This is a genomic window from Saccharopolyspora sp. MMCC62 (assembly GCF_057736575.1).
Window position 1 is genome coordinate 173,015 of record NZ_JBYKCM010000007.1, and the last position, 113,823, is coordinate 286,837.

Here is a 113,823-nt window from a genome sequence, read left to right on the forward strand (position 1 = left end):
GCACCGCGAATACCGGACCGACCTCGACGCCACCTGGGACTCGGGACAGGAGCACGATGAGTGATGACGTGCAGGACGCCCGCCGGGCGTTCATCCGGGACGTGTACCGGCTCGGCGACGACCTCGCGAACGACGTCGCGGGGGCACGGGCGACGCTCGCAGAGCTGCGCCGGGCCTTGGCCGGGGACCTGCGTCCGGCGGCGCTGGAACTGGTGCACCGGCACGAGCCGCCGGAGCGGGAAGAGCAGTTCTGGCTGCTGACGGCGGGGCTCTACGCGATCAACCCGGTGAACCCGGCCAGGCGCTACCCCATCGGAGAGGCGTTGGGGCGGCTGGAGAGCAAGGACTCCGCGGAGGCTCGGCTGCGCCAGCTGCTGTCGACCTCCGCGGAAGGGCTGGTGCACTACGCCCGCCAGGCCGTGCAGCTCGTCGGCGCGCACGACCTCGCGGTGGACCTCCACCCTCTCCTCACTGATTTGATCATGGTCCAGCACGCCCGCCTGCACAGCCAGGGCGCTTTCCAGGTCCGCATGCGGTGGGCGCGCGATTTCCACCGCGGTAGGTACGTCACCACGACCTCCCTCGAAGGGACAGATCAGTGATCATCGAGTTGCACCTGCTCCAGTCGTTCCCGGTCAGCAACCTGAACCGCGACGACGTCGGCCAGCCGAAGTCGGTCACCTTCGGCGGTGTCCAACGTGGACGGATCTCCAGCCAGTGCTTGAAGCGGTCGGCGCGCGGCGAGTTCCCCAAGTACGGCCTGGACGTGTCGGAGACCGGGTTGCGCACGAAGCGCCTGCTGGCGGATGCGGCGCGGAAGCTGGACGGGCTGGACGGCGATGCCGACCCCGATCCGGGGACCGCGGACGTGGTACGGGAGGCGCTGTACGAGCTCGGGTTCGGCGTCGCGAAGCGGGACCTGACCGAGTACCTGCTGTTCGTGGGTCAGGAGGCGGGCGCGGAGCTCGCTGAGTTCTGTGCGGAACACAGGGAGGCGTTCGCAGACCGCGCAGCTCAGCGCGAGAAGGCACAGGAGAAGCTGCCGAAGATCAAGCCCAGCAAAGAGAGTACGGAGCGGGCGCGGGACATCCTGAACGCGCGCCGGGTCGCCGACGTGGCGCTGTTCGGCCGGTTGATCGCCGACAACAAGGACTTCAACGTGGACGCCGCTTCCCAAGTGGCGCACGCGTTGTCCACCCATCCGGTGGTCACCGAGTTCGACTACTACACCGCGGTCGACGATCTTCAGCCGGACGACGAGTCGGGCGCCGACATGATCGGCACGGTCGACTTCAACGCGGCCTGCTACTACCGCTACGCGAACCTGGACGTGGCGAAGCTGACCGAGAACCTCGGCGGGGACGCGGAACTCGCCGAGCGCGCGGCGAACGCCTGGCTGCGGGCGTTCATCTCGGCCACGCCGAGCGGCAAGCAGAACTCGACCGCGGCCCGCACCACCCCGGAGACCTTGCTGACGGTGGTGCGCGACCACGGCGCGTGGAACCTGGCGAACGCGTTCCTGAACCCGGTGCGCGGCGAGGACGTGCTGGTGAAGTCGACGGATCGGATGATCGAGCACTTCAACCGGCTGCGCGGTTTCTACGACGAGGAGCCGATCCGCACCGTCACCGGTGCGGCGGTCACCGGTTCGCTGGACCTGGCCGAGTCGGAGCAGGCGGCGTCGGTCGGCGAGCTGGTCCGCCGCACGCTCGCCGGGGCGCTGGGGTGATCCGGTGACCGAGGCGACTTTGGCGCTGCGCATCGACGCGCCGATGCAGTCCTGGGGTGTGCGGTCCCGGTTCACCAGCCGGGACACGGCCGCGGAGCCCACCAAGTCCGGCATCGTGGGCCTGCTGGCGTCGGCCCGCGGGGTGGCGCGCGAGGACACCGCGCGGATCGCGGAGCTGGCGGCGCTGCGGATGGGTGTCCGGGTGGACCGGGAAGGCTTGGTGGAGCGGGACTTCCACACCGCGTCGAACGTCCCGGTGTCGGACGGCACGTCGCCGCGGACGGTGCTGAGCGAGCGCTACTACTTGGCGGACGCGCTGTTCCTGGTGGCGCTGCACGGGAAGACGGACCTGATCGCGGACCTGGCCGAGGCGGTGCGGCGTCCGCGGTGGCCGTTGTTCTTCGGCCGCAAGGCTTTCGTGCCCGCCAGCCCGCTCATCGGCACCGACGGGCACAGCACGCGCCGCGGCACCGGCATCGTCGAGCAGCCGCTGCTGGAGGTGCTGGAAACCCACCCGTGGCTGGAGAACCGGTTCGAGCAGCGCCACCAGGTGTCCCCTGCCGACGGCGCGGAGCTGCTGCGCACCGTCGTCGACGTGCCCGCATCCGACCCGGAGGCCGAGCTGCGCCACGATCACCCGCTGTCGTTCGCGAACGACGACCGGCGGTTCGAGTCGCGCACGGTCCGCGTCGGGCACGTGGTGCTCACCGAAGCGATGAAAGGGGCCGAGGCGTGTTCCTGAGCAGGCTCGAGGTCGACGTCACCTCGCGGGCGTTCCGCCGCGACTACGCCGACGTGCACGACATGCACCGCACGGTGCTGTCCGCTTTTCCCGCGCTGCCGGCGGAATTGCAGGCGCGGGAGGAACACGGGGTGCTGTGGCGGCTGGACAACGCCGGGCGCGGGTACGTGCTGTACGTGCAGAGCCGCACTCACCCCGACTGGGCGGTGCTGCCGGACGGCTACCTGCGCGCCCGCGCCCAGGTGCGCTGCCTGCAACCCGTGTCGGACGCGATCCGCGCAGGCCGCAGGTTCGCGTTCCGGCTGGTAGCGAGCCCGACCCGCAGCATCCACCCCGACGGCGGAGTCCCCGGACACCGCGGCCGCGGCAAGCGGGTGCCGGTGCGCACTCCCGAGCGGCAGCTGGATTGGCTCGCCGCGCAAGGAGAACGGCACGGCTTCCGCATCCCCGGCACCTCGCACGGCCCGGATGTGGCGCCCACGCCGAGCCCGCAACTGGTCGGCCGCAAGAAGGCCGCCGACGGGGGTGACGGGCGCCGGAAGATCACGATCTCCCCGGTCCGCTTCGACGGCCACCTCGACGTGGTCGACCCGGAAGCCTTCACCGCGGCCCTGCACGACGGCATCGGCCGAGCCAAGGCCTACGGCTGCGGCCTCCTCACCCTCGCCCCGACCCGACCCACGGCATGACACCGACCCAGTGTCCGATTTTTGGCCAACACCCCTAACAAAAACCCAGCTCGCAAAGGGTAAGCCCCGCGCACGCGGGGATGGGCCGTCCAGCGACACCAACGAGAACTGACCAACCCAGTAAGCCCCGCGCACGCGGGGATGGGCCGGTTGGGGGTTCGAATCCCTCGGCGGGCATAAGGTAAGCCCCGCGCATGCGGGGATGGGCCGGCGACCCGGAAGCGGTGGATGGCGACGTTGACGTAAGCCCCGCGCATGCGGGGCGTGTTGATGGCCGATCAGAGTTTTCGGAGGCCTTCCAGTACTCGGGCGTAGAGGGTCGTCGCCGGGGTTGTGTCGTGCTGGAGGTGGCCGGTCAGGTGGCGGGTGTAGCCGGTGCGGCCTGGTTTCGCGAGGTCTCCCGGGCGCGGCCGGTTCGGTGCGGCTCGTGGTGGTTCTTTCATCCGGGTTCCCGGGATCGTGGGTGGGTTCTGGCCCAGTGGCGGGCTTTTCGGGCTACGTCGTTGTCGTCGATCCAGGGCTGGGTGACGGCGACGGTGTCGATGAGCGCGTGGTCGCCGCGTTCGCCACGTCGGTCGCCCCGGTGCACGGTGAACACCGGATCGGGCCGACCCCACCGCACGGTGATGTCCCGTTCCGGGAGGTAGTGCCAGGCGCAGGGCAGCCCGTAGGACCTGAGCATCATGGGATTTCCTCAGCAGGCGAAGGGAAAGCGAGGGAACCGGCCGCACGATCTCGGGGGAAGGGGTGGATCGTGCGGCCGGGCGTGTCCGGGCGGCGCTCGGGGAAGCACGCCGTCCGGCCCGCGACCGGCACCCGCCGAGGGGCACTAGCGAGCACCGGTCCACCCGGCCGGGGTCGGGGCACACCCGGCCGGGACTCTCAACGACTCAGCAGCAGCCGATCAAGCGGAAATGTCGACCAGGTGAGTGGCCCATTCGCCCAACGAGACTGGGCGGGTGGGCCATTCACCTTGAGCCTGCGATGCGTGTTCATCGCGGTTATCTCCTCGCACCAATGGGGTTCGGACGGGTGATCGGTACCCGGACGGCTGAAGGAATCGCCTGTGCCCGGATCGGGGTCTTGCCTCGGAGTTCGATCACCTCGAAGCTTGGAACCATAGTGAAGTGAAACTCTCATTCACGCAACGACCCGATAGTGGGACGTCCGTTTCATCCAAGGAGGGTGCAGTCGTGGAAGAACCGCCCCGTACGCTGCTGGTCGACGTGGCAACCGAGGTCGAGGAGTTCGTGGTGGAGCGTGTGAGCCCGACAGTGCGGCTGCGCAAGGTGGTTCGCCGCCTGCTGGCGTGGCGCGAGGCCGCCGGGATGCGCCAGGACGACGTCGCCGCCGCGTTGCACTGGTCCAAGGCGAAGGTCAGCCGCTTCGAGAACGCCGACCAGATCCCCGGCCCGGCCGAAGTGCTCGCGCTCGCCGCGATCTACGGCGTCAACGACGCCGAACGGGATCAGTACGTCGCCTTGGCGCTGCAAGCCCGTCAGCGCGGCTGGTGGCAGAGCTACGGCGACAGCCTGGCGAACAACTTCAGCGAATACGTCGGACTCGAAGCGGAAGCCGACCACGTACACGAGTTCGCCATCGATCTGATCCCGGGGTTGCTCCAGACCGACGGGTACGCCAGCGCGCTCGTCCAGGCTTGGGTTCCTCGCGCGGACGACTCGGTAACCCGCGATCGCGCAAATCTCCGCGCAGAACGCCAGAAGGGGCTCCTCGGCGACGAACCCGTCTCGGTGCGGACAGTGATCAATGAAGCCGCATTGCGCCAGCAGGTGGGGAGCGCCGAGGTCATGCAGGAACAGCTCGGGCATCTCGTCGAGATGTCGAAGCTGCCTAACATCGAGATTCAGGCGCTGCCCTTCGCAGCAGGAGCAACCCCGGCGATGGGATCGCCTTTCATCATCTTGGGCTTCGCCGCGGCGGAAGACCCGGATGTCGCCTTCTCCGAGCACCTGACCGGATGCGTCTATGTGGAGGACCCGGACGCGGTGGAGTCGTATAGCCTGAACTTCGGCGCTCTACAGGACAAAGCGCTGTCCCCGGCGGCTTCGAGGGAGTTCATCGAGTCGATCGCCGGGGAGCTGCGAGCACGATAGGGAGCGGAGCATGAACGCCCCGGACTTCAGCCAGGCGACGTGGCGCAAGAGCACGAGGAGCAACGGTGGGGGCGGAGCCTGCGTCGAGATCGCCTCGATCCCGGGTCTGACCGGTGTCCGAGACAGCAAACTCGGCGAGACCGGTCCGGTACTGCCCTTCGGCGACGGCACCTGGTCGACGTTCCTCGATTCGGTCAAGAGCGGCGCCTTCGACCGCTGATCGCTTCGGGCAGGCCCATCCGGAATGTCCCGGGTGGGCCTCGCCAACCCAGAACTCGGCACGCCTGGGGACGCCGCAGAACACCCGAGAGTCCTGCGACCAGAGGAGTTCACGTGACCCAGCTGAACACGCGTGCTTCGGACGACCACGGCTCAGCGGACGCGGTGTGGCGCAAGAGCTCCTACAGCACCCCGAACGGCCAGTGCGTCGAAGTAGCGAACCTTCCCGGCCGCACCGCCATCCGGGACAGCAAACTCGGCGCCCGCAGCCCGGTACTCCCCTTCCCCACGCACGCCTGGACCACGTTCCTAGCCGATCTCAAAACCGGCACCTACGACCGCTGACCACACCCCAGCCGGCACCCACCCATGCACCACCCACCGAACGAAAACACGCACACCTCCACATAAAACCCCAGTTCAAAAAGGGTAAGCCCCGCGCATGCGGGGATGGACCGTTCGGGGTGGAGCCAGTGGAGTTCTTCGGTCCGTAAGCCCCGCGCACGCGGGGATGGACCCCGAACGCTTGAAGGGGAGCGGTCCCCATGACGAGTAAGCCCCGCGCACGCGGGGATGGACCGTGGCACGTGGACCGCCGTGCGACTGCTGACGAGTAAGCCCCGCGCACGCGGGGATGTACCGACGGTGACTTGCCCGGTGTGCGGGCGCACGGAGTAAGCCCCGCGCACGCAGGGACGGATCTCCATTCGCCTTACATGGAGCCGGTTTCGCGGGACTCTGTCAGGTGAGTGGCCCGTTGGACCAACGGGATTGGGCAAGTGGGCCACTCACTTGAAGCGACTGGCTCGGAAACGACCGCGGGAACCGGTCGGGTGAGTGGCCCGTTGGGCCAAGGTGGCCGGGCGGGTGGGCCGTTCACCTGGGGTGGGGCGCTCGGAAGCGGTGGCGGGAAATTCGGTTTCGCGGGTGGGTGGGCGCTGTTACGGTGCTGGTCGGTGGCCGGATCGCGGCCCGTGGTGAGGAGTGGTCGACGTGCTGGGCGAGGACGACATCTCCGGGTGAGGCCCGGTTCGAGACCCGGTTGAACCGTGGTTCGAGGCCCTGGGCGGAAGCCCGGTCGAGAACTGGTCGGAGCCGGAGTGCTCTGCACCTCCCCTGCCCTGGTCGGGCGGTTCGGAGGGCTTGTCGTCGTACCCCACCACTGTTCGTTCCTCGGGCGCTGCCCCGTGCTCCCCCGACTCACCAGTCCGCCCTGGCTCACCGGTTTGCACCGACTCACCGGTTTCCCATGGCTCGCCGGTGTTCGCGAGGCCGGAAGCACGGTTGCGGTGCGCCCGCCTGACGCGGGAGAGCTCGCCATGGCCGATGCGTTGATCACCTGTTCCCACCTCACCTTCTCCTGGCCGGACGACACGCCGGTGTTCGACGACCTGTCGTGCACGGCGGGTCCGGGCCGCACCGGGTTGGTCGCGCCGAACGGTGCGGGCAAGAGCACGTTGCTGCGGCTGATCGCCGGGGAGCTGACCCCTCGCTCCGGGACCGCCACCGCGCACGGCGTGGTCGGCTACCTGCCGCAAACCCTGCCGTTGCGCGGTGATCGCACGGTCGCGGAGGTGCTGGAGATCGCGCCGGTGCTGCGCGCGCTGCGGGCCATCGAAGCAGGCGACGTGGACGAGGCGCACTTCGCGGCCGTCGGCTCGGACTGGGACGTCGAGGAACGCGCCCGCGCCGAGCTGGGGCGCCTCGGGCTCGATGACATCGCGCTGGACCGGACGCTGCGCACGTGCAGCGGCGGGCAGGCGGTGGCGATCGGGCTCGCCGCGCAGCTGCTCAAGCGACCGGACGTGCTGCTGCTGGACGAGCCGACGAACAACCTGGACCGGGACGCGCGCGACCGGCTGCACCGGGTGCTCGCCGAGTTCGGCGGCTGCCTGCTGCTGGTCAGCCACGACCGGGAGCTGCTGGACCGGATGGATCGCATCGCCGAGCTCGACCGCGGCGAGATCCGGTGGTACGGCGGGAACTTCACCGCCTACGAGCAGGCACGGCTCGCCGAACGCGATGTGGCCGAGCGCAACGTGCGCAACGCCGAACAGGAGCTGAAGCGCGAGAAGCGGGAACGGCAGCAGGCCCGCGAACGCGCCGACCGGCGGGCGAGCAACGCGGCCCGCAACGCCGACTCCGCCGGGCTGCCGAAGATCCTCGCCGGGGCGCGCAAGCGCCGCGCGCAGGAATCCGCGGGCCGCGCCGACGACACCCACGGGCAGCGCGTCGACGACGCCCGCCGCAGGCTCGACGAGGCGAACCGGGCGGTGCGCGAGGACGACGTGCTCGCGCTGTCGCTGCCCGACACGCGCGTGCCCGCCGGGCGAACCCTGTTCCACGGCACCGGAATCCGGCTGGACCTCGGCGGCCGCGCGCTGTTCGGCGACGGGATCGACCTCGCCATCCGCGGTCCCGAGCGCATCGCGCTCACCGGTGGCAACGGCTCCGGGAAGTCGACGCTGCTGCGGCTGATCAGCGGCGACCTCGTGCCGGACGGCGGGGAGATCACCCGGTTCGACGGGCGGATCGCGTCCCTGTCGCAGCGGCTCGACCTGCTCGACCTGGACCGCTCCACCGCCGAGAACCTGCGGGACGCCGCCCCGGAACTGCCGCGGACCCGGTTCATGCACGTGCTCGCGCGATTCCTGTTCGCCGGCGACCGGATGCACCTGCCCGTCGGCGCGCTCTCCGGCGGGGAACGGCTGCGCGCCACCCTGGCGTGCGTGCTGTGCGCGGAACCGGCGCCGCAACTGCTGCTGCTCGACGAACCCACCAACAACCTCGACCTGGTCAGCACCGGGCAGCTCGTCGAAGCCCTCACCGCCTACGAAGGGGCGCTGGTGGTGGTCAGCCACGACGAGCGCTTCCTCGCCGACATCCACGTGCCGCGGCGGCTGCACCTGTCCGGTGGCGAACTGCGCGACACCGGCGGGAGCTGACCCGCAGCGCCCGGAGGCGCGGTGGAAATGTCCCGCTGGAATGTGGAAAGCGAAGCGGAGCGGGAAAACACCGCGCCACCCGCGCGGAGGTCACTCCGGAGCAGGAATTTCATTACCCGTTGGGGCGTACCCGGGTATCGCCGGTTCGCGTAACGTGGACATAACTGGGAAACCGGCGAATTCCGGACGCATCGATGGGGAGATGCGCGCTGCCCGGAATCGCGGAGCACGACGCACTTGACCGGCCACACCCCGGCCGCTCCGAATCGCGACGAGAACACCCCCGCGAAAGCGGATCCCGTCCGGCGGGGAATACCACGGAGTGCTCGTTGCACTGTTCGGCCGCATCGTGCGAATTCGATGCGCCATGCCGATTCGGAGGAGGAAAGGTGCGGACCAGCGTTTCCGGCGACGAAACCACGCGGAATCCGATCGTGCTCATCGCGCACGGCGTCCCCGCCTACCGGTGCGGCCTCGCCCTCGGATTGCGGAACTCCGCGCCCGACGCGTTCGAGGTGCGCGAATCGACCCCGGCGGACGCGGCCGAGCGCACCGGCTGGGACGCCTGCCTCGTCGAAGTGCCGTGCCGCGACCTCTCCGCCCTCGCCGCGCTCCGCCGCGCCCGGCCGGACGGCGTGCTGATCGCGCTGCTCGACGCGGCCGGACCGGACGACTACCGGGCCGTGCTGCGCCTCGGCGCGGACGGCGCCGCCGCCCAGGACGCCGACCTCGACGAGATCATCTCGGTGCTGCGGCTGGCGCTGCGCGGCGACGTGCTGCTGCCCCGCGGCGTCGCCCGCGCCCTCTGCACCGGGCCGAGCCGGCCACCCGGCGCGGTGCAGCTCACCGGCGTCGACCGCGACCTGCTCACCCGGCTCGCGATGGGCAACCCCGTCGCCGACATCGCCAAGTCCACCGGCTACTCCGAACGGCAGATGTACCGGCTGGTGCGGGAGATCTACCACCGGCTCGGGTCCCGGAACCGCAGCGAAGCCATCGCCACCGCCACCCGGTGGGGCCTGATCACCGGCGAGGACGCCGATCCGGAACCCACCCCCCGGCCGCCACCGTGCGGCAGCCGGCGCTGACCACCGCCGAGCGAGCCGGCCCCACGCGGTCTCGACACCCCGAGCCCGATCCGCCCGACGTCCCGAGCGCCGCCGTCTCGTCCCGTCCGCGGCGCAGCCGCTGAGCACCGATCACCGGACCACCCGGCACCGGCGCGAGTGCTCAGCGGGATTCCCGCGCGGACAGTGTTTCCCGCGCAGCGGAGCGACCTGCGAAGAGTCCTCTCCCGTGGCGGAACCACCGGTGACAACGATCCCCGCAGCGAGAACGCCGCTGAGGTCGCCCACCCCCTGCGCAGAACGACCCGAGAAGAACCCGACCCGCGAGGAACGAATCCCGTGCGGAACGACCCGCACGGCACGAACCCCGCGAGCGACGAAGGAGCCCCGTGCTACAAGCATTCCGATCCACCCGGCGCAGCGACGACGCGGACGACGACGAGATCCCCGAACCGGATCAGGCGGCCGCACCGGGACGTCGCGTCGGCGTCCGCGACCTCGTCCAGGTCGCGCGCGGGCACCAGCGCGCGATCGCGCTCGCCCTGGTGCTCTCCCTGCTGGGCGCCGCGCTCGGCCTGGTGCAGCCGCTGCTGGCCGGGCACGCCATCGACTCGTTCTCCCGGCAGCAGCCGTACCTGCCGCTGATCGGGCTGCTGGCCGTGGTGTTCCTCAGCGAAGCGGTGATCACCGCGCTCGCCGCCTACGCGCTGGAGCGCTCCGGCGAGGGCATCGTGCTGGGGCTGCGGCAGCGCGTGGTGCGCACCCTGCTGCGGCTGCCGATGCGCGGCTACGAGCAGCGCCGCCTCGGCGACCTGCTCTCCCGCACCACCAGCGACACCACCCTGCTGCGCGACACCCTCGCCTACGACCTGTCCGAGGTCGTCGTCGGCGTGTTCGTGGTGCTCGGCGGCACCGCCATGATGATCTGGCTGGACGCCGCCATGTTCCTCATCGTGCTGGCCATCATCGGCACCATCGGGGCGCTGACCACGTTGCTGCTCACCGGGATCCGCCGGTCCGTGGAGGACGCGCAGGACAGCCTCGGCGGCATGACCGCGGAACTGGAGCGGGCGCTCTCCGCGATCCGCACCGTGCGGGTGCTGCGCGCCGAAGACCGCGAGCAGGACCGCATCGGCGGCCTGGCGCGGCAGGTGTACCGGCAGAACCTCGGCGCGGCCAAGCGGGACGCGGTGGTGAACCCGGCGATGACGCTGGCCATGCACGCCTCGCTGATCGCGGTGCTCGTCGTCGGCGGCATCCGCGTGGTCAGCGGCGCGTCCTCGCTCGCCGACCTCGTCGGATTCCTGCTGTACGTCACCTACATCGCCGCGCCGATGGCGAACATCTTCGACGTGCTCGCCACCCTGCAACGCGGGATGGCCGCACTGCAACGGGTCGACGACGTCACCCGGATGCCAGTCGAGGAGGACCACGCGCCGATCACCGCGGTGCCGCGCGAACCGGTCGCCGCCGAGGTGCCCGCGGTGGAACTGCGCGACGTGTGGTTCGGCTACGAACCGGACTGGCCGGTGCTGCGCGGCGTCTCGTTCGCGGTGCCACGCCACACGCACACCGCGCTGGTCGGGCCGTCCGGCGCCGGCAAGTCCACGATCTTCGCGCTGCTGGCCCGGTTCTACGACCAGGACCGCGGGGAGATCCTGCTCGACGGCCACGACACCCGGGAGCTGAGCCGCACCGCATGCCGCGCGCAGCTCAGCCTCGTCGAGCAGCACTGCCCGATCATGCACGGCACGCTCGGCGAGAACATCGCCTACGGCCGCCCGGACGCGAGCCCGGCGGAGGTGGAGCGGGTCGTGGCGCTGGCCGCGCTGGAACCGCTGGTGCGACGGCTGCCGCACGGGCTCGACACCCCCGTCGGCGACCACGGCGACCTGCTCTCCGGCGGGGAACGGCAGCGCGTCGCGCTCGCCAGGGCGCTGCTGCCCCGGCCCCGGTTGCTGCTGCTGGACGAACCGACCTCGCAGCTCGACAGCGCGAACGAGGCGGCGCTGACCGAGACCATCGCGAAGGTCTCCGCCGAGTGCACGCTGCTCGTCATCGCGCACCGGCCGTCCACCATCCGGTCCGCGGATTCGGTGGTGGCGCTGGAATCGGGCGAGATCGCGGCGAACGGCGCCGTGCGACCCGGGCGACCCGGGTGATCCGCCGATCTCCGCGAACCGAATCTGCTCGATCCACCCGATCTCCGCGATCGACCCGATCCGCTCGATCCCCGACCCGCTCGATCCACCAGCCTCGCCGGACCAGTCCGGCGAGGCTTTTCGCGCGCCGGGCGAGAATCGGATGCGGCGAATGGCGAAAATCCACCCGAACGAGAGCAACACGACCACGCCGCGACACCGACCAGCCGGAACACCCATTCCCGACGGCAGCGCACGACGGTTCCTCGGCAGCCTTTTCCCGGTCCGCGACATGGTTTTCCACCCCACCCCGCGGATAACATCGGAATGCGTTGATCAGCGTGCACCACACCGAATCCGGGCAACACCGATTCCCAGGAGTGGCCATGTATTCCAAGCCCACCATCCTCAAGGTCGGCGAGTTCCAGAAGCTGACCCAGCACAGCCGTCCGGTGCGCAAGGACAAGGGACACCGCCGCCGCCCGCGGCACATCCTGCTCTGAGCAGCGGGCGCGAGCCGTGCGCACTGCGGCTCGCGCCACCCCTCGTCGACCCGGCTGGAGGCGCGCATCCCATGAACGGCGGCAACCCATGAACGGCGAATGGCTCGTGGTCCTGCCCGACCACCCCGAATCCGCCTCGATAGCCGACTCCCTGCACCCGGCGCGCCGGGTGCACCACCACTCGGGGCTGCCCTGGCTGGTCGGCGACTGGAATCCCGCGGACCTGCGGGTCGGCTCGGCCGGCGGCAGCAAGGTCGCGGCGCTCGGCGTGTGCGCGGCCGACACCGCGGAGCTGGACCGGATCGCGCGGCGCGCCGGCTCGGTCACCGACCTGGACCGGACCACGTTCGACGTCCCCGGCTGCTACCACCTGTTCGCCTCCGTCCGCGGCAAGGTCCGCGCGCAGGGCACCCTGTCCGGGCTGCGCAAGCTGATGCACACCCGGATCGGCGGGGTCACCGCCGCCGCCACCAGGGCCGACGTGCTCGGCCCGCTCGCCGGGGCCGCAGTGGACCCGCGGCGGCTGCTGCTGCGGCTGCTGCTGTCGGAGGTCGCGCTGCACACCGTCCACGCGCCGCTGTGGTCCGGGGTGCAGGCGGTCGACGAGGACGACTGCCTGGTGCTCGACGAACGCGGCCGCCCCCGGGTGCACCGCCGCTGGACGCCGCCACCGGCCGAACTCCCGCTGGCCGAGGCCGCCGTCGGGCTGCGCGACGCGCTGGACCGGGCAGTGCGGGCGCGCACCGGATCGGGGCTGGTGCTCAGCAGCGACCTCTCCGGCGGGCTGGACTCCACGACGCTGTGCTTCCTCGCCGCCCGCGAAGACCGGCCGCTGACCACGCTGACGACGCTGGCCGCCGACCTCGGCGACGACGACCCGGAATGGGCCGACCTGGCCGCCGAATCACTGCCCCGCATCAACCGGCTGCAGTACGAGTTCGGCGAACTGCCCACGCACTACGAAGACCTGCTGGAACCCGGGCTGCCGTGGGACGAACCGTTCCCCGGCATCGAGGACCGCCGGACCTACCGGGCGCTGGCGGCGGAGCTCGGTGCGGCCGGATCGGAACTGCACCTCAGCGGCGACGGCGGGGACGAAGTGCTGCCCGGCGGATCGGCCGGGGTGTTCGACTTCCTGCTCCGCCACCCGTGGACCGCGTTCGCCCAGCTGCGCGGCTACCGCGCGCTGGAGCACTGGACGTGGGCCGACATCGCGCGGATGGCGTGGGAGCAACGGCGCACCTACCCGGCGTGGCTGGCGGACCGGGCGCGCACCGTGATCGCGTCCCCGCTGGACGACGAAGGGGCCTCGGCGCTGCTGCAGCTGCCGCCGTGGGCGACGCCGGACGCGGTGGACGCGGTGCGGGACCTGCTGATCGCCGAAGCAGAGTCGGCGCGGGACGTGCCGTGGACCGAACACCACACGACCTGGGGCATCCGGCAGTGCGCCGGGCTGGTGCGCGGCACCGTGCCCGTCTACGCCGCCGAAGGCGTCCGGTTGTCCTCGCCGTACCTGGACGACGCCGTGATCGCCGCCTGCGCCGCGGCCCGGCCGCACGAACGCCGCTCGCCGTGGCGGTACAAGCCGCTGCTGGTGGAGGCGATGCGCGGGCTCGTCCCGGAACGATCGCTGCGGCGGTCCACGAAGGCGGAGGGCTCCAACCTGGAACACAGCGGCATCCGGCGGAACGTCGCCGCGCTCGCCGCCCTGTGCGAGGACTCCCGGCTGGCCGCCCTCGGCCTGATCGATGCCGACCGGCTGCGGTCGGTGTGCACCGGCCTGCAGCTGCGGCTGTTCACCCCGTACGCGATGTCCACGACGTTCGGCTGCGAGCGCTGGCTGCGCGATCTCGAAGCGGAGACCGCACCGGAGCTCGCCGAGCAGGAGGTGTCCTGATGGGAGTGCGGTTGCACCACGAGGTGTCGCTGGCGGGCACCGACGGAGGTTCGGTGCTGCTGGACCAGCGGTCCGGGGAGTACTGGCAGCTCAACGGATCCGCGGCGACCGCGCTGCGGATGCTGCTCGACGGCGCCGGGGAGCACGAGGTCGCGGCGGCGCTGATCGCCGACGGCCCGCCCGGTGACGTCGGCCTGGACGAAGCGTTGCGCGACGTGCGGGAGCTGACCGAACAGCTGACCGCGGCCCGGTTGGCGGTGCGCTCGTGAGCACCCCCGAAGCGCTGTTCCGCAGCGCCACCCGCCCGCCGCTGCGGGCCCGACTGACGGCACGGCTCGCCGTAGCCGTCGCGCTGGGCCTGTCCCGGTTGCCGCCGCGCCGGATTCGCGCGGTGCTCGCGGCGATCCGCGGCCGGGCCCGGCCCGCCGAGCACGACCGGGCGCTCGCGATCCGGCAGGCCGTGGTGGCGGTGAGCCTGACCTGCGCCGGCAAGGGCTGCCTGCCGCGGTCGATCGCCATCGCCCTGCTGTGCCGCTGCCGCGGGCAGTGGCCGACCTGGCGGGTGGGGGCGCGCACCGACCCGTTCGGCGCGCACGCCTGGGTGGAGGCCGAGGGCATCGCCGTCGGCGAGAACGCGAGCATCGACTCGTTCCACCCCCTGCTGACCGTCCCGCCGCTGGTCCCCCAGGCGTGCGCCGGTTCCCCGACCGCTGCGTCGCCCTCGGGCTGATCGGCACCGGGACGTTCGCGGATTCGCCGCTGCCGCAGTGCGAACCGCACGTGCAGCGGAGGAGGAAACGCGCCCGTCCACGCGATCATCGCGCTGAACGACGGCACGCGACCGGGCGATCCCGGAAGATCCCCCCACCCCGATCCGGAGACCCCGCGGGCGGCGCTCCGAGGACGTCGAGCGCCGCACCGGGGAACGTTCCACCGCACGATCACCGGGTGACCCGGCGCCGTTGATCGCGCCACGTCCGGTGCCCGTCCAGCCGCCGCCGAACGGGACCGGCTCCGCGGTCAGCACCGCTCCGGATCGAGCCGGGTGAGGTAGCCGGTGAGGAGTGCGGTGATCTCCTCCACCGCGTCCTCCCGGTCGACCGCGGGCGGGTCCAGCACGTAGCTGATCGCGAGGTTCTCCACGGTCCGCACCAGCACCCACGCCACCGCGTCCGCCCGGGCACCGCCGGGGAGGTACCCCAGCAGGGCGGTGGTGGCGAGCTCGTCGATGCGGTGCTTGAAGTCGGCGCGGCGGGTGTCGGCGTTCGGCGGCAGCTGCTCGTAGAGCACCCGCAGCAGCCCCGCGTTCTCCTCGAACGCGGTGATCAGCGCGAGCACGTTGCCGCGCACCGCGTCCGGCAGCGAACCACCGGCGAGGTTCGCGACGAACGCGCGCGAAATGCGAGCGCGCAACCGATCGGCGCAGCGGTCCACGACCTCGCCGAGCAGCACGTGCTTGTCCGGGAAGTACTGGTACAGCGACCCGGGGCTGATCCCGGCCGCCGCGGCGATGCGCCCGGTGCTCGCCCGGTCGTAGCCGTGCGCCAGCAGCACGTCGTACCCGGCATCGAGGATGCGCCGCACCATCGCGCGGGACCGCTCCTGGCTGGGTTCGCGCCGCATCGGACGCCGGGCGCGAGCGGACACGGGCACCTCCGAAACGCGAATTGAACGCGAATGAATCTTCGTGTCAGCATCATCGGCATGACCTCACCTGTGACGCAACGCACTCCCGGTGCGGTGTATCCGGACCGGTTCTTCGGCGCGCCCGAGCGTTCCCGGCGGATCGGGCGGGTGCTGCGGCTGGCCGCCCGGGTCGACGAGCTCGACGAGGAACTGGTGGACCGCATCGGGCGGCGGATGTTCACCCGCGACGAGCCCGGGGCGCGGCTGGTGCGCGCCATGGGCCGGGACGTGCCCGCCGAGCAGCGGGTGACGATGGGGCAGTTCGCCCGCGCCCTGGACGACGGGGTGCCGCCGGACGCGCCGGAGGCGTTGCGCGAGTTCTTCGCCGTGGTGGAGCGGACTCCCGACTGGGTCGATCCCGACCTGGTGGAGCGCGGGGCGCGCGCCATCCGCCGGATGGGCCGCAACGTGGACGACGTGCTGCTGCAGCTGTCGCTGATCGGCGGCTACCGGTTCGGCGGGCCGCCGGACCTGCTGGTGGCGACCGGCGGGCTCACCGGGGCGACCGCGATGCGCAGGCTCGGCGAGACGAAGAAGTGGGCGCTGGCCATCAGCCGCCCCGGCGGGATGCGCCGCGACGGCGAGGGATTCCGGCTGACGGTGCACGTGCGCGCCATGCACGCGCTGATCAACCACCGGTTCGAGAGCAACGGCCGGTGGGACGTGCAGCGCTGGGGCCTGCCGATCAACCAGGCCGACCAGGCGGCGACGCTCGGGCTGTTCAACGGCACGCTGCTGCTGGGGGTGCGGGCGCTCGGCTGGCTGGTCACCCCGGAGGAGTCGCGGGCGATCATGCACGCCTGGAAGTACGTGGGCTGGCTGCTGGGCGTGGACGAGGACTTCCTGTTCGACACCGAACGCGAGCAGAACCGGTTCAACTACCACGTGCTGCGCGTGCAGGACGACGTGACACCGGCGGGCGCGGCGCTGTCCGGCGCGCTGGTGGCGGGCCAGCCGACGCTGGGCCGCGGCCGGCTCGCGGGACGGTACGCGCGGCTGCGGTTGCTGAGCATGCTGCGGTTCTTCCTCGGCAAGCAGGACATGCGCGACCTGGAGCTGCCGGTGACGCCGAGCTGGGCGATCCCGCCGATCTGGGCGGCGAACCTGGTGAAATCGGGGCTGCTCGCCCGCAGCCGCCGCGGTCGCCGCTACCTGGAACGCGCCGGGGACCGGTTCGCCGACCGAGATCTGCGGCGCACCTTCGCCGGGGAAAGCCCGGAGATCGGAGCGCTGCCCGGCTGACCCGTCCGCCGCCCGGAACCACTACCCGGCCACGCCAAGCGGCTCCGGAACCGGTGCGCCGCACGACAGGAGGGTGCGCAACGGGTGTCCACGTCCCCGCCCGCGACGACCGATACTCGGATCGCCGTTGGCCGCCCGGGGAATCACCGCGCGCGACCGTCCACTGCGGACCGCGCTAGTGGCGGCGGAGGTGGTCGCGGAGCCTGCGGGCCGTGCGGGCCATCAGGTACTCGGCCTCCGGTTGGGTCGCGGCGGGCACCCGGGACTCGGTGAGCGCGGCGATCGCGAACCGGCGCCCGTCGTCGTGCTCGACGACGCCCACCTCGTGCCGCAGGTTCAGCAGCGTGCCCGTCTTCGACGACCAGGTCGTCGCGTCCGAGCTGAAGTCCGGGGCCATCCGGTGCCGCAGCAGGTTCGCGCCGAGCAGTTCCCGCACCCGCTCGGCGACCGGTTCGGCGATCCGGGCGGGCCGCCACAACTCCTGCAGCAGGTCCACGAAGTCCCGCGCCGAACCGGAATTCGCGCGCGACACGTCGAGCTGCGCGAGCGGGTGCCCGCGGTCCGCGGTGCGGGCGCCGATGGCGAGCGCGTGCGCCAGGTGCACGTCGGCGGCGGCGAAGCGCTCCGCGGGCGTCTCGGACAGGGCGCCGACCAGGTGCCGGGCGGTGATGCCGCGCAGCCCCCAGCCCCGCAGCACCCGGGTGACCTCGGCAGGAGAGGTGAGCGCGAACAGCACGTCGGCCGCCACGTTGTCGCTGAGCGCCACCGCCAGGTACATCAGGTCGTCCACCGCCACCCGCGCCGGATGGCGGAACCGGCTCAGGCCGTTCGGCCCGGTGGTGCTGATGGCGCCGGGCCGCACCAGCACTTCGGCGGCACCGTCCAGTTCGCCGCGGTGGATGCGGTCGGCGGTGGCGGCGGCCAGCGGGATCTTGATCAGCGAGGCGACGGGGTGCGCGAGGTCGGCTTCGATGCCGATCTCCTGCCCGGAATCGAGGTCGCGCACCAGGAACGAGCCGCGCAGCCCGCCCTCGTCGAGCTCGGCGAGCAGCTCGCTGATCAGTGCTTCGGCGTTCACCCGTGCTCCCGTCCCCCGTCGTCCACCGCGCCGAGGCAGCGGGCGACCTCCTCGTGCAGCGCGGTGCGCAGCGGGTCCGCGTCGTAGCCGGTCTCCGCGATGATCGCGTAGCCGCGCGCCAGCGGCAGCTCCGCGACCGGGTGCCACCGGAATCCGAATTCGGCGGCCTGCTCGGCCGAGCAGAGCAGCAGGTCCGCCGACCCGAGCACCTCGGCGGCGCCCGCGCTCAGCGACTCTGCCACAGCGACCTGCGCGGGTCGGAGCCCCACCGCGTCCCGCATCCGCAGCACCCGGTCCCGCACGTGCGGGACGTCGTCCTCCGGCTGGATCCACACCCGGCGCCGCGGGGAGCGTTCGGCGCGGCCGGCGCGCAGCGAATCCAGGTGGATCGGGCCGCGGTGGCGTTCGGTGGTGTTCCCGACGCCGAGCGGCACCGACCACTCCGCCTCGTCCGCGGGCACGGCGACCAGCGCGGCCCGCACGTCGTGGGTGCGCACCAGGTCCACGCGCTCGGCGGGGTCGGCGCGCCGGAACTCCAGGAACAGCTCGTGGTCGCGGGCCGCCGCGTCCAGTTCCGCCAGGGCTCGGGTGGTGCTGGTGGCGGGAACCGCGAGCCGCACCGGCCGCAGCCGGGCCCGCTTCGCGTCGTGCTCCAGGGCGTCGGCGAGGCGCACCAGCTGCCGGGCGCGCGGCAGCACGTCCCGGCCGAACGGGGTCAGCAGCGCGCGCCGCGCGGAACGGTCGAACAGCCGCTCCCCGAGGTGCCGTTCGAGCGCGGCGATGCGGCGGCTCGCCACCGGCTGCGGGATGCCCGCGGCGGCCGATCCGCCGGTGAAGCTGCCCGCTTCGCTGACGCTGACGAACGCCCGGCACCCGCCCACCAAGTCCACGACCGCAGTGTATGCCGATTCCGCATGGAAACCACGGTTCCCGTCTTGGACAGCATGGGCGGGGTGCGGTGAGACTGGGCGCGCCGCGGGCCGCTCCGGCCCGTCGAGCAGCGATGGAAGGGAAGTTCCGTGCTCAAGCAGCGTTTCCACCAGGTCGCGATCGCCGCGCTGGCCGCGCTCACCCTCGCGGGGTGCTCGGGCGGCGCGCCCTCCTCCGCACCCCCGGCCGCGGCGAACGCGGCTACCGCCGCTTCCGCGGTGATCGAGCGGCAGGCCGAGTTCGGCGAGCTGGAGCGGCGGTTCGACGCGCGCCTCGGGGTGTACGCGCTGGACACCGGGACCGGACGGGAGGTCGTGCACCGCGCCGACGAGCGGTTCGCGTTCGCCTCGACGCACAAGGCGCTGTCCTCCGGCGAGGTGCTGCGGCGCACCTCGCCCGCCGACCTGGACCGCCGCATCACCTACTCGCAGGCGGACCTGGTGGAGAACTCGCCGGTCACCGAGCAGCACGTGGCCGACGGCCTCACCTTGCGCGAGGTGATCGACGCCGCGATCCGGTACAGCGACAACACCGCGGCGAACCTGCTGTTCCGCGAGCTCGGCGGACCGGCCGAGCTCACCGCCGCGCTGCGCGGGCTGGGCGACACCACGACCCGCTCGGACCGGACCGAGACCGACCTGAACCGGACCTCCCCCGGCGACCCGCGGGACACCAGCACGCCGCGCGCGCTCGCCGCGAGCCTGCGCGCTTACACCACCGGGGACGTGCTGGCGCCGGAGCAGCGGGCGCTGCTCAACGGGATGATGGGCGCCAACACGCTCACCGCCGACCTCATCCCGGCCGGGGTGCCCGAAGGCTGGCGCGTCGGCGACAAGTCCGGCGCGGCCGACCACGGCACCCGCAACGACATCGCGGTGGTCCACCCTCCGAACCGGGCGCCGATCATGCTGTCGGTGCTGTCGGACCGCGCGGCGGTGGACGCCGACTACGACGACGCCCTGATCGCGGAAGCCACCAAGATCGCCGTGAACGCCCTGGGCTGACAAAGTCCGAAGTGGACGAATGCAGCAGAACGCTCCCCCCCGCCACCAGGCGGAGGGAGCGTTCGCCAATCCCAAAGAAACCAGCCGCTACCAGGATCCCGTCGTCCTTCCTGTCAGCGGCGAAGCCGCTGAGCAGACGACCACCCGAGCAACTCGCACCGCCGCGGGTTCTCAGCGCTTTCCTCGCGAGGACAGCGATTTCTCATGTGGCGGAGCCACCTGTGAAATCGATCCCGCAGCGAGGAAAGCGCTGAGGTTCCGCCACCCGCCCCTCTCGATGAAGGAGCCTGGAAAACCTCAGCCGGCGAGTTCGCGCAGGCGCGGTGCCACGTCCGCTCCGAAGGTCTCCAAGAACCGCGTCTGGTCCGATCCCGGCGCGTGGAACACCAGGTGGTCGAAACCGGCGTCCAGGTAGGCCTTCACCTCGGCGAGCACTTCTTCCGGATCGGAGGCCACGATCCAGCGGGTCGCGACCTGCTCGATCGGCAGTTCCTCGCCCGCCTTCTCCATCTGCGCCGGGTCGGCCAGGCTGTGCTTGACCTCGGCGGGCAGCGACAGCGGCGCCCAGAACCGGGTGTTCTGCAGGGCGCGTTCGCGGTCCGGGTCGTAGGAGAGCTTGATCTCGATCATCTTCTCCATGTCGGCGGCGTTCTTGCCGCCGGCCTCCGCACCGGCTTCGACCGCGGGCAGCAGCTTGTCGGTGTAGAGCTCCATGCCCTTGCCGCTGGTGCAGATGAAGCCGTCGCCGACGCGGCCCGCGTACTTGGCGACCATCGGCCCGCCCGCGGCCACGTAGATCGGCACGCCGCCTTCGGGGCGGTCGTAGATGGTGGCGTTGGAGGTGCGGTAGTACTCGCCTTCGTAGCTCACCCGCTCTTCCCGCCACAGGGTGCGGATGAGGTCGATGGCCTCGCGGAAGCGGCGGAACCGCTCCTTGAACTCGGGCCATTCGCGGGCGGTCACCGCGGTCTCGTTCAGCGCCTCACCGGTGCCGACGCCGAGCATGACGCGGCCCGGGTACAGCGATCCGAGGGTGCCGAACGCCTGCGCCACCACCGCGGGTTCGTAGCGGAACGTCGGGGTGAGCACGCTGGTGCCCAGCTGGACGCGGGAGGTGCGTTCGCCGACCGCGCTCATCCAGGACAGCGCGAACGGTGCGTGGCCCTGGTTGTGCCGCCACGGCTGGAAGTGGTCGGAGACCATCACGCTGTCCAGGCCGTTCTCCTCGGCCTGCACCGCGAACTCCACCAGATCGCGCGGGGCGAACTGCTCGGCGGAGGCCTTGTACCCGATCTTGATGCTCATGCTGGTTCGCTTACCTCACCCATCGCCACGGTCACGGGAACGTCGTGGCACTCGTCGTTGAACGCCGCGGGCCGGAGCGCCGCCGCGCGGGTCCTCGCTGCGCCGTGCGGGCGCGACGACCTCGAACGCGGTGGAACCGGCGCCGGCCGGTCCGCTGCGGCGGACCTCCGGCGCGGACCGGCCGGTGCGGCACGGCACCGACCTCATCACTCCGCAACCACTTCGCCGCGCACCCTATTCCGCGCGGGTCCGGGCATCGCGGCCACCGGGACGCGGGCCTGCCGGGCGGCGCGCGGGCGTGCCGCGGTGCGATCGGCGGGCGGGAACCGGGTCATGGTGGCCTTTCAGCGGCGCCGGGTGCGCGTGCCCGGACAGTGTCACAGGGTGTCACGCGCGGCCGCGCGCGCACGGGCGCGCGCTGTGGAACCGATCACAGCGGACGGGTGGAGATCACCGTCCGCGATCGTGCGGCGACGTCGGGTGGGCAGGCGATACCCGTTGCAGCGGACCGGATCCGCTCCGCGAGCGGGTGCTCGGCGGCTCCCCCGCGAGGGCCGCGGCGCCCGGTGCGCGCCCGGGCGCCGCGGTCGTACCGGCGCGAGGCACCGGAGGAGCCGCCGAGATCCCCGGTCCGCCCCCTGGCGCGGGGACGAACCGAGCCGACGGGCTCAGCGGTACCGGGGAACCCGCCGGGCCAGCACGATCCCCAGCACGGTGAGCAGCCCGCACAGCACCAGGGTCGCCGACAGCGGGACGGAGGATCCGCCGAGCGAACCGACGAGGGCCAGCGCGCCGATGGGCAGCAGCCCGCCCGCCACGGCGGTGCCGAACGAGATGCACAGCCCGGTGCCGGTGTAGCGGGCGTCCACCGGGAACAGCTCGGACAGCAGCGACGGCACCGCCCCGTTGAAGGCCGCGTAGCAGAGGGTGCCGACGAGCATCGCCAGCAGCATCGCGCCGAACCCGCCGCCGTCGATCAGCCAGAACGCGGGGAACGCCCACAGCACCAGCACGATCCCGGACCAGACGGTCAGCCGTTCCCGGCCCCACCGGTCCGCGTACACCGCGAACAGGATGGTCAGCACCACCAGCAGCAGCGAGGCGAGCACCAGTCCGATCTGCACGTCGACGGCGCTGAGCGCGGGCACGTACTGCTTCGTGTAGGCCACCAGCCCGGTCATCAGCACGTACAGGAAGGAGCAGGACGCCGACCACATCAGCGAACCGGCGAGCAGCGCGAGCCCGTGGTCGCGGAACACCGCGCGCACGGTGGGCCGGGCGCTGCGCTGCCCGCTCTCGCGTTCGGCGAGTTCGGCGAGGAAAGCGGGCGTCTCCTCCAGGCGCCTGCGCAGCACCAGCCCGAGGGCGATGAGCAGGGCGCTGGCCAGGAACGGCAGCCGCCACGCCCAGGACAGGAACGCCTCTTCGCTGACCCACAGGTTCACCACGAGGATGACCGAGCTGGCCAGCCCGATGCCGAGCACGGTGCCGAGCTGCACGAACGCGCCGTAGAGCGATTTCCGCTTCGCCGGGGCGTGTTCGACGGCGACGAGCACCGCCCCGCCCCACTCGCCGCCGACGGCGAGGCCCTGCAGCAGGCGGCAGACCACCAGCAGCACCGGCGCCCAGAACCCGGCGACGCCGAACGGCGGCAGCAGCCCGATGGCGACGGTCGAGCCGCCCATCACGAGCATCGAGGTCAGCAGCGCGGTGCGCCTGCCGCGGCTGTCACCGAGCTTGCCGAACAGCAGCGCGCCCAGCGGCCGCATCCCGAACGCGACGGCGTGCGTGGCGAGCGCGGCGAGCGTGCCCATCCACGGCGAGGCGCCGGGGAAGAACAGCGGGCCGAACACGAGCGCGGCCATGAACGAGTAGATGATGAAGTCGAAGATCTCGATGAGCGTGCCGAGCAGCGAGGACCCGGCGATGCGGGCCGCCGACAACGGCCGTCCTGCGGTGGCGGGTCTGTTCGCGCGCGCCGGTTCCGCGGTCGTTCCGGACATGGGGTACCGCCTAGGGGTGAGGGGTGGGGAGGGTCAGGCCGCGCGCAGGGCTTCGGCGAAGTCGGCGGCGCTGCCCGTCCCGAGCGCCAGCACGTGGTCCATCGTGGACGGTGCGCGGTCGCCCGCGTTGGCGGTGAACTTCGCGCGGATGTCCTCATCGGACAGCGGACGTTCGGTGTGACCGCGGTTGACGTCCTCGCGGCGGTGCAGGGTCCGGCCGTCGGTGAGCACGATCTCCACTTCGGCCGAATACGCCTGCGGGAAGCGGCTGTTCGGGTCGTCGGCGATTTCGACGCGTTGCGCGAGGCGCAGGATCTCCGGGTCCCCCAACGCGTCGTCGGTGAACTCGGCGAGCGTGAGGCGGTCGCGGGCCAGGCAGGCGCCCGCGATGAACGGCAGGCTGAACTTCGCGTCGTAGTCGTCCTGCGGGGCGCGCTTGCGCTCGATCGGTTCGCACACCACGGCACCGGGCGTGCCGTGGATGAAGCAGCGCACCACGTCGACGTCGGCGGCGGCGAACCCCTCGGCCTGCTTCAGGTGCAGGATCGCGTCGGCGAACGCGTGCGTGAAGTGGCAGCTCGGGTACGGCTTCACCGCGGTGGCCAGCAGTTCCCAGCGTTCACCGAGCCCGTCGAGCGCTTCGGTGGCGTCCCAGCCGTCCTTGCCGAGGTGCGTGGCGTAGAGCCCGTAGCGGCCTTCGTAGACCTGCTCCGGCCCGGGCCAGCCGACCGAGGCGAAGGTGGCGGCGGTGAGCGCGCTGGTCGCCGCCCAGCCGGGGTGCAGCCGCTTGGTCCACGCGCCGTCGGCGAGGAATTCCAGGATGCCCGAGGCCATCGAGCCGACGATGCGCTGCGATTCGGCGATGCCGTCGGCGGGCAGTCCGGCGAGTTTCGCCGCGGCCACCGCGGAGCCGAACGCCCCGGCGAGTCCGGTGGGGTGGAAGCCGCCCGCGTGGAAGCCGCCGTGCGCGACGGTGCCCACCCGGGCGGAGATCTCGATGCCCAGCACGTAGGCCAGCAGCAGGTCTTCGGCGGAGCGCTGGTGCTTGATGGCGGCGGCGATGCTCACCGGCAGCGCGCTGGCCGAGACGTGGGTGACCGCGGGCAGGTGCGTGTCGTCGAAGTCGAGGCCGTGCACCAGGACCGCGTTGAGCAGGGCGGCTTCGCGCGGGGCGAGCCGGTCCGGCAGCCCGATGACCGGCTGGTCGCCGGGGCCGAGTTCGGCGGCGGCGCGCCGGGCGCGCCGGGTGAATTCCTCGTCCACGGCGGCGAAGGCGACGCCGACGGAGTCCAGTGCGAGGTGCCGTGCGCGGCGCAGCACTTCGTCGGGTACGTCCCGCAGCGTGGTGCGCGCGGCGAATTCCCCGAGCACGTCCGCGATGGCAGGCATGAGCGCCTCCTCGGCCTCGTCATTGATGACCCGGCGGATGCGCGACCGCATCCGGCCCGCACAGTGTGCAACCACACCACGCGCCACCACAAGACAAAAGTCTGACGTTTTCGCCGAGACGGTCCGCGGAGTCCTCGGAGGACTAGTCCTCCATGCGCTCGTAGAGCGGCTTGAGGCCCAGGAGGTGTTCGCGCACCAGGGTTTCGGCGATGTCGGCCTCGCCGCCCGCGACGGCCTCGTAGATCTTCACGTGGTCCTCGTCGATGCCGTCCCAGGCGGGACGGGAGATCCGGTCCCGGTGCATCCGGCCGCGCAGCACCGCGTTGATCGGGCTGCACATCACGTGCAGCAGCGGGTTCCCGCTGATCGACACCAGCGTGGTGTGGAAGTCCCAGTGCACGGTGAAGCCCTCGTCCGGATCGAGGTGCCCGGTGCCTTCGACGGTCCGGCGCAGCTCCGCGAGGCCGTCCTCGTCCGCGCGCTCGGCGGCCAGGCGCGCGGCGTGCGGCTCCAGCAGCAGCCGCGCCTCGATGAGGTTGTCCACCGTCATGCCGCGCGAGTTGACCAGCAATCCCAGGCTGCCGCCGAGGTTGTCGGCGATGAGCCCGGCGTCGGGGGCGGCCACGAAGCTGCCGCCGGTGACGCCGCGGGTGGTGTCGATCAGATGCTGGCTGGCGAGCTGGCGCAGCGCTTCGCGCACGGTGCTGCGGCTGACGCCGAACATGCTCCCGAGCTCGGTCTCGCTGGGCAGGCGCGAACCGGAGGGCAGCGCGCCGCTGACGATCTGGTCGCGCAGCTGCTCGGCGACCTGCCGGTACGCCGCCTGCACCGGGCGCACCCGCAGCTTCGCGGATTCGCCGCCTCCTGACCGGGTGGCCGCCATGATGCCTCGCTCCTCGTCGCGCCGGACCGAGTTCCCCGGACCGCTCACGGTCAGCGTACGGGACGGCACCGGACCGGCGAGAACACTCGGAACTCAATTGTCTGACGTATTGCGCGGGACTGCTCGGCGACCGCATACTCCGAGGCGTTCCCGGCGCGGCGGCCGACCGCCGGACCGCGTCCGCGACAGGCACGAACAGGAGGTGCGGCGGTGGCCGTGCACGGAGGTCAGCAAGGGCGCTACTTCGAGGACTTCGTCGTCGGAGACATCTACCGGCACCCGCTGGGGCGCACCATCAGCGAGGCGGACAACACCTGGTTCACCCTGCTCACGATGAACACGCACCCGGCGCACTTCGACGCGCACTACGCCTCGAAGACGCCGTTCGAGAAGGTGCTGGTCAACTCGGGGCTCACCATCGCGATGCTGCTGGGCCAGAGCGTCAGCGACATCAGCCAGCGAGCGGTGGCGAACCTGGCGATGAACAACATCCAGCTCACCCACCCCGTCTACGTCGGCGACACCCTCTACGGGGAGTCGATCTGCACCGGCAAGCGGGAATCGAAGTCGCGCCCGTACGCGGGCCTGGTCAACGTGCACACCCGCGCGCTCAACGCCGACGGCGACGAATGCCTGTCGTTCGACCGCACCGTGCTGATCTACAAGCGGGACCAGGCCGAGGCCATCGACTCCTTCCCCACCGCCAAGAACGGCCCGCTGTCGCTGGACGACGACGGAGGTGCGCGATGAACCGGCTGCCGCTGGCCGACGTGCGCATCCTCGCCGTCGAGCAGTACGGCGCGGGGCCGTTCGGCTCGGTGCACCTGGCGGACCTGGGCGCGGAGGTCATCAAGATCGAGGACCCGCGGTTCGGCGGCGACGTCGGCAGGCTCACCCCGCCGTACGCGGAGGACGGCGACTCGCTGTTCTTCGAGGCGTTCAACCGGAACAAGCGCTCCGTGGTGCTCGACCTCACCAGCCCCGCGGGCCGCGAGGTCTTCGAGAAGCTGGTGGGCGTCAGCGACGCGGTGTACTCGAACCTGCGCGGCGACGTCCCCGCGAAGATGGGCATCCGCTACGAGGACCTCAAGCACCTCAACCCGCAGATCGTGTGCTGCTCGCTGTCCGGCTACGGCATGACCGGCCCGCGCGCGAAGCAGCCCGGCTACGACTACATGCTGCAGGGCCTGGCCGGCTGGATGTCGGTGACCGGCGAACCGGACGGCCCGCCCACCAAGTCCGGACTGTCCATGGTGGACTACTCGGGCGGCCTGGTGGCGGCGATCTCGCTGCTGTCGGCGATCCACGGCGCGCGCCGCGACGGCGTCGGCTCGGACTGCGACGTGAGCCTGTACGACACGGCGATCGGCATGCTCACCTACCTCGCGACCTGGCACCTCAACGCCGAGTTCGAACCGAAGCGCACGCACCACTCGGCGCACCCGAGCCTGGTGCCGTTCCAGAACTTCCCCACCGCCGACTCGTGGATCGTGATCGGCTGCGCGAAGCAGAAGTTCTGGGAGAAGTTCGTCGACGTGCTCGGTTCCCCCGCGTGGGCGGCCGAGGCGCGGTTCGCCACCACCTCGGACCGCTACGAGAACTCCGCGGACTGCGTGCGGCTCATCGAGCAGGAGCTGGCGCGCCGCGGCACGGCCGAGTGGCTGGAACTGCTGGAGGCCGCCGGAGTCCCGTGCGCCCCGATCAACTCGATCCCGCAGGCGCTGCGCGAGGAGCACACCGCGGCCCGCGGCATGGTGGTCACCACCGAGCACCCGCGGTTCGGCGAGGTCAAGCAGGTCGCCTCCCCGGTGCGCGCGGGCGAACCCAGAACGGACCACCAGCGCGCCCCGTTCCTCGGCGAGCACACGTCGTCCACATTGGACGAACTGCTCGGCCTGGACGCGGACGAATTCCGGCGGCTGGCCGGAGAAGGCGCTTTCGGAGCGGGAGGAGACGCGCCGTGGATTTCGAGCTGAACGAGGATCAGGCCCAGTTCCAGCAGGTCCTGCGGGACTTCGTGGACTCGGAGATCGTGCCGGTCGCGCAGGAGTGGGAGCACGCGGGCCGCTACCCCACCGAGATCGTGGCGAAGATGGCCGAACTCGGCCTGTTCGGCCTGCTCATCCCCGAGGAGTACGGCGGGGTGGACGCGGACTTCGTCACCTTCACCCTCGTGTTCGAGGAGATCGCGCGCGGGTGGATGGGCGTCGCCGGCATCCTCGGCAGCCACTCGGTGTCCACCTGGATGATCAACCGGCACGGCACCGAGGAGCAGAAGCGGCAGTACCTGCCGGACCTGGCCACCGGCGCCCGCCGCACCGGCATCGCGCTCACCGAACCGGACGCGGGCACCGACCTGCAGGGCATCCGCACCACCGCCGAGCGCGACGGCGACCACTACGTCATCAACGGCAGCAAGATGTGGATCACCAACGCGCGGTACGCCGATCCGCTGCCGGTGCTGGTGAAGACCGACCGCACCGCCTCGCCCGCGCACAAGGGCATGAGCGTGCTGCTCGTCGACGCGGACACGCCCGGGTTCACCGTCACCAAGGACATCCCGAAGCTCGGCTACAAGGGCACCGAATCCTGCGAGGTCGTGTTCGAGGACGTGCGGGTACCGGCGGCGAACCTGCTCGGCGGCGTCGAAGGGCGCGGGATGCAGCAGGTGCTCTCGGCGCTGGAGACCGGGCGGCTCAACATCGCCGGGCGCAGCCTCGGCATCGCGCAGCGCTCCTACGACGAGGCGCTGTCCTACGCGGGTGAGCGCAAGGCCTTCGGGAAACCCATCGCCGAGTTCCAGGCCATCCAGATCCGCATCGCCGAGATGGCCACCCAGTTGCAGGCCGCGCGGCTGCTGTCCTACTGGTCGGCCAGCAAGCTCGACCGCGGCGAACGCGCCGACCTGGAGACCGGGATGGCGAAGCTGTTCGCCTCCGAAGTCGCGCTGCAGGCCGCGCAGGACTCGATGCGGGTGCACGGCGGCTACGGCTACTCGGCGGAGTTCGAGATCGAACGGCTCTACCGCGACTCGATCCTGATGACCATCGGTGAGGGCACCAGCGACATCATGCGCACCGTCATCGCGAAATCCCTCTCCGCCGGGAAGGGGAAGGTCGGATGGTGAGCACGCGCAGCTGGCTGTTCTGCCCCGCCGACCGCCCCGACCGGCTGCGCAAGGCCGTCGACGCCGCCGACGCGGCCGTCGCCGACCTGGAGGACGCGGTGCACGTCGACGGCAAGGCCGCCGCCCGCGAACAGCTCGTCGCGGTGCTGCGCGAGGACCCGGCGCGGGCCGGCCGGATCTGGGTGCGGATCAACAACGACGAGCACCTGGACGCCGACCTCGCCGCGCTGGCCGACGCGCCCGTCGCGGGGATCGTGGTGCCCAAGGCCGAACCGGAGGTGCTGCGGGCCGTCTCCGCGCGCGCCACCGTCCCACTGCTCGCGCTGGTCGAGACCGCGCAAGGGCTGTGGCGGGCGTGGGAATCGGCGGCGGTGCCGCGAGTGCAGGCGCTCACCCTCGGCGAGTACGACCTGGCCGACGAGCTCGGCACCTGCTCACCGGAGGTGGACGCGGAACCGCTGCAGTGGGCGCGGTCCCGCGTCGTGGCCGCCGCGGCCGCCGCCGGTCTCGACCCGCCGCCCGCACCCGTGTCCGCGGAACTCGCCGACCCCGACGCGTACCTCGCGGGCACCGCGCGGCTGCAGCGGTTCGGCTTCTTCGGCCGGATGTGCATCCACCCGAAGCAGGTGGCGCAGGTGCACGCCGCGCTGCGCCCCGCCGCCGACGAGGTGGACCGGGCGCGGCGGGTGGTGCAGGCCGCCGACGCCGCCGAGCAGGACGGGCAGGCCGTGCTCGTGGTGGACGGCCGCATGATCGACGCACCGGTGGTGCGCCGCGCGCGGCGCGTCCTCGAACTGGCCGCCGCCCCGGATCACGGGTAGGCGCGACGTTCCAGCAGCGGGGTGAGCCGGTGGTCCACGAGGTCGCGCATCACCAGCGCGGTATCGGTGCGCTCCACGCCGGGGATCGCCAGCACCTGCCCGGCGATCCGGTACAGATCGTCGGTGTCACGGGCGACGACCTGCACGAACAGGTCGGCGGGGCCGCTGATCCCGGCCACCTCCAGCACTTCGGGGATGGCCCGCAGCTCCGCGGCCACCGGGCCCAGCACGCTCTGGGTGACCTGCACCGTCATCAGCGCGCGCAGCGGGTAGCCGAGGGCGCGGGGATCGACGCGACGCTCGAACGAGCCGAGCACGCCCCGCTCCTCCAGCCGGTTCACCCTGCTCTGCACGGTGTTGCGGGACAGGCCGGTGTCCGCGGCGAGCGCGCTGATCGTGGCGCGCGGCGTGCGGGCCAGCGCCAGCAGCAGCCGGGCGTCCACGGCGTCGACCTGGTCCTGACTTGGCACCTTGCTCAGCCCCTTCCGGACTATCACGGGCGGACTTGAGCATTCTGCTGCATCGCACCGCGCTGACTTGTGCAGAAAACGAAGTGTTGGTGGAGTTCCCACCATTCATGCCCAGCGGTGGCCGCCGAGCCACCCGGTTCACGAGGAGTTCGACCGATGGCCGACGACGCAGTCGCCCAGCACCGCGCGACGCGTGAGGACGCCGCGCTCGCCGAGATCGAGCGGCGGGTGCTGTGGCTGTCCACCGCGATCATCCACGAGGCGAACCGGAACCGGCCCAACCCGTCCGGGCTGAAGGTCGGCGGGCACCAGGCGTCCTGCGCCTCGATGGTGTCGATCATGACGGCGCTGTGGTTCCACGAGCTCGGGCCCGACGACCGGGTGTCGGTGAAGCCGCACGCCTCCCCCGTGCTGCACGCCATCAACTACCTCATCGGGGAGCTCGACGAGCGCTACCTGCCGACGCTGCGCGAGTTCGGCGGCCTGCAGAGCTACCCGAGCCGCTCCAAGGACCCCGATCCGGTCGACTACTCCACCGGGTCCGTCGGCATCGGCGCCACCGCCCCGATCTGGGGTGCGCTGGCCCGCCGCTACGTCCGCTCCACCACCGGGGGCGGCGGCACCGGACGGCAGTTCTCCCTGGTCGGAGACGCCGAACTGGACGAGGGCGCGGTGTGGGAGGCGCTGCTGGACCCGGCCGTCGCCGAGCTCGGCGAACTCGTGTGGGTCGTCGACCTCAACCGGCAGTCCCTGGACCGGGTGGTGCCGAACATCGCCGCCGGGCGGCTGCGCGGCATGTTCGCCGCCGCGGGCTGGCAGACGCTGGAGCTCAAGTACGGGCGGCTGCTGGAAGAGCTGTTCGCCCGCCCCGGCGGAGCCGCGCTGCGGGACCGCATCGACACCATGACGAACCCCGAGTACCAGCGGCTGCTGCGCTGCGACGCCGGGCAGCTGCGGGACCGGCTGCCCGGCGACGGCCCGGGGCGGGAGGCCGTCGGCGCGCTCATCGCGGGGCTCGACGACCCGACGCTGCTGGCCGCGATCCGCAACCTCGGCGGCCACGACCTGGGCGCGCTCGGCGAGGTGTTCGGCGAGATCGACGACACCCGGCCCACGGTGATCTTCGCGTACACCGTGAAGGGGCACGGGCTGCCGACCGAGGGGCACCCGCAGAACCACTCCTCGCTGCTCACCCACGAGCAGTTCGCCGAGCTCGCGCCCCGGCTGGGCGCCGAGGTGGACCGGCCGTGGCAGCGGTTCGACGCCGACACCGCCGCCGGCCGGCTGTGCGCCGAGACCGGGAACCGGCTGCGCCGCGAACCGGTGCCCGCCACCGCGCCGCCCGCGCTGCCGCTCGACATCGGCCGCACCCCCACCGGCACCGCCACCACGCAGGCCGCGCTGGGACGGGTGTTGCTCGACCTCACCCGGCAGTCCCCGGAGGCGGCGCGGCGCGTCGTGACCGTGTGCCCGGACGTCAGCTCCACCACGAACCTCGGCGGCTGGGTGAACAAGGTCGGCGTGTGGTCCTCGCGGCAGCGCCGGGACTGGTTCGCCGACGACGCCGAGACCATCCTGCACTGGCGCGAGCAACCGACCGGGCAGCACGTGGAACTGGGCATCGCCGAGACGAACCTGGTGGGGATGCTGGGCGAGCTCGGCTCGACCTGGAGCCGCTGGGGCGAGCCGCTGCTGCCGATCGGCGTGCTCTACGACCCGTTCGTGGAGCGGGCGCTGGAGCCGTGGGCGTTCGGCATCTACAGCGGCGGGCAGTCCATCCTGGTCGGCACGCCGTCCGGGGTGAGTCTCGCGCCGGAGGGCGGCGCGCACCAGTCGGTGAAGACCCCGTCGATCGGGCTCGAACAACCCGGGTGCACCAGCTACGAACCGGCGTTCGCGCAGGACGTGGAGTGGACGCTGCTGGCATCGCTGGCGCAGCTGGGCAAGCCCGGCGGCACCTCCGCCTACCTGCGGCTGTCCACCCGGCCGCTGGACCAGACCCTCGCCGCGGTCCCGGCCGACCCGGCCGCGCGGGAACGCCGCAGGCGGCAGGTCGTCGCCGGGGCGTACCCGCTGCGCAGCACCCCGGACCCGAAGGTCACCATCGCCGCGATGGGCGTGACGGTGCCGGAGGCGCTGGGCGCCGCCGACCGCCTCGGCCAGGCCGGAGTGGACGCCGACGTGGTGTGCGTGACCAGCCCCGATCTGCTGTTCCGCGCGCTGCGGGCGCGGCAGGGGCGCCAGGACGGACCGAGCTGGATCTTGGACCAGGCGTTCCCCGCGCACCGGGCGGCGCCGCTGGTGACGATCGGCGACGGGCATCCGCACACCCTCGCCTTCCTGGCGACGGTGAACCGGGTCCCGAGCACGACCCTCGGCGTCACCGACTTCGGTCAGTCGGGCTCTCCGGAGGACGTCTACCGCCACCACGGCCTGGACACCGACACCATCGTCCGGGCCGCCCTCGACCTGCTGACCTGAGCCGGGCCCGCGCGCCTGCCGGCGGGGAGCCGCGGCTCCCCGCCCGCGCGCCCGGTCCGGTCCCGTCTCCTGCCAGCGGGTTCGCCGCTGGCAGGAGACCGTCCGCGCTCGCACCGAGCCGGGCGCTACGCACGTCAGGAAGCGTCGATGCGCCACCAGTTCTTGTCCTGGTCGCCGTTCGCCTCCAGGACGACGACCTCGTTCATCCCGTCGCCGTAGTACGGCGCCACGACCTGCTCGGTCGACCGGGAGACGATCTTGTACTCGGCGCTGCCGAACGACCTGGCCGGCAGGGACCACTGGAATTCGGGGACGTGCCGGCACTCGCCCTGGGTCAGCGCGGTCTTCCCGTAGTACTGGCCGCCCGGCTTGAGGCACTTCCCGGTCCTGTCGTTGCGGATCAGGTAGTACCCGGCGGAGTTCTCGATCGACCACCGGTCGCCGTCGGCGGTGCTCGCCGAATTCCACGCGTACATCCAGATTCCGTCGTTCGAGTTGTTCCCGTAGTTCTGGGGCAGCAGGCTGCCGTCGGTGACCTGGTTGATGATGCGCAATTCCGAGGAGGCCGCACCGGCCACTCCGGAGAGCATTCCGGACAGCGCGGTCACCAGAACGACCGCGAGGACGGCGAAACGACCGAGAACACGTTGCATGGCACACCTTTCCCGTGGAACGGCGAACCCGGACGGCCCGCCCTTAGCATGATCGGCCGCTACCCGCCGGATCTCGATTCCCCGAACGAGCGGATGCGAGCGAATCCGACGATTCCCGCCGCACCACGGGAAATTCGCAGTTCGAATCTGAGGCGGGAACGGCTCGGCACCCATCCATTCCGCAGCTGGCCGCCATCGACGATGGTCGTTGGACCGCGCCGCGGATCCGCCGAATACTCGGAGCACGCACCCCGGACGCATTCCGGGAACTTCGAGAGGAATCCCGCCATGCCCTCGAACGATCTGGCCCGGTTGATGCGCTGCTTCGCCGCGCGGGCGCTGCTGCTGGCGCTCGCGCTGGGGCTCGCGGGCGCGCAGCTGCTCGCCCTGCTGGCGCTGCTCGCCGCGACCGGCCTGCTCGCCTGGTCCGGTGCCCCCGCGGTCAGCCGCCGAGGTGCGCCAGCAGCGCCCGAGCCGCCGGGTTGGTGAGCTGCGCGGACCGCCCCACCAGGCGGATCGGCCGGGTCAGGGCCGGTTCCTCCAGCCGGGCGTGCGGCAGCCCGGAGCGCTCGGCGACGGCGTCCGGCACGATGCTCACCCCGAGCCCCGCCGCGACCAGGTCGATCAGCAGCGGGACGTGCGTCGCTTCGCAGGCCCGGTTCAACCGGACCCCGGCGTCGGCGAAACCGCGCGCGATCATCGCCTGCAGGCTGCTGCCGAGGAACTCGACGAACGGTTCGTCCCCGCACTCGGCCAGCCGCACCCGCTCCCGGCCGGCCAGCCGGTGCCCCGGGTGGCAGACCAGCACCATGCGCTGCGTCCACTCGCCGAAGCGGGCGAGCTCCGCGTCGAACGGCCCCTCCCCCGCCACGTAGGCCAGGTCCAGTTCACCGGCGACGACCGCGTTCGCCAGGTCCGGCATGATCCCTTCGCGCACGTGGATGCGCACGCCCGGGTAGCGCAGCCGGAATTCGCCGAGCTCGGCGGGCAGGTCGAGCACCGTCAGCGTCTGGATGGTGCCGATCGACACCCGTCCCCGCGAGAGCCCCTGCACCGCGGCCACGTCGCCGCGGGCCGCGATCACGTCGGCGGTGATCCGCCGCGCCGTGGGCAGCAGCGCGCGGCCCGACTCGGTGAGCAGCACCTTGCGGCTGGTGCGCTCGAACAGCGCGGAGCCCAGTTCCACTTCGAGCTTGCGGATCGACGCGCTCAGCGCGGACTGCACGACGTGCACCTCGCGCGCGGCCCCGGTGAAGCTGCCGTGCCGCGCGACCGCGAGGAAGTGCTCCAGCTGCCGCAGCTCCATCCGGCCACGGTAGCGCCGGACGCCGCAACGAGCGCCGAGATGGTGGTCACGGCGGGCGCCGGACCGTCCTCCGTGGACGTGCACGACTGCTGCTGCGACCAGGTCCGGACCGACTGCGGCACCGCGACCGGCGGACCGGCCGATGCGGTGCACCGACGACGAGCTCACGAGCACCGGCGGTCGGCCGCGCTCGCGAACCACCGCTGCTCCGAGTGGCCCAACCGCGCGCGTTCGGCCACACCGGCGCGGGTGCGGGAGTTAGCGTGCCGGGTCCGACCTCGCGGCCGATCGCCGTGGGGGCGCGACGCCCGCCGGAGCGGGCGGCCTGCGAGGTCGGGAGCGACGCGGGGGAACACCTGGGGCCCGCGTCGACCTCGATCGGAAGGAGCATCCACCATGATCAGCCGACGATGGCGCGGAGCGGCCGCGGCACTCGCCGCCGGACTGGTCCTGAGCATCCCGGCCACCGCGCAGGCGGCCGGCGACGCGGCACCCGCGGCCGAGCAGCCGACGATGCTGCTGGTGCACGGGTTCAACACCGATCCGCCGACGTCCTGCAACACCTCGACCTGGAAGACCGCGCTGGACTACTACCAGGACGCGGGCGGCCGGGACCGCGGCTCGATGCGGACGATCGGCTACTACGCGGGCGATTCCGCGCACTGCGACGACGTGATCGGCGATGGGAAGGCCACCAAGAACCGGCCCATCCAGGACATCGCGAAGGACTTCGCCAACCACATCCACGACACGTACACGGCGAAGGGGAAGCAGGTCGACATCGTCGCGCACTCGATGGGCGGCCTGATCACCCGCGTCGCGATCCTCGGCACCCGGGAGGGCTGGAGCGGGTTCCCGTCGGAGGTGGACGTGCGCAACGTCGTCACCCTCGGCACTCCGCACCAGGGCCTGAAGAACGGGTGCACCGAACAGGAGCACGACGCCGGGAAGTGCAGCACGCAGTGGAACCAGATGACGCCGACGAAGGACGGCGGCTCCGGGTTCATCGACAAGCTGCACGAATCCGCGAAGGGCAAGGACGACCGCGGCCTGGACGACCCGTGGGCGAAGGGCATCGACTGGAGCCTCGCCGGGTCCACTGAGGACGGAACCGTCTCGTACCACTCCGCGATCGACAAGGGCCACTTCGCGCACCAGAAGTACGGTTTCGACGAAGACCTCGACGGTGACGGGTCGGACGAGTGCTCCGACCAGGAGATCGGCCACGGCGGGCTGCGCTCCATCAAGGGAGCGGGCGGGTTCTGCCTGCGGTACTGGCACCACGGCGCCGGCGGCGGCCCGCACACCACCGAGAACGGCTGGTCCCCGCTGAAGGTGGCGTTCAAGGCCGCCACCCACATCGGCGACGACCTGCCGAAGTGACTCCCGGGCCGTGGCGCGGTGCCGATGTCCGCGCCACGGCCGGGAATCCGGGATGTCAGGGCACCGGAGCCCGAGGATCGGCCGCGTGCAGGCCGAGCAGGTCGTCGGTGTCGCTCAAGTCGTGCAGCCGCCACACCGGGACCCGCACCGCCGAGCGCACCCCCGGTTCGGGGTCGAGCAGTTCGCGACGGCGCAGCATCCGGTGCAGGTGCTCGGCCGGATCGACCCCGCCCGCCGGACCGCGGTCCAGCAGGACCGAGAGCGGGACCCCGCCGTCGGAGATCGACGCGTCCACCCGGTGCCCGTTGAGCACCTGGTCCAGCTGCACCGACATCCCCGGCAGCAGCTCGTGCAACCGCCGCTGGTGGTCGTCCGGTTCGGGCGCGCGGTGCCCGCGGCGCGCGGCCGCGAGCAGGTCGGCGCCGATGCCGGGGCGCCCTTCCCAGAACGCCGCGTCCCCGGCCACCACCAGCTGCGACCGCGCCCGGGTGATCGCCACGTGCCACAGGTCGCAGCGCCGGTCCAGCCAGCGCGCCGCGTCCGCCGCGATGCCAGGCGCCGCGACCGGCGAGAGCACCACCGCATCGCACTCCCCGCCCTGGAAGTCGTGCACGGTGCCGATGCGCACCCGCGGATCTCCGGCCAGCCGCTGCTCCAGCAACCGGCACTGCGGGCGGAACAGCGTGATCACGCCGATCGTGGCGTGCTCGGGCAGGGACCGGCGCAGCGCCGCCACCACCCGCGCCACCACGGCCGCCTCCTCCGGGTTGTGCCAGCTGCCGCCGCTCTCCGGGGCGCACGCGCGGCCGGGCACGTCCCGCCACTCCAGCGCGGGCCGCTCCATCGCGGGCCTGCCGCGGATGTCGGTGAGCACGATCTGCGCCGAGTCCGGGAACAGTTCGGCTGCGGTGTCGGCGATCCGCGGGTGGCAGCGGTGGTGCTCGTCGAGGCGGATCGCGCCGCCGGTGGCGCGTTCGACCGCGTGCCAGGCGGTGTGCCGCCGGGAGCTCAGCGCCCGTTCCTCCAGCCAATCGGCCGGAATCCGCAGGTCCCGGCGCACCCGCGATTCGGCCGCCGGGTCGAGGTGGGTGACGTGCGCGAGCTGCCCGGCGTCGCCGAGGACGACGGCGCGGCGTGCGCGGAACAGCAGCGGCAGCAGCCCGGCGATGCCGCAGTGCGCGCCCTCGTCGACGACGACCAGGTCGAACAGGGCCGGCGCCAGCGGCAGCCGCGCCGCTTCCTCGCAGGTGGCGGCGCGGCCGGGCGGCTCCGGGTCGTGCTCGTCCGGCCGCCGCACCGAGGCGAGCAGCACTTCGTCGGCCGCGGTGCGGGCCGCGTCCTGCGCGCTGCGCAGCGATTCGGCGAGCCGCCGGTCGTCGGGGCGTTCCCGCAGCAGCGCCCGCTGTTCGCGCCACGCGTGCTCGGCGGCGGCGAAGTCGGCGATGGCGCGGCAGATCGCCCGCGGGTCCCGGTCCGCGCAGTCCCCCGGGTCGACGCCGAGGGCGCGCTGCACGCGGGCGCGCCGCCAGCGGGTGAAGATCCAGCCGTCGGCGGCCTTCCGGGCCCGCCGCACCCACCGGCGCGGGTGCGAGCCGACCAGTCCGGCGAGCTCGGCCTCGGTGCGGCCGAGGGCGACCGCCGCGGCGTGCCGCCGGACTCCCGCGGTGCGCAGCGCTTCGTCGATGCGGCCGACGGCGGCGAGGTCCAGGCGAGCCCGCACGGCGCGTCCCTCGGCTGCGGTGAGTTCGGCCAGCGCCTCCGCCAGGTCCGGTGCCGGGTCCGCGTCCACCGCCCGTTCGGCGCCGGTGCGCACCAGCGCGCCGGGCACTCCCGCGCAGCGGCGCCACACCTCGTGCACCGCGCGGTCGTCGGCGGCGGTCACCAGCACCCGCTGCCCGGCACCGATCGCGGTCGCGACCAGGTTCGCGACCAGCGTGGTCTTGCCGCTTCCGGGCGGGCCGGTGACGGCACTGAGCCGCCTGGTCATCGCCGCGCGCACCGCCTGCCGCTGCGACTCGTCGGCGGGCCACGGCAGCACCGGCCGCGGCATCTCGTCGATCTCGCCGGTGTCGCCGTCGAGCAGCGCGCCGAGCGCGGTGCCCGCGACCCGGCCGGGTTGTTCGGCGATGCCCGCCAGGTCGTCGAACGCGCCGGGGCTGGCCAGCCGCGGCTGTTCGGCGAACAGCACGGCCGCGTTGCGGGCGCCGTCGCCGCGCCCGTCGAGGGTGGCGGCCAACGCGTCCGGATCGGGTTCCGCGCCGCCGGTGAGCCGGAAGGTGCCGTGCAGCAGGTCGAGCACCTCGGCGGCCATCCGCTCCCGCCGCCCGCCGCGCCAGCCCGGCGCGAACCAGGCGGCGAAGGCGTCGGTGCCTTCCACGCCGAGCCGCCGCCGCGCCAGCCCGCGGTGCGCCAGCACCGGCCCGATGGGGCGGAGCCTGCGGCCCGCGCCGGATCCGACCGGTTCGACGCGGCGCACCAGCAGCGGCGCGAACTCGGCGCCGGCACCCGCGCGCCCGGGCAGCACCACCGCCGGGTAGCCCGCCCACAGCGGATGTCCGCGTCGTTCCGCCTCGTCGAGGAACGCGGCCGCGGTGGGCGGCACCGGCGCGCAGCCGTCGTCGTCCAGATCGCCGGACAGCAACCGCTCCCGGCCGGGCAGCACCACGTAGCGCTCGCCCGCGGCGCGCACCGGTATCAGCCCGGGGTGCGGGTCCTCGGCCAGCAGGCAGCGCCGGTAGTAGCCGAGGACCGCCGCGAGGTCCGGCGCGCTCCGCTCCGGCGCGGGTTCCGGTGCGGGTCTCGCCGCCCGCCGCGCGCGGAAGGACAGCGGGATCACGTCGTCCACGTCGATCGCGGACCGCAGCGGTGGTTCCTCGCCCGCGTCGCGCAGCCGCCGGTCGAGGTGCTCGAACAGCCCGGCGGCGGTGAGCGCGCCACCGTCGTGCCCGGCGGCGCGCCACGCCTCGGACAGCCGCTCGCCGAACGCGTCGGTCCCGGTGGTGGCGAACACGTAGGTGCCGCGCGCGGTCAGCGGGCAGCGCCGCCCGGTGCGCGTCCGCCCGCGCTGCGGCGTCGAATCCACGATGGCGACGGTGTGCGCGGCGCGGCAGGCTTCGAGCTGCTCGTCGACGAATCCCGCGCTCACCCCGGTGCCCGCGAGGTCGTCGAGGTCGGTGTCGGCGGCGAGGAACACGTGCTCCCCGCCGGGTCCGGTCGCGCCGGGCGCGGCCAGGTGCAGCAGCGCGAGCTCGTCCGGCCCGCAGCCGTCGAGGAATTCGGCGATCTCGGCGCGCAGCCGGGCCGCCGTCGGGTCCCGCACCAGTTCCACCGGCCGGTACCCGTCGTCGGCCAGCCGCCGCAGCAGGTCCGCCTGCTCCCGGCCGACCCCGATCAGCAGCGCGCGGCCGCGCCGCGGGCGGGTCACGCGTCGGCCCGCAGGTCGCGCGGCAGCGTCCGCACCAGTTCGGGGCATTCGTTCGGCCGGCCGGACAGCCACATCGACCGCCCGCCGAGCACCAGCTCCACTTCGTGCGAGGCGTCGCGGGCGCACCACTCGCTGATCGTGGCGAGCAGGGCGGGTGCGGTCCGCGCCGCGGAGCCGCCGAGCGACGCCCACAGCAGCGGACCGGCGGCGTCCTGCTCCGCGGACAGCGAGACCTGGAGTCCCAGCGCGGTGCGCAGCTCGTCGCGCAGCGACCGCACCAGACGTCCTTCGCGGTGCGGATCGCCGCCGCCCGCGACCCTGATCCAGAAGACCGTCGAGCCGTCCGCCATGCCGCCCTCTCCAGCCGAATCCGCGCAGATCGCCGCAGATCTTAGAAGATCACCGGCCCGATCCGGTCGAATTTCCGGAGATGGCACCCCGACAGCGCACAACTGAGACGATCCCAGTCACGGGCCGCCGGGGAATCCCGCACCCGCGCGGGTTCAGTCCCCCGTCCGAGGACGCGCGGTGCGCAGGTGGAAGGCGGCGCTGGACGGGTGCGCGTACTCCGGCAGCAGGTGGTCCAGCCGCTCCCCCGCCGCGAAACCCGCCGCCCGCAGCAGATCCGCGGTCTTCGCGGCGGTGAGGCCGCTCCAGTTCGGCGTGGCCCGTCCGATCTTCCGGTAGTCCCGGGCCACCTTGAGCAGGTAGCCGTGGTCCGCGCCCGGCCGCAGCGAGGCCAGCACCCGGCGCGCGTCGTGCCGCCACCCGTGCCACACGCCGTCCGCGAGCAGCAGCGCGCCGCCCGGGTTCAGCACCTGCCGCCAGGCTCGCAGCGCCCGCACCGGCTCCGGCAACGTCCACAGCACGTAGCGGGCGCTGACCAGGTCGAACCCGTCGTCGCCCGCGACCTCGCGGACGTCGTGCCCGCCGCACTCGGCGAACCGCACCTCGACCCCGCGGCGCCGCGCCTCCTCCCGGGCGTAGCCGAGCATCGCCGGGGACGGATCGACGGCGGTGACCTCGTGGCCGAGCTCGGCCAGCAGCGTGCTCAGAAAACCGGTGCCGGTGCCCACGTCCAGCACCCGCAGCGGCGCGGAGCGCTCCGGGAACGCCGCGTGCACCGCCTTGTCGCACACCGCGCGCCACGCCTCGCGCTTGTCCTGCGCGTAGCGCTCGTAGAAGTCGTTGTAGGCCGCGGCCCGCTGGGTCCAGTTGTCGCGGACGGCTTCGATGGCGCGGTCGGTCACGAGCGGAGTCCTTTCGCCGGTTCCACCCACCCTGGGCGTTGTCGCAACCGATGTGCAACAGCCGTGGTCGCACCGGAACGCAGGTCACACCCGGCGGCTGGGCCGTTCGCGCCGGGATTGCCCCGGTCTCTGCCCGATCGGCCCTTCCGCCGGGCACGGACGATCACGGAGGGTGCCGGTCAGGGCCGAACGGAGGACGATCATGCGAGTGCGACGAGAACGCGGCGGGCCCGGCCCGGAGCGACCCGGCCGAACGACCGACCGAGCCCGGGAACCCGGGCCTCCGCACCCGGTGCCGTCCCCGACCGACGTCCTGCACCTGCAACGCACCGCCGGAAACCGGGCCGTGGCCCGCTCGTTGCAACGAGCGCCGGAGCAGGAGCAGGAGGACGAGCACGCCGCCTCGCTGAGCAGACCGGACTCCCGCGTCCCCGGCGCCCGTTTCAGAGCAGCCCGCCGCACCGAGGCCATGCTCCTGGACCGGCTGATCAACGGGCCCGTCTTCGACCGGGCCGAGGTCGAGGAGCTCCGGCGGCAGGACGCGACGTGGCTGCGGGCGATCGGCACCGGCACGTACCAGGACGCCGTGGCCTACTCGGCGCAGGGGAAGTACTACGACTGGCTGCAGCGCAAACCCGGCGAGCGGCTGCTCATCGCCACCGTCGAATGGCGGGAACGCCGTGGCCGCACCGAGAACAGCCCCGCCTTCACCTTGGGCAGGCACCTGGACCTGCGCGGCGGCGGGGTACCGGCGGCGGACCGCGAACAGGTCGTCGCGGAACGCGACGCACAGATCAAGGGCGCGTTCGTCCGGACCCTGACCTCCCCGTTCGAGGACTCACCGCAGGTCCCCGCCGGAGCCGAGAAGACGAACGCCCGCGCGAACACGATCCTCACCCGGATCTTCCTGATCCTGCAGAACGGCTTGAAGGTGTACGACGACGAAGCGGCGGACCACGTCGACTACGTCGAGGGCGATGTGGCCAGGGCGTTGGCGCACGGGGGCCGCGTCAACATCCGCATCCCGGCGCTGGGCGCGGACGGGCCACCGCCCACCGCCCTGCTGGACTGGCTCGGTGTCACGACGAACGGTGTGAACGAGCGGGAGAAGGAGGAGAAGCGCGACTACGCCACCCACCACATGGACATCAGCGGAACCGACGAGTTCGCGGAACGCGGCGGCATGGGCGCATCGGCCGCCAACGTGCTCTCCCGCTTCAGCGACGAGCAGGTCCGCATGTGGGGACTGCCCCTCGCCGCCGACGGGATGGGCGGGCACGACTTCAACGGTGACGTGATCCTCCCGGACGACTCGCACGGCCACCTGCTGCTGATCTTCACCCCGCCGGGCCCGGACCAGGACGGCGCCCTGCAGGTCGGCATCGAAACGGTCGGGCCCGGCAGCAAGAGCCCCGTCGGCTACCGGCACACCCCACTGTCCACGGAGGCCACCGCGAACCCGGAATCCAGCTTCTACGGCCACAAGAAGGACAAGATCGGGGGCGGGAAGCTGAAGGACAACCAGCGCTACGTGCCGCTGGCCGAACTGCCCTTCGGCTGGAAGCGGTTCCTGGACGAGGTGAAGGAGGACTGGCAGGACCGGCTGTTCGAGACGGGTGACGGCCTCCGCGCGCGCCAGGATCTCTACGGTGAGCTGGTGGGCAGGCGCCGGGGCCGGTTCGCACCGTCCTCATTGCCGGAGCGGTCCTTCCTGATCCCCTAGGTCGCTGCCACCGACCTGATCTCGGCGAGCTGCCCGGTGATCGCGGCCATGATGCGGTCGGTGGCCTCCCGCAGAACGGCCGCGGTGAGCGGCAGGCCGATCAGGTCGTCCAGCGGCACCGGCGGTCCGGCGGTCAGTTCGACCGGGGTGCGCCGGAACAGCCGGGGCGGACGACGGCGCGGCAGCAACCGGTGGGTGCCCCAGTTCGCCAGCGGCACCACCGGCACCCCGGTGGCCAGCGCGACGCGGGCGATGCCGGTGCGCCCGCGCGCGGGCCAGTGCGCGGGATCGTCGGAGAACGTGCCCTCGGGGAAGAACACCACGCACTCGCCGTCCGCGGCCGCCCGCACCGCGTCCCGGTAGGCGTCCTGGGCGCGGGCCGTGCCGCGGTGCACCGGGATGTGCCCTCCGGAGCGCATCACCCGCCCCACCAGCGGAATCCGCCACAGGTCGGCGCGCGCCAGGTAGCGCGGGACGCGGCCGGCGGCGAGGCAGAACGCGGTGGCGGTGACGGGGTCGGCGAACGACAGGTGGTTGGTGGCCACCAGCACTCCGCCCGCGGGCAGGGTGCCGCGCAGCCGCAGCCGGGAGCTCAGCGCCAGCACCGGCCACACCAGGTCGATGGCCAGCCCGAACCAGCGTCCCCGGCCGCGGCGGGGGAATCGCCGCCCGAGCCGGACCGCGTCGCGCAGGCGGGCACTTCCCGAGATCAGTCGCACGAGGTCCATTCGTAGCCGACGCGGTCCCGGACTGGTCGGCGGCCCCGGCGCCCGGCCGCCCGGCGCGCGGCCGTCCGGTCGCACGAGTGCCCCGCCCGACCGGATCGGCCGGACGGGGCGCCCGCACCCCGCGCCGGGTCACATGTTCTGCGCGCCCGCCTTGATGGCCTTGCGGATGCGGGTGTAGGTGCCGCAGCGGCAGATGTTCCGAATCTCGTCGAGGTCCGCGTCGGTGATGTCGCGGCCTTCCTCGGTGACCTGCCGGACCTTCGCGACCGCGGCCATGATCTGGCCGGGCTGGCAGTAGCCGCACTGGGCGACGTCCTCGTCGAGCCACGCCTCCTGCATCGGATGCAGGTCGCTGCCGACGGTGCCGGGCAGCCCTTCGATCGTGGTGACCTCGTCGTCGGGTCCGATGTCGCCGACCCGCACCGAGCACGGGTTGAACGCCTTGCCGTTGATGTGCGAGGTGCACGCCTTGCACACGTTGATGCCGCAGCCGTACTTCGGCCCGTAGAACCCGAGCACTTCGCGCAGCACCCACAGCAGCCGCACGTCGTCCTCGATGTCCACGGTCACGGTCTCGCCGTTGAGCCGAAAAGTGTGCTGTCCCATGCCGAAAGCTCCTCCCTCGTAGCGCCGTGCGCAGCCGAACCGAGCGCCCACCCACCCGCACGAACCAAGTCCTCGAAAAACTCGACCGAATCCCCCGGCGTTCACGCCGTCGCCCCGTCAGCGGCGAAGCCGCTGAGCAGACGACCACCCAAGACACCGGCACCGCCGCGGGTTCTCAGCGGAATTCTCGCGAGGACAGCGCCTTCTCCTGTGGCGGAGCCACCGGTGAAAACGATCCCGCAGCGAGGAAGCCGCTGAGGTTCCGCCACCTCACCCCCGAGCAACCGGACCAGACGGACTCAGTAAGCGAAGTCCAGGCCGTTGGTGGGGGATTGCGGGATGGGCGGCACCACCGGCTTCGGCTCGAAGCTGAGCGTGCCGTGGTTGATCGGGAAGCTCGTCGGCACCGTGCCGGTCGCCGCCCCGTAGGCGCAGGCCGTCGCGGCCATCGACGCGGGCACCCCGAATTCCCCTGCACCGCCCGGTTTTCCGGTGGTGGGCGGCATGATGATGACCCGCACGTCGGGCGGCGCGTTCCACTGCCGGGTGTAGAAGTAGTCGTCCCAGCTGCCTTCGAGGAAGGTGCCGTCCTTGAGGTGCAGGCTGGAGGTGAGCGCCTGCGCGATGCCGTCGGAGATGCCGCCCTGCATCTGCGCTTCCAGCCCGCGCGGGTTGAGCGCGAGGCCGGTGTCGACGGCGAGCACCACCTTCGTCACGCGCGGCCCGGTGACGGCGTTGCGGATCTGCCGGTTCACCGTCTCTGGTCGGCAGTCGATCTCCACGAGGACCGCGACGGCGCCCTTGTACTCCTTGTGCACCGCGATGCCCTGCGCGCAGCCGTCGGGCAGCGAGCGGCCCCACTCCCCTTCGTCGGCGACCTTGTCGAGCACCGCGATGAGGCGTTCGTCGTCGAGGAAGGAGCGGCGGAACTCGTAGCGGTCCTTGCCCATCTTCGCGGCCAGCTGGTCGACGATGAGTTCCTGCGCGGTGCGCACGTCCGGGTTGAACAGGTTCCGGTTGGAGCCGGTGGGGAACGTGTCGTACTGCATGATCTCGTTGAGCAGCTGGGTGGTGACGCCGAACTTGTATGGCACGCCGACGGTCAGCTCGAACACCGGCACCGAGAACGCGGCGAAGTTGCCGAGTCCCAGCGGGGGCAGCCGGGCGGCGACGGAGGTGATGGCCTCGGCGAAGCCCATCGTGTAGTCGGTGGCGATGCTGGTGTGCCGCTGCTCGAAGGTGAGCACCTTGTCCCCGACGTAGCTGGCGCGGATGCGGGAGGTGCACATCGGGTGGGTGCGGCCTTGGCGGCATTCGTCGGTGCGGTGCCACATGAGCTTGACGGGCTTGCCGAGCTCGCGGGAGATCTCCACGGCTTCGAGCACGACGTCGTTGAACATGCGCCTGCCGAACGCACCGCCGCCCTGCTGGACGTGCACGCTGACCGCTTCCTGCGGCAGGCCGAGCTTGGCGGCGACCTCCTGCTTGCACAGGATCGGCGATTGCAGGCAGGACCAGACCTCGGCGCTGCCGGGCCGCACGTCAGCGACGGCGGTGTTCGGTTCCAGCGCGGCGTTGTTGCGGAAGTGGAAGGTGAATTCGCCCTCCACAGTGGACCCGGTGTCCGGCACGACGAGCGGGATCTCGGAGGCCTTGATCTTCTCCAGGACCGTCTCGTCGGATTCGCCGTCGACGCTGCCGGGTTCCCAGTTCACCTGCAACGCGCGGACCGCGTCGATGCACTGGCCGAAGGTGCGGGCGCGCACCGCGACCCCGGTGGAGATCATCACGACGTCGGTGACGCCGGGCATGCCGCGCACCGCGTCGAGGTTCACCACCGATTCGGGCCCGCCCTTGACCGTCGGCGGGCGGCACACCATCGTCGGCAGCGCGTCGGGGATGTCCAGGTCCATGCTGAACTTCTTGCGGCCGGTGACGGCCTCGCGGGCGTCGACCCGGTTGTGCGGTTTGCCGAGGACGCGGAACTCGCTCTCGGGCTTGAGCACGGCCTCGACCTGCCGGGTGACGTCGCTGGCGGCCTTCTCCGCGAGCTCGCCGTAGGGCAGCTGGGTGCCCGCGACCGAGGTGATCAGGCCGAGCTTGCTGGTGAGCAGCCCGACGGGTTCGCCGAGCTCGTTCGCGGCGGCCTGCAGCAGCCTGCCGCGCGCGATGGCGGCGGCGACCCGGATCGGGGTGAACATGGAGATCGCCGTGTTGGAACCGGCGGTGAACTGGTTGAACAGCAGCTCGGGGCGGGCGTCGGCCAGGGACACCCGGACCTTCTCCACCGGCAGGTCCAGCTCCTCCGCGATGATCATCGCGGCCATGGTGGTGATGCCCTGCCCGCTCTCGGTGCGCGGCATCTCGAAGGAGGCGGTGCCGTCCTCGTGCACCTGCACCGAGATGAGGTTCGAGGTGGGCAGCGCCGACTCGGTGAGCAGGTCGTTGAGGTCGAGGATGTCGGAGGGTTCCGGCAGCGCGGCCTGCGCGGTCGCCGGGTCGGCGAGCTGCCCGAGCTGCGCGGCGGCGGCCACCGTGGGAGCCGCCAGCAGCAGGCCGAGGAACCGGCGGCGGTCGAGACCCGTGGCCCCGGGATCCGGGCTTTCCAGCCGAGGCGTGCGGCCCGGCTGCGGTGTGCGCTGTTCCATCGCGTTCCTTCCGCCGCCTCCCCGTGCGGCGGGGACGGCGATCGATCGACGTTGATCGGTGGTGGGATCGGAGTCCCATCCTGATCAGCGTCGGCCCGCGGATCGAGGGCGTTCCGCCCATCGATCTCCACCGGATCTTGTGCGGATTGCCATCACGCACGCCGCCGGATGGCGCAACGAGTGCTCGCACGACCGGTGGACTTGCCGTGATCCGGAAACTACCCTGCCTCGAACGGTGCTCCCGGCAGCCGCAAAGGAGCGGAGCTCATGGCCGACGAATCCACCGCGGAACAGCCAGGTCAGGACTTCGGCGACGGGGAACTGCGGATGCTCGCGGGGCTGGCGCGGACCTCGCTGACGCGGGTTCCTTGCCTCGCCGACGCGCTCGTGGACCAGACGTGGGGTTCGGTGTACACCCCGGACGGGCCGGTCGCCAAGGACGACCTGTGGCGCTCCTGCCGGGACAACATCCACGGCATGCTGACCACGCTGACCGGTACCGGGCCCGCGTTGCCCGACCTGCTGGGACCGGCGCGCAGCACCGGGATGCGCCGGGCGCAGCAGCACTGCCCGCTGGACTGGGTGCTGCACGCGTGGCGGCTCAGCGGCCAGGTGCTGTGGGCGGACATGGCCGAGCACGCGGGCGCGCACGACCCGCGGCGGTTGCAGGAGCTGGTCGGCTCGGCCGGGGAGCTGTGGGGCGTCACCGAGCGGTTCTCCATCGAGATGGCGCTGAGCTACCACTCCGCGGAGCAGGAGCTGCAGGGCGGCGCGGAACTGCGCACCACGATGATCATGGACGCGTTGCTGGACGGCCGGGCCGCCGAGGTGCGCGGCGAGGCCGAGCACCTGCTCGGGCTGGGGCGCGGCAAGCGGTTCGTGGTGGCCGTCGCCGAGACGTCCGGGGAACGTCCCGCCTCGCCGCGCGAGCTCGCCGACGGGTTGCGGCGCCGCAGCCTGGACTCCACGTGGCGGCTGCGCACCGGCTGCCAGGTCGGGATCATCGCCATCGGCGACGGCCAGCCCGCCGAGATCGCGACCGCGCTGCGCGAACGCGCGGTGGCGCGCATCGGGGTGTCCCAATCGCTGTCGGCGCTGATGGAGGTCGGTGCCGGGTACCGGATGGCGATGCTGGCGATGACGACGCTGCCCGCGCACCGGCCGGGCGCGGTGTCGCTGGACGAATGCCTGCCCGACGCGCTGGCGCTGAGCTCGCCCGAGCTGGCGGACCGGATGGTGCTGGTGACGTTCGGCCCGGTGCTCGCGCTGCCCACCGCCGAGCGGGAGGAGCTGCTGCACACGGTGTCGGTGTGGATCCGGTCGCTCGGCTCGACGCTGCGGGCGGCGAAATCGCTGTACTGCCACCGGAACACGGTGCTCAACCGGCTGCGGCGGATGGAGTCGCTGACCCACCTGGACCTCAGCGACGTGACGGTGTGGCCGCAGATCCTGCTGGCGCTGTCCATCCTCCGCCGCGAAGGCCGCCTCCCCGCCGAACCCGACATCCCCTGACGCGCACCGCCCGGGTGCCGCAGGTCCCGGCGCGCGCCGATCAGCGCCCCGGGCCGGTCGTTCCCCTACCGCGTTCGTCAGCTCCCGCCGCACGCGGCTCGGCCCCGCCGAACCGGGCGTGCGCTCCGCGGGCGCCACCGGGTTCCTGGGTTGCGGCGGGAGGAGGTCGCGCAGGCCGCCGGGATCCGCGTGGACTACCGCGTCCGGCTGGAGCAGGGCCCGGAGCACCGACCCTCCGACCCGCACCGAACCGAACCGGCGCGCTGCGCGGCGGTGTTCGCGGAGCGGGCGGCGGACCTGCCGACGACGTGGTCCTCCGGTCCTCGCCGGTCAGAGGTCTCCGGTCGCGAAGTAGGCCTTGCAGGCACCCCCGTCGTCGTAGTCGGTGGCGATCTCCAGGATCCGGTCCTCGCCGACCGGCAGCAGCGAGGAGCTGTAGTTCGGGCACGGGTCGTCGCGCGCCGCCGGAACCTCGACGGGTGCGGGGATCGCGGTGGGCGTGCTCGATCCCGGCCGGTCGGTGACGAACAGCGTCGCCCCGTTTCCCTCGGCGACGGTCCCGTCGGCGTGCTTGAGCTCCTGCCCGACGGTGACGACCTTCCCGTCCGGCGTCACGGTGATCTTCGGCGCGTGCGCGAAGAACCGCCCGTCCTCGGTCGCGAGCAGCGTGCCGTGCGCGGCCGGGTCGCCCCAGTCCGAGCCGTCGTCGGAGAGCCGGAAGTAGGCGGCGCAGTGGTAGGGGTCGCCACCACCGCAGATCTCGTAGGACAGGTAGTAGCGCCCGTCCGGCAGCGGTCGCACCACCGCCATCCCGGGCCGCAGGTCGCCTTCCGGGACCTGCACCACGGGTTCCGGCGCGCTCCAGTTCACGCCGTCGGTGGAGGTGGTGCGGTGCAGCACCTGGCTGTGCCCGGGCTGGTTCTCGTCGGCGTAGTAGCAGCCGAGGGTTCCGGCGGCGTCCACGGCCAGCTCGGGTTCCCACATGCCGCCGGTGCCGGTACCGGTCGCGCAGGTCGACAGCTGCGTCCAGCTGCGGCCGCGGTCCCGGCTCTCGAACACCGGCAGCCGCATCCGCCGGTCGGTCTCCTGGTCGGCGCCCGCGCTGCCCGTCCACAGCAGGGTGCCTTCCGGCAGATCTCCCACTGCGCCGGGCAGTTCCAGCAGGGAACCGCAGCACAGGCCTTCGCCGAAGCCGTCGTCGGTGATGCGGCCGACCTCGTCGAAGGTGGCGCCGTCGTCGGTGCTCTCGTAGATCGGCACCGAACCGCCGCCGGAGCCGAAGCTGACCGTCGCCGTCAGCACCGCCCCGTTCTCCTCGCCGGCGTGCGCCAACCGGACGGTGGTCGGGTAGTAGGCCACATCCGCGGACAGCGGGGTCCCGGTCGCCGCCGGTTCCGCGCCCTCCCCCGCCGCCGTGGCGGGCAGCACCATCGCCACCAGCGCTCCGCACAGCATCGACATCCCAGGTCTCGCACGCCGCATCGGTTCCCCTTCCGCCCAGCCCGCGTCGATGATCAGGGGAAGTCTGCCCGTTCCGGGCGGTTCGCGGTAGCCGCCGACCGTGGCGGCCGCGGGCTCACCCGTCCGCCCACGCCGGGCCGTCGGGGAACCGGAAGCGGTGCAGCGACTCGGGCAGGACGCGCGCGCTGTAGCCCGGTTCCTCCGGCGGCAGGTAGCGGTCGCCGCGCAGCCGCACCGGGTCGGCGAAGTGCTCGTGCAGGTGGTCCACGTACTCCACCACCCGGCCGTCCAGCGAGCCGCTCACCGCCACGAAGTCGAAGATCGACAGGTGTTGCACCAGCTCGCACAACCCCACACCGCCTGCGTGCGGGCACACCGGCACCCCGCGCGCCGCGGCCAGCAGCAGCACCGCGACGGCCTCGTTGACCCCGGCGAGCCGGCACGCGTCGAGCTGGCAGACGCCGATCGCCTCCGCTTGCAGGAACTGCTTGAACATGACCGCGTTGTGCGCGTGCTCGCCGGTCGCGACGCGGGTGGGGGCGATGGCGCGCTGGATCGCGGCGTGCCCGAGCACGTCGTCGGGGCTGGTGGGTTCCTCGAACCAGTGGATGTCGTGCTCGGCGAGGCCGCGGTGCCAGCGGATCGCGTCCGCCACCCCGAGGGTCTGGTTCGCGTCGATCATGAGGCGGCGGTGCGGCCCGAGCTCCTCGCGGGCGATGCGGCAGCGCCGCCGGTCGTCGTCCAGGTCCGCGCCGACCTTCAGCTTCACCGAGTCCCAGCCCGCGGCGACCGCGTCCCGGCACAGCCGCCGCAGCTTCTCGTCGTCGTAGCCGAGCCAGCCCGCGCTGGTGGTGTAGGCCGGGTAGCCGTGCTCCCGGATGCGCCGTTCCCGTTCGGCGCGGCCGGGTTCGGCGCGGCGCAGCAGGTCCAGGGCCGCCGCCGGGCTCAGCTCGTCGCGCAGGTAGCGCCAGTCCACCAGGTCCACGATGCGTTCCGGCGGCAGGTCGGCCAGCAGCTTCCACACCGGCTTGCCCGCGAGCTTCGCCGCCAGGTCCCACACCGCGTTGACCACGGCGGCCGTCGCCAGGTGCAGCACCCCCTTGTCGGGGCCGAGCCAGCGCAGCTGGCTGTCGGCGGCCAGGTGCCGGGCGAACCCGCCGAGGTCCGCGGCGATCTCCTCCACCGGTAGCCCGCGGGTCCGGCGGGCGACGGCCTCCACGGCGGCGACGACGAGGTCGTTGCCGCGGCCGATGGTGAAGGTGAACCCGTGGCCTTCGGGGGCCTGCGGGTGGTCGGTGCGCAGCACCAGGTAGGCCGCCGAGTAGTCCGGAGCCGGGTTCATCGCGTCGGAGCCGTCGAGCTCCCGCGAGGTGGGGAACCGCAGGTCCACGGTCTCGAAGTCCAGGATGCGGGCGGTCATCGGCGGCTCCTCGCTGCGGCGGCTCCGCTTCGAACCCACCAGACGGCGCGGGCGCGCGCAAGGAGGAATCCCGTTGCCCCGCGCGGGATTCCTCCATCCGGACCTGCGGTCAGCCCGCGCGGCGGCCGACGCGTTCGACCGCGGCGACCAGCGCGGCGCCCGGTCCGGTCAGGAATTCGCGGAGCCGGGCGACCTGCTCCGGCCGCGCGCGCTCCGGCGTACCCGCGTCGAACGGCGGCGCCGGGTCGTACTCCAGGACGAGCTGCGCGAACTCGGCGGTCTCCGCGCCGAGCAGGCGGGCCACCAGGGTGAGCCCGAAGTCGATGCCCGCGGTGACGCCGCCGCCGGTGATCCGGTCGCCGTCCACGCACACCCGCTCGGCGGAGACCTCGACGCCGAGCCCGGCCAGCAGCTCCCGCGTCGCCCAGTGCGTCGCCGCCCGGTACCCGTCGAGCAGCCCGGCCGCGGCCAGCACCAGCGACCCGGTGCAGACCGAGCAGACGTACCCCGCGGTGCGGCCGCGGTCGGCGAGGAACTCCAGCACCGCCGCGTCGGACAGCAGGGCGCCGACGTCCCCGCCCGGCACGAACAGCACGTCCACCTCGGCCGGGCAGTCCGCGAAGGTGGCCGTCGGCTCGATGCGCGCCCCGCTGTCGCAGCGCACCGGGTCCGGCGTCGCCCCGACCAGCGACACCTGCATGCCCGCCGCGGTGAACACCGCCTGCGGGCCGACCAGGTCGAGCAGCGTCATCCCGTCGAACACCAGCATCGCGGCGGTGGGGGCGGGTGCGCCCGGGTTCTCGGTCATCAGTCCTCCGTAGTCCGGTCCGATGACCTCACGCTAGGAGTGATCGACTTCCCGGGACCGCGGGAAAACGGCCATGTTCCGCCGGATTCCGGCCGCTCACCGCCTGCGCGGCGCGGCGCGGTCCAGGTCGAACAGGTCGTAGAGGCGCTGCTGCACCTCGGTGCGGTCGGTGATCACCCGGCGGGTGCGCGGCCTGCCCCCGGTCGACGGGTAGCGCAGCACCGTCTCCTGGATACCCGCGAGCTGCTCGAACATCTCCCGCACCGACAGGTCCAGCCCGGCCTGGTTGGCCTCCTGCCGCATCAGGTGCAGCACCGACACGGCCAGCACCGAGATCATCCGGTCCACCGCGATCCGCTCCGCGTCCGCCCGCCCGCGCGCCTGCGGGCCGCGGAGCCTGCCGAACGTGGAGTCCAGGTGGTAGCGGGCGCGGTAGGCGGTGATCACCTCGGCGGCGGACCACGAGTCCCGGTCGGTGACGAGCAGCTGCTTGCCGAAGAACTCCGCGGCCACCCGCCTGCGCGCCGCCGCGTCGATGTGCCAGCGCAGCCCCAGCTCCCCCGGCGCCGACCCCTGCAACGAGGTCACCAGCACCCGGTCCAGCCAGCGCACCCGGGTGATCCGGGAGATCTCCGCGAGCACGTGGTCCCGGGACCGCCGGTTGTCCCCCGCGGCGAGCGCCTCGGCGAGCCCGTCGAGCCGCCGCGCCGCTTGGCCGAGCGCCTCGGTGAACCCGCGGGCCTGCGCCGCGTGCAGCGTCTCCGAGTGGGTCAGCAGCACCCGCCTGCTCACCCCGTCCACCACCGCCCGGGTGTCCAGCACCGTCAACCCCGGCAGCCGCCGCGGATCGACCGGGCGCCGCGCCGTCGGCGGGTGCCCCAGCAGCTCCGGGTGGTCGCCGGGCAGCAGGCCGCCGACGAAGCCCAGCTCCGCGTCCGGGTGCGCGTGCGGATGGGTGCCCGCGTCGTGCACCACGGTGATCTCGCCGGTGCCCGCCCGCTCCCGGTGCCGTTCGGCGAGACGCTGCGCCAGCTCCCCGTACGGCGCGCGGTCGGCCCGGCCGCACAGGTGGTCCTGGGTGAGCAGCGGGATGGTGCCGTCCCTGCTGACCAGCACGCCCATCCCGGCCGGTTCGCCGCGGTCCGGCGCGGTCGGCGAGCTCAGGTGCGGGACGTCCACGACCAGCGCGGGCAGCACGTCCGGGGCGCCGAGCTGGTCGCGCACCGCGGCGGCCACCCCGAACTCCACCTCGCGGCGCTGCTCCGGGCCGATCTTGCGCAGCGCGCGGCGCATCCGGCCCGGTTCCCACAGCTGCGCGGGCGGCTCGGGGCGGATCAGCCGGGACACCTCGGGCCACCACCGCGCCGGTTCCCGGTCCGCGGTGGCCCGGTGCAGCACCGCCAGCGCCACCACGGTGCCCGCGGAGACCGCGGCGCGCTGCCTGCCGACGGCCGCGTCCACGATCCCGGCCAGGTCCAGCCGCCGGATCGCGCCCCACACCGCGGCGACCTCGCCGAACGCGAGGTGCCGGGTGTGCTCGGGTTCGGCGGCGACCCGGTCCACCGCGGCCGCCACGTCCTCGGCGGTCCCGAGGTAGCGCTGGGACACGACCCGCGGCTTCCCGCCCACCCGCGCGGACTCCACCGCGTAGTAGTAGGTGCGGCCCCCGATCCGCTTGCCGACGATCGAAGCCATGCTTTAGGTAATACACGCGGCCACGGCCTCCCACAACCGGATGTGAGCCGCTGATCAGGCACGACACCCCCGGTGACGGCGCGGTGACCGGTGGCCGCGTTCGTGTACTGGCGAGCCCCGGCGCGCGCCGCTTAGCGTTCTCCGCATGGCTTCCGATGACGTTCCCACCACCGCGGCCGCTCCGAACGCCTCCGCGATGCGCCGCGCCCTCGCCCGCGCGCGGGACGGCAAGGCGCTCGACCACGACGAGGTCACCGTGCTGCTGCAGGCGCGGGACGCCGACCTGGACCGGCTGGCCGAGTACGCGGCCCGCACCCGCGACGCCGGGCTGCGCGACGTGGGCCGCGAGGGCGTCATCACCTACAGCCGCAAGGTGTTCATCCCGCTGACCCGGTTGTGCCGGGACCGCTGCGGGTACTGCACGTTCGTCACCGTGCCGGGTCGCGTCGAATCGCCCTACCTGTCCCCCGACGAGGTCCTCGACATCGCCCGCAAGGGCGCGGCGATGGGCTGCAAGGAAGCGCTGTTCACCCTCGGCGACCGCCCGGAGGACCGGTGGACGGCGGCGCGCGACTGGCTCGACGCGCACGGCTACGACGACACGCTGTCCTACGTGCGGGCGATGGCGATCCGGGTGCTGGAGGAGACCGGCCTGCTGCCGCACCTGAACCCGGGCGTGATGAGCTGGCAGGAGCTGCAGCGGCTCAAGCCGGTGGCGCCGTCCATGGGCATGATGCTGGAGACCACCGCCGCCCGGTTGTTCACCGAGAAGGGCGGCCCGCACTTCGGCTCCCCCGACAAGGATCCCGAGGTGCGGCTGCGCGTCCTGGAGGACGCCGGTCGCACCACCGTGCCGTTCACCACCGGCATCCTCATCGGCATCGGCGAGGACCACGGCGAGCGCGCCGACGCGATCTTCGCGATCCGCAAGGCGGCCCGCGCCTACGGCGGCATCCAGGAGGTGATCGTGCAGAACTTCCGCGCCAAGCCGGACACGAAGATGCGCGCCACCCCCGACGCCGACCTGCAAGAACTGGCCGCCACCATCGCGGTCACCAGGATCGTGCTCGGCCCGAAGATGCGGGTGCAGGCGCCGCCGAACCTCATCGGCGACGAGTACGCGCTGATGATCCGCGCCGGCATCGACGACTGGGGCGGGGTGTCGCCGCTGACCCCGGACCACGTGAACCCGGAGCGCGAGTGGCCGCAGATCGACGAGCTGGCGCGGCTCACCGAGCAGGCCGGGTTCCGGCTGCGCGAGCGCCTCACCATCTACCCCGAGTACGTGCAGGCAGGCGAGCCGTGGCTCGACCCGCGGCTGAACGCGCACGTCGCCGCGCTCGCCGACCCGGACACCGGCCTCGCCAAGGAAGGCGCGCAGCCGACCGGCATCACCTGGCAGGAACCGGACGGCGGCTGGCAGAACCTCGCGGGCAGCGGGCGCACCGACCTGCACGTGGAGGTGGACACGGTCGGGCGCACCGGCGACCGGCGCAGCGACTTCGACTCGGTCTACGGCGACTGGGGCGAACTGGCCGAGCGGGTGCCGACCGCGCCGCGCCGGATGGACTCCGACGTGCGGGCCGCGCTGCAGCGCGCCGAGCAGGACCCGGCGAACCTGCCGACCGAGGACGCGCTGGCGCTGCTGCACGCCGACGGCGCCGACCTGGACGCGGTGACGGCGCTCGCCGACGGGCTGCGCCGGGACGCGGTCGGTGACGACGTGACGTTCGTGGTCACCAGGAACATCAACTTCACCAACGTCTGCTACACCGGCTGCCGGTTCTGCGCGTTCGCGCAGCGGCGCACCGACGCGGACGCCTACACGCTGTCGCTGTCCCAGGTCGGCGACCGGGTGGACCAGGCGTGGGAGGCGGGCGCGACGGAGATCTGCATGCAGGGCGGCATCCACCCGGACCTGCCCGGCACCGCCTACTTCGACCTGGCCGCCGAGGTGAAGCGGCGGCAGCCCGGCATCCACCTGCACTCCTACAGCCCGATGGAGGTCGTCAACGGGGCGTCCCGCACGAACCTGTCCATCCGGGACTGGCTGACCCGCGCGCACGAGTCCGGTGTGGACTCGTTGCCGGGCACCGCCGCGGAGATCCTCGACGACGACGTGCGCTGGGTGCTCACCAAGGGCAAGCTGCCCACCTCCAGCTGGATCGAAGTGGTCGGCACCGCGCACGAGCTCGGCATCCCCACCACCTCCACGATGATGTACGGGCACGTGGACACCCCGGAGCACTGGGTCGGGCACATCAAGCTCATCGGCGAGTTGCAGCGGAAAACCCTGGAGAAGACCGGGAAGCGCGGGTTCACCGAGTTCGTGCTGCTGCCGTTCATCCACCAGAACTCGCCGATCTACCTGGCGGGGCTGGCACGGGCGGGCACCACGCCGCGGGAGAACCGGGCGGTGCACGCGGTGGCGCGCATCCTGCTGCACGGGCTGATCGACAACATCCAGTGCTCGTGGGTGAAGCTCGGCGTGGACGGCTGCCGGGACGTGCTCGCGGGCGGCGTGAACGACCTGGGCGGCACGCTGATGGAGGAGACGATCAGCAGGATGGCCGGTGCCGACAACGGTTCCTTCAAGACGATCAGCGACCTGGCGGAGCTGGTGGCGCCGACCGGGCGTCCGCTGCGGCAGCGCACCAGCCTGTACGGCAGGCCGGACGCGGAGCGCGTCGCGGCGGCCGCGGCCAGCGACGGGGTGACGCCTGCGGTGCGCCGGTCGCTGCCTATCCTGAGCTGAGCGAGCTCCGGACGGGGCCGGTCGCGCACGCGCGGTCGGCCCCGTCGTTCGTTCCGGGGTGTCCTGCATGTGTCCGGGGTGTCCCGGGGTATCCGAGGTATCGAGGTATCGAGGTGTCGGGGTGTCGGGGCGTCGGGGCGTCGGGGAACGCGGAATCGCCGGGCCCTCCGCCCGGGGTGTTCCGGAACGACCGGCGGGTTTCCCGACCGCACGGGACATCCGGAGAACACGGGTCGCGGATCGCGCGAGAACGCCGACTGCGACCGGACGACGGACCACGAACGGTCTCGCCCGGTCTCGCCGATTCACCATTTCCGAGCGCGCGCGAGCGCCTTTTGTCAATTCCGCTGTCGATTTCTCGCCAAGCGGGTCGCGCGGCCGCCCGACGACGTCCGCCCGCTGCGGCGCCGGACCGGGGAGCGCCCCACGCGCATCCCGCTCCGCACCGCTGTGACCTGCTGGTGAGCGTGGCGACCACAGGTCCACCCGAGCCGGTGGGTGGACCGCGGCCGATCGCATCACCGCTCTCCGCCGGCATCGCCCGGGAGACCGGGAGAGCCCTTCGGAACCGATTCCGACGACGAGCACCGGTGAGTTAACAACACGGCAATCCCGGGGTCAAGTTCCGATCCGACGATCCGGGCGGAACTCCTTTTCCCATTCACATCTCCGGGAATTCCCGGATCGATCTCCGGTCTTGACTTTCGGACGCCGGACCGCAGAATCATGGGAGCGTTCTCCCGGGAGCGGCCACCCCACGGGCCACCCGCGAGCGACGACGAGCCGGACGAGTCCCGCGCGGACCGCCACCAGGCGGCGACCGCCGAACCCGTTGGACACGCCCTCGTCGGAAAGGCTCGCCATGCCGCTCCCCGCCGCGCAGGCCCCGCCGCGCTGACGTCCCCCGATCTCCCGCCGCCCATTCGGGCCGCGGGCGCACCCCGCCACCGGAGGAAGGAGCCGACGACACCGCACATCTCCGCGCACCAAGGATTCAACCCGCGAGGGGTCGCAGACCCCCGCCACGTCAGACAGGCAGCAGCATGAAGATCTTCGGTAGAACCGAGACCCGCCCGCGGCAGGCGGTGTTGGCGCTGGCGACGGCGTCGGCCGTGGCCGCCGGGCTCGTCACCGTCACCGCCGCGGGGGCAGAGCCGCAGGCTCCGGCGCCGCAACCGGCGCAGGCGGTGCGCGACACCGACCCGAAGAACCCGGACCTCGGGCCCAACACCTACATCGCCACCCCGTCCACTCCCGCGGGCGAGTTGCAGGGCAAGCTCGACGAGATCGCCGAGCGCCAGCACACCAACCAGTTCGGCCCGGAACGCGACGCCGTCCTGTTCCAGCCCGGCGACTACTCGGCCGATGTGAACCTGGGCTTCAACACCCAGGTCGCCGGTCTGGGCATGTCGCCCGACGACGTGAACCTGAACGGTCACGTCCGGGTCGAGGCGGACTGGCTGGGCGAGGGCAACGCCACGCAGAACTTCTGGCGCACCGCGGAGAACCTCTCGGTCACGCCGCCCGACGGCGAGATCGAGCGCTGGGCCGTGTCCCAGGCCGCTCCGTACCGCCGGATGCACATGCGCGGTCAGATGCAGCTGTGGAACGGGTACGACGGCTGGGCCAGCGGCGGCTACATCGCCGACTCCAAGATCGACGGCCTGGTCGAGTCCGGTTCGCAGCAGCAGTTCCTCACCCGCAACAGCGAACTGGCCGGTGGCTGGGACGGTTCGGTGTGGAACATGATGTTCACCGGCACCGTCGGCGCTCCCGAGCAGCACTTCCCGGACCCGTCGCACACCAACGTGCCGGAAACCCCGAAGCTGCGGGAGAAGCCGTTCCTGAACATCGGCGAGGACGGCAACTACAACGTGTTCGTGCCCGCGCTGCGGGAGAACACCCAAGGGGTCAGCTGGGCGAACGGCGCACCGGAAGGTGAGCAGATCTCGCTGGCGGACTTCTACGTCGCCAAGGAGGGCGACAACGCCGCGACGATCAACGCGGCGCTGGCCGAGGGCAAGAACCTGCTGTTCACCCCCGGCGTCTACCACCTCGACGACACCATCAAGGTCGACAACCCGGACACCGTGGTGCTCGGCATCGGCATGGCCTCGCTCGTCCCCGACACCGGCAAGCCCGCGGTGTCGGTGGCCGATGTGGACGGTGTGAAGCTGGCCGGGCTGTTCATCGACGCCGGTGAGCAGAACTCGCCGTCGCTGATGACCCTCGGCGAGGAAGGCGCGGACAAGAGCCACGCGGAGAACCCGACGCAGCTCTCGGACGTGTTCTTCCGGATCGGCGGCCCCGGCGTGGGCAAGGCGACCAACACCCTCACCATCAACAGCAACGACGTGCTGCTCGACCACTCGTGGATGTGGCGCGCCGACCACGGCGACGGTGTCGGCTGGGACGTCAACACCGCCGAGACCGGGCTCATCGTGAACGGGGACAACGTCACCGCGCACGGCCTGTTCGTGGAGCACTACCAGAAGAACAACGTGGTGTGGAACGGCAACGGCGGCCGCACCTACTTCTTCCAGAACGAGTTCCCCTACGACCCGCCGGACCAAGCTGCGTGGGGCGGCGACGGCGGCTGGGCGGCCTACAAGGTCGCCGACGGCGTCACCGACCACGAGGCGTGGGGCCTGGGTAGCTACTGCTTCTTCGACACGAACCCCGAGGTCACGGCCGCGCGTTCGTTCGAGGTTCCGGTGAACCCGGGCGTCAAGATGCACGACCTCGTGTCCGTCTCGCTGGGCGGCACGGGCACGATCGACAAGGTCATCAACGATCAGGGCGACACCGCCAACGGTGACAACCAGATCAGCTACGTCCCGGAGTACGGCGGCTGATCTCCCGCCCCCTCCGACCGGTGCCCGGGTGCGCGATCCGCACCCGGGCACCGGCGCGTTCCGGGACGTGCGACACCGCCGCGCGAACCGGTCGGCGGTCGCCGTCTCACCCGGCGCGCGGGACGTAGGCGAGGCCGTGCGCGCCGGCGTCCCCGGCCTTCGCGACCCGGATCCGGGAGAGCACTCGCAGCGAATCCAGGTCGACCACGTCCACCGCGGAGTCGACGACGCAGGACGCGTAACCGAGGGCGCCGTCCGGCGAGGAGGCGATGGTGAGCGGACTCCGGCCGATCTCCAGCTCCCCCAGCCGCTCGTGGCCGTCCGCCGCGAACACCACCAGCCGGCCGGGATCCTGCCCGGTCACGCCGGAGGCCGCGTCCGGACGCGTCCGGAGCTCCCCGGCCAGCAACTTCCCACCCGCGGTGAGGTGCACCGGCATCACCCGGTTCTCGGTCGGCAGCACCTCGGCGACGGTTCGGGTCCCCGCGTCGATGACCCGGACGCCGTTGGCGCTCGCGGAGCCGTCCGCGGTGAACGAGACGTACGGTCCCCCGACGTACACGCGGGCGCCGTCCGCCGATACCGCCAGTCCTTCGCTGCCCGGGACCTCGACCTGGTCCACGAGCTCGCCCGCGACGAGATCGACGACGGAGACGAACGGCGCCTCCTTGTTGGTGGCGTACCCCGTGGTGCCGTCCGGGCCGATCGCGAACCAGTGCGGGCCGGGCGCTCCGGTGTCGATCCGGCCGAGGGGTTTGCGCGAGCCGGTGTCGACGACGACCACACCGCCGGACCGGCCCGGCGCGCCCTCGACGCTCACGTACAGCCGACCGCGGTCGGCGTCGAGGGCCAGGCCGTGCGGAGCGTGCTCGGGGGCGAGGTCGACCACGTCGATGATCCGCTTGCCGTCCGGGTCGATCGCGGTGATCTCGCTGCGCCGGCCCGTGTTCGCGTGGTAGTAGCCCGATCGGTAGGCGTGCGTGCACCACAGCACGCGCCGGGTCGGGTCGAACAGCAGCTCGTGCGGTTCCGGCAGCACCTCGACGACGCCGACGCCCCGGTCGGACCCGGCGTCGAAGAACGACACGGTGGAACCGCTCTGGCTCACCACGGCGAGCACGTCGCCGGACCTCCCGGCCTTGGCGGGATCGTGCATGGTCGGCTCCTTCTCAGGACGTTTCCGGTGACGGCGCGATCGGCGATCCGCGCCGTGCGAACACCCCCGAGCCTGGCCGGGCCGACCCAGGTCAGCAATGCAAAGATCAGCACGGAATCATTGCTCCCAGCGCAAAGATGGGGAGGCGCGCGTGGACCTGAACCTGCTGCTGGTGCTCGACGCCCTGCTCGCGGACAACAGCGTGACCAGGGCGGCCGACCGGCTCGGCACCTCACCGGCCGCGGTCAGCCGCAAGCTCGCGAGCCTCCGGCGGATCGTGGGCGATCCGCTGCTCGTCCGCGCCGGTCAGGCGCTGCAGCCCACCGCGCGAGCCCTCGAACTCCGCGGCGAGGTGCGGGCGCTCATCGAGCGGTCCGAGTCGGTGCTCACCGCCGCGGACGTCCCGGATCCGGCGACGCTGCACCGGGTGTTCACCGTGCAGGCAGGCGACTTCCTGCTCGCCGGGCTCGCCGCGCCGTTGATCTCCACGATCCGGTCGCAGGCCCCGGACGTGAACGTCGTCTTCCTGCCGGAGTCCTTCGAGGGCACTCCCGCGCTCCGGCAGGGCGTGGTGGACCTGGAACTGGGCGTGCTCGGCCACCTCGACCCGGAGACGTGCTCCGAACGACTGATCACCACCGCACTCGTGGGCGTGGCCCGGCAGGGCCATCCGCTGTTCGACGGCCCCATCGACGCCCGCCGGTTCGCCGAAGCCGACCACATCGGCACGTCCCGCACCGGCAAGCGCCACGGCCCCATCGACGCGGCACTCGCCGAGCAGGGGCTGCGTCGCCGGGTCCCGATCACCGTGCCCGGTCACACCAGCGCGATGCTCCTGGCCAGGACGACCGACCTCGTCTGCCTCGCCCTGCCCGGGGCTCCCGCGGCCGACTGGCTCGACGCGCTCGGGCTGCGCACCTTCCCCGTGCCGCTGGACATCCCGCCGATCGAGATCGGCATGGCCTGGCACCCGCGCAACGACGCCGATCGCGCGCACCGGTGGTTCCGCGAGCACGTCCGCGGCGTGCTCGCACGGCAGCACCCGACCGACCTCGCGCCCGCGCCGCACGGCGACGACCAGATCACCTAGGTCGCCGGCCAAGGTGAATGGCCCATTCGCCCACTCAGCCTGGGCGGATGGGCCATTCACCTCAGGTGGCGGGCGGCAGGGTGACGCGCTGGCGGTCCGGGGCGACGGTCCACTCCCACGCGGACAGCGGCGGGCGGCCGCGGTCGGTCCACCACCGGTAGGCCGCCTCGGCCGCGTCCCACAACCGGCGCGGCCCGGACTGGCGCACCGCGTACCGGCCGTCCGCCGGGACGACGGCGGCCCACGATCCGGAGAGCGGGTCGACCAGCCACGCCTCCCCCGGCCGGTCGGCGGTGCGCTGCCGCACCTCGTAGCGGCAGCCGGGCAGCGCGACCGCGATCGGCCAGCGGTGCTCGTCGGCCAGCAGCGGCACCCACGGCGCCAGGTCGGTCCACGACAGGTCGGCCGCCGCGTCGTCCCACCGCGGCCGGTCGAGCTCCGCCGGGATCTCCCGCGCCGATCGCAGGTCCATGAAGGACACCCCGAGGTCCGCCACCGCGTTCCCGCGCGCCGTGCCGTCCGCGCCGACGACGAACCGCACCAGCGGGCCGGTCGCCAGGTCCGCCCGCATCGGCGCGACGAGTACTCCGCCCGGAACGGCGCTGCGCACCCAGGAGTGCGGAAACCGTCCGATGTGGACACCGGCGGTCACGATGATCCGATCGAAGCGGCCGGCACCGGCGACCGCGCTCACGGCGTCGCCCTCGACCACCTCCACGCGGCCGTAGCCCGCCGCGCGCAGCCTCGCCCGCGCACCGGCGGCGACCGCCGGGTCGATCTCCACGGTCGTCACCCCGCCGGCCGGGCCCACGACCTCCGCGAGCAGCGCCGCGTTCCACCCGGTGCCGGTGCCGATCTCCAGCACCGAATCCCCCGGCTGGGGTCCCAGGGCCCGCAGCATCCCCGCCACCACCGACGGCGCGGACGCGGAACTGGTGGGCCGGTGGCCGAGCTCCGGCCACGCCGTCGCCCCGGCGTCGAACTGCGTCACCAGCGGACGGTCCGCGTACACCGCCGCCAGCCAGCGCTCCGGGGCGTCGTCCCGGTCCAGCGCCACGTCCTCGACCGCCTCGGCCGACCGGTACCAGATCCGCTCGGGCACGAACCACTCCCGCGCGGCGGCGCGGAAGGCCGGACCGAACGCGGCGGGCAGCGCGCCCGCCGCGTCCAGCCGGGCGACGAGACCGCCGGGCCCGTCCGGTGCGGCGACCTCGGTCACCGGAATCCCTGTTCGTAGTCCTTCGGGTCGATGTCGTCCGCGGTCTTGCCGGTCTGCCCGTCGCGGCCCACGTCGTGCTGCCCGCCGTCGGTGGCGCCGGTGTCCTTCTTCTCCGTGCCCATGAGACTCCTCCGCTCGTTCACGGTAGGAATCCGCGCGGTCGCGCGGAACCTCGTTCGCCCGCCCGGATCGGGGACCGCGGCGGACGGGGACGGCCGGGACGTGCTCGGCCGTCCCCCTCTCCATCGGCATTCCGCGGCGCCGACCGGTGCGAGTTCCTCCTGTCAGGGCAACGGAATGCTCCCCGCGGGTGATCACGAGCCGCGCCCCGCCACCCGGTCGGCGGCGTCGCCGCCGGAACCCCCGGACCGGACCGGTCAGCCCGGTCACCTGCGGGCCGGGCCGCGTCGCGCCGCTCTCGGCGGCGGAGCGCGCGGTCGGGCCTAACCTGAACCGGGAAGATCGGATCTAGGGGCGGGGTGCGGATGGGATCGGGAAGCCTGCTGGTGGTCGACGACGAGCCGACCGTGCGGGAACTGCTGGCCGCGACGTTGCGCTTCGCGGGCTTCCAGGTGACGGCCGCCGCGACCGCGGCGGAGGCGCTGCGGGCGGCGGTGGACGAGCGGCCGGACCTGGTGCTGCTGGACGTGATGCTGCCGGACGCGGACGGATTCGACGTGCTGCGGCGGCTACGCGAGGAACGCGGCGGGCAGGTGCCGGTGCTGTTCCTCACCGCCCGCGACGCCCCGCGGGACAAGGTGCGCGGCCTGACGCTGGGCGGCGACGACTACGTGACGAAGCCCTTCGACCCGGAGGAGCTGATCGCCCGCATCCACGCGGTGCTGCGCCGCTCCGGGCACGGCGCGACCTCCCGCGCGATGACCGTCGCCGACCTGGAGGTCGACCCGGACAGCCACCAGGTGCTGCGCGCCGGACAGCCGATCCGGTTGTCCCCCACCGAATTCCGGCTGCTCACCTACCTGGTGCGCAACGCGGGGCAGGTGGTGTCGAAGCGGCAGATCCTCGACGAGGTGTGGCAGTACGACTTCGGCGGCGACCCGAGCATCGTGGACACCTACATCAGCTACCTGCGGCGCAAGGTGGACCGCGGCGAACCGAAGCTGATCCACACCGTGCACGGGGTGGGCTACGTGCTGCGCGGGGCCCGCGCGTGATCGCCCGGATGTCGTTGCGCACCCGGGTGCTGCTGATCGCGGTGGGGCTGCTCGCGGCGGGCCTGGCGATCGGCAGCGCCGTGGTGACCGGTGCGCTGGAGCGCAACCTCGTCGGCAAGCTCGACGCGCAGCTGGAGGCGACGGCGGGCGCGGGCGCGAGGGTCTTCCAGGTGCCGGACACCGGGCTGCCCGGGCCGGGCACGGTGGTGGTGCAGGACAACTTCGCGCTGCCCGGTTCCACCACCTACTCGGCGCGACTGGGCGCGGACGGCGCGGTCACCGGCGAGGAGTGGGCCGGCGGGCCGCGGGTGCCGGGCCCGGACCTCGCGGGGCTCACCGCCACCGCAGCCCCCGTGGACGTGCCGAGCCGCGACGGCACCCAGCACTGGCGGTTGCTCGCGCACTCCGGCCCGGACGGGCTGGTGGTCACCGCGATCTCGCGGGCCGAAGTGGACGACACCGTCGCCGGGATGCTGGCGATCTCCGCGGGCACCGCGGCGGTCCTGCTGGCGGTCCTCGCGCTGGCCGGGTGGTTCGCGGTGCGCGCCGGGCTGCGGCCGCTGCGCCGGATCGAACGGACCTCGGCGGCCATCGCGGCGGGCGACCTCGCCAGCCGCGTCCCCGAATCGGCCGGGCCGGAAACCGAGGTCGGCAGGCTTTCGCGGGCGTTGAACGCGATGCTCGACCGCAACGAGACCGCGTTCGCCGCCCGCGCCGAATCGGAGGCGCAGATGCGCCGCTTCGTCGCCGACGCCGGGCACGAGCTGCGCACCCCGCTGGCCGGGATCAAGGGTTTCAGCAAGCTGCACCGGATGGGCGCGGTGCCCGCTGGGGTGGACGCGATGGCCCGCATCGAGCGGGAATCGGACCGGCTGGAGCGGTTGGTGGACGACCTGCTGCTGCTGGCGCGGCTCGACGAGCGGCTGCCGCTGCAGCTCGCCCCGATGGACCTGCGGACCCTCGCCGCCGACGCGCTGCACGACGTGCACGCCCTCGACCCGTCCCGGCCCGCCCAGCTGACCGGTCCCGCCCAGCTCACCGGGTCGGGCCGGCTCACCGGGTCCGGGGTCGGCCCGCCCGCGGCCGCTCCCGCGCTGGCCGACGAGGAGCGGCTGCGCCAGGTGGTCACCAACCTCGTCGGCAACGCCGTTCGGCACACCCCGGAGGGCACGCCGGTGCGCATCGGCGTCGGTTCGGTCGACGGGTGCGCGGTGCTGGAGGTCGCCGACCAGGGCCCCGGGCTCGCTCCCGAGCAGGCCGAGCGGGTGTTCCAGCGGTTCTACCGCGCCGACGAATCCCGCAGCCGGGCCAGCGGCGGAGCCGGGCTGGGGCTGGCCATCGTGCGTTCGCTGGTGGCGGCGCACGGGGGGCGGGTCGAGCTGACGACCGCGCCCGGGGAAGGCACCTGCTTCCGGGTCGTGCTCGGCCGCGCCGACGCGGAGCTCGCCCGGGCGGCCGACGCGGGCTGACCTCGGCCCGCCGAGCGGGCAACCGGCGTCGAGCGGGGCGTCCCTGACCGGGGCGATTCCGCCGCCGTCGAACGGGAAGGCCTCGGGCGGGCGGCGGACCGCCGTCGAGCGGGATACCCCTGGCGGTGGTTCCGTTCCGCTGTCGAACGGGACGTTCCCGGCAAGGGACTTCGGAACGCCGCCGAACAGGACGCCCCTGGCAGGAGGTTCCGGACCGCCGAGCGGGATGCCCCCTGGCAGGTGGTGGTTCCGGACCGCACGCCCCCGGGCGGAAGTGGTTCCGAACCGCCGCTGGCCGACCTCGGGCTCGCCGAGCGGGACCGCCTGCGGCCGCCGCGGCGCGGGGTGGTCTCCGACCGGATCGGATTCCTGGGAATTCTCCGGGAGATCCACGAGCCCCGGACCGCCCCGGTGATCACGAACTGCGGGAACGGTCCGCGGTTCTCAGGAACCTCCCAGAACCGCACCGGATTCGCCGAGATCGGGCGGTCAAGCTGAACCGGTCAGCAAGTTCACGAGAGAGGAAAACCCATGCGGATCAACAACTTCCGACGCACCGCCGCCATCGCCGCGCTGGCCTTGGCGCCCGCCCTGGCCATCGGCGCCGCCGCCCACGCCGCGACCGCCACCGACGCCGCCCAGCCCACCGGGATCGAGCGCTCCGCGGTGTCCGAGCAGGCGCCGCGCGACATCATCGCCGAGCGGGGCGTCGTGCAGGAGCGCGGCGACGTGGAGACGCCCGAAGGCCGGTTCGTCGTGTTCAAGGCCAACGCCGACGGCCTCCTGTGGGTCGTCGGCGCGGACACCGAGGTGCTGAAGGACGGCCAGCCGGTCGGCGCCGACGAGCTGCGCGAAGGCGACCAGGTCACCGTCTCCGGCGTGGCGAACGGCGAGCACGCCGACGCCACCCGCGTCGAGATCGGCTGATCCGAGCCCCGGCCGCGGAGGGTTCGAGGGGGCTCTCCGCGGCCTACGGCTTGCGGGCGACCGCGGCGAAGCAGACCGCGTTCTTCGGGTTCGTGGCGGCGAATTCGTCGACGTCGGTGAGGTCGGACCGCCATTCCGAGGTGAACGCGACGCCCGGGTCCAGCAGTTCCCAGCCGGTGAAGAACCGGCGGAACTCCAGCTCGTCGCGAGCGGTGAAGCCCGGGTTCTGGGTGTCCTTGTACGAGTCGATGAAGTCGAGGGTCTGCGAGCGGACCGGTTCGGCGACGCCGTCGACGGTGGCGTGGCTGATGGCGAGCTCGCTGCCCGCGGGCAGCGCCTCCTTGTACCGCTCTAGCGCGGCCTCCGGGTGCTGCTCGCGGGGGATGAAGTGCAGCAGGGCCACGGCGAGCACCCCGACCGGCTTGTCCAGGTCGAGCAGTTCGCGGGTGGCGGCCGCGCCGAGGATCTCGTCGGGCGCCAGGAAATCTCCCCGCACGACGGCCGTTCCCGGCACGTCCTTGAGCAGTTCCTGGGTCTGCACGACCGCGACCGGTTCGTTGTCGGCGTACACGACGCGGGCGTCCGGGTTGATGCGGTGCGCGATCTCGTGCGTGTTGCCCGCGGTGGGCAGGCCGGAGCCGATGTCCAGGAACTGGTCGATGCCCGCTTCCGCCATCGTCTGCACGGCGCGGCGCAGGAAGGTGCGGTTCCAGCGGGCCACGTCGGCGATGTGCGGCAACTTCTCCTTCGCCCTGGCGAAGAACGCCCGGTCCGCCGCGAAGTTGTGCGCGCCGCCGAGGTAGGCGTCGTACACGCGGGCCGCGCTGGGCAGCTCCACGTCGACCCCGAGCGCCCGCCACCTGTCCTGATCACCAGCCATTCACCCAAAGTAGTGATCATGGTGGGTCGGCGACAAGTTCTCGCCCGCCGGAAGTTTTCATCCGATCAGGGGTTGAACTGGGTAATCCCGCCCGGCGCGTAACGAACCTCACCGGGAGCCCCGTCAGGTGAGCGACGCCCCGGTCACCGCCGAGGGGCCCGGACGGTGCACGACGCCTCAGAGCAGGTCGGTCGCGCCCAGCCGGTGCAGCAGCCGGGCCAGCTCCGCGATGTCCGCCGGATCCCAGCCGCCCAGCACCTCCCGCCACCGCCGCCGCTGCTCCGCGAGCTGCTCGGTGACCTGCGCGTTCCCGTCCTCGGTGAGCACCACCAGCTTGGCGCGCGCGTCGACCGGATCGGCGACCCGCTCGGCGAGCCCGATCCGCACCACCGCGTCGACCTGCCTGCTCACCGTCGACTTGTCCAGCGACAACGCGGCCGCGATCGCCGACATCCGCTGCGCGCCCTCCTTCGCCAGCAGCACCACCAGCGGATACGCGGTCGGGTCCAGCTTCGGGTGCACGGCGCGCGCGAGTTCGCGGGTGCGCAGCCTGCTGCGGCGCATCAGCGCGCGCACCTCCTCCTCCAGCGCAGGCAGTTCGTCCTCGGATGACACCGGGTGCTCCTCCCTTAGCGGACCGTGCTCATGATCTCATCCGCCCGTTCCCGCGGGCGCACCCGGAACCCGCCTCCCCGCGGTCGGCACCCGCCGCCGACCAGGCATCCTGGGTGGTGGAGCCGCCGCCCAGGCGGCCAGCCCCGAGAACGCCGAGGAGGCACGGCATGACCGAACCCGACCCGTTGATCGACCTGGCCCGGGACCCGAACCCGGGCGTCGGCGACCACGCCGCCCCCGAGGGCGCCGGAGTGGACCCGCTGATCGACCTCTCCCGCGACCCCAACCCCGGTGTGGCGGACCACGCCAAGCCGGACCAGGACTGAGCGGCGGCCGAGCACGGGCGTCCACCCGGACTCCCGTGCTCGGCCGGTTCACGGGCTGTAGTCGAGCACCGGGTCGTCCGGCGGGCGGCGGCGGTCCTTCGCGCCGCGGCCGGGGTGGCCCTTGAGCCGCCAGCCGATGCCGCGGGCCATCTCGCGTTCCGCGTCCCTCGCGGCGATGTCGCGGCGCTTGTCCCAGTTCTTCTTGCCGCGGGCCAGCGCCAGCTCGACCTTCACCCAGCCGTCGCTGAAGTACATCGACAGCGGGACCAGCGCGTGCCCGGTCTCCTTGGACTTGCCGGTGAGGGTGCGGATCTCCTTGGCGTGCAACAACATCTTGCGGGTGCGGCGCGGGGTGTGGTTCGTCCAGCTGCCGTGCCAGTACTCGGCGATGTGCAGGTTGCGCAGCCACACCTCACCGTCGTCGACGGTCGCGAACGCCTCGGCGAGGGAGGCGCGGCCGAGCCGGAGGCTCTTCACCTCGGTGCCGACCAGGACGAGCCCGGCCTCGTAGGTGTCGAGGATCGTGAAGTGGTGTCGTGCCCGGCGATTCGTCGCGATCACCGAGCGGTCGCCGTGCTGGACCATGCCCCCGACTCTACGACCTCGGGCCGACGCCCCGCCGCCACCGGCCGAGATCATCCGTGCGGGTGACTCCGGGGGCGAGGAGCAGCGGATCGGTGGCCGCGGCTGCTGCACTGTCCGGTGATCGAGTCCCGATTCCCGGAGGCCCTGGTGCGACTCCCCCGCTGCCGCGACATCGTCCTGCCCCTGCTGGTCCCGGCGCTGCTCGCGCTCGGCGTCCCGGCGGCTTCGGCCGCGCCACCGCGCGACGGGGCCGAGTGCGCGCGGACCCTGGACTGCTCGGCGCTGGAGCTGGACCGGCTGCCGCTGCCGGAGCGGCTGGTGTTCGTCCGCGCGGTGCAGGACGAGATCGCCGTCGAGTACGTGCCGGGGTTCCGGCACTGGCGCAACATCGAGGGGATCATCCGGTTCTTCGCGGAGAACGGCTTCGGCGCACCGGGCAGCTGGGTGTCCTACGTGGACGCGGGAATCCTGGAGGGCGTGGAGCGCGGGGCCGCGATCGCGCTGGGCCGTTCCGCGGACGACTTCGGCAACCCGGGTGCGCGGCTGTGGGCGGACTACCTGCGCCGGATGCACCGCGGCGAGCTGGACGAGCGGCAGGCGCACGACCCGGCGTGGAGCGAGGCCGAACAGGCCTCCACCGAGCACGGGGTGCGGCTCGCCGAGCGCCGCAGAGCGGTCGCGAGCCGCGTGGACCAGCGGATCTTCGAGTTCTCCGAGCTGTACCGGTGGATGTTGCGCAACCCGCCCGCCGCGCTGTTCGCGCTGAACGAGGCGATGGCCGGGACGACGGGGATTCCGTTGGCCCCGGCCGATTTCCTGCGCTGGTTCACCGACGTCACCATCCCGGAACCGGCCTACCGCGGCGCGCACGTAGCCCGCGACGTGGCGCTGCCCGACCCGGTCGCCGCCCCGGTGAGCGCCCTGCGGATCCTCCTCGCCTACGCCCCCGAGCTCCTCGGCCCGGAGGCACCGGTGGCGGGCTAGCCCTCGGCGGCGGCCAGTGCGGTGGCGAGGTCGGCGATGAGGTCGGGGACGGCTTCGAGGCCGACGGAGAGCCGGACGAGGCCGGGGGTGACGCCGGCGGCGCGCTGCCGGGCCTCGTCGAGCTGGGCGTGCGTGGTGGACGCCGGGTGGATCGCGAGGCTGCGCACGTCGCCGATGTTGGCCAGGTGGCTGAACAACCGCAGCGCGCTCACGAACCGCTTCCCGGCCGCGATCCCACCGGCGAGTTCGAACGCGAGCACCGCCCCGGCGCCGTCGGCGAGGTACCGCTTCGCCGCGCCGTGCCACGGGCTGGACGGAAGTCCGGCGTAGTGCACCCCCGTCACCCCCGGCTGGTCTTCGAGCCATCCGGCGATGGCGCGGGCGTTCGCGACGTGCCGTTCCATCCGCAGCGACAGCGTTTCCACGCCGTGCAGCAGCAGGAATCCGTTGAACGGCGACACGGCGGGCCCGAGGTCGCGGACCAGCCGGGTGCGCACCCGCATCAGGTAGCCGAGCTCGCCGAACTCGGTGCCGAACACCAGCCCGTGGTAGCTCGGGTCGGGTGCGGTCAGCTGCGGCCAGCGCTCCGGTTCGGCGAAGTGGTCGAACCGGCCGGAGTCGACGATGATCCCGCCGATGCCGGTGCCGTGCCCGGAGAGGAACTTGGTGGTGGAGTGCACCACCACGTCCGCGCCGTGGTCGAGCGGGCGGCACAGGTACGGCGTCGCCACCGTGTTGTCCACGATCAGCGGTACCCCGGCGGTGTGCGCGACGGAGGCGACGCCCTCGACGTCGAGCACGGCGCCGCTCGGGTTCGCGATCGTCTCCCCGTACAGCGCCCTGGTCTCGGGCCGCAGCGCGTCCCGCCACCGGCCGAGGTCGTCCGGGTCCTCGACGAAGTCGACGGTGATCCCCAGGTCCGCGAAGGTGTGCGCGAACAGGTTGTGCGTCCCGCCGTAGAGCGCCGAGGACGCGACCACGTGATCACCGGCGCGGGCGATCGCGAGCAGCGCCAGCGCGGACGCCGCCTGCCCGCTGGCGACCGCGACCCCGCCGACGCCGTTCTCCAGGTCGGCGATGCGCTGCTCCACGACCGAGTTCGTCGGGTTGGACAGCCTGCTGTAGGCGTGCGTGTCCAGATCTTGCAGGGCGAACGCGGCGGCGGCGTGCTCGGCGTCGTCGAAGACGAACGAGGTGGTCTGGTAGATCGGGGTGGCGCGCGCCCCGGTCGTCGGGTCCGGGCGGGCTCCGGCGTGCACTTGGCGGGTCTCGAACGCCCAGCGCGGTTCCGTCATGATCGCGCCTCCAGCACGTCGGACCACCAGCGCCGCGCGACCTCCGGGTGCGAGCGCAGCCAGCCCAGCAGCGCCTTCTCCCCGTACGCGGCCAGCAGCGGGTTGTCCGGGTCGGTGCTGACCCCGCGGGCTTCGGCGGCGAGGTCGGCGGGCAGCGCGAGGGGTTCCACCACCGCGTCCAGCCGGGGCGCGAGGAAGAACGGCACCGAGTAGCGGTCCACCCCCGGTTCGGGGCTGCGCACCCGGTGCCGGGTGGCGGTGAGGTAGCCGCCGGTGGCGACTTCGAGCAGTTCGCCGATGTTCACCACGAACGCCCCTGGCACCGGATCGGCGTCGATCCAGCCGCCGGATTCGTCCTGCACCTGCAACCCCGCGATCGAGTCCTGGTGCAGCAGCGCCAGGTAGCCGTAGTCCTTGTGCGCGCCGACTCCCTGGCCGCGGTCGGCGGCGCCCGGGTAGTGCACGAGCTTGAGGTGGGTGCTGGCGTCGGCGTCGAACCAGGCCTCGAAGTGGTCGTCGGCCTGCCCGAGCGAGGCGGCGAGCGCGCGCAGCACTTCGCGGCCCACGCGCAGCATCTCGCCCTGCCAGGCGAGGACGACCTCCCGCAGTTCGGGCAGCGCGGCGGGCCACTGGTTCGGCCCGATCAGCCGCTGCCACGGCGGGTCGTCCGGGCCGGTCGGCACCGGGTCGCGCTCGGGCCCGATGTCGAGCTGTTCGCGCCGGTCCGGGGTGCCGCCGGTGAGCTCGTGACCGGTGGCGGTGTAGCCGCGGAACTGCGGGGAGCGCACGTTCTCGATCTCCCGGCGCCGTTCGACGGGCAGCGCGAAGAACCGGCGGGTGACCTCGAAGATCCCGGTCATCAGCTCGTCGGGCACGCCGTGGCCGCCGAGGTGGAAGAACCCGACCTCGCGCGCGGCGCGGCGCAGTTCGGCCAGCAGGGAATCCCGTTCGCGGGGGTCGCGGAAGCGGGCGAGGTCGATGAGCGGGAGCGCGGTCTGCGGCATGGCGGCACCTCCGGTCCGGAGCGTAGGACGCGGAGATCCACCGGTGGTGATCTTCAACCCGATCGGGTGTCGATGAAAACGATTATCACTATCGTCTAGGCTGGGCGGGTCAGCGAGGTTCCGCAGAGGAGGACGGATGAAGGTCCGCGCATCGCTCAAGTCACTCAAGGACAAGGACGGGTCCCAGGTCGTGCGCAGGCGCGGCAAGCTCTACGTGGTCAACAAGCGCAACCCCCGCTGGAAGGGCCGCCAGGGCTGACCGGTCGCCGGGATCCGCCGAACCGGGTCCCGGCGACGTTTTCCCCGGCACGCAACGTCTTCTCCCGTCTCCCGCTTCGAGCCACCTGCAACGTGAAGATCGACACGAACGCGATGCGGCTGCGCCATGGGAGAACCGGCCCGGCTCGAAGTCGCGGCAGGAGGCGAGGCAAACCGCCATGTCCTGGGGTTTTGCGGTGATCGACGTCGAGACGACCGGCCTCCGACTCCGTTCGCGGCATCGCATCGCGGAGATCGCCGTCATCCTGCTCGATCCGTCCGGAGCCGTGCAGGAGGAGTGGTGCACGCTGATCGACCCGCAGCGCGATCCGGGCCCGCAGCACGTGCACGGCATCAGTGCGGCCGATGCCAGGAACGCGCCGGCGTTCGCGGAGATCGCGCCGGAGTTGTCCCGGCTGTTCTGCCCCGCGGCGGTACCGGTACACCGATCAGCGGCGGCCGCGAACGCGATGCCGGTACCTCCGCTGACCGTCGACCTCCGCTTGGCACCGCGAGATTCCGTCGTGTTCACCGGCGAGACGACCTCACCTCGCGCGCAGTGGATCGACCGCGCCGAACGAGCCGGACTCACCGTGCAGGAATACGTCACCGAGAAGCCCCGGCTGCTGGTGGCCGCTGACGCGGATTCGCAGTCCCGCAAAGCCGAAACGGCCCGGAAGTACGGCATCCCGATCGTCACCGAGCACGGCTTCTCGCAACTGCTGGACGGACTGGATCTCCGCTGACGCCGAAAGCCCTCCGGAACGCCCCGTTCGACCGATCGCACAGGTCGAACGGGGCGTTCGTTCGTCAGGGCCGCGCGGGGTGGATTCGGCCGGCGACCTCGCCGAAGGCGAGGCGGGCGCCGGACGCGGTGGGGGCGGTGGCGGTGAGGACGACCTCGTCGCCGTCCTCCAGGAACGTCCGCTGCTCGCCGCCGACCTGCACGGGTTCCGCGCCGCCCCAGGTGAGTTCGATGAACGCGCCCCGCTCGTGCTTGCCGGGTCCGGAGATGGTGCCGGAGGCGAACAGGTCGCCGGGTCGGCAGCTCGCGCCGTTGACGGTGAGGTGCGCGAGCATCTGCGCCGGAGACCAGTACATCTCGCGGTACGGCGGGCGGCTGACCTCCGCGCCGTTCCACCGCACGCTGAACTCGACGTCCAGGCCCCACGGATCGTCCTCCCGCAGGTACGGCAGCGGTTCCGGGTCCTGCACCGGGGTCGGCACCCGGGCGGCGCGCAGCGCGGCCAGCGGCACCACCCACGGCGAGATCGAGGTGGCGAAGCTCTTGCCGAGGAACGGGCCGAGCGGCACGTACTCCCAGGCCTGCAGGTCGCGGGCGGACCAGTCGTTGACGAGCACCGCGCCGAACACGTGCTCCTCGAAGGCGGACACCGGAACGCGTTCGCCCAATTCCGACCCGGCGCCGACGACGAACCCGAACTCGGCTTCGATGTCCAGCCGCCTGCTGGGCCCGTAGCTCGGGGCGGCCTCGTCCGGGCTCTTGCGCTGCCCGCTGGGCCGCACGATCGGCGTGCCGGAGGGCACGACGGTGCCCGCGCGGCCGTGGTAGCCGACGGGCAGGTGCTTCCAGTTCGGCAGCAGCGGTGCCGCGTCCGGCCGGAACAGCCTGCCGAGGTTGGAGGCGTGGTGCTCGGAGGCGTAGAAGTCCACGTAGTCGCCCACGTCGAATGGCAGGTGCATCGTCACCTCCGCCACCGGGTGCACGGCCGCGTCGGGCACGTCGCCGTCGACGAGCGCGGTGATCCGGGCGCGCACCTCGTCCCAGCTCCGCTTGCCGCGCGCCAGGAACGGGTTCAGCGAGGGCACCGCGAACAGCGGGTCGTCCAGCGCCACCGCCAGGTCGATCACCCGGTCGGCGAGCCGGACGCCGACGCGGGGTGTGGTGCCGGGCGTGCTGAACACGCCGTAGGGCAGGTTCTCCCGGCCGTAGCCGGAATCGGCGGGCACGTCGATGATCACGAGTCGGCTCCTGGGTGGATCGCGGGCAGGTCGGTGGCGAGGTGTCCGGGCAGCAGGCCGAGCGCGGCCAGTTCGGCGAGCGGTTCGGCGACGCTGCAGGTGCCGAAGGAGGTGAACCGGGTGCGCAGCTCCCGGGTCCGCTCCTCCCCCAGCGCGGCGACGCGGGCGGCGATGCCGGGGGCGTCCCGGTCGGCGAGCACGGCGGCGAGGTCGGCGACCGCGCCACCGCGCAGCGCGGCGTCCACGGCGAGCAGGATGTTCAGGAACCCGTGCTGCTCGAACCCGTCGCTGTTGCGCACCGCGTGGTGCAGCCCGGCGGTGGCCTTGAACAGGACGTCGAGGCGCACCACCTCGTGCACCGCGGCGGCCAGCTCGGCCTCGCCGGGGTGCAGGTCGGCGCGCACCCCGCCGGTGCGGAACTTCGCCCGGCAGCCGAGCGGCCCGAGCAGCGCCAGCACCGCGGCGCGGCGGTCGTCCCGCGGCACCTCCACGTACACCTCGGCGTCGGTGTTCTCCCGCACCCGGCGCAGCGCGTCCGGGAGGTCGGCGGGATCGAGGTCGGGGACCGGGATCTCCAGCGCCCGCAACGGGAATCCGCCCAGTTCGGCGAGCGCGGCGGGCACGGCGGCGGGCCCGGCGGGCACCGTCACCGCCAGCGGCGCGGGACCGTCCGGAGCCGCCCGGCCGGCATCGGCCCGGCCCGGAACCCCCCGGTCTGGAACGGCTCGGCTCGGCTCGACCCGGCCCGCCTCGACTTCGCGCAGTTCGGCGAGCGCGGGCGCGGCCACCACCAGCGGTCCCACCGCGGCCGAGTGCGCGGCGGTGCGGTGCGCGGCGTGCGCCCGCACGGCCTGCGGCAGCGGCAGCAGGCCGGGCGGGAACATCGCCGCGTCGTCGAGCAGCCCGGCGACCAGCGGCGGCGTCACGACCGCGGCCCCCGTCCCGCCCAGGTCCACGCGTACTCGCCGTCGTCGCAGGCCAGCCCGCCTTCGCCGAGTTCCAGCGGCCGGAAGGTGTCGACCATGACGGCGAGCTCGTCGAAGAACTCCACGCCGATGCTGCGCTCGTAGGCACCGGGCTGCGGCCCGTGCGAGTGCCCGCCGGGGTGCACCGACACCGAGCCCTGCCCGATGCCGGAGCCCTTGCGGGCCTCGTAGTTCCCGCCGCAGTAGAACATGATCTCGTCGCTGTCGACGTTCGAGTGGTAGTACGGCACCGGGATGGACAGCGGGTGGTAGTCCACCTTGCGCGGGACGAAGTTGCAGATCACGAAGTTCTCGCCCTCGAACGCCTGGTGCACCGGCGGCGGCTGGTGCACCCGCCCGGTGATCGGTTCGAAGTCGTGCACGCTGAAGGTGAACGGGTACAGGCAGCCGTCCCAGCCGACCACGTCGAACGGGTGCTGCGGGTAGACGAGCCGGGTGCCGACGATGCCGGTGGAGCCGCGGTGCTTGAGCAGCACCTCCACGTCGGTGCCCTCGCGCAGCAGCGGCTCGGCGGGCCCGTGCAGGTCCCGCTCGCAGTAGGGCGCGTTCTCCACCAGCTGCCCGAACCGGGACAGGTAGCGCTTCGGCGGGACGATGTGCCCGCCGCCCTCGATGGCGTAGGCGCGCAGCGGCTCCTCGCCGTGCGGCACCCAGCGATGCGTGGTGGCGCGCGGGATGAGCACGTAGTCGCCGGAGGTCGCCTCCAGCGCGCCGAACACGGTCTCCACGGTCGCCGCACCCGATTCGACGTAGACGATCTCGTCGCCGATCCCGTTGCGGTACAGCGGGGATTCCCGTTCGGCGACCACGTAGGAGATCCGCACGTCCGCGTTGCCGAGCACCAGCCTGCGCCCGGTGACCACGTCGACGGCGGCCGCGGCCTCCGCGGTGAACAGGTCGTGCAGCTTCAGGTGCCGCGGCGTGAGCGGGTGGTTCGGGGTGGTCGCCTGGTCCGGGAGCTCCCACACCTGCGAGTCGACGATCGCCGAGGGCAGGTTGCGGTGGTAGAGCAGCGAGGAGTCCGCGGAGAAGCCCTCCTCCCCCATCAGCTCCTCGAAGTACAGTGCGCCTTCCTCGTCGCGGTGCTGGGTGTGCCGCTTCGGCGGGACGTCACCGAGTCGCCGGTAGTGCGCCATCGTTCTCGCCTCCTGTCCGCGGTGCCGGTCGGGCACCGCCGCCTGCTGCCATCCCGTCCGCGGTGGCGAACGGGGGCGGGGTCATTGCACCGACCCGCCCCGCCGCGCGCCACCGCCGAAAGCGCGACCGGCTCATTCGGCCGCTCCCGCGGGTACCACCTTGCGCGCGGGCTCGTCCCGGGGCGCGCGCACCGCCAGCAGCATCACCGCGCACACCACCAGGCAGCCGATCGGGAAGTAGAGCCCGAGCGACACGTCGCCCTCGCCCGCGTTGATGCCGATGACGTACGGGCCGAGGAACCCGCCGAGCGCGGCGATCGAGTTGATCGCGGCGAGCCCGACCGCGGTGTGCTCGCGGGACAGCACCCGCGCCGCCATCGCCCAGTACGGGGCCATGTAGCCGAGCACCCCGACCGCCACCATCGACAGGCACACCAGCGCGGGCACCGGATCGTGCCGGAACCAGATGGTGCCCGCCAGCCCGGCCGCGGCCAGCAGCATCAGCGCCACCACGTGCCCGCGCCGCTCGCCGGTGCGGTCGGAGTTGCGGGCCACCAGGAGCATCCCGACCGCGCCGACCAGGAACGGCACCGCGCCGAGCACCCCGATGTTGGTGGCCGAGTAGGACGGGTCGAGCTGGCTGATGATCTGCGGCAGGAAGAAGGTGAAGCCGTAGAGCCCGCAGGCCGCGAACAGGTTCGCCACCGCCAGGTACAGCACCTTGCGGTCCTTGAGGATGCGCAGCTGGCCGAGGAACGTCTCGGGTTCCTCGGCCCGATACTCGCCGCGGATCTCGCGTTCCAGCCACGCGGACTCGTCCTTGCTGAGGAACCGCGCCTGGCTGGGCACGTTCGGCAGGTACAGCAGGGTGAGCACGCCGAGCAGCAGCGCCGGGGCGCCCTGCAGGATGAACACCCAGCGCCAGCCGCTGAGCCCGAACCACTGCACGTGGTCCAGGATCAGCCCGCCGGTGAGGCTGCCCAGCACCATCGCGATCGGCTGCGCCAGGGCGAGCGCGGCGATGGCTCGGCCGCGCTCCCCGGTGCGGAACCACATGGTCATGTACAGCAGCAGCCCGGGGAACAGGCCGGCTTCGGCGATGCCGAGCAGGATGCGGGCGCCGTAGAGCTGCGGCACGTTCTGCACGAACCCGGTGAGCACGGTGACCAGGCCCCAGGTGAGGGCGATGCGCGCCAGCCACAGCCGGGCCCCCACCCGCTTCATGATCATGTTGCTGGGGATCTCGAACAGCACGTACACCAGGAAGAAGATCGACGCGGCGATGCCGAAGGTCGCGGTGGTGATGGCGAGCTCGTGCTGCATCCCGAGCTGCGCGTAGCTGATGTTGGCCCGGTCCATGTAGTTGAACACGTACAGCAGGCCCACGATCGGCAGGATGCGGGACGAGACCTTCCGGACCGTCCTCCTGCCGAGTTCGCCGTCGGCGGCGTCGGACATGGCGTTTCTCCTCGACGTTGAGCAGAGTCAGGCGGCGCGGCGCGCGGCGGACAGCCCGGCGGCGCGGCCCATGGTGATGGCGTTGGCGACGGCGTTGCCGCCACCGACGTAGCGGGCGCCGAGCACCCCGGCCCCGGCCTCCCCGGCGGCGAACAGGCCCGGCACCCGGCCGCCGCGCTCGTCGAGCACGGCGGCGGTGGCGTCGATCTCCAGCCCGGCGTGGGTGCAGACCAGCTCGGCGGGCAGGGTGCGCACCGCGTAGAACGGGCCCTCGCCGATGGGGTCGGGTGCGGCGGTGGATCCCTTGGCGCGCAAGGTCTCGTGCCGGCCGAAGTCGGCGTCGGCGCCGTGCGGCAGCTGGTCGTTCCAGCGCGCCACTTCGGCGGTGAGCGCCGCGGCGGGCACCCCGATCTCGGCGGCGAGCTCGGGCAGCGTCGCGGCGCGCGCGGTGCGACCGGCCTCGGCCTCGCGCAGCACCACCGCCGCGTCCCAGTGCGCGTAGCCGGGTGGCAGCGCGCGGCGGGCCCGCTCGTCGAACACCGCCCACACCGGTCCGGGCTGGGCGTCGATGATGCCGGTGGACACCGCGTAGGAGGCGTCCTCGTCCATGAAGCGGCGGCCGCGGGCGTTGACGTGGATGCGGGACTTCGGCGGGAAGCCGGACTGCCAGTGGTGCAGCCGCTGGAAGTAGGCGGTGGGCAGCATCAGCCCCCAGCCGTCCCCGGCGAGCGCGGCGCCGACCTGCGCGCCGAACCGGAGGTGGTCGCCGCGGCTTCCCTCGGCGGCGACGACGAACAGGTCCTCGCCGGCGCGGGCCGCGGCCGGGTAGTGCCGGGCCAGCAGCTCCGGGTCGCGGGCGAAGCCGCCGCTGGCGATCACGACCGCGTCCGCGTCGACCTCGACGTCGTCGGCGACGACGCCGGACACCCGGTCGCCGGTGGTGCGCAGCCGCTGCACCCGGGTGCCGAGCACCGCTTCCACCCGGTGCGCGCGGCGGGCCTTGTCCAGCACCTGCACCAGTCCGTAGCCCTGGTCCTTCGGCACGTGCCCGCGCCACACGTCCTCCACTCCCGCCCGGCACAGGCCGGGGGTGTGCGCGTCGCCGGAGATCGCCGCGGGGACCTCCACACCGAGCCCGATCAGCCACTCCAGCGCAGCGCCCGCCCGGTCGCAGAACTCGCGGATCAGGCCGGGCCGCAGCAGCCACTGGTTGAGGTCCATGTAGTGCTGGAAGAACGCCTGCGGCGAGTCCTCGACGCCGAGCCCGCGCTGCACGGACGTCCCGGCGGCGGTGAACATGCCCGCCGAGAGCTGCGTGGAACCGCCGAGCTCCCGTTCCGATTCGAACAGCAGCACCGCGGCGCCGCGTTCGGCCGCCGACACGGCCGCGGCCAGCCCGGCCCCGCCCCCGCCGACGACGATCACGTCGTAGTGCTCGGTCATCGCAGGTCTCCCCCGGTGTCGGCGAGGATGCGGTGGTACAGCCCGTTGGACACCAGCCCGCCGTCCACGGTCACCTCGCTGCCGGTCAGGTACGCGGAGCGGTCCGAGAGCAGGAACAGCACCGATTCGGTGATCTCCTCGGGGGTCCCGGTGCGCCCGGCGGGGATGCTGGCGACCGCGGACGCCACGAACGCGTCGGCACCGTCCAGCAGCGCGGTGCCGACCAGGCCCGGGTGCACCGAGTTGACCCGGATGCCCCAGCGGGCGAAGTCCCCGGCCGCCGACTTCGACAGCCCGGTCAGGCCCCACTTGCTCGCCGAGTACGACGGGGAGAAGTAGCCGATCTGCCCGGAGATCGAGGAGATGTTCACGATCGACCCGCCGCCGGAATCGCGCATCAGCTCGGCGACGGCCTGCATCCCGTGGAACGGGCCGTGCAGGTTGACCCGCAGCACCTGCTCCCACACCTCGGCGGTGGTCTCGGTGAACCGCAGCCGCCGCGAGATGCCCGCGTTGTTCACCAGCCCGCCGAGTTCACCGCGGCCGTCGCGGATCTCGGCGACGACGCGCGCCCAGGCCGCCGGGTCGGTGACGTCGAGCTCGTGCGCGGAGGCCGAGCCGCCCGCGGCGGTGATCTCGGCGGTGACCTCGCCCGGGTCGGCCACGTCGGCGAGGCACACGTGCACGCCCCGGCGGCCCAGCGCCCGCGCGTGCGCGGCGCCCATGCCCCCGGCGGCGCCGGTGATGAGCACGACTCCGGGGTAGCGGACGCGCTCGACGGCCTCAGACATGCCGGGACCCGCCGTCGACGGCGATGCTGTGCCCGGTGATGTAGCGGGCGCTGTCGGAGAGCAGGAACAGCAGCGCGCCGAACACCTCCTCGGGGGAGCCGATCCGGTGCAGCGGCACGGTGTCCACGGCGTGCCGCAGCGCCACCGGGTCCTCCTTGACCCAGCGGGTCATGTCGGTGTCGATGTAGCCGGGTGCGATGGCGTTGACCCGGATGCCGTGGTCGCCGAACTCGACGGCGAGCGATTCGGTCAGGTGCGCGACCGCGGCCTTCGAGGTGCAGTAGGCGCCGCGCCCGCGCCGGACCCGGGTCGCCGACACCGAGGACATGTTCACGATCGCTCCGCCGGGGCCGAGGTGCCGGGCCGCGGCCTGCGCGCCGTAGAGCACGCCTTCGACGTTGACGCGCAGCACGTCGCCGAGCTGGTCGGGGCTGATCTCCGCGGCGGGGGCGAACGGGAAGATCCCGGCGTTGTTGACCCAGTGGTCGAGCCTGCCGAACTCGGCGAGGGCGGTGGCGGCGAGCCGGTCGTGCTGTTCGGCCGACGTCACGTCCACCACGGTGCTGACGACCCGCCCCGGTTCGTCCACTTCGGACTTCACCGCGTCGTTGATCTCGGCGGCGGTGGCGGACATCCGCTCGCCGTCGAGGTCGCCGCCGACGACGTGCACCCCGCGGGCGGCGAGGCCGCGCGCGAAGACCGCGCCCATGCCGCGCGCCGCGCCGGTGATCACGGCGACCTTGCCGGGCAGGTCCGGGTAGTGCGCGCCGATCGGCCGGTGCAGCGCGCCGCCCGGTCCGGTTCCGTCCGAAGTGGACATGGTGTTTCTCCTGTTTCGGCTGGGGATTCGGGGTTCAGCGCGCATCGTCGCGGCGCACCACGCGGCGGCGCACCCGCCACGCTCCGCCGTCGGCGACGAGCTCGTCGGTGAACGTGGTCATCCGCAGCAGCCGGGACTCGCCGTCGGCGGTGCGCACGATCTGCAGGTAGCCGCGCACGGTGAGCGCGCCGGGACCCGCCGGCTCGGCGACCAGGTTGGTGATGACGTGCCGGGTGCGGGCGCCCTCGTCGCGGTCGGCGGCGGCGAGGCGTTCGGCGAACTCGACGAGCGCGGCGGTGCCGGTGGCGGGTTCCGGGTAGCTGGGCGAGTGGAACTCGCCGTCGGCGGTGAACGTGGCGGCCCAGTCGGCGGCGCGGCCCTCGTCGATGTGCGCGCTCTGCGCCCCGTAGAGCTGGTGGACGTGCGCGAGCACGTCGGCGCCGATCGGCTGCACGGGTCACCTCCTCGTAGCCCGAACCATGTGCTATTATCGCACAAAGCGTGCGATTAATTGGTACTGTAAGCGGGCTCACGCAGGCCGTCAACACTGCGCAGGAGGAACGCCATGTCCGAGACCGGCGCGGTCGAGCTCGACTCCGGGATGTCGAAGACGCTGCACAACGGGTTGCGCATCCTCGAAGTCCTCACCGAACACCCGCGCGGGCTCACCCTCGGCGAGCTGGCCGAACGCGTCGGCGTGCACCGCACCGTCGCGCACCGCCTGGTGCGCACCCTCGAAGCGCACCGGCTGTGCCGCCGCGACGAGGTCAAGCGCATCTCGCTGGGGACCGGCCTGGTGCAGCTGAGCGAACCGGTCGAGCAGGACCTGCGGACGCTGGCCCGCCCGGTGCTCGACGAGCTCACCGAACGCACCCAGGCCACCGCGCACCTGGTGGTGCAGGAGGACGAGCACCGGGTGCGGATGCTGATGATCGTCGAACCCCGGCGAGCGCGGATGCACGTGTCGTTCCGGCCCGGGCAGGTCGACCCGATCGACCGCGGCTCGGCGGGCCTCGCCCTGCTGGCCGCCGCGCCCCCACGTGCGGGCGAACGGGAGGCGGTGCGGGAGACCCGCGCACGCGGATTCGCCGTGTCGCACGGGGAGATCGCGCCCTCGGTCACCGGCATCTCGGCGCTCGTGCCCGGCACCGAACGGCCGGTCAGCCTCGGGCTGTCGCTGTTCGAAGTGGACGACGTGCCGGAGCTCGGCGGCATCGTCCTCGATGCCGCGCACCGGCTCGGCACGCTGCTGCGCTGACCCCGGACGCCGGAACGCCCCGCCCGCGATTTCCGCGCGAGCGGGGCGCTCGATCCGCCGGGTCACCGGCCGCGTCGAAGCGGCGCGGCCGATCGTGCCGCCGTCCGTCAGCGGCGAAGCCGATGCGCCGCCGACCACGCAGGCGACCATCAGGTGCCCAGCGGTTCCCCCGCGCGGACGGCGACTCCACCCGCGTCGGAGATCGCTCCCGCGGCGAGGGAACCATGACCGCCCGTCGCCGAACCCGCCCGGCGGTCGTGTCGGTGCCCTGTCAGCGGCGCAGCCGCTGAGCAGCGGCCACCTCATCAACCGGCACCGCCGCGGGTTCTCAGCTGGTCCCTCGCGAGGACAGCGATTTCGCATGTGGCGGAGCCACCTGTGAAATCGATCCCGCAGCGAGGGGGCAGCTGAGGTTCCGCCACCCGACCACTACGCAACAGAAGAAGCGAGCCAAGAAGTGATCAGTGGTGCAGCACGAACTTCCCGGTGCTGGCACCGGATTCGAGCTCGCGGTGCGCCTGCGCGGCCTGCGCGGCGGGGAACTCGCCGGTGAGCTCCACGCGGATGCGGCCCGCCGCGACCTCGGCGACGGCCCGGCGCAGCGCGGGACCCACCTCCTGCGGCCGGCTCGCGCTGAGCCCGCCCAGGTTGAAGCCCAGCACTCCCTTGCCGCTGAACCACAGCTCGTTCGCGTCGAACGCGACGTCGGCGCCGCCGGAGACGTTGCCCATCGCGATCAGCCGCCCGCCCATCCGCAGCGCGTCCAGGCCGGGCCTGCGCACGGCGCCCCCGACCGGGTCGACGACCACGTCGAACTCGTCCCGCGGGGCGGTGCGCAGGAAGTCCTCCCGCACCAGCACCTCGTGGTAGCCGGAGCGGCGCGCCACCTCGATCTTCGCCGCCGACCCGACGGTGCCCACCACGCGGCCCGCGCCGAGCAGCCGGGCCACCTGGCCGAGCTGGGTGCCGACCCCGCCCGCGGCGGCGTGCACCAGCACCGACTCGCCCTCCCGCAGCCGCGCCACCGCGTCGAGCACCAGCAGCGCGGTGGTGGTGTTGGACGGGATCACGGCCGCTTCCGCGGTGCTCAGGTTCTCCGGCACCGGCACCACCAGGTTCGCGTCGGTGACGGCGACCTCGCCGTAGCCGCCGCCGTGGGTCATGGTGAGCGCCGCGACGCGCTGCCCCACCTCGACACCGGTCACGCCGGGGCCGAGCTCGCGGACCCGCCCGGCGGCTTCGATGCCGGGCACGTACGGCAGCGGCACGTCCACCAGCCCCTGCCGGAACAGCACTTCGGCGTAGTTCACGCCGGAGCACTCCACGTCCAGGGCGATCTCCCCCGGCCCGGGGCGGGGCGGTTCCACTTCGGCGTGCCGCAGCACGTCGGGGCCGCCGAACTCGGGGATGGTCACTGCTCTGGTCACTGTCGGGTTCCTTCCCGCTCGGAGTGCTCCGTCGTCGTGCGGTCCGGCGCGGCGCGCCGGTCGAGCGCGATCACCAGCAGCGCCACCGCGAACGCCAGCGCGGCGAACACCCACAGCGCGCCGCGCAGCGATTCCTCGTACGCGGGCCCGGCGAGCTCGCCGCCGGTCGCGCCCGCCACCGCGGCACCGACCGCGGCGATGCCCACGGTCTCCGCGGTCACCTTCGCCGTGTTGAACGCGCCCGCCGCGATGCCCGCGAACCGGGCCTGCACGCTGCCGACCGCGAGCCCGTCCAGCAGGCCCTGCGCGATCGCGATGCCCACGCCCATCACCAGCAGCGGGCCGACCCAGCTGCCCGTCCCGGCCAGCCACGCCGCCCCGGCGCCGACGAGCAGCAGCGCGAACACCACCTGCCGCAGCCCCGGCACCCACTTCACCAGCCAGCCGCACAGCACCGGCACCACCAGCGTCGGCCCGGTCAGCAGCACGATGCTCAGCCCGGCCTCGCGGGTGCTCATGCCCAGCACGCCCTGGAAGTAGGACGGCAGGTACACCAGCAGCGGCCCGAACACGCCGACGATCGCCGTGATCGCCCCGCACAGCGCGGCGAACCGCGGCGTCGCGAACACCTCCAGCCGCAGCACGGGATTCTCGACCCGCCGCTCCACCAGCACGAACACCGCGAACAGCAGCACGGCCACCGCGAACGCGCCCAGCACCAGGCCGTGGCCCCAGCCCAGCTCGGGCCCCTCCACCAGCGCGAAGATCAGCAGCAGCAGCGCCGTGGTGAACAGCGCGGCCCCCGCCACGTCCAGCTTCGTCGAGTCCCGCTCGCTCGTCGCGGGCAGCACCGGGAAGAACGCCAGCAGCACCAGCCCCACGATCCCGGGCACCGCGAACACCGCTCGCCAGCCCAGCTCGGACTGCAGCAGCCCCGCGATCGTCGGCCCGAACGCCAGCCCCACGCCGATCGTGGTGCCGAACAACCCGAACACCTTCGCCCGCGCCGGGCCCTGGAACACCTCGGCCAGCATCGCGCTCGCCCCGGTCGTGGTCGCCGCCGCGCCGATCCCGGCCAGCAGCCGCGCCACGTCCAGCAGCACGATGCCCGGCGCCACCGCGCTCACCACCGCGCACCCGGCGAACAGGCCGACCCCGGCCGCGAAGGTGCGGCGCCGCCCGAACTTGTCCGCCAGCGACCCGGTCACCAGCAAGAACCCGGCGAACGTGGCGCTGTAGGCGTTCACCACCCACTGCGCCCCGGCCAGCCCCGCGCCCAAGTCCCGCTGGATGTCGGTCAACGCCACCGAAGCCCCGGTCAGCGTCAGCGGCACCAGGAACACCGCCACCAGCGAGACCAGCAGCGTCGTCGTCCGGCCCGCCGTCGTCGATGCGGTCACGTCCCGATCCCTTCCACGCACTGCCATTCGTCCAGCCGGGCCCGCTCGCGCAGCACCGGATCGGTGCCCACCACCACCGGATTCCCCACCGCTTCGAGGAGTTCCAGGTCGGTGGCGTGGTCGGCGTAGGCGTGGCTGTCCTCGGCCCGGATGCCGCGGTCGGCGCAGAGCCGGCGCACCGCGACGGCCTTGCCCTCGCCGATGCGCACGTCCCGCACGTCACCGGTGTAGCGGCCGTTGAGCACGTCCGGTTCGCTGCCGAGCACGACGTGCGCGCCCACGTGCGCGGCGATCGGGTCCAGGCAGGCGCGGAACGATCCGGAGACGAGCACGATCAGCTCGCCCGCCTCGCGGTGCGCCCGCAGCCGGCTCAGCACCGGTTCGTGGAAGAGCCCGTCGCGGACCTGCTCGCCGAACCAGCGCCGACCGGCCGCGATGACCTGGTCGATGCGCTGCCCGGCGAACAGCCGGTAGTAGGCGCGGTTGGACTCGGCGCGGGACCCGCGGAGCCGGACGAGGTCGGCGAGCAGCGCCAGGGCCTGCTCGTGCTCGTCGCGGGCGAAACCCCGTTCCCGGTGGTGGTGCGCCAGGAACGACAGCATCGACTTGCAGGTCACCAGCGTCTCGTCCACGTCGAAGAACGCCGCGGTCGTGCCGGGCGGCGTGGTGGTCATGGCTGTCCTCGTTCTCCCGTCGGAGGTGGTCGGTCAGTAGCGGGTGCCCACCGGCGCGGGGACCGCGTCCAGCTCGGCGAGGTCGACGGCGGTGAGCTCGACGTCGGCGGCGCCGACGTTGTCCCGCAGGTAGGTGCTGCGCTTGGTGCCGGGGATCGGCAGCACGTGCGGGCCGCGCGAGGCGGTCCAGGCGATGGCGATCTGCGCCCCGGTGGCGCCGTGCCGGGCGGCGACCCGCTCGATCACGTCCACGATGCGGCGGTTGTGCTCCCAGGCCTCGGCGGCGAACCGCGAGTTGGTGCTGCGGAAGTCGGAGCTCTCGAAGTCGCCCGGCCCGCCGACGGCGCCGGCGAGGAATCCGCGGCCCAGCGGGGCGAACGGCACGAACGCCGCCCCGTTCGCGAAGCACCAGTCGAGCACGCCGTTCTCGACGGCGTCGGCGGTCCACAGCGACAGCTCGGACTGGATCGCGGTCACCGGGTGCTGGGCGTGCGCCGCCGCGGCCTGCTCGGTGTCCACTTCGGACAATCCGAGCCAGCGGACCTTGCCCTGCTCGACCAGTTCCGCCAGCGCGCCCCAGGTGTCGGCCAGCGGCACCTCCGGGTCGACGCGGTGCAGGTAGTACAGGTCGATGTGCTCGGTGCCCAGCCTGCGCAGGCTCGCCTCCACCGCGGCCCGGATGCGTTCCGGGGAACCGTCGCGGTGCATCGACCGGGTCGCCAGGTCGTCCACCACCAGGCCGCACTTGGTGGCCAGCACCACCTCGTCGCGGCGCCCGGCGAGCGCGCCGCCGACCAGCCGCTCGTTGTGCCCGTCGCCGTAGACGTCGGCGGTGTCCAGGAACGTGACACCGGAGTCGATCGCCTCGCGGATCACCGCCGCGGACACCGCGTCATCGCGCTTGCCCTCGTCGTAGCCCCAGCTCATGCCCATGCAGCCCAGGCCGATCGCCCCGACCTCGTGGCCGGTGGCGCCCAGTTCGCGCTGTCGCACGCGTTCTCCTCTCGTCGTTCCCCTTCACGTCCCGCCCCGCGGTCACGCGGCGGTGAGCAGCAGCGCCGCGTTGTGCCCGCCGAAGCCGAGCGAGGTGCTCAGCGCGGTGCGCAGCCGCCGCTGCCGCGGTTCCCCGGCGACGACGTCCACGCCGATCTCCGGGTCCAGCCGGGCCAGGTTCGCCGTCGGCGGCACGGTGCCGGTCTCCAGCGCCAGCACCGCGTAGGCGGCCTCGATGGCGCCCGCGGCGGCGAGCGCGTGCCCGGTGACGCCCTTCGTGGAGGTCACCGCCGCCGAGTCGCCGAGGCTGCGCAGCAGCACCGCCGCCTCGGTGACGTCGTTGAGCTTCGTGCCGGTGCCGTGCGCGTTCACGTGCTCCACCGCCGACCCGGGGACGTCCGCGTCGCGCAGCGCCTCCCGGATGCTGCGCTCCAGCCCGGCCCCGCGCGGGTGCGGCGTCGTCGGGTGGTGCGCGTCGGTGGCCGAGCCGTAGCCGCTGACCCGCGCCCGCACCCGCGCACCGCGCGCGGCCGCGGACTCCGGCCGCTCCAGCACCAGGAAACCGGCGGCCTCGGCGGCCACGAACCCGTCCCGGTCCGCGTCGAACGGGCGGCACGCCGAACCCGGATCGCCGTGGCGGGACAGCGCGCCCATCCGGTTCAGCGCCGCCATCGCCGTCGGCGACAGCGCCGACTCCGCACCGCCCGCGAGCACCAGGTCGCACTGCCCGGCCCGCAGCAGCGCCCGGCCCAGCCCCACCGCCGTCGTCCCGGATGCGCACGCGGTGGCGGTGACCAGGCTCGGGCCGCGGGCGGCGCAGTCGATGGCGACGTGCCCGGCGACCATGTTCGACATCGACGCGGGGATCGTCAGCGGCGACACCACCCGATCGCCCTCCTCGTGGTGCCGCCGGTGCTGGCGCTCCACCGTCCCGGTGCCGCCGAGCGAGTTGCCGATCACCACCGCGACCCGGTCGCCGTCCCAGCTCGCCGGGTCCAGTCCCGCGTCGGCGACGGCCTCCCGAGCCGCGACCAGCGCGAGCTGCACGAACCGGTCCACCCGCCGCGCGGTCGCCGCCCCCAGCAGCCGTTCCGCGTCGAAGTCCGGCACCCGGCAGGAGATGTCCACCTGGTCGCCGGCGAGCCGCTCGTCGGTGCGCGCCGTCGACCGGCCCGCGCAGACCCGTCGCCAGTTCTCCGCGACTCCGACGCCCGCGGGCGTGACCAGGCCGAGCCCGGTCACGGCCGCGTCGAAGGGTGCGGTCACGCGGACACGCCCTTGGCCGCCATCAGGTCCAGCAGGTCCCCGAGGGTGAACTCCGGCTTGATCTCGTCGTCCTCGAGCCGCACGCCCCACTCGCGCTGCACCTCGATCCCGAATTCGATCAGCGCCAGCGAGTCCAGGCCCAGGTCTTCGAAGGTCTGCCCGTCGCGCAACCGCTGCGACTCCACCCCGAGACTGCTGCCCGCGATGCCGCAGAGGCGTTCCTCGATCTCGTTCATGATGTCCCCTCAGTCCCCGGACGCACCGCGTCCGGCTCGTCGTTCACCGGAATGCCCGGCCATCTCAAGGCGGTGGCCCCCCAGGTGAGTCCACCGCCGAACCCGGTGAGCACCACGCGATCACCGGGAGCCAGTTCGCCGCTCGCCGCCGCGTCGGCCATCGCCAGCGGCACCGAGGCGGCGACCGTGTTGCCCACGCGGTCCAGGTTCTGCACCGCGCGCTCGGGCGCGATGCCCAGTTCCGCCGCGCAGGCCTTGAGGATCCGCGCGTTCGCCTGGTGCGCGACCAGAACGTCCACATCGGACATCTCCCAGCCCGCGTCGGCCACCACCCGGCGCGCGGAACCGCTCATCCGCCGCACCGCGCGGCTGAACACGGGCTTGCCGTCCATCTGGAAGTAGTGGTCCGCGACCGCGGCGGGCGCGCCGCGGCTGCGCTGCTGCGAACCACCCGCGGGCACCGTGATCAGCTCCGCGTCCGCGCCGTCGCTGCCGAGGTCGAACCCCAGCAGCGCTCCCGGTTCCGCCGCCTCCCCCGCGCGCAGCACCACCGCGCCCGCACCGTCCCCGAAGATCACCCGGGTGGTGCGGTCCGCCGGATCGAGGATGGTGGAGAACGCGTCCGCGCCGATCACCAGCACCGATCCGGCGATGCCCGCGCCGATCAGCCCGCGCGCCGTGGCCAGCGCGTACAGGAACCCGGTGCACACCGCGGCCACGTCGAAGGCGGGCACCTCGCCCAGCCCGAGCCGGTGCGCCACCGACGGCGCGGTTGCCGGGCACGGCCGGTCCGGAGTGCTCGTCGCGAGCACCACCGCGTCCACCGCGCCACCGCCCGCCGAGTCCAGCGCTCGGCTGCCCGCCTCCACGGCGAGGTCCCCGGTGCTCATGCCCGGCGGGACCACGCACCGCCGGTGGATGCCGGTGCGCGTGCGGATCCACTCGTCGGAGGTGTCCAGCTCGGCGGCCAGCATGTCGTTGGTGACCACCCGCGGCGGCGTCCAGCCGCCGAGGCCCGCGAGCACGGCCGCCGGGCTCATCGGACGGCTCCTTCGGCGGGCGCGCCGACCGCGTCCAGCGCTCCGCTGCGGCGCAGCGCCGACCGGACCGCGCCCGGGTCCACCGCGCCGCGCTCGATCGCCGCGACGTGCCCGTCCGGGCGCACCACCACCGCGCAGCGGTCGCGGCCCAGGAACTCGCGCAGCACCGCCCAGGACGACACGTCCTGCACCGGGGTACCCGCGGGCACCTCCGCGCGGATCGCCGCGCACCGCGCCCGCCACGCCGCGTCCCGGGTCTCGCCCGCCCACAGCAGCACGGTCAACCGATCTCCGGCCACCTCCGGCCACGGGCCCGGCGCGGAACCGGTGGTGAACACCGGGATCCGGCCGCCCGGCTCCCGCACCAGCTTCCGCAACCGCAGGTCGGAGGCCCGTTCCGGGGCGTCCGGCCGGTAGCGCACGCTGAGCTGGCTCATCATCGGCGTCACCACGTGCTGCAGCACGCCCGACTTCCGGGCCGCGCCGACCAGCGCGTCGCGCACCACCACCTTGTCCCGCCGGGAGATCAGGCCCCAGCTGGTCTGCTTCGCGGTCAGCCGCGACACCCGCTTCGCCGAGTGGCGCCGTTCCGGGTCGTACCCGTCCAGCACCTCGGGGCGCATCGTGCCGTGCTCCACCGCGGCGAGCTTCCAGGCGAGGTTCACCGCGTCCTGGATGCCGGTGTTCATGCCCTGCGATCCCGCCGCGCTGAAGATGTGCGCGGCATCGCCGACCAGGAAGCACCGCCCGGCGCGGAACCGGCCCGCGGTGCGCCTGCGGGCCCGGAACACCGTGGTCCACTTCAGCTCACCGAGGCGCGCCGGGAACGGCACCACCGCGTCCAGGTTCCGCTGGAACAGCTCGTGCGGCGGCGGCTCGTCGTCGTTCCACACCGGCACGCTGCACGCGACGCGGAAGTCGGTGCCGCGGAACGGCGCCAACCCCATCGCACCGCCGCGGTCGTAGCAGTACAGCATCTCGTTGCGCGGCAGCTCGGCGTCCAGCGGTGCGTCGCAGATCGCGAACAGCACGTCGGCCCCGGCCCCCTCGAACGGGATGTCCAGCAGCCGGCGCACCGCGCTGTGCGCGCCGTCCGCGCCGATCACCCAGCGGGCCCGCACCCGTTCCCGGGTGCCGTCGGCGTGCCGCAGCGTCGCCTCCGGCCGCTCGCCGGAGCCGTCCAGGTCGACCAGCTCGACCTCGGATTCCACCGCGGCGCCCGCGGATTCCACGCAGGCGCGCAGCACGTCCTCGGTGCGGTGCTGCGGGGTGCACAGCCCGAACGGGTAAGGCGTCTCGCGCAGCCGGGTCATGTCGATGTCGCCGAGGCGGCGGCTGCCGGAGTAGTACGAGACGCGTTCGATGTGCTCGCCGATGCCCGTCAGCTCGTCGGCGGCGCCGAGCGGCCGCAGCAGTTCCAGGCTGCGCGGCCACAGGATCACCGCCCGCGAGTGCAGCGTGCTGCGCGGCTCGCGGTCGACGATCCGCACCGGCACGTCCTGGCGGAGCAGGAACGCGGCCAGCACCATCCCGACCGGGCCCGCGCCGACGACGAGGACCGGGTCGTTCCCGGAGGAGTCAGCGGACATGGTGGTTCTCCCGTTCGTGGTCGGCCGGGGCGGGTTTGCGCACGATCGCGCAGGACCAGGTGAACCCGCCGCCCGCGCTGAGCACCGCCGCGAGCTCGCCCGCGGCGAGCGCTCCGGGGCGGGCCAGCGCGACCAGGTTGGACAGCAGGTCACCGGCGCCGAGGTGGCCGGTGTCGGCACCCAGGTCGAGTGCGGGCAGATCGGTGAAGACCGCGCGCAGCGCCGGGTGGTAGGCCTCGCCGAGGGCGCGTTCGCCGAGCCGCGGCAGCAGCACGCAGCGCAGCCGCGGATCGCCCGCGTCCACCTCGGCCGCCAGCAGCGCCGCCCGCACCACCTCCGGCACCCGGACCGCGGTGATCTCGGCGAAGCGGGTGCGGCCGTGCCTGCTCAGGTACGCCTTCTTGGTGCGGCGGACGTCGACCCGGCCCAGCGGTGCGGCGCTGAACGGGTCGGCGCCGCGGTGCATCTCCTCCGCCGCCGGTTCGGCGCGGCTGGCCAGCGCCAGCAGTTCCAGGTCGGCGCTGGAGCCGTCCGTCCCGCGCCCGACCAGCACCGCGGCCGCCCCGTCGCCGTACCAGAGCCCGTAATCCCCGCGCCAGCGGTCGAACCCGGGTTCGGCGAACCGGTCGGCGGTGGTGACCAGCGCGGTGCCCGCCTCCGCCGCGCCGACCCAGCGGGTGGCGAGCTCCAGGGCCGCCGCCCCGCCGTTGCACATCTGCTGCACCCCGACCGGGTTCGCGCCGTTCGCGCCGATCCGGGCCGCGATGTAGTGCGCCGGGGACCAGAAGTCGTGGCCCTGGTGATAGGTCCAGGCGTGCGCGAGGAACCCGACGTCCGCGGCCGCGACCCCGGCCCGCGCCAGCCCGTCGCAGGCCGCGCGGACCGCCATCTCCGGTGCCGCCAGGTCGTGCGACACCGGCAGCGCGGCGTACCCGGTGGCCGCGGCCTCGGCGGGCTCCAGGCGAGCTTCGGCGACCGCTTGCGCGACGGGCACGCTCGTCGGCGGCAACCATTCGGACAATCCGCTGAGCCAGGTCCGGGCGGGGGCGCTCACGCCGCCTCCCGCACTGCCCCGCAGCGCACGTCGAACGTAGCGCGGGCGATGACCGAACCGTGCTGCACGAATCGGATGGAAATGCGGGATTCGCCGTCCGCACCGGCTACCGGCTCGGAGCACAGCAGTTCCACCGGCGCGTCCAATTCGGCGTAGGCGTCGAATTCCGCCGCCATCCCGACGATGCCGAGTTCGTGCGCCGGAATCCCGGCGAAATGCTTCGCGGCGAGCACCCCGAGTTGGCGGGCGCCTTCCATCAGCACCATTCCGGGAACGTGGTCCTGCGGGTGGTCGAACAGGCTCGGATGCGATCCGTGCACCCGCAATCGGGCCACGATCCGGTCCGCGGTGAACCGGGGCGCGAGCAGCAGCACGTTGTCCGCGTTCGACCGGCCCACCAGGTGCGGTTTCACCAGATCCGCGGCGGCGTCCGCGGTGAATTCCGCGGAGCTCGGCGGCAGTCCGCCGCGCTTGCGCTCCCGCATCGCCGCGTACACCGCGCCGCGCAGGTAGCCGACGTCCATCCGCACCTGCCCGATGGGCGCCTGGTCCAGGAACAGCGCCATGTCGTAGCGCTGCCCGCGCAGTTCCCCGCCGCGCCACCGGGCGAGCGAGGTCTCGGCGGTGGCGGTGAACTCGTGCGGTGCCGCCCCGCGGTCGCCGTGCGCGTCGTCGAGCCGCAGCGACCAGGAGCGCAGCACGAACTTGGTGTCCAGCGGCGCGCCGAAGTGCGCGTGCATGGCGTGCGTCTCGGCCTGCCTGCAGCACTCCAGCAGTAGCAGCGGGTCGACGCGTTCGTCGGTCAGGTGGTCGGTGTAGTAGTAGTGGATCATCGGCAGCTGGGCGGCCGCGGCGAAGTGCGCGCTGTCCAGCCGCACGCCGTCGGTCAGGAACAACTCCGACAGGTTCCGCCGGTGCACCAGGCTGCGCGCGACCGTGTGCTCGAAGCCGAGCTCCGGGCAGGCACCTTCGTGCACGGGAGTATTCGTCACAACGTTCCCCTCAGTTCGTCGCCGGCACCCCGGGCCGGCGGCGGTACTCCTGCATTCCGTTTCGACCGGCGGACCGGCCGGGAGAACGCACGCGTTCCGGGCGGCCGACGCCGGAATGCACGGCGTCGCCCCGCTTCGCGGTGCGTGCTGTTCTTCTTTCCCCCGCGGCCGACGCGCGTTCCCCGTCGCATCGATCGGCCGTCGTGCGCGCTCCGCGGAGCGCCATCCCCAGTTCCCCGAACGGGGTCCACCGGAGCCGCGGACGATGCGGCCTCTCGCAGTGGATGCGCACACGCTAGCGCCGATTGATCACGCTCCGCAACGTGCTGTGATCCTATTCACCGCGCCGGTGGAATTGCGTCCGTTTTTTCGGGAAAACCACTGGTCGCAGCGGCCTCGAATGGCGGGTCTCATTCATCGAAGAATTTGCCGCAGCACGCAGCGGAATCGCGAAGTACACCCGATCGAATTAATGCGGCCATCGGCATATTCCAATTCCATTGTCGACCGAACACCGTGGCACGCTGATCGGGTGAGCCCGCACGAGACGGCCCCGCCCCCGGACGTGCGAACGCCGGGGCGGTGCCCCCGGTCCTCGACCGGCCGGGCACCACCCCGGCGCTCGATCACGTCGTTCGCCGGCGCGCGCCGGCGCGACGGAGCTCAGTCCTCCTCGTCCGGATCCCGGACGTACAGCGTCCTCCCCCGCAGCACGGTGCGCAGGCAGCGCGGCAACGGCGCACCCGGGCTCAGGTCCGGCAGCGGCGGCACGCCCGCGCGCGGATCGGTCGACCAGCGCTGCACCCGCGAATCCGGTGCGGTGACGACGAGATCTCCCGTCTCCCACACCGCGTACGTCGCCGGAGCGCCCGGCACCAGCGCGCCCGTCACCCCGTCATCCACCCCGGCGGCCCGCCAGCCGCCCCGGGTGTGCGCGGTGAACGCGGCGCGCGGCGAGACGCCGAAACCGTCCGTGCGGTGGTGCACCGCGGCCCGCACCGCCGCCCACGGGTCCACCGGGGTGACCGGCGCGTCCGAGCCGAACGCGAGCACGACGCCGTTCGCGGCCAGTGCCGAGAACGGGTTCAACCGGGTGCCGCGCGGCACGCCGAGCCGGCGCGCGTACATGTCCGACGGCCCGCCCCAGGCCGCGTCGAACTGCGGCTGCACCGAGGCGACCACGCCGAACGAGCCGAGCTCCGCGGCCTGCTCGGTGGTCACCATCTCCAGGTGCTCCAGCCGGTGCCGCATGCTCGCCAGCGCGGGCACGCCGAGCACCTTCGCCGCGCGGCGGAACCCCTCGCAGGCCTCGGCGACCCCGGCGTCCCCTATCACGTGGAACCCGGCCTGCAAGCCGTTGCGGGTGCAGTCGATCAGGTGCTCGGCGACCGCTTCGGCGTCCAGGTACAGCACGCCGGAGGTCGTCGGGTCGTCCGCGTAGGGCGCGCCGAGCGCCGCCGTGCGCGAACCGACCGCGCCGTCCACGAACAGATCACCGCCGAGCCCGCGCACGCCCAGCTCCCGCGCGGTCTCCAACGCGCCCAGCTCGCCCCAGTAACCGACGACCTCCGGCACGTCCCCGCGAGCCGACAGCGCCAGCAGGTCCCGCAGGTCCTCCGCTCCGGAGATGTCCGGTCCCGCGCACTCGTGCACGGCCGCGACGCCGCAGGACGCCGCGTGCCGCAGGAACGCCAGCTGCGCCTCCCGGCGCTGCGCCAGGCCCAGCGATTCGCGGGCGGCGCTGCGCGCGTGGTGGTGCGAGACCCGGGTCAACGGGCCGTCCGGGCTCCAGCCCTCGGTGTCCCTGGCCAGCGGGGCGCGCTCGATCAGCGCGCTGGAGACCAGCGCCGAGTGCACGTCGATCCGGGACAGGTAGACGGGCGCTCCGCCGCAGGCGTTGTCGATCTCCGCGCGGGACGGCGGGCGGCGCTCCGGCCACCAGGTCTCGTCCCAGCCGTGACCCCACACCAGCGCGCCCGGGTGCTCTTCGACGTGGTCGCGCAGCGCGTGCAGGAATTCGGTCAGCGAAGCGCAACCGGTCAGGTCCAGGCCGTTGATCAGCAGACCGGACGAGGTGGCGTGCACGTGCGCGTCGACGAACGCGGGGGCGACGAACGCCCCGCCGAGCTCGACGATCTCCGCTTCGGGATGCAGTGCACGGCCGACCCTGTCGGAACCGACCCAGGCGATGGTGCCATCGATGACGGCCATCGCGGTGGCGTCGGCATCGGCGGGCGAATGGATCCGGCCGCCGAGCAGCAACGTGGTCTCGGACATGTCCTGTGTTCCCTGTCCTGGGGATCTCCCCCGGCTTCGGCTTGCTGGCGGCGCAAGGCGTGACGAGCAACTGTTCCGCCCGGCCCCCGCGTCGGCACGAGCCCCTCCGCTCCGGGTCGCACCGACCTGTCCGGTCGGCGGCGGACCGCATCGGGCGGCTCGGCCGCCCGGTCCCCATCCGCCCGCTCCGTCCGGAGCCGGGTGGATCACCTTACGCGGAGCTCCGCGACCCCGGTGGATCGAGGCCCGCGCCGAGGTGAACCTCGCCATGCGCCACCGTGGCCGGAGTCGGGAGCGCCGCTCCCGACTCCGGCCACGATCGTTCGCCGAAGCTTACCCGCAGTGCTCGCGCGATCGGCGCCACGCCGGGCGGTTCACCGCGACGAACCGCCGTCCGGACGTTCTGCCTGCGAAGACGACCCCAGTGACGGGTTCTGGCGCGGGATGTCGTCCTCACTGACCGACACCACTTCGCCGTCGATGACATCCCCCGAACCGGTGCCCGCGCCACCGCTCCCGGAGCCGGGGAAACCGGCTCCCGCGAAGCCCGCGGGGAACCCCTGGGCACCGGCGTGCGCCCAGAACCGCTGCTGCACCTGCTCGGCGTGGCGTTCGGCACGCCGCTGCAACCTGCGGCGCACCAGCGACCGGGTCATCGGCAGCAGCAGCACCAGGCCCACCACGTCGCTGACGAACCCGGGCAGCGCGATCAGCAGCCCACCGGCCACGACCAGCACGCCGTCCGCGACCTCCCGATCGGGTGCCTTGCGCTGCGTCGCGGCCTCGTTGAACGCCTGCAGGGACCGGCGTCCTTCCCGCCGCAGCAACCAGCTGCCCAGGAACGCACCACCGAACAGCAGCGCGATCGTGGGCAGCACGCCGATGGTGCTGCCGACCAGCACCAGCACGCTGATCTCCACGACACCGATGGCCAGGAGCAGCAGGAGAATGGGCACAACGACCTCCGGGACAAATCCGCCTCACCCCGTTCAACGCACGGGATGCCCGATTTTCTCCCGATCGCCCGGACCGGTTCGCACGTGGTGTTGCCCTCACCACGACCGGCCACCGACCGTGATCGCCACCCGGTGCTCATAGACTGATCGGCGATGCAGGCGCACAAGTCGAGGTTCCTCGCGCTACTGGCGGTCTGCGGCGTCCTGTCGCTCGCGATCCTGGTCAGCGATCAGTTCCCGCCGGACCGACCGCAGCAGCCCCCGCAGCTGCCCGCCGCGGTGGTGACGCTGGGTGACAGCACGCTGTCCGGAGAGGGCGGCGGCGGCTACGAGGCAGGCACCAACGGCGAGCACGGCAACTGGTGCCACCGCTCTCCGGCGGCCCCGGTGCACCAGCTGCGGCTGCCGGGCGACGTGACGCGGATCAACCTGGCGTGCTCCGGCGCGAAGGCGGCGGCGATCGGCGCCGACGGCGACGCGGAGATCTCGCAGGCCGCGCGGCTGGCGGAGCTGACCGGCCGGTTCCGGATCACGGACGTCGTGGTGCAGGTCGGCGCGAACGACGATCCCGCGTTCACCGACGTGGTCAACCGCTGCGTGGGCGCGTGGGCGACGCGGGTTCCCGGCGGGTGCGCCGAGGAGATGCGGGGCCTGTGGCCGCAGCGGGTCGAGGCGATGCGCCCGAAGGTCGTGGCCGCGCTGCGCGAGGTGCGGGCCGCGATGGAGCGCTCCGGGTACGCGCCCGACGCCTACTCGCTGGTGGTGCAGTCCTACGCGTCGCCGGTGGGGCCGGACGTGAACCCGCGGCTGAACAACCTCGCGGGCTGCCCGTTCCAGGCCGGTGACCTGGAGTGGATCCGCGACACCGGGGTCCCGCAGCTGGCCGAGGGGCTGCGCGCGGCCGCCGACGAGGTGGGGGCGCGCTTCCTGGACCTCTCCCGCGCCGGGATCGGCCACGAGGCCTGCACCGCGGACGCGCCCGACGCCCCGGCCGGGCAGGTCCCGCCGCCGCGGGACGGCCACGAGGAGTGGTTCACCCGGCTCACCGTGGACTGGGACGGCCTGCGGGACGACTACCGCGCGCCGCACGCGATGCAGGAGTCGTTCCACGCCAACGCGGCCGGGCACCGGGCGCTGGCCGGGTGCCTGAGCGACTTCCTGGCGGGCACCGCGGAGCGAGCCGCCTGCGTGGCCGACGAGTCGGGGGCCCTGCACGCCGTGCCCGCCGCGCAGCCCTGATCGGCGAACGGGCCGCGCTCAGGCCGCCGGGACCGGGAGCGGGTGCGCGCCGGGAGACCGGTGCCGGTGGAACACCCACAACCGGAGCGCGGTGAAGCGGGCGATGCCGCCCGCGACGCTCATCACCGCGACCGCGACCGCCTCGGCGACGCTGCCCGCGTCGGCGTCGACCAGCCGCAGCAGGGCCAGCGCCGCGCTGCTGGACACGCAGTAGAACAGGAACGTCGCCGCCGTCTGCAGGTGCATCCGCAGCCGCCGCTCCGGCAGCCCGGTGAACACCAGCCGCCGGTGCAGCGCGCTCGACCCCACCGTGGTCAGCAGCAGCGCCAGCACGTTCGCGAGCCCCGTCGGGAAGGTGCCGCGCAGCAGCAGGTAGAGCACCGCGTTCACCGCCGTCGTCGCCCCGCCGACCGCGGTGAACAGCACGGCCTGACCGATCGCGCCGCCGTGCGGCACCCCCGACGGACCTCGCTCCCCGAACACCGCTCACCTCCCGATCCGACCGTTGTCGACGCTAGGTGAGCAGTGCGTCCGTTCCCGTTGAGGAACCTGGGAATCCGCTGGGAACCGCCGGACGGGCCGTCGCACCCCGCTCACCCGATGGGACGATCTCGGCAGTACCGCAACCGTCGAGGGGAGTCGTCATGGCCGCAACGTCGGAGACCGGGGGCCGGGACGTCCCGGGGCTGCTGCGCTCGCTGACGCTGGAGCAGAAGGTCGCGCTGCTGGACGGTGCCGACTTCTGGCGCACCGAGGGGATCTCGGCCGCGGGCGTGCCGTCGATCATGCTCACCGACGGCCCGCACGGGCTCCGCAAGCAGCGCACCGGCGGGGACCACCTCGGCCTGACCGACAGCGTGCCCGCGACCTGCTTCCCCACCGCGGCCGGACTGGCGAGCACCTGGAACGAGCCGCTGCTGCACGAGGTCGGGGCGGCGCTGGGCGCCGAATGCCGCGCGGAGGACGTGGCGGTGCTGCTGGGCCCTGGCGTGAACATGAAGCGCAGCCCGCTGTGCGGCCGGAACTTCGAGTACTTCGCGGAGGACCCGCTGCTGGCCGGGCGGCTGGCGGCGGCGCTGGTGCGGGGCGTGCAGTCCCGCGGCGTGGGGACCTCGGTGAAGCACTTCGCGGTGAACAACCAGGAGACCGACCGGCTCACCGTCTCCGCCGAGGTGGACGAGCGGACCCTGCGCGAGATCTACCTGCCCGCGTTCGAGCACGTGGTCCGGGAGGCCCGGCCGTGGACGGTGATGTGCTCGTACAACCGGATCAACGGGGTGTACGCGGCGGAGAACCGGTGGCTGCTGACCGAGGTGCTGCGCGAGGAGTGGGGTTTCGACGGGCTGGTCGTCTCGGACTGGGGCGCGGTCGGTGACCGGGCCGCGAGCCTGCGCGCGGGCCTCGACCTGGAGATGCCGTCCTCCGGTGGTGCTGGAGGCGCGGTCGTCCTGGCGGCGCTGCGGGCCGGGGAGCTCGACGAGCGGGACGTGGACGCGGCGGCCGAGCGGGTGCTGCGGCTGGCGGAACGGGCCACCTCCGGCCTGCCCGCCGCGGACGGCTTCGACGCCGCCGAGCACAGTGCGCTGGCGGAGCGGGCCGCGGTGGAGAGCGCGGTGCTGCTCAAGAACGAGGACGAGGTCCTGCCGCTGGACCCGGCGCGGACCCGGGTGGCGGTGCTCGGCGAGCTCGCCCGCACGCCCCGCTACCAGGGCGCGGGCAGTTCGCAGGTGGTGCCGACGCGGCTGGACGACGCGCTGGGCGCGCTGCGCGGAGCCGGCTTCGCCGCGCTGGACTTCGCGCCCGGCTACGAGGTGGAGGCCGCGGCCGCGGACCCCGAGCTGATCGCCGAGGCGGTGCGGCGGGCCGCGGCCGCCGAGGTCGCGGTGCTGTTCCTGGGCCTGCCGCCGTCCGCCGAGTCCGAGGGCTACGACCGCGAGCACCTGTCGCTGCCGGAACCGCAGCTGCGGCTGCTGCGCGAGGTCGCGGCGGTGAACGAGCACGTGGTGGTGGTGCTGGCCGGCGGCTCGGTGGTCACCGTCGCCGAGTGGGAGCGGCACGCGAAGGCGGTGCTGCACGGCTGGCTGCCCGGGCAGGCGGGCGGCCGCGCGCTGGCCGCGCTGCTCACCGGTGCGGCGAACCCGTCCGGCAGGCTGGCGGAGACGATTCCGGTACGGCTCGCGCACGGCCCGGCGACCGGGTCGTTCCCCGGCGAGCACGGGTCGGTGCGCTACGGCGAGGGTCTGCTGATCGGCTACCGCTGGTACGACGCGCATGAGCTGCCGGTGAGCCACGAGTTCGGCGCGGGCCTGTCCTACACGACGTTCGAGCAGTCCGGGATGTCGGTGGAGGTGCGGGCGGACGGCCCGGACCCGCGGGTGGTGGTCTCGCTCACCGTCACCAACACCGGTTCCCGCGCGGGGCAGGAGGTCGTGCAGCTCTACGTGGCCGATCCGCGCAGCACGGTGTTCCGGCCGGAGCAGGAGCTCAAGGCGTTCACCAAGGTCGCGCTGGAACCCGGCGAGCAGACCCGGGTGGTGCTGGAGCTGGACCGGCGCGCGTTCGCGTTCTGGCACACCGCACTCGGCCGCTGGGTGGTCGAAGGCGGCGAGTTCGAGCTGCGGGCGGCGGCGTCCTCGCGGGACGTGCGGCTGGTCTCGACGGTGCGGCTGGCCGGGGAGCCGGTGGTCGACCCGCTGACCCCGCGGTCCGAGCTGGGCGCGTGGCTGGACCACCCGGTGGCGGGCGGCCTGCTGCGGGAGGCGCTGGCGGCGAGCCCGATGGCCGAGCTGGCCGCCGATCCGCAGCACGCGATGATGCTGCGCCCGTTCCCCGCGGATCGGATCACCCGCTTCCCCGGTGTCCCGCTGTCGCTGGAGCAGCTGGAGCGGTGGGCGGACGAGGCGAACTCCGCCCCGCGCTGAACCCGCCCCGCACCGAGGTGCCCGGCCCACCGGACCGTCCACCTCGGTGCGGAAGGGCGCCCGCGTCGAAGCGCCGCCGGGGCGCCCTGCACACTGGGGGTGTGGAGACGGTGAAGAACGCGCGCCCCCGGCTGGAAGCTCCGTCGATCGCGGTGTGCGCGCACGTGGGCATCGGGGCGGACGACGCGGTGGCGCGGGCGGCGCGGGATCGGCTGGGCAACGCCGTGGCGAACTACCGGCGCCGCTGGACCGCCGCGGACGGCGACCGCCCGGTGGAGAACCGCCTCCTCCCCGGCGACTCAGCCTGACCAAAACAGCCTGATCGCCCGGACCGAAGCGGCCCATCGTCCTTCCTGTCAGCGGCGAAGCCGCTGAGCAGCGACCCAGCACACAACCGGCACCGCAGCGGGTTCTCAGCGGGATTCTCGCGAGGACAGCGTTTTCTCCTGTGGCGGAGCCACCGGTGAAAACGATCCCGCAGCGAGAATCCCGCTGAGGTTCCGCCACCTCACCCCCGAGCAGCAGAAGCTCACCCCACCACCCACAACCACGCCGCGAGTGCCAGCAGGGTGATGAGGAGTACGGGGATCGTCAGCACCACCCCGGTGCGGAAGTAGCGCCCCCACCCGACGTGCAGTCCCCGCCGGTCGAGCACGTGCAGCCACAGCAGCGTGGCGAGGCTCCCGATCGGCGTGATCTTCGGCCCCAGGTCGGAGCCGATCACGTTGGCGTACACCATGGCCTCGTGCGCGAGCCCGGTCGCGCCCGCGCCCGCGATGGCCAGCGCGGCGATGAGCACGGTCGGCAGGTTGTTCATGATCGAGGCGAGCACGGCGACGACGACTCCGGTGCCGACGGCGGCGCTGAGCGTCCCGTGCGCGCCGAACCAGCCGAACAGCGCGGCGAGCTCCCGGGTCAGCCCTTGGTTGCGCAGCCCGTAGACGACCAGGTACATGCCGATGCTGAACAGCACGATCTGCCACGGCGCCTCGCGCAGCACCTTGCCGACGGGGATCCGCCGCTCGCGGGCCGCCGCGGCCCCGCGGTAGAGGAAGCGGGGCCACCGGCCCGCGACGGACAGCAGCACCACCGCGCCGCCGCCGAGCACGCCGGACAGCGGGATGCCCAGCGGTTCGGCGGTGAAGTAGCCGATCAGCAGCAGTCCCAGCACCACCCATCCGGCGCGGAAGGTGAGCCGGTCGCGGATGGCGGTGGCGGGTTCGGCGAGCGAGTCGAGCTCGTACTCGCGCGGGATGTCGCGGCGGAAGTACCACAGCAGCACCGCGAGGCTCGCCGCCACGGAGACCAGCCCGACGGGCACCATCACCACCGCGTAGCGGGCGAACCCGATGCCGAAGAAGTCGGCCGACACGATGTTGACCAGGTTGGACACCACCAGCGGCAGGCTGCCGGTGTCGGCGACGAATCCGGTGGCGAGCGCGAACCCGAGGGCGGCGGCCGGGCTGAACCGCAGCGCCAGCACGATCTGCAGGACGATGGGCGTGAGGATGAGCGCGGCGCCGTCGTTGGCGAACACCGCGGAGATCGCCGCGCCGAGCAGCACCACGAGCACGAACAGCCGCCGCCCGTGCCCGCCGCCCCAGCGCGCCACGTGCAGCGCGGCCCATTCGAAGAACCCGGACTCGTCGAGCAGCAGCGACACGAGCACGATGGCCACGAACGCGAGCGTCGCGTTCCACACCAGACCGACCACGGTGGGCACGTCGTGCAGCGCGACGACTCCGGTGAGCAGCGCGGCCGCCGCGCCGAGCAGGGCGCTCCACCCGATGCCGAGCCCGCCGGGACGCCGGATCACCAGCGCCAGGGTCAGCACGAAGATCAGCCCGGCGACCACCGTCATCATCAGTTCGACACTCCTGCGCGGGCCGCGCCCGCGCCGACCCCGATCCCGTCCGTTCGGCCGGGGTCCGGAGCGCGGTCACCGCCGCGCGCCCGTCCGCGGCGCCCGGAGCAGTACACCAGCCGGGCCTGCGCGGCCCGGCACCGGTCAGCGGTTCATGGCTGCCGCGAACAGCGGCACGACGCGGTCGAGCGCGTAGGAGGTGCCGACGACGGTGGCGCTGGCGAAGGACTGCGACATCACCTGGTCGGTGAACACCACGTCCCGCCCGGCCCGCGCCGAGGGCACCGACCGGTACAGCGGATCGTCGATGAGGTCCTGCGGGTCGTAGCCGATGGTGGTCATCACGGTCAGGTCGGCGTCGAGCAGGTCGAGCCGCTCCTGGGAGATCGGTACCGAGAACGCGCTGGTGGCGAGTTCCTGCACGCGCGGCGAGTTGCGGAAGCCGAGGGCCTGCATGAAGTCGACGCGGCTGGTGCCCGCCCGGTAGGCGCCGAAGCCGCGGACGGTGCGCGCGCCGACGACGGTGCTGGCGCCGACGAATTCGGGGTGCTCCTGCGCGGCCCTGGCGAACTTGGCGTCGAGGTCGTCGCGCAGCCGCTGCGCCTCCTGCTGCTTGCCGAGGGCGGTGCCGATCAGGTCGAGCTGCTGTTGCCAGGAGGTGGTGTACTGCTCGGCGCCTTCGGGGATGCTGACCACGGGCACGCCGAGCCCGGAGAGCTGGTCGTAGCGGTCCCGCGCACCGCTGGCCCTGGTGTCCAGGATGAGGTCGGGGGCGAGTCCGGCGAGCCGCTCCATGTTCACCTCGAGGGTGCCGAGCATCGGCGGCGGCGCGGGTTCGTAGCGGCGCTGCACCCACTCCCCCAGGCCGTCGCCGCCGACGCCGAGCCAGTCGGCGGTGCCGACGGGCTGCACGCCGAGGGCGAGCGCGACCTCCGCGTCACCCCAGCCGAGGGTGACGACCCGCTGCGGCCGCTTCGGGATGGTGACCTCGCCGAAGGCGGTGGACACGGTGACCGGGGCCCACCCGTCGTCGCCGTCGGTCCCGCCGGGTGCGGTCGGGGCGGGCGAGCAGCCCGCGACGATCAGGAGCGCGCTGAGCAGGGTGGTCACCAGTGCGGCGCCGCGGGTACGGGCAGGCATGAGCTACTCCTCTGAACTTAACTTCGCCTACCCTAACTTCCTGATCAGCGCCGCCGTAGATGAACGCGGTCACACGTCAGACCGTGGTCACCACGTTGCGCAGCGGTTCCCCCGCGGCCAGCCGCCCGATGTTGGCGATGATGTCCTGCGCCCGCCCGGCGAAGGTCTGCCGGGTGAGCCCGGAGGAGTGCGGGGTCATCAGCACGTTGCCGAGTTCGTGGAACGGCAGCGAGCTCGGGTGCCGCACCTCGCCGGGCGCCGGGTAGTCGTACCAGACGTCGATGGCGGCGCCGCCGATCACGCCGTCGCGCAGCGCCGCGTACAGCGCCCCTTCCTCGACGACGGGGCCGCGGCCGACGTTGACGAGCACCGCGTGCTCCCGCATCCGGGCGAGTTCGGCGGCACCGATCAGCCCGGTGGTGTCCGCGGTCAGCGGGACGGAGAGCACCACGACGTCGGAGGCGTCGAGCAGCGCGTCGAGCCGGTCGGTGGTGTCGGCCCAGTCCAGCCCTTCGGCGGCGGCGTCCACTTCGCCGCGGCGGGTGACGGCGATCCCGGCGGCTTCGAACGCCCGGAACCGCTGCCAGGTGAGCTGTCCGATGTGACCGAAGCCGACGAATCCGATGGTGGCGCCGGTGAGCGAGTCGAGCCACGGAGCCTGCGGGTCGTAGACGGGGGTGGCCCAGCGCCCTGCGCGCAGCGCGGCGTCCTGCACGCGCAGCTCGCGGCGGACGACGGTGGTGGCGGCGACGACGTGCTCGGCGATGGACTTCTCGTGGTGGAAGGTGTTCGCGACGATCGTCCCGGCGGGCAGCGCGCCGGTGGCGATGCCGTCGGTGCCCGCGCCCGCGGCGTGCACCAGCTTCAGCCGGGTGCCGAGCGCGGCGAGCTCGGCGGGCAGGTTGCCGGAGACGTACACGTCGGCGTCGGCGATCGCGGCGCGCACCGCGGCGTCGTCCTGCCGGTCGGGCCAGCGCGCGGTGGTGCCCGCGGGGAGTCCGGCTTCGATCTCGGCGCGCAGCGGCAGCAGGTTGGTGTCGGCGATGACGACGGTCAGGCCGGGGGTGGTCATGCGGTCTCCTCACTGGCACCGAGGACGGTGCCGCTGCTCGGGCGGCGCGGCCATCTTCGCAGTCCAGCGGGGATTTCCGGTCGGATGCGGACGAGGATCACGTGCGACGCGGTCCGCTGTGGACGGTGCAGCGGGTTGACCGGAGCGCGCACCGGCACATAGGTTACCGACGAGTAATATGACCGCGTTCCGCACACCCGGAGGAGATCACCGATGCCCTCGACGCTGGAGCTGTGGCGCAGGCTCTCGCCCCGCCCGCTCGGGACCAGGCTGTTCTCCTGGGGCGTGTGCCTGCGCGCCCCGTACTTCCGCACGGTGCGGCCGCACGTCGTCCGGCTCGAACCGGGCCGCTGCGAGGTGCGCGCGAAGAAGCGGCGCGCGGTGCACAACCACATCGGCACCTTCCACGCGATCGCCGCGTGCAACGTCGCCGAGGTCGCCGCCGGGATGCTCGCGGAGGCGAGCGTGCCCGCCACGCACCGCTGGATCCCGGTGGGGATGCAGGTGCACTACGTGGCGAAGGCCGCCACCGACGTGCTCGGCATCGCCGAGCTCGACCCCGTCCCCGAGCCCGGCGCGGAACCGGCCGACTGGGTGGTCCCGGTGCGCATCCTCGACACGACGGGCACCCCGGTCGTCACCGCGGACATCACCCTCCGCGTCTCCCCGAAGAAGAAACCCACCCCCTGACCAGCTCCTCTTCCCCCTGTCAGCGGCGAAGCCGCTGAGCAGCGACCACCAAAGACACCGGCACCGCAGCGGGTTCTCAGCGGGATTCTCGCGAGGACAGCGTTTTCTCATGTGGCGGAGCCACCTGTGAAAACGATCCCGCAGCGAGAATCCCGCTGAGGTTCCGCCATCCCACACCCAAGCAACAGGACCACAGAACGACAAAAAACTCGGCAGCTCCCCGGGCGGGGCTTCTGGGTCAGGTGGCGCCCTGATCGAGAAGGGTCCCGCGGCCGGGAAGCCGCCGAGTTCTGCACCGCCGCCTCAGCGGCGGGCGGGTGCGCGGGAGGTCAGTGCGCGACGACGGTGTTGTCCTCGGGCAGCGCCGCCGCTTCCTGCTTGGCCTCCTCGCTGGGGGTGCTGATGATCAGCGCGAGCACGCTGCTGGCCAGGTGCAGCACGGCGTAGATCCACATGACGCCCTGGATGCCGATGATGCCGATGAACGCGGTGCCGATGGCCGGGCCGACGGCCTGGCTGGCACCGGCGCCGAGGGTGTAGGTCGACATGACCTGGCCCTTGCGGCCGGGGGCGTGCTGGGTCATCAGCGGGGGCAGCGGCACGTAGCCGGCGAGGCCGATGCCGAAGATGGCCACGATGATCGCGACCGGGATGTAGCTGTGGCCGACCGCGTTCGGCACGTAGTACAGGCCCAGGCAGGACACGGCGCCGAGCACACCGCCGAACCAGACGATGGTCTTGTGCCTGCTCCAGCGGTCGCCGAGCACGCCGAACGCGACCACACCGGCCAGGTTCGAGCCCATCATGATCATCAGCAGCGTGGACCACTCTTCGGAGTTGAACCCGACCTGCTCGATCAGGTACAGCGGGGTGAAGACCCACACGCCGAACTGCGAGGTGGTGTTGATGAGCCGGGTCAGCGCGCCCAGGCCGACCTTCGGCCGCTCGAACATGATCGTCACGCAGCCGACGAGCGTCTTGACCATGCTGGTGCCCTCGGTCGCCAGCGGCACGAACCCGGAGCGCTCCTTGAGCATCGTGAACACGATGATCGAGCCCGCGGCGATCAGGGCGAGCGAGACCCACAGCGTCGGGTAGAAGCCCAGCGCGGGCTTGAGCCCGGCGACGAGGGCGGACCCGAGCACCGGGTAGCCCATGGTGAACGAGAACCAGTACCAGCCGAGCGCCTTGCTGATCTGCTTCTCCGGCGCCCCGACCATGATCCAGACGAGGAAGCCGTAGGCGAACAGCGGATAGCCGAGGCCGCGGATCCCGTAGGTCAGCAGGATCAGCACGTAGTTGCTGGTGGGGATGCCGACGGTCAGCATCAGGACGTGGCAGACGGCCCACAGCGCGGCGCCCACCATCATGACCTTGCGCGGCCCCCAGCGGTCGGACAGACCGCCTGCGAGGAAGGCGCCGACGGCCGCCGCCAGGCCGTAGACGGTGAAGACGATGCCGACGCTGGACTCGGCGAAGCCCAGGTCGACCTTGAAGAAGGTGGAGAGGTAACTGGTCTCCACCCCGTCGCCGATCATGAACAGCAACATGCCGACGTAGCCCCAGAGCAGGACTCGCGGGATGCCGATGCGATCGAAGAACGTCGTCCCGCCGCCGGACGACGCGGATGCGGGCGGTTCGTGGTCGGTAGATACCACGGTGCTGACCTCCTGGCGGGCTTCGGTGCCCGGGTAGGTGGAGCCGGATCGCGTCGCCTGAGCTCGACGATCCGAATGTTTTTCCTGGTCACCGCCTTGCGGTGGTGACTTCGGCACGTCCGGCCGGTCGCGGTGGTCGCGGCGGACAGCCGGGTGTGTGAGAACAAGATGCTAGATATCTGAGATCTTTTCAAGATCTTCACGCAAAATATGAGATAACTAGGGGGTCACGGGGTTCGCGGGATGTGGGATAACTAGGGGACCGAGGGGAGAGCGATGTCCATCCGGAAGTCCAAGGCGGAGGTCGAGCAGCGGCGCCAGGCGGTGCTCCGCCACGTCAGCAAGGGCGGCGAGGTGCGCATCGACGACCTCGCGGCCCGGCTCGGCGTCAGCCTGATGACGATGCACCGCGACCTCGACGACCTGCACGAGCGCAAGCTGCTGCACAAGCGCCGCGCCGTCGCCATGGCACTGTCCACCGTGGACATCGAGAGTTCGTTGCAGTTCCGGGAGAACATGCACCGCGAGGCCAAGACGGCCATCGGCGACGAGCTGCGCAACCACGTCTCCCCCGGCAGCACCGTGCTGCTCGACTGCGGCAGCACGCTGTTCCCGCTCGCCCGGCTGCTCGGCCAGAGCGAGCACAACCACGTGATCACGAACTCGCTGCGGGTCGCGTACCTGCTGGCCGATTCGACCGCGCAGGTGACGCTGCTCGGCGACCGGTTCTACCCGGAGTTCGAGTCCTGCGCGGGTCTCGAAGTGCTCCGCCAGCTCGACCGGTTCCACATCGATGTGGCCTTCCTCACCGCGACCTGCGTGCACGAGGGGCGGCTCTCGCACCCGGTCCGGGAGTACGCCGACAACAAGGCGGCGTTCGTCGCGGCCGCCGACCGGGCGGTGCTCGCGGTGGACAACAGCAAGTTCGGCCGCTCCGCCACCTACGCGTACGGGGACCTCACCGGCTACGACACGCTGATCACCGACGACGCGGCGCCGCCCGGCGAGACCGCGCTGGCCCAGGCCCTCGGCGTCCAGGTGCACGCCGTCGCCCAGACCTGGGAGGACGGCTGATCCCCGGTCCCCACAGGTGAACGGCCCACCTGCCCGGCGATACCGGGCGAATGGGCCACTCGCCTGGCGATCAGGCGCCGGGGACGAGTTCCGCCAGCCACTGCCAGCGGTCGCCGCCGCCGGCCGGGGTGGCGTTGAAGTACTCCCAGCCGGTGACCCCGCCGAACTCGGGATACTTCGCGCGCAGCTCGCCGAGCACGCCGCGCAGCGTCGCCGCGTCCACGTAGCCGGAGCCGCCGTTGCCCTGGTTCGTCAGCGCCGTCACCGTGATCCGCCCGGGCGGGATCACCCCGCGCTGCACGATCGCGTCGAAGTCCGCCGTGGACGAGGCATCGCCCCACCCGTTGTAGAACTGGGTGTTGAAGAAGGCGATCTCGTCGCCCACGTCGCGGTAGAGCTGGTCGTAGTCGAAGCCGGACAGGTTCCCGCCGCCGGACAGCGCGCTGGCCACCGGTCCCATCGAGATCACGAAGTCGGTGCCGAAGTCGGTGCGCAGCGCGGTGATGACGCGCTCGATCCCCGGCAGCGACATCTCCTCTTCGACGTTGAGGTCGATCCCGTCGAGCCGGTGCTCGGTGATCAGGTCCCGCAGCAGCGGGTAGTAGGTGTCGAACTCGGCGTCCAGCCGCTGGAAGCTGCCGTGCCCGGCGCCGCCGACCATGCCGAGCACCCGCACGCCCTCGCCCTGCACCGCGGCCAGATCCGTCCACATCGGATCGAACTTGGGGTCGTCCGGCGGATCGTCGTTGAGGTGCACCTCCGTCGGCGAGTTCAGGTGGATCGCGCCGACTATGAGGTCGGTGACCGGCACGTCGTGGTCGGTGAGCTCGCGGGGCGAGACGTAGCGGTCGCCGTCGTACTGGGTCTGGTAGTACATCGCGGCGTGCTCGCCACCCGCGGCGTCGGCCCGCGGCCGCACCTCCACGACCAGCGCGAGCACCACGGCCAGCAGGATCGCGGTCGCCGCGATCAGCGACGCGCGCAGGACGCCGACGCGGTGCGGCACCGGGAACTGGAGACTCATCCGGACATTCCTCGTTTCCTCGCCCGCGCACTGGCGGGGACCATTCGATCGCGCCGCACCGGGCCGGTCAACGCCACGAACGGAGCAACGCGCTCCCGTTTACCGTTCGGCGTCCCGCTCGGTGGTGAGGTCGCGGTCCCGGGTCTCCGGCGCCAGCCAGGTCGCGACCCCGCTGACCAGTGCCAGCAGCGACATGTACACCGCGACCGGGATCCACGACCCGGCGAACGCGGCGACCAGCGCGGTGCACACCAGCGGCGCGATCCCGCCGCCCAGCACCGAGGAGAACTCGCGGCCCAGCGTGACGCCCGCGTAGCGGTAGCGGCTGCCGAACAGCTCCGGGAAGTAGCTCATCTGCACCCCGACCAGGCCGTGGCAGGCCAGCACGAAACCGAGCACGACCACCACCACGATCGCCGCGGTGGAGCCGGTGTTCAGCGCGAGGAAGCTCGGTCCGGGCAGCAGCACCAGCGCGGCGAAGATCGCCCCGGACACCGGCCTGCGGCCGAACCGGTCGGACAGGCGGCCGAAGCCGAACGCGGCGATCCCGCCGCACAGCGCTCCGATCAGCAGCACCTTCGGCACCAGGTCGGCGTCGATCCCGACCGAGGACACCAGGTAGGAGGCCATGAACACCTGGTACGTGTAGGACTGCGTGCTCACGCCGAGGTTCATCAGGAACACCAGCAGCAGCGGGCGCCTGCCGTGCCGGAACACCTCGGCGACGGGGCGGCGCGGCTCGGCGTCGTGGGCGCGCAGCTCCTGGAACACGGGGCTCTCGGCGAGCCTGCGCCGCAGCACGAGGGCGGCGACGGTGACGAGCAGGCTGCTGGCGAACACGACCCGCCAGCCCCAGCTCAGCAGCTGGTCCGCCGGCAGCAGCTGCGCCAGCACCCACGCGACGGCACCGACGGCGGTGCCCAGCGCGGCCCCGGTCATCACCAGCGCGGCGAGCCGGCCGCGGCGGCCCGGGGCGGCGGTCTCGGTGAGCAGCGTCGCTCCCCCGGCCTGCTCGGCTCCGGCCCCGAGCCCCTGCAGGCAGCGGCACAGCACCAGCAGCACCGGCGCGAGCAGCCCCACCTGGTCGAAGGTGGGCAGCAGCCCGATGGCGAGCGTCGACCCGCCCATCAGCAGCAACGTCGCGACCAGCACCCACTTGCGGCCGAGCCGGTCGCCGAGCCGGGAGAAGATCAGGCCGCCGAGCGGGCGCGCCGCGAACCCGACCGCATAGGTGCTGAAGCTGGCCAGCAGCCCGGCGGCCGGGGAGATCCCGGGGAAGAACAGGTCGCTGAACACCAGCGCGGACGCGGTGCCGTAGATGACGAAGTCGTACTGCTCCAGGGCGGTGCCGATCAGCCCGGCCCAGGCCGCGCGGCGGACCGCGCGCTGATCGGGCCGCGGCGGGGCGGGGGCGGTGCCGGTTGCTGCGGTGCTGTCCATGCGTCCTCGGATGGATCAGGTCGCGGGTGGCGACGGGCGGGTGCGGACTGCCTGTCTCGCTGCTTCTGTTGCGTGGTGCTCGGGTGGCGGAACCTCAGCGGCTTCCTCGCTGCGAGATCGTTTTCACCGGTGGCTCCGCCACATGCGAAAACGCTGTCCTCGCGAGGAAGTCACTGGGACCCGCGGCGGTGCCGGGTGCGTGCTGGGTCGTCGGCTCAGCGGCTTCGCCGCTGACGGGAAACCGACACGACCCGCCGGGCGGGTTCAGCGACGGGCGGTCAGGAGGAGCCCGCCTCGTCGGCGGCGGCCTTCGGCCCGTGCCGGGCGAGCAGGTCCAGGAGTTCAGCGACGCGGCCGGTGAACGCGGTGTGCCCGGCGAGTTCGGCGCCGAACAGGCGATCCACGATCCGGTCCACATCGGACGAACCTCGTCGCATCCAGTCCACGATGGACTCGCGAGCGGGGTCGGACATCGCCGCCGCGTGCGGGCCGGTCTCGGCGCCCAGGCAGCGCAGGTAGGCGGCGACGGTCAGCGCCAGTTGCTGCGGCACCCGCCCGGCGCGCAGGTGCGCCAGCGCCGGGTCCGGCACGCGCTGGGCGAGCTTGACCGAACCGTCCGAACCGACCTGGCGGGTGCGGTGGCCCAGCGCCGAGTTCGCCCACCGCTCGAAGAGGCTCGCGAGGTAGTCCTCGACGTCGACGGCGGCGGGCACGGTCAGCGTCGGCAGGTAGTCCGCGCGCAGCGCCCGGTCGGCGGCGTCGGCGATGAACGGGCGGGCGATCGCCTCCGGGATCGTGTCGCACCCGTCGAGGGCACCCAGGTAGGCGATCAGCGAGTGGGTTCCGTTGAGCAGCCGCAACTTCAGCAGCTCGTAGGCCTCGACGTCGTCGGTGAACAGCGCCCCGGCGTGCTCCCAGGCCGGTCGGCCCGCGGCGAAGTCGTCCTCCAGCACCCACATGCTGAACGGTTCGGCGGGCACCGGCACCGCGTCGCGCACCCCGAGCAGCTCCCGCACCTCGGCGCGGTGCGCGTCGGTGGTGGCGGGCACGATGCGGTCCACCATGCTGTTCGGGAAGGTGACCGCGGTGTCCGTCCAGTGCTGCAACTCCTCGCGTTCGGCGGCGGGCAGTTCGGCGGTGAACTCCCGCACCAGCCGCGCCGTCTGCCGCCCGTTGCCGCCGAGGTTGTCGCAGCTGAGCACGGTGATCGGGCCGGCACCGGCGCGCATCCGGCGCTGCAGGCCGCGCACGATGCGGCCGATGGTGGTGCGCGGTGGTGCGTCGCCGCGCAGGTCGGCGCGGACCGGCTCGGCGTCGAGGTCCAGCGCGCGGGTGCTCGGGGCGTAGGTGTAGCCGTGCTCGGTGACGGTGATCGTCACGATCCGGGTGTCCGGGGCCGCGATCGCGTCCAGCACCGCCGCCGGTTCGTGGGCGGCGACGAGCGCACCGGTGTGCACGCCGGGGACGGTGGCGGTGCTGCCCGCGGGCGAGGATTCGAGGACGGCGTAGCGCTGGTCCTGCTCCCGCATCGCGGTGGCGACGGAGGTGGAATTCCCCGCCACGCCGAGGATTCCCCACGGCCCGTCGGTGTGCGCGAGCGCGCGGGCGGTGTGCACCGCCTGGTGCGCGCGGTGGAAGTTGCCCAGTCCCAAGTGGACGATGCCGGTGCGTTCCGGCGGAGCCGGGCGCAGCAGCGCGTGCGCGGGGACCGAGTCGGCGCCGAGCCGGGGCGTGGTCATCTGCTCACCAATCCGTCATCGAACCGTCGCGGCGGCGCGCGACGGGCAGGTAGGCGGGTTCGTAGGGGAATTTCGCGGCGGCGGCCTCGTCGACGGTGACGCCCAGGCCCGGTTCCTCGCCCGGGTGCAGGTGGCCGTCGGCGAAGCTCCAGGCGTGCGGGAACACCTCGTGCACCTGCTCGGGGTAGCCCATGTACTCCTGGATCGCGAAGTTCGGGGTGCTCAGCCCCACGTGCAGCGAGGCGCCCAGCGCCACCGGCGACACGTCCGACGGGCCGTGCGGGCCGAGCTTCACCTGCCAGAGCTCGGCGAGCGCCGCGATCCGCCGCAGGTGCGTGATGCCCCCGGCGTGCGTGACGCAGGTGCGCACGAAGTCGATGAGCTGCTCGGTGATCAGCGATTGGCAGTCCCAGACGGTGTTGAACACCTCGCCGATCGCCAGCGGTGCCGTGGTGTGCGCGCGGACGTGGCGCAGCACCTCCTGGTTCTCGGCGGGGGTGACGTCCTCCAGCCAGAACAGGTCCACCGGTTCCAGCGCCCGCGCCAGCCGCGCCGCCTCGCCCGGGGTGAGCCGGTGGTGCGCGTCGTGCAGCAGGTGCAGCTCCGGGCCGACGTGCTCGCGCACCGCGGACAGCACCCGCGGGGCGTGCCGCAGGTAGGCGGCGGTGTCCCACACCTCCTCGACCGGGACGGCACCGCGCCCGGCCGGTTCGTAGCCGTCGCCACCGCGGTGCACCCCGTAGACGGTGTCCAGCCCCGGCACCCCGGATTGCGCCCGCACCGCCAGGAAACCCTCCGCGCGGCGCGCGTCCACCGAGTCCAGCAGTTCCGGCACGTCCCAGCCGGTGGCGTGGGCGTAGCTCAGCACCCGGTCGCGGACGGCACCGCCCAGCAGCTGGTACACCGGCAGCCCCGCGGTCTTGCCCTTGACGTCCCACAGCGCCAGGTCCACCGCGCCGATCGCGGTCATCGTGATCGGCCCGCGCCGCCAGTAGGCGCCGCGGTACAGGTACTGCCAGGTGTCCTCGATGCGCGCCGGATCGCGGCCGATCAGCAGCGGCGCCAGGTGATCCCGCAGGTAGGCGGCGACGGCCAGCTCCCGGCCGTTGAGCGTCGCGTCGCCCCAGCCGACCACGCCGTCCGCGGTGGTGATCTTGAGAGTGGTGAAGTTGCGGCCCGGGCTGGTGAGCAGCACTTCGGCGGCGACGATGCGGTCCCGGCTCATGCGGTCTCCTCGCGGACGGGGCCCGTGGTGCCGCGCACCACGAGCTGGGTGGGCAGGCGCAGGGTGCGCGGCAGGCTCCGCTGCCCGGCTAGGGACCGGCCCAGCAGTTCCAGGCTCGCAGCGCCCGCCCGGTCGACCGGGGCCGCGATGCTGGTCAGCGCCGGGTGGGTGATCTCGGCGAGCGGGATGTCGTCGAAGCCGACCACGCTGAGCCCGTCCGGGGCGTGCACGCCCAGCGCGCGGGCGCCGGAGACGACGCCGAGCGCCACCAGGTCGTTGTGCGCGATCACCGCGGTCGCCCCGGCCGCGAGCACCCCCGCCGCCGCGGCGGTCCCGCCCGCCACCGTCTCCGCCTGGTTGCCCAGCACGTCCAGCCGCACGCCCGCCCGCTCGGCGAGCTCGGTGACCAGGCCGAGCCGGTGCGCGTTCGACCAGGACCGGGCCGAGCCCTGCACGTAGGCGAGGTGGCGGTGCCCCAGCGCGGACAGGTAGTCCACCGCCTGCCGCAGCCCGTCGGTGGCGTCGGACAGCACGCAGTCGACGCCGGTCGCGGCCCGGTTCACCAGCACCGCCGGGGTCCGCCCGCACAGCGCCAGCAGTTCCGCCGCGTCCAGCCGCGGCGAGCACACCACGATCCCGTCCGCGCGACCGCGCAGGTGGGCGAGGACGTCGCGCTCCCGGTCCGGGTCGAAGGCCGTGTCCGCGAGCAGCACCGTCTGCGACCGGTGCCAGCCCTCGGCCTGGGCCGACTTCACGAAGGCGCCGAACACCGGGTTCGCGATGTCCGGCACGACGACCGCGACCGTGCCGCCCCGGTCGGGCGCGGGCCGGCGGGAGCGGCCCGGTTCGTAGCCGACCGCCTGGGCGGCGGCGAGCACCTTGCTCAGGGTGTCCGCGCCGAGCCTGCCGGGTTCGCTGAACGCGCGGGAAGCGGTCGACAGGGCCACTTCCGCGTGCCGCGCCACGTCGGTGAGCGTCGCCGCCACGTCTCCTCCTCGGGCCGCACGTCGTCGGTGATCGGTGCGGGTGCGAGTCATCGAACGGCACGTTGCGCAAGCTTGTCAACGAGTTGCCGAAAGCTTGCCGACGGCTGCCCGGCGATCGGTGGAGCACTTCCGGTGACCGGGCGAGCGCTCTCCGTTCGCCCGGCGAATGCTCTCCGCTCCCCGGGCGAATGCCGCCCGCTTTCGAGCACTGCCCGCTCCCCGAGAGGGACGCCGCCCGATCGCCGGACGAATGCCGCCCGCTTTCCGAACGAGCACTGGCCACTCCCCGGGAGAGAC

101 protein-coding genes and 1 CRISPR repeat array (1 of these 102 running past the window's edge) are annotated in these 113,823 nt (G+C 72.9%); of the genes, 42 read left to right on the forward strand and 59 right to left on the reverse strand.

Annotated features, from left to right (window positions below; all coding sequences use genetic code 11):
• The 5 genes in view from casA to cas6e are tightly spaced (at most 4 nt apart) and all read left to right on the forward strand, a layout consistent with a single transcriptional unit that may run on beyond the window.
• Positions 1 to 64 carry the final stretch of a type I-E CRISPR-associated protein Cse1/CasA gene (gene casA, locus AC29IT_RS17895; protein WP_488219509.1) on the forward strand. It extends 1,547 nt beyond the left edge of the window, so 64 of the gene's 1,611 nt are visible here — the last part of the coding sequence; the start codon falls outside the window, past its left edge; the stop codon is at positions 62 to 64.
• Complete coding sequence (locus tag AC29IT_RS17900; protein ID WP_488219510.1) at positions 57 to 602, forward strand: type I-E CRISPR-associated protein Cse2/CasB; 546 nt, start codon at positions 57 to 59, stop codon at positions 600 to 602. Before casA ends, AC29IT_RS17900 begins: the two co-directional genes overlap by 8 nt.
• Positions 599 to 1,729 (forward strand): type I-E CRISPR-associated protein Cas7/Cse4/CasC, encoded by a 1,131-nt coding sequence (cas7e, locus tag AC29IT_RS17905; protein WP_488219511.1) that lies wholly within the window; start codon positions 599 to 601, stop codon positions 1,727 to 1,729. The genes AC29IT_RS17900 and cas7e overlap by 4 nt, the downstream gene beginning before the upstream one ends.
• Positions 1,730 to 1,733: 4 nt before the next feature.
• Positions 1,734 to 2,471 (forward strand): type I-E CRISPR-associated protein Cas5/CasD, encoded by a 738-nt coding sequence (cas5e, locus tag AC29IT_RS17910; RefSeq protein WP_488219512.1) that lies wholly within the window; start codon positions 1,734 to 1,736, stop codon positions 2,469 to 2,471.
• Positions 2,462 to 3,160, forward strand: a complete 699-nt coding sequence (cas6e, locus tag AC29IT_RS17915) for a type I-E CRISPR-associated protein Cas6/Cse3/CasE (protein WP_488219513.1) — start codon at positions 2,462 to 2,464, stop codon at positions 3,158 to 3,160. Before cas5e ends, cas6e begins: the two co-directional genes overlap by 10 nt.
• A gap of 439 nt (positions 3,161 to 3,599) precedes the next feature.
• Here cas6e and AC29IT_RS17920 read toward each other — a convergent pair whose 3' ends face one another.
• Positions 3,600 to 3,845 (reverse strand): hypothetical protein, encoded by a 246-nt coding sequence (locus tag AC29IT_RS17920; protein WP_488219514.1) that lies wholly within the window; start codon positions 3,843 to 3,845, stop codon positions 3,600 to 3,602.
• A 508-nt stretch (positions 3,846 to 4,353) separates the two neighbouring features.
• On the opposite strand from AC29IT_RS17920, the gene AC29IT_RS17925 reads away from it, so the two are divergent.
• From AC29IT_RS17925 to AC29IT_RS17970, 10 genes are all read left to right on the forward strand, one after another.
• Positions 4,354 to 5,274 carry a helix-turn-helix domain-containing protein gene (locus AC29IT_RS17925; RefSeq protein ID WP_488219515.1) on the forward strand — a complete coding sequence of 307 codons (921 nt, stop codon included), beginning with the start codon at positions 4,354 to 4,356 and terminating at the stop codon, positions 5,272 to 5,274.
• A 10-nt stretch (positions 5,275 to 5,284) separates the two neighbouring features.
• Positions 5,285 to 5,494: a DUF397 domain-containing protein gene (locus tag AC29IT_RS17930; protein ID WP_488219516.1), complete on the forward strand. Its 210-nt coding sequence runs from the start codon at positions 5,285 to 5,287 to the stop codon at positions 5,492 to 5,494.
• 113 nt (positions 5,495 to 5,607) lie between these two features.
• Complete coding sequence (locus AC29IT_RS17935) at positions 5,608 to 5,838, forward strand: DUF397 domain-containing protein (protein ID WP_488219517.1); 231 nt, start codon at positions 5,608 to 5,610, stop codon at positions 5,836 to 5,838.
• A gap of 84 nt (positions 5,839 to 5,922) precedes the next feature.
• A CRISPR array of direct repeats spans positions 5,923 to 6,195; the repeat unit is 28 nt; unit sequence GTAAGCCCCGCGCACGCGGGGATGGACC.
• 617 nt (positions 6,196 to 6,812) lie between these two features.
• On the forward strand, positions 6,813 to 8,438 hold the full coding sequence (locus tag AC29IT_RS17940; RefSeq protein WP_488219518.1) for an ABC-F family ATP-binding cassette domain-containing protein: 1,626 nt from the start codon (positions 6,813 to 6,815) through the stop codon (positions 8,436 to 8,438).
• A gap of 389 nt (positions 8,439 to 8,827) precedes the next feature.
• Positions 8,828 to 9,526, forward strand: a complete 699-nt coding sequence (locus AC29IT_RS17945; protein WP_358440531.1) for a helix-turn-helix transcriptional regulator — start codon at positions 8,828 to 8,830, stop codon at positions 9,524 to 9,526.
• Between the two features lie 368 nt (positions 9,527 to 9,894).
• Positions 9,895 to 11,667, forward strand: coding sequence for an ABC transporter ATP-binding protein (locus tag AC29IT_RS17950; RefSeq protein WP_488219519.1), 1,773 nt, complete (start codon positions 9,895 to 9,897; stop codon positions 11,665 to 11,667).
• Between the two features lie 365 nt (positions 11,668 to 12,032).
• Positions 12,033 to 12,149, forward strand: a complete 117-nt coding sequence (locus AC29IT_RS17955; RefSeq protein WP_224962311.1) for a lasso RiPP family leader peptide-containing protein — start codon at positions 12,033 to 12,035, stop codon at positions 12,147 to 12,149.
• Between the two features lie 88 nt (positions 12,150 to 12,237).
• Complete coding sequence (locus AC29IT_RS17960) at positions 12,238 to 14,046, forward strand: asparagine synthase-related protein (protein ID WP_488219520.1); 1,809 nt, start codon at positions 12,238 to 12,240, stop codon at positions 14,044 to 14,046.
• Positions 14,046 to 14,315, forward strand: coding sequence for a lasso peptide biosynthesis PqqD family chaperone (locus tag AC29IT_RS17965; protein WP_488219521.1), 270 nt, complete (start codon positions 14,046 to 14,048; stop codon positions 14,313 to 14,315). Before AC29IT_RS17960 ends, AC29IT_RS17965 begins: the two co-directional genes overlap by 1 nt.
• Positions 14,312 to 14,776, forward strand: a complete 465-nt coding sequence (locus tag AC29IT_RS17970) for a lasso peptide biosynthesis B2 protein (protein ID WP_488219522.1) — start codon at positions 14,312 to 14,314, stop codon at positions 14,774 to 14,776. Before AC29IT_RS17965 ends, AC29IT_RS17970 begins: the two co-directional genes overlap by 4 nt.
• Before the next feature lie 290 nt (positions 14,777 to 15,066).
• On the opposite strand, the gene AC29IT_RS17975 is transcribed toward AC29IT_RS17970, so the two are convergent.
• Complete coding sequence (locus AC29IT_RS17975; protein WP_488219523.1) at positions 15,067 to 15,693, reverse strand: TetR/AcrR family transcriptional regulator; 627 nt, start codon at positions 15,691 to 15,693, stop codon at positions 15,067 to 15,069.
• Between the two features lie 57 nt (positions 15,694 to 15,750).
• Between AC29IT_RS17975 and AC29IT_RS17980 the strand changes: the two genes are divergently transcribed.
• Positions 15,751 to 16,974, forward strand: coding sequence for an oxygenase MpaB family protein (locus AC29IT_RS17980; protein ID WP_358440545.1), 1,224 nt, complete (start codon positions 15,751 to 15,753; stop codon positions 16,972 to 16,974).
• Positions 16,975 to 17,149: 175 nt separating this feature from the next.
• Here AC29IT_RS17980 and AC29IT_RS17985 read toward each other — a convergent pair whose 3' ends face one another.
• A complete protein-coding gene (locus tag AC29IT_RS17985) occupies positions 17,150 to 18,052 on the reverse strand; it encodes a serine hydrolase (RefSeq protein ID WP_358440548.1) in 903 nt (300 codons plus the stop codon).
• Entirely contained in the window at positions 18,049 to 18,942 is an 894-nt protein-coding gene (locus tag AC29IT_RS17990; RefSeq protein WP_488219524.1) for a LysR family transcriptional regulator, read from the reverse strand. The genes AC29IT_RS17985 and AC29IT_RS17990 overlap by 4 nt, the downstream gene beginning before the upstream one ends.
• 129 nt (positions 18,943 to 19,071) lie before the next feature.
• Between AC29IT_RS17990 and bla the strand changes: the two genes are divergently transcribed.
• The gene (gene bla / locus AC29IT_RS17995) at positions 19,072 to 19,986 is read left to right on the forward strand and encodes a class A beta-lactamase (protein WP_488219525.1); all 915 of its coding nucleotides are present in this window, start codon (positions 19,072 to 19,074) and stop codon (positions 19,984 to 19,986) included.
• 297 nt (positions 19,987 to 20,283) lie between these two features.
• Here bla and fgd read toward each other — a convergent pair whose 3' ends face one another.
• The 4 genes from fgd to AC29IT_RS18015 all read right to left on the reverse strand — a co-directional run bounded on the left by fgd (position 20,284) and on the right by AC29IT_RS18015 (position 25,566).
• Entirely contained in the window at positions 20,284 to 21,291 is a 1,008-nt protein-coding gene (fgd, locus tag AC29IT_RS18000; RefSeq protein WP_488219526.1) for a glucose-6-phosphate dehydrogenase (coenzyme-F420), read from the reverse strand.
• Between the two features lie 668 nt (positions 21,292 to 21,959).
• Positions 21,960 to 23,294, reverse strand: a complete 1,335-nt coding sequence (locus tag AC29IT_RS18005) for an MFS transporter (protein ID WP_358440559.1) — start codon at positions 23,292 to 23,294, stop codon at positions 21,960 to 21,962.
• 33 nt (positions 23,295 to 23,327) lie between these two features.
• Entirely contained in the window at positions 23,328 to 24,683 is a 1,356-nt protein-coding gene (locus AC29IT_RS18010; RefSeq protein ID WP_358440562.1) for an MmgE/PrpD family protein, read from the reverse strand.
• Positions 24,684 to 24,825: 142 nt separating this feature from the next.
• On the reverse strand, positions 24,826 to 25,566 hold the full coding sequence (locus tag AC29IT_RS18015) for a FadR/GntR family transcriptional regulator (RefSeq protein WP_488219527.1): 741 nt from the start codon (positions 25,564 to 25,566) through the stop codon (positions 24,826 to 24,828).
• 210 nt (positions 25,567 to 25,776) lie between these two features.
• On the opposite strand from AC29IT_RS18015, the gene AC29IT_RS18020 reads away from it, so the two are divergent.
• From AC29IT_RS18020 to AC29IT_RS18035, 4 genes are read left to right on the forward strand one after another with little or no spacing between them, the layout of a single operon-like run.
• Positions 25,777 to 26,316 carry a MaoC family dehydratase gene (locus tag AC29IT_RS18020; RefSeq protein WP_488219528.1) on the forward strand — a complete coding sequence of 180 codons (540 nt, stop codon included), beginning with the start codon at positions 25,777 to 25,779 and terminating at the stop codon, positions 26,314 to 26,316.
• The gene (locus AC29IT_RS18025; RefSeq protein WP_488219529.1) at positions 26,313 to 27,542 is read left to right on the forward strand and encodes a CaiB/BaiF CoA transferase family protein; all 1,230 of its coding nucleotides are present in this window, start codon (positions 26,313 to 26,315) and stop codon (positions 27,540 to 27,542) included. Before AC29IT_RS18020 ends, AC29IT_RS18025 begins: the two co-directional genes overlap by 4 nt.
• Positions 27,527 to 28,693: an acyl-CoA dehydrogenase family protein gene (locus tag AC29IT_RS18030; protein WP_358440572.1), complete on the forward strand. Its 1,167-nt coding sequence runs from the start codon at positions 27,527 to 27,529 to the stop codon at positions 28,691 to 28,693. The genes AC29IT_RS18025 and AC29IT_RS18030 overlap by 16 nt, the downstream gene beginning before the upstream one ends.
• Positions 28,687 to 29,514 carry an HpcH/HpaI aldolase/citrate lyase family protein gene (locus AC29IT_RS18035; RefSeq protein ID WP_488219530.1) on the forward strand — a complete coding sequence of 276 codons (828 nt, stop codon included), beginning with the start codon at positions 28,687 to 28,689 and terminating at the stop codon, positions 29,512 to 29,514. Before AC29IT_RS18030 ends, AC29IT_RS18035 begins: the two co-directional genes overlap by 7 nt.
• On the opposite strand, the gene AC29IT_RS18040 is transcribed toward AC29IT_RS18035, so the two are convergent.
• Positions 29,505 to 29,984 (reverse strand): Lrp/AsnC family transcriptional regulator, encoded by a 480-nt coding sequence (locus tag AC29IT_RS18040; RefSeq protein WP_488219531.1) that lies wholly within the window; start codon positions 29,982 to 29,984, stop codon positions 29,505 to 29,507. The genes AC29IT_RS18035 and AC29IT_RS18040 overlap by 10 nt on opposite strands.
• Positions 29,985 to 30,140: 156 nt before the next feature.
• Between AC29IT_RS18040 and AC29IT_RS18045 the strand changes: the two genes are divergently transcribed.
• Positions 30,141 to 32,465 (forward strand): transketolase-like TK C-terminal-containing protein, encoded by a 2,325-nt coding sequence (locus AC29IT_RS18045; protein WP_488219532.1) that lies wholly within the window; start codon positions 30,141 to 30,143, stop codon positions 32,463 to 32,465.
• 134 nt (positions 32,466 to 32,599) lie between these two features.
• Here the strand turns inward: AC29IT_RS18045 and AC29IT_RS18050 are convergent, their stop codons facing one another.
• Positions 32,600 to 33,118, reverse strand: coding sequence for an RICIN domain-containing protein (locus AC29IT_RS18050; RefSeq protein ID WP_488219533.1), 519 nt, complete (start codon positions 33,116 to 33,118; stop codon positions 32,600 to 32,602).
• Between the two features lie 288 nt (positions 33,119 to 33,406).
• Here AC29IT_RS18050 and AC29IT_RS18055 point away from each other — a divergent pair, with 288 nt between their 5' ends.
• The gene (locus AC29IT_RS18055; protein WP_358440465.1) at positions 33,407 to 33,607 is read left to right on the forward strand and encodes a hypothetical protein; all 201 of its coding nucleotides are present in this window, start codon (positions 33,407 to 33,409) and stop codon (positions 33,605 to 33,607) included.
• Here the strand turns inward: AC29IT_RS18055 and AC29IT_RS18060 are convergent.
• The gene (locus AC29IT_RS18060) at positions 33,561 to 34,424 is read right to left on the reverse strand and encodes a LysR family transcriptional regulator (RefSeq protein ID WP_358440462.1); all 864 of its coding nucleotides are present in this window, start codon (positions 34,422 to 34,424) and stop codon (positions 33,561 to 33,563) included. The two genes, AC29IT_RS18055 and AC29IT_RS18060, sit on opposite strands and share 47 nt — an antisense overlap.
• A 396-nt stretch (positions 34,425 to 34,820) precedes the next feature.
• Between AC29IT_RS18060 and AC29IT_RS18065 the strand changes: the two genes are divergently transcribed.
• Complete coding sequence (locus AC29IT_RS18065; RefSeq protein WP_358440459.1) at positions 34,821 to 35,807, forward strand: esterase/lipase family protein; 987 nt, start codon at positions 34,821 to 34,823, stop codon at positions 35,805 to 35,807.
• A 55-nt stretch (positions 35,808 to 35,862) separates the two neighbouring features.
• On the opposite strand, the gene AC29IT_RS18070 is transcribed toward AC29IT_RS18065, so the two are convergent.
• The 3 genes from AC29IT_RS18070 to AC29IT_RS18080 form a co-directional block, all read right to left on the reverse strand.
• On the reverse strand, positions 35,863 to 39,231 hold the full coding sequence (locus AC29IT_RS18070; protein ID WP_488219534.1) for a DEAD/DEAH box helicase: 3,369 nt from the start codon (positions 39,229 to 39,231) through the stop codon (positions 35,863 to 35,865).
• Positions 39,228 to 39,581, reverse strand: coding sequence for a hypothetical protein (locus AC29IT_RS18075; protein ID WP_358440454.1), 354 nt, complete (start codon positions 39,579 to 39,581; stop codon positions 39,228 to 39,230). Before AC29IT_RS18075 ends, AC29IT_RS18070 begins: the two co-directional genes overlap by 4 nt.
• Before the next feature lie 153 nt (positions 39,582 to 39,734).
• Positions 39,735 to 40,481, reverse strand: coding sequence for a class I SAM-dependent methyltransferase (locus AC29IT_RS18080; RefSeq protein WP_488219535.1), 747 nt, complete (start codon positions 40,479 to 40,481; stop codon positions 39,735 to 39,737).
• A 292-nt stretch (positions 40,482 to 40,773) separates the two neighbouring features.
• Between AC29IT_RS18080 and AC29IT_RS18085 the strand changes: the two genes are divergently transcribed.
• Complete coding sequence (locus AC29IT_RS18085; protein ID WP_488219536.1) at positions 40,774 to 42,204, forward strand: hypothetical protein; 1,431 nt, start codon at positions 40,774 to 40,776, stop codon at positions 42,202 to 42,204.
• Here the strand turns inward: AC29IT_RS18085 and AC29IT_RS18090 are convergent.
• The 3 genes from AC29IT_RS18090 to AC29IT_RS18100 all read right to left on the reverse strand — a co-directional run bounded on the left by AC29IT_RS18090 (position 42,201) and on the right by AC29IT_RS18100 (position 46,186).
• Positions 42,201 to 42,932, reverse strand: a complete 732-nt coding sequence (locus AC29IT_RS18090; RefSeq protein ID WP_488219537.1) for a lysophospholipid acyltransferase family protein — start codon at positions 42,930 to 42,932, stop codon at positions 42,201 to 42,203. The two genes, AC29IT_RS18085 and AC29IT_RS18090, sit on opposite strands and share 4 nt — an antisense overlap.
• A gap of 129 nt (positions 42,933 to 43,061) precedes the next feature.
• Positions 43,062 to 43,538: a (2Fe-2S)-binding protein gene (locus tag AC29IT_RS18095; RefSeq protein ID WP_358440443.1), complete on the reverse strand. Its 477-nt coding sequence runs from the start codon at positions 43,536 to 43,538 to the stop codon at positions 43,062 to 43,064.
• Positions 43,539 to 43,837: 299 nt separating this feature from the next.
• Positions 43,838 to 46,186, reverse strand: coding sequence for a molybdopterin cofactor-binding domain-containing protein (locus AC29IT_RS18100; protein ID WP_488219538.1), 2,349 nt, complete (start codon positions 46,184 to 46,186; stop codon positions 43,838 to 43,840).
• Positions 46,187 to 46,453: 267 nt separating this feature from the next.
• On the opposite strand from AC29IT_RS18100, the gene AC29IT_RS18105 reads away from it, so the two are divergent.
• Positions 46,454 to 47,698 (forward strand): PucR family transcriptional regulator, encoded by a 1,245-nt coding sequence (locus tag AC29IT_RS18105; RefSeq protein ID WP_488219539.1) that lies wholly within the window; start codon positions 46,454 to 46,456, stop codon positions 47,696 to 47,698.
• A gap of 330 nt (positions 47,699 to 48,028) precedes the next feature.
• Here the strand turns inward: AC29IT_RS18105 and AC29IT_RS18110 are convergent, their stop codons facing one another.
• From AC29IT_RS18110 to AC29IT_RS18125, 4 genes are all read right to left on the reverse strand, one after another.
• Entirely contained in the window at positions 48,029 to 49,159 is a 1,131-nt protein-coding gene (locus AC29IT_RS18110; protein ID WP_488219540.1) for a sialidase family protein, read from the reverse strand.
• A gap of 115 nt (positions 49,160 to 49,274) precedes the next feature.
• Positions 49,275 to 50,579, reverse strand: coding sequence for an enolase C-terminal domain-like protein (locus AC29IT_RS18115; RefSeq protein WP_488219541.1), 1,305 nt, complete (start codon positions 50,577 to 50,579; stop codon positions 49,275 to 49,277).
• A 109-nt stretch (positions 50,580 to 50,688) separates the two neighbouring features.
• Positions 50,689 to 51,387 (reverse strand): DJ-1/PfpI family protein, encoded by a 699-nt coding sequence (locus tag AC29IT_RS18120; protein WP_488219542.1) that lies wholly within the window; start codon positions 51,385 to 51,387, stop codon positions 50,689 to 50,691.
• Between the two features lie 96 nt (positions 51,388 to 51,483).
• On the reverse strand, positions 51,484 to 53,082 hold the full coding sequence (locus tag AC29IT_RS18125; RefSeq protein ID WP_358440426.1) for an IS1634 family transposase: 1,599 nt from the start codon (positions 53,080 to 53,082) through the stop codon (positions 51,484 to 51,486).
• 145 nt (positions 53,083 to 53,227) lie between these two features.
• Between AC29IT_RS18125 and AC29IT_RS18130 the strand changes: the two genes are divergently transcribed.
• Entirely contained in the window at positions 53,228 to 55,837 is a 2,610-nt protein-coding gene (locus tag AC29IT_RS18130) for a bifunctional FO biosynthesis protein CofGH (protein WP_488219543.1), read from the forward strand.
• A gap of 1,043 nt (positions 55,838 to 56,880) precedes the next feature.
• Positions 56,881 to 58,692, forward strand: coding sequence for a sialidase (locus tag AC29IT_RS18135; protein WP_358440421.1), 1,812 nt, complete (start codon positions 56,881 to 56,883; stop codon positions 58,690 to 58,692).
• Between the two features lie 106 nt (positions 58,693 to 58,798).
• Here AC29IT_RS18135 and AC29IT_RS18140 read toward each other — a convergent pair whose 3' ends face one another.
• Positions 58,799 to 59,848 (reverse strand): YncE family protein, encoded by a 1,050-nt coding sequence (locus AC29IT_RS18140; RefSeq protein ID WP_488219544.1) that lies wholly within the window; start codon positions 59,846 to 59,848, stop codon positions 58,799 to 58,801.
• 151 nt (positions 59,849 to 59,999) lie between these two features.
• Between AC29IT_RS18140 and AC29IT_RS18145 the strand changes: the two genes are divergently transcribed.
• Positions 60,000 to 60,938, forward strand: a complete 939-nt coding sequence (locus tag AC29IT_RS18145; protein WP_358440416.1) for a LysR family transcriptional regulator — start codon at positions 60,000 to 60,002, stop codon at positions 60,936 to 60,938.
• 61 nt (positions 60,939 to 60,999) lie between these two features.
• On the opposite strand, the gene AC29IT_RS18150 is transcribed toward AC29IT_RS18145, so the two are convergent.
• Positions 61,000 to 62,157, reverse strand: coding sequence for a methyltransferase domain-containing protein (locus tag AC29IT_RS18150; RefSeq protein WP_488219545.1), 1,158 nt, complete (start codon positions 62,155 to 62,157; stop codon positions 61,000 to 61,002).
• Entirely contained in the window at positions 62,154 to 62,279 is a 126-nt protein-coding gene (locus tag AC29IT_RS18155; RefSeq protein ID WP_255615648.1) for a hypothetical protein, read from the reverse strand. The genes AC29IT_RS18150 and AC29IT_RS18155 overlap by 4 nt, the downstream gene beginning before the upstream one ends.
• A 363-nt stretch (positions 62,280 to 62,642) precedes the next feature.
• On the opposite strand from AC29IT_RS18155, the gene AC29IT_RS18160 reads away from it, so the two are divergent.
• The 3 genes from AC29IT_RS18160 (at position 62,643) to AC29IT_RS18170 (ending at position 65,728) form a co-directional block, all read left to right on the forward strand.
• Positions 62,643 to 63,332, forward strand: coding sequence for a response regulator transcription factor (locus AC29IT_RS18160; RefSeq protein WP_488219546.1), 690 nt, complete (start codon positions 62,643 to 62,645; stop codon positions 63,330 to 63,332).
• The gene (locus AC29IT_RS18165; protein WP_488219547.1) at positions 63,329 to 64,801 is read left to right on the forward strand and encodes a sensor histidine kinase; all 1,473 of its coding nucleotides are present in this window, start codon (positions 63,329 to 63,331) and stop codon (positions 64,799 to 64,801) included. Before AC29IT_RS18160 ends, AC29IT_RS18165 begins: the two co-directional genes overlap by 4 nt.
• Before the next feature lie 531 nt (positions 64,802 to 65,332).
• The gene (locus tag AC29IT_RS18170) at positions 65,333 to 65,728 is read left to right on the forward strand and encodes a hypothetical protein (RefSeq protein ID WP_358440402.1); all 396 of its coding nucleotides are present in this window, start codon (positions 65,333 to 65,335) and stop codon (positions 65,726 to 65,728) included.
• 43 nt (positions 65,729 to 65,771) lie between these two features.
• Here AC29IT_RS18170 and AC29IT_RS18175 read toward each other — a convergent pair whose 3' ends face one another.
• The gene (locus tag AC29IT_RS18175) at positions 65,772 to 66,608 is read right to left on the reverse strand and encodes an SAM-dependent methyltransferase (protein ID WP_358440399.1); all 837 of its coding nucleotides are present in this window, start codon (positions 66,606 to 66,608) and stop codon (positions 65,772 to 65,774) included.
• A 177-nt stretch (positions 66,609 to 66,785) separates the two neighbouring features.
• On the reverse strand, positions 66,786 to 67,223 hold the full coding sequence (locus tag AC29IT_RS18180; protein WP_358440396.1) for a MarR family winged helix-turn-helix transcriptional regulator: 438 nt from the start codon (positions 67,221 to 67,223) through the stop codon (positions 66,786 to 66,788).
• A 167-nt stretch (positions 67,224 to 67,390) separates the two neighbouring features.
• On the opposite strand from AC29IT_RS18180, the gene AC29IT_RS18185 reads away from it, so the two are divergent.
• The gene (locus AC29IT_RS18185) at positions 67,391 to 67,549 is read left to right on the forward strand and encodes a hypothetical protein (protein ID WP_358440393.1); all 159 of its coding nucleotides are present in this window, start codon (positions 67,391 to 67,393) and stop codon (positions 67,547 to 67,549) included.
• A 48-nt stretch (positions 67,550 to 67,597) separates the two neighbouring features.
• Here the strand turns inward: AC29IT_RS18185 and smpB are convergent, their stop codons facing one another.
• A complete protein-coding gene (gene smpB, locus AC29IT_RS18190) occupies positions 67,598 to 68,134 on the reverse strand; it encodes an SsrA-binding protein SmpB (RefSeq protein ID WP_358440390.1) in 537 nt (178 codons plus the stop codon).
• A gap of 147 nt (positions 68,135 to 68,281) precedes the next feature.
• On the opposite strand from smpB, the gene AC29IT_RS18195 reads away from it, so the two are divergent.
• The gene (locus AC29IT_RS18195) at positions 68,282 to 69,118 is read left to right on the forward strand and encodes a hypothetical protein (RefSeq protein ID WP_488219548.1); all 837 of its coding nucleotides are present in this window, start codon (positions 68,282 to 68,284) and stop codon (positions 69,116 to 69,118) included.
• Here AC29IT_RS18195 and AC29IT_RS18200 read toward each other — a convergent pair.
• Together AC29IT_RS18200 and AC29IT_RS18205 are read right to left on the reverse strand one after the other, a co-directional pair.
• Positions 69,115 to 70,413, reverse strand: coding sequence for an O-acetylhomoserine aminocarboxypropyltransferase/cysteine synthase family protein (locus tag AC29IT_RS18200; RefSeq protein ID WP_488219549.1), 1,299 nt, complete (start codon positions 70,411 to 70,413; stop codon positions 69,115 to 69,117). The genes AC29IT_RS18195 and AC29IT_RS18200 overlap by 4 nt on opposite strands.
• Positions 70,410 to 71,417 (reverse strand): isopenicillin N synthase family dioxygenase, encoded by a 1,008-nt coding sequence (locus tag AC29IT_RS18205; protein ID WP_358440382.1) that lies wholly within the window; start codon positions 71,415 to 71,417, stop codon positions 70,410 to 70,412. Before AC29IT_RS18205 ends, AC29IT_RS18200 begins: the two co-directional genes overlap by 4 nt.
• Positions 71,418 to 71,553: 136 nt before the next feature.
• Here AC29IT_RS18205 and ykgO point away from each other — a divergent pair, with 136 nt between their 5' ends.
• Complete coding sequence (ykgO, locus tag AC29IT_RS18210) at positions 71,554 to 71,676, forward strand: type B 50S ribosomal protein L36 (protein ID WP_009943488.1); 123 nt, start codon at positions 71,554 to 71,556, stop codon at positions 71,674 to 71,676.
• Positions 71,677 to 71,872: 196 nt separating this feature from the next.
• Complete coding sequence (locus AC29IT_RS18215) at positions 71,873 to 72,421, forward strand: exonuclease domain-containing protein (protein ID WP_488219550.1); 549 nt, start codon at positions 71,873 to 71,875, stop codon at positions 72,419 to 72,421.
• Between the two features lie 64 nt (positions 72,422 to 72,485).
• Here the strand turns inward: AC29IT_RS18215 and fahA are convergent, their stop codons facing one another.
• The 8 genes from fahA to AC29IT_RS18255 all read right to left on the reverse strand — a co-directional run bounded on the left by fahA (position 72,486) and on the right by AC29IT_RS18255 (position 80,746).
• Complete coding sequence (gene fahA / locus AC29IT_RS18220) at positions 72,486 to 73,658, reverse strand: fumarylacetoacetase (protein ID WP_488219551.1); 1,173 nt, start codon at positions 73,656 to 73,658, stop codon at positions 72,486 to 72,488.
• Positions 73,655 to 74,614: a hypothetical protein gene (locus AC29IT_RS18225; protein ID WP_488219552.1), complete on the reverse strand. Its 960-nt coding sequence runs from the start codon at positions 74,612 to 74,614 to the stop codon at positions 73,655 to 73,657. The genes fahA and AC29IT_RS18225 overlap by 4 nt, the downstream gene beginning before the upstream one ends.
• The gene (locus tag AC29IT_RS18230) at positions 74,581 to 75,780 is read right to left on the reverse strand and encodes a homogentisate 1,2-dioxygenase (protein ID WP_488219553.1); all 1,200 of its coding nucleotides are present in this window, start codon (positions 75,778 to 75,780) and stop codon (positions 74,581 to 74,583) included. Before AC29IT_RS18230 ends, AC29IT_RS18225 begins: the two co-directional genes overlap by 34 nt.
• Before the next feature lie 132 nt (positions 75,781 to 75,912).
• A complete protein-coding gene (locus tag AC29IT_RS18235; protein WP_488219554.1) occupies positions 75,913 to 77,238 on the reverse strand; it encodes an MFS transporter in 1,326 nt (441 codons plus the stop codon).
• A 27-nt stretch (positions 77,239 to 77,265) separates the two neighbouring features.
• Entirely contained in the window at positions 77,266 to 78,681 is a 1,416-nt protein-coding gene (locus AC29IT_RS18240; protein ID WP_488219555.1) for an FAD-dependent oxidoreductase, read from the reverse strand.
• Positions 78,678 to 79,472 (reverse strand): SDR family NAD(P)-dependent oxidoreductase, encoded by a 795-nt coding sequence (locus AC29IT_RS18245; protein WP_358440365.1) that lies wholly within the window; start codon positions 79,470 to 79,472, stop codon positions 78,678 to 78,680. Before AC29IT_RS18245 ends, AC29IT_RS18240 begins: the two co-directional genes overlap by 4 nt.
• Positions 79,465 to 80,292 carry an SDR family NAD(P)-dependent oxidoreductase gene (locus AC29IT_RS18250; protein ID WP_358440362.1) on the reverse strand — a complete coding sequence of 276 codons (828 nt, stop codon included), beginning with the start codon at positions 80,290 to 80,292 and terminating at the stop codon, positions 79,465 to 79,467. Before AC29IT_RS18250 ends, AC29IT_RS18245 begins: the two co-directional genes overlap by 8 nt.
• 34 nt (positions 80,293 to 80,326) lie before the next feature.
• Positions 80,327 to 80,746, reverse strand: a complete 420-nt coding sequence (locus AC29IT_RS18255; RefSeq protein WP_358440359.1) for a nuclear transport factor 2 family protein — start codon at positions 80,744 to 80,746, stop codon at positions 80,327 to 80,329.
• Positions 80,747 to 80,857: 111 nt separating this feature from the next.
• Between AC29IT_RS18255 and AC29IT_RS18260 the strand changes: the two genes are divergently transcribed.
• Complete coding sequence (locus AC29IT_RS18260) at positions 80,858 to 81,550, forward strand: IclR family transcriptional regulator (RefSeq protein WP_358440356.1); 693 nt, start codon at positions 80,858 to 80,860, stop codon at positions 81,548 to 81,550.
• A gap of 461 nt (positions 81,551 to 82,011) precedes the next feature.
• Here AC29IT_RS18260 and AC29IT_RS18265 read toward each other — a convergent pair whose 3' ends face one another.
• From AC29IT_RS18265 to AC29IT_RS18320, 12 genes are all read right to left on the reverse strand, one after another.
• Positions 82,012 to 82,977 carry a quinone oxidoreductase family protein gene (locus AC29IT_RS18265; protein ID WP_358440354.1) on the reverse strand — a complete coding sequence of 322 codons (966 nt, stop codon included), beginning with the start codon at positions 82,975 to 82,977 and terminating at the stop codon, positions 82,012 to 82,014.
• Entirely contained in the window at positions 82,974 to 84,377 is a 1,404-nt protein-coding gene (locus tag AC29IT_RS18270) for an MFS transporter (protein WP_488219556.1), read from the reverse strand. Before AC29IT_RS18270 ends, AC29IT_RS18265 begins: the two co-directional genes overlap by 4 nt.
• Positions 84,374 to 85,051, reverse strand: a complete 678-nt coding sequence (locus AC29IT_RS18275; protein ID WP_488219557.1) for an HAD family hydrolase — start codon at positions 85,049 to 85,051, stop codon at positions 84,374 to 84,376. Before AC29IT_RS18275 ends, AC29IT_RS18270 begins: the two co-directional genes overlap by 4 nt.
• A gap of 33 nt (positions 85,052 to 85,084) precedes the next feature.
• On the reverse strand, positions 85,085 to 86,044 hold the full coding sequence (locus AC29IT_RS18280) for an aldo/keto reductase (RefSeq protein ID WP_358440346.1): 960 nt from the start codon (positions 86,042 to 86,044) through the stop codon (positions 85,085 to 85,087).
• A gap of 42 nt (positions 86,045 to 86,086) precedes the next feature.
• On the reverse strand, positions 86,087 to 87,310 hold the full coding sequence (locus AC29IT_RS18285) for a beta-ketoacyl-[acyl-carrier-protein] synthase family protein (RefSeq protein WP_358440343.1): 1,224 nt from the start codon (positions 87,308 to 87,310) through the stop codon (positions 86,087 to 86,089).
• The gene (locus AC29IT_RS18290; protein ID WP_488219558.1) at positions 87,307 to 87,546 is read right to left on the reverse strand and encodes an acyl carrier protein; all 240 of its coding nucleotides are present in this window, start codon (positions 87,544 to 87,546) and stop codon (positions 87,307 to 87,309) included. The genes AC29IT_RS18285 and AC29IT_RS18290 overlap by 4 nt, the downstream gene beginning before the upstream one ends.
• On the reverse strand, positions 87,543 to 88,586 hold the full coding sequence (locus AC29IT_RS18295; protein ID WP_488219559.1) for a beta-ketoacyl-ACP synthase III: 1,044 nt from the start codon (positions 88,584 to 88,586) through the stop codon (positions 87,543 to 87,545). Before AC29IT_RS18295 ends, AC29IT_RS18290 begins: the two co-directional genes overlap by 4 nt.
• Positions 88,583 to 90,175, reverse strand: coding sequence for an FAD-dependent monooxygenase (locus tag AC29IT_RS18300; protein ID WP_488219560.1), 1,593 nt, complete (start codon positions 90,173 to 90,175; stop codon positions 88,583 to 88,585). The genes AC29IT_RS18295 and AC29IT_RS18300 overlap by 4 nt, the downstream gene beginning before the upstream one ends.
• On the reverse strand, positions 90,165 to 91,229 hold the full coding sequence (locus tag AC29IT_RS18305; protein WP_488219561.1) for a ketoacyl-ACP synthase III family protein: 1,065 nt from the start codon (positions 91,227 to 91,229) through the stop codon (positions 90,165 to 90,167). The genes AC29IT_RS18300 and AC29IT_RS18305 overlap by 11 nt, the downstream gene beginning before the upstream one ends.
• A complete protein-coding gene (locus AC29IT_RS18310) occupies positions 91,226 to 92,221 on the reverse strand; it encodes a ScbA/BarX family gamma-butyrolactone biosynthesis protein (RefSeq protein ID WP_358440331.1) in 996 nt (331 codons plus the stop codon). The genes AC29IT_RS18305 and AC29IT_RS18310 overlap by 4 nt, the downstream gene beginning before the upstream one ends.
• A 663-nt stretch (positions 92,222 to 92,884) precedes the next feature.
• Positions 92,885 to 94,498, reverse strand: a complete 1,614-nt coding sequence (locus tag AC29IT_RS18315) for an amidohydrolase (RefSeq protein ID WP_358440328.1) — start codon at positions 94,496 to 94,498, stop codon at positions 92,885 to 92,887.
• A 374-nt stretch (positions 94,499 to 94,872) separates the two neighbouring features.
• On the reverse strand, positions 94,873 to 95,454 hold the full coding sequence (locus AC29IT_RS18320) for an FxsA family protein (RefSeq protein ID WP_358445118.1): 582 nt from the start codon (positions 95,452 to 95,454) through the stop codon (positions 94,873 to 94,875).
• Between the two features lie 153 nt (positions 95,455 to 95,607).
• Here AC29IT_RS18320 and AC29IT_RS18325 point away from each other — a divergent pair, with 153 nt between their 5' ends.
• Positions 95,608 to 96,693, forward strand: coding sequence for a GDSL-type esterase/lipase family protein (locus AC29IT_RS18325; RefSeq protein WP_488219562.1), 1,086 nt, complete (start codon positions 95,608 to 95,610; stop codon positions 96,691 to 96,693).
• 18 nt (positions 96,694 to 96,711) lie between these two features.
• On the opposite strand, the gene AC29IT_RS18330 is transcribed toward AC29IT_RS18325, so the two are convergent.
• Positions 96,712 to 97,176: a GtrA family protein gene (locus tag AC29IT_RS18330; protein WP_488219563.1), complete on the reverse strand. Its 465-nt coding sequence runs from the start codon at positions 97,174 to 97,176 to the stop codon at positions 96,712 to 96,714.
• Positions 97,177 to 97,337: 161 nt separating this feature from the next.
• On the opposite strand from AC29IT_RS18330, the gene AC29IT_RS18335 reads away from it, so the two are divergent.
• The gene (locus tag AC29IT_RS18335) at positions 97,338 to 99,614 is read left to right on the forward strand and encodes a glycoside hydrolase family 3 C-terminal domain-containing protein (RefSeq protein WP_488219564.1); all 2,277 of its coding nucleotides are present in this window, start codon (positions 97,338 to 97,340) and stop codon (positions 99,612 to 99,614) included.
• 101 nt (positions 99,615 to 99,715) lie between these two features.
• Positions 99,716 to 99,922 carry a hypothetical protein gene (locus AC29IT_RS18340; protein ID WP_358445106.1) on the forward strand — a complete coding sequence of 69 codons (207 nt, stop codon included), beginning with the start codon at positions 99,716 to 99,718 and terminating at the stop codon, positions 99,920 to 99,922.
• A gap of 221 nt (positions 99,923 to 100,143) precedes the next feature.
• Here AC29IT_RS18340 and AC29IT_RS18345 read toward each other — a convergent pair whose 3' ends face one another.
• From AC29IT_RS18345 to AC29IT_RS18355, 3 genes are all read right to left on the reverse strand, one after another.
• Positions 100,144 to 101,478, reverse strand: a complete 1,335-nt coding sequence (locus AC29IT_RS18345; RefSeq protein WP_488219565.1) for an arsenic transporter — start codon at positions 101,476 to 101,478, stop codon at positions 100,144 to 100,146.
• 144 nt (positions 101,479 to 101,622) lie between these two features.
• Positions 101,623 to 102,618 (reverse strand): ABC transporter substrate-binding protein, encoded by a 996-nt coding sequence (locus tag AC29IT_RS18350; protein ID WP_488219566.1) that lies wholly within the window; start codon positions 102,616 to 102,618, stop codon positions 101,623 to 101,625.
• Positions 102,619 to 102,694: 76 nt separating this feature from the next.
• On the reverse strand, positions 102,695 to 103,690 hold the full coding sequence (locus AC29IT_RS18355) for a 2-hydroxyacid dehydrogenase (protein WP_488219567.1): 996 nt from the start codon (positions 103,688 to 103,690) through the stop codon (positions 102,695 to 102,697).
• 213 nt (positions 103,691 to 103,903) lie between these two features.
• Here AC29IT_RS18355 and AC29IT_RS18360 point away from each other — a divergent pair, with 213 nt between their 5' ends.
• Positions 103,904 to 104,380 carry a hotdog fold domain-containing protein gene (locus tag AC29IT_RS18360; protein ID WP_488219568.1) on the forward strand — a complete coding sequence of 159 codons (477 nt, stop codon included), beginning with the start codon at positions 103,904 to 103,906 and terminating at the stop codon, positions 104,378 to 104,380.
• Positions 104,381 to 104,709: 329 nt separating this feature from the next.
• Here AC29IT_RS18360 and AC29IT_RS18365 read toward each other — a convergent pair whose 3' ends face one another.
• Complete coding sequence (locus tag AC29IT_RS18365; RefSeq protein ID WP_358445098.1) at positions 104,710 to 106,038, reverse strand: MFS transporter; 1,329 nt, start codon at positions 106,036 to 106,038, stop codon at positions 104,710 to 104,712.
• 276 nt (positions 106,039 to 106,314) lie between these two features.
• Between AC29IT_RS18365 and AC29IT_RS18370 the strand changes: the two genes are divergently transcribed.
• Positions 106,315 to 107,112: a DeoR/GlpR family DNA-binding transcription regulator gene (locus tag AC29IT_RS18370; protein ID WP_358445096.1), complete on the forward strand. Its 798-nt coding sequence runs from the start codon at positions 106,315 to 106,317 to the stop codon at positions 107,110 to 107,112.
• A gap of 70 nt (positions 107,113 to 107,182) precedes the next feature.
• On the opposite strand, the gene AC29IT_RS18375 is transcribed toward AC29IT_RS18370, so the two are convergent.
• The 5 genes from AC29IT_RS18375 to AC29IT_RS18395 form a co-directional block, all read right to left on the reverse strand.
• Entirely contained in the window at positions 107,183 to 108,136 is a 954-nt protein-coding gene (locus AC29IT_RS18375) for a glycoside hydrolase family 18 protein (protein ID WP_488219569.1), read from the reverse strand.
• Between the two features lie 99 nt (positions 108,137 to 108,235).
• A complete protein-coding gene (locus tag AC29IT_RS18380; protein WP_488219570.1) occupies positions 108,236 to 109,576 on the reverse strand; it encodes an MFS transporter in 1,341 nt (446 codons plus the stop codon).
• Positions 109,577 to 109,854: 278 nt separating this feature from the next.
• Positions 109,855 to 111,315, reverse strand: a complete 1,461-nt coding sequence (locus AC29IT_RS18385) for a mannitol dehydrogenase family protein (protein ID WP_488219571.1) — start codon at positions 111,313 to 111,315, stop codon at positions 109,855 to 109,857.
• A 4-nt stretch (positions 111,316 to 111,319) separates the two neighbouring features.
• Positions 111,320 to 112,540, reverse strand: coding sequence for a D-mannonate dehydratase ManD (gene manD, locus AC29IT_RS18390; protein WP_488219572.1), 1,221 nt, complete (start codon positions 112,538 to 112,540; stop codon positions 111,320 to 111,322).
• Positions 112,537 to 113,526 (reverse strand): LacI family DNA-binding transcriptional regulator, encoded by a 990-nt coding sequence (locus AC29IT_RS18395; RefSeq protein ID WP_488219573.1) that lies wholly within the window; start codon positions 113,524 to 113,526, stop codon positions 112,537 to 112,539. The genes manD and AC29IT_RS18395 overlap by 4 nt, the downstream gene beginning before the upstream one ends.
• Between the last annotated feature and the right edge of the window lie 297 nt (positions 113,527 to 113,823).

Excerpts from the sequence above, each read along its gene's own strand:
- AC29IT_RS18375 (WP_488219569.1), bottom strand. The coding sequence starts at position 108,136 with ATGAGTCTCCAGTTCCCGGTGCCGCACCGCGTCGGCGTCCTGCGCGCG.
- AC29IT_RS18130 (WP_488219543.1), top strand. The coding sequence starts at position 53,228 with ATGGCTTCCGATGACGTTCCCACCACCGCGGCCGCTCCGAACGCCTCC.
- smpB (WP_358440390.1), bottom strand. The coding sequence starts at position 68,134 with ATGGTCCAGCACGGCGACCGCTCGGTGATCGCGACGAATCGCCGGGCA.
- AC29IT_RS17920 (WP_488219514.1), bottom strand. The coding sequence starts at position 3,845 with ATGATGCTCAGGTCCTACGGGCTGCCCTGCGCCTGGCACTACCTCCCG.
- AC29IT_RS18110 (WP_488219540.1), bottom strand. The coding sequence starts at position 49,159 with ATGTCGATGCTGTGCGGAGCGCTGGTGGCGATGGTGCTGCCCGCCACG.
- AC29IT_RS17930 (WP_488219516.1), top strand. The coding sequence starts at position 5,285 with ATGAACGCCCCGGACTTCAGCCAGGCGACGTGGCGCAAGAGCACGAGG.
- ykgO (WP_009943488.1), top strand. The coding sequence starts at position 71,554 with ATGAAGGTCCGCGCATCGCTCAAGTCACTCAAGGACAAGGACGGGTCC.
- AC29IT_RS18035 (WP_488219530.1), top strand. The coding sequence starts at position 28,687 with ATGGTGAGCACGCGCAGCTGGCTGTTCTGCCCCGCCGACCGCCCCGAC.
- AC29IT_RS18230 (WP_488219553.1), bottom strand. The coding sequence starts at position 75,780 with ATGGCGCACTACCGGCGACTCGGTGACGTCCCGCCGAAGCGGCACACC.
- AC29IT_RS18010 (WP_358440562.1), bottom strand. The coding sequence starts at position 24,683 with ATGCCTGCCATCGCGGACGTGCTCGGGGAATTCGCCGCGCGCACCACG.
- AC29IT_RS18055 (WP_358440465.1), top strand. The coding sequence starts at position 33,407 with ATGCCCTCGAACGATCTGGCCCGGTTGATGCGCTGCTTCGCCGCGCGG.
- AC29IT_RS18170 (WP_358440402.1), top strand. The coding sequence starts at position 65,333 with ATGCGGATCAACAACTTCCGACGCACCGCCGCCATCGCCGCGCTGGCC.
- AC29IT_RS18290 (WP_488219558.1), bottom strand. The coding sequence starts at position 87,546 with ATGAACGAGATCGAGGAACGCCTCTGCGGCATCGCGGGCAGCAGTCTC.
- fgd (WP_488219526.1), bottom strand. The coding sequence starts at position 21,291 with ATGAGCATCAAGATCGGGTACAAGGCCTCCGCCGAGCAGTTCGCCCCG.
- AC29IT_RS18350 (WP_488219566.1), bottom strand. The coding sequence starts at position 102,618 with ATGCCTGCCCGTACCCGCGGCGCCGCACTGGTGACCACCCTGCTCAGC.
- AC29IT_RS18050 (WP_488219533.1), bottom strand. The coding sequence starts at position 33,118 with ATGCAACGTGTTCTCGGTCGTTTCGCCGTCCTCGCGGTCGTTCTGGTG.
- AC29IT_RS18090 (WP_488219537.1), bottom strand. The coding sequence starts at position 42,932 with ATGGACCTCGTGCGACTGATCTCGGGAAGTGCCCGCCTGCGCGACGCG.
- AC29IT_RS18295 (WP_488219559.1), bottom strand. The coding sequence starts at position 88,586 with ATGAGCCCGGCGGCCGTGCTCGCGGGCCTCGGCGGCTGGACGCCGCCG.
- AC29IT_RS18100 (WP_488219538.1), bottom strand. The coding sequence starts at position 46,186 with ATGGAACAGCGCACACCGCAGCCGGGCCGCACGCCTCGGCTGGAAAGC.
- AC29IT_RS18175 (WP_358440399.1), bottom strand. The coding sequence starts at position 66,608 with ATGGCTGGTGATCAGGACAGGTGGCGGGCGCTCGGGGTCGACGTGGAG.
- AC29IT_RS18105 (WP_488219539.1), top strand. The coding sequence starts at position 46,454 with ATGGCCGACGAATCCACCGCGGAACAGCCAGGTCAGGACTTCGGCGAC.
- AC29IT_RS18385 (WP_488219571.1), bottom strand. The coding sequence starts at position 111,315 with ATGACCACGCCCCGGCTCGGCGCCGACTCGGTCCCCGCGCACGCGCTG.
- AC29IT_RS18125 (WP_358440426.1), bottom strand. The coding sequence starts at position 53,082 with ATGGCTTCGATCGTCGGCAAGCGGATCGGGGGCCGCACCTACTACTAC.
- AC29IT_RS18115 (WP_488219541.1), bottom strand. The coding sequence starts at position 50,579 with ATGACCGCCCGCATCCTGGACTTCGAGACCGTGGACCTGCGGTTCCCC.
- AC29IT_RS18370 (WP_358445096.1), top strand. The coding sequence starts at position 106,315 with ATGTCCATCCGGAAGTCCAAGGCGGAGGTCGAGCAGCGGCGCCAGGCG.
- AC29IT_RS18005 (WP_358440559.1), bottom strand. The coding sequence starts at position 23,294 with ATGTCCGGAACGACCGCGGAACCGGCGCGCGCGAACAGACCCGCCACC.
- AC29IT_RS17980 (WP_358440545.1), top strand. The coding sequence starts at position 15,751 with ATGACCTCACCTGTGACGCAACGCACTCCCGGTGCGGTGTATCCGGAC.
- AC29IT_RS18275 (WP_488219557.1), bottom strand. The coding sequence starts at position 85,051 with ATGACCACCACGCCGCCCGGCACGACCGCGGCGTTCTTCGACGTGGAC.
- AC29IT_RS18355 (WP_488219567.1), bottom strand. The coding sequence starts at position 103,690 with ATGACCACCCCCGGCCTGACCGTCGTCATCGCCGACACCAACCTGCTG.
- AC29IT_RS18140 (WP_488219544.1), bottom strand. The coding sequence starts at position 59,848 with ATGCACGATCCCGCCAAGGCCGGGAGGTCCGGCGACGTGCTCGCCGTG.
- AC29IT_RS18380 (WP_488219570.1), bottom strand. The coding sequence starts at position 109,576 with ATGGACAGCACCGCAGCAACCGGCACCGCCCCCGCCCCGCCGCGGCCC.
- AC29IT_RS18260 (WP_358440356.1), top strand. The coding sequence starts at position 80,858 with ATGTCCGAGACCGGCGCGGTCGAGCTCGACTCCGGGATGTCGAAGACG.
- AC29IT_RS18325 (WP_488219562.1), top strand. The coding sequence starts at position 95,608 with ATGCAGGCGCACAAGTCGAGGTTCCTCGCGCTACTGGCGGTCTGCGGC.
- AC29IT_RS18075 (WP_358440454.1), bottom strand. The coding sequence starts at position 39,581 with ATGGCGGACGGCTCGACGGTCTTCTGGATCAGGGTCGCGGGCGGCGGC.
- AC29IT_RS17965 (WP_488219521.1), top strand. The coding sequence starts at position 14,046 with ATGGGAGTGCGGTTGCACCACGAGGTGTCGCTGGCGGGCACCGACGGA.
- AC29IT_RS17940 (WP_488219518.1), top strand. The coding sequence starts at position 6,813 with ATGGCCGATGCGTTGATCACCTGTTCCCACCTCACCTTCTCCTGGCCG.
- AC29IT_RS17955 (WP_224962311.1), top strand. The coding sequence starts at position 12,033 with ATGTATTCCAAGCCCACCATCCTCAAGGTCGGCGAGTTCCAGAAGCTG.
- AC29IT_RS18060 (WP_358440462.1), bottom strand. The coding sequence starts at position 34,424 with ATGGAGCTGCGGCAGCTGGAGCACTTCCTCGCGGTCGCGCGGCACGGC.
- AC29IT_RS18245 (WP_358440365.1), bottom strand. The coding sequence starts at position 79,472 with ATGTCTGAGGCCGTCGAGCGCGTCCGCTACCCCGGAGTCGTGCTCATC.
- AC29IT_RS18025 (WP_488219529.1), top strand. The coding sequence starts at position 26,313 with ATGAACCGGCTGCCGCTGGCCGACGTGCGCATCCTCGCCGTCGAGCAG.
- AC29IT_RS18315 (WP_358440328.1), bottom strand. The coding sequence starts at position 94,498 with ATGTCCGAGACCACGTTGCTGCTCGGCGGCCGGATCCATTCGCCCGCC.
- AC29IT_RS18095 (WP_358440443.1), bottom strand. The coding sequence starts at position 43,538 with ATGGGACAGCACACTTTTCGGCTCAACGGCGAGACCGTGACCGTGGAC.
- AC29IT_RS18250 (WP_358440362.1), bottom strand. The coding sequence starts at position 80,292 with ATGTCCACTTCGGACGGAACCGGACCGGGCGGCGCGCTGCACCGGCCG.
- AC29IT_RS18135 (WP_358440421.1), top strand. The coding sequence starts at position 56,881 with ATGAAGATCTTCGGTAGAACCGAGACCCGCCCGCGGCAGGCGGTGTTG.
- AC29IT_RS18185 (WP_358440393.1), top strand. The coding sequence starts at position 67,391 with ATGACCGAACCCGACCCGTTGATCGACCTGGCCCGGGACCCGAACCCG.
- AC29IT_RS18205 (WP_358440382.1), bottom strand. The coding sequence starts at position 71,417 with ATGCCGCAGACCGCGCTCCCGCTCATCGACCTCGCCCGCTTCCGCGAC.
- AC29IT_RS18235 (WP_488219554.1), bottom strand. The coding sequence starts at position 77,238 with ATGTCCGACGCCGCCGACGGCGAACTCGGCAGGAGGACGGTCCGGAAG.
- AC29IT_RS18045 (WP_488219532.1), top strand. The coding sequence starts at position 30,141 with ATGGCCGACGACGCAGTCGCCCAGCACCGCGCGACGCGTGAGGACGCC.
- AC29IT_RS18200 (WP_488219549.1), bottom strand. The coding sequence starts at position 70,413 with ATGACGGAACCGCGCTGGGCGTTCGAGACCCGCCAAGTGCACGCCGGA.
- AC29IT_RS18335 (WP_488219564.1), top strand. The coding sequence starts at position 97,338 with ATGGCCGCAACGTCGGAGACCGGGGGCCGGGACGTCCCGGGGCTGCTG.
- AC29IT_RS18360 (WP_488219568.1), top strand. The coding sequence starts at position 103,904 with ATGCCCTCGACGCTGGAGCTGTGGCGCAGGCTCTCGCCCCGCCCGCTC.
- AC29IT_RS18155 (WP_255615648.1), bottom strand. The coding sequence starts at position 62,279 with ATGGGCACGGAGAAGAAGGACACCGGCGCCACCGACGGCGGGCAGCAC.
- AC29IT_RS17900 (WP_488219510.1), top strand. The coding sequence starts at position 57 with ATGAGTGATGACGTGCAGGACGCCCGCCGGGCGTTCATCCGGGACGTG.
- manD (WP_488219572.1), bottom strand. The coding sequence starts at position 112,540 with ATGAGCCGGGACCGCATCGTCGCCGCCGAAGTGCTGCTCACCAGCCCG.
- AC29IT_RS17960 (WP_488219520.1), top strand. The coding sequence starts at position 12,238 with ATGAACGGCGAATGGCTCGTGGTCCTGCCCGACCACCCCGAATCCGCC.
- AC29IT_RS18160 (WP_488219546.1), top strand. The coding sequence starts at position 62,643 with ATGGGATCGGGAAGCCTGCTGGTGGTCGACGACGAGCCGACCGTGCGG.
- AC29IT_RS18300 (WP_488219560.1), bottom strand. The coding sequence starts at position 90,175 with ATGTCCGCTGACTCCTCCGGGAACGACCCGGTCCTCGTCGTCGGCGCG.
- AC29IT_RS18065 (WP_358440459.1), top strand. The coding sequence starts at position 34,821 with ATGATCAGCCGACGATGGCGCGGAGCGGCCGCGGCACTCGCCGCCGGA.
- AC29IT_RS18345 (WP_488219565.1), bottom strand. The coding sequence starts at position 101,478 with ATGATGACGGTGGTCGCCGGGCTGATCTTCGTGCTGACCCTGGCGCTG.
- AC29IT_RS18240 (WP_488219555.1), bottom strand. The coding sequence starts at position 78,681 with ATGACCGAGCACTACGACGTGATCGTCGTCGGCGGGGGCGGGGCCGGG.
- AC29IT_RS18120 (WP_488219542.1), bottom strand. The coding sequence starts at position 51,387 with ATGACCGAGAACCCGGGCGCACCCGCCCCCACCGCCGCGATGCTGGTG.
- AC29IT_RS18015 (WP_488219527.1), bottom strand. The coding sequence starts at position 25,566 with ATGGCGGCCACCCGGTCAGGAGGCGGCGAATCCGCGAAGCTGCGGGTG.